At 71.1% G+C, this 115,343-nt stretch carries 90 protein-coding genes and 3 pseudogenes (2 of these 93 only partly in view); 34 read left to right on the plus strand and 59 right to left on the minus strand.

Annotated features, from left to right (window positions below; genetic code table 11):
• Positions 1 to 718 carry the 3' portion of a GDSL-type esterase/lipase family protein gene (locus ACFYOP_RS18130; protein ID WP_356894712.1) on the plus strand. It extends 458 nt beyond the left edge of the window, so 718 of the gene's 1,176 nt are visible here — the last part of the coding sequence; the start codon falls outside the window, past its left edge; its stop codon occupies positions 716 to 718.
• 163 nt (positions 719 to 881) lie between these two features.
• Here ACFYOP_RS18130 and ACFYOP_RS18135 read toward each other — a convergent pair whose 3' ends face one another.
• From ACFYOP_RS18135 to ACFYOP_RS18145, 3 genes and pseudogenes are all read right to left on the minus strand, one after another.
• Positions 882 to 2,648 (minus strand): hypothetical protein, encoded by a 1,767-nt coding sequence (locus tag ACFYOP_RS18135; RefSeq protein WP_356894910.1) that lies wholly within the window; start codon positions 2,646 to 2,648, stop codon positions 882 to 884.
• 41 nt (positions 2,649 to 2,689) lie between these two features.
• A complete protein-coding gene (locus ACFYOP_RS18140) occupies positions 2,690 to 3,751 on the minus strand; it encodes a MoxR family ATPase (protein ID WP_356894714.1) in 1,062 nt (353 codons plus the stop codon).
• Positions 3,752 to 3,859: 108 nt separating this feature from the next.
• A pseudogene (locus tag ACFYOP_RS18145) lies at positions 3,860 to 3,973 on the minus strand (ATP-binding protein); the annotation flags it as partial.
• 189 nt (positions 3,974 to 4,162) lie between these two features.
• Between ACFYOP_RS18145 and ACFYOP_RS18150 the strand changes: the two are divergent.
• Positions 4,163 to 4,573 carry a hypothetical protein gene (locus ACFYOP_RS18150; protein ID WP_356894716.1) on the plus strand — a complete coding sequence of 137 codons (411 nt, stop codon included), beginning with the start codon at positions 4,163 to 4,165 and terminating at the stop codon, positions 4,571 to 4,573.
• Positions 4,574 to 4,614: 41 nt separating this feature from the next.
• Here ACFYOP_RS18150 and ACFYOP_RS18155 read toward each other — a convergent pair whose 3' ends face one another.
• Both ACFYOP_RS18155 and ACFYOP_RS18160 read right to left on the minus strand, forming a co-directional pair.
• Positions 4,615 to 5,523 (minus strand): hypothetical protein, encoded by a 909-nt coding sequence (locus ACFYOP_RS18155; RefSeq protein ID WP_356894718.1) that lies wholly within the window; start codon positions 5,521 to 5,523, stop codon positions 4,615 to 4,617.
• Positions 5,524 to 5,601: 78 nt separating this feature from the next.
• Positions 5,602 to 6,231, minus strand: a complete 630-nt coding sequence (locus ACFYOP_RS18160) for a hypothetical protein (protein ID WP_356894720.1) — start codon at positions 6,229 to 6,231, stop codon at positions 5,602 to 5,604.
• A 238-nt stretch (positions 6,232 to 6,469) separates the two neighbouring features.
• On the opposite strand from ACFYOP_RS18160, the gene ACFYOP_RS18165 reads away from it, so the two are divergent.
• Positions 6,470 to 6,967: a peptidylprolyl isomerase gene (locus ACFYOP_RS18165; protein WP_356894722.1), complete on the plus strand. Its 498-nt coding sequence runs from the start codon at positions 6,470 to 6,472 to the stop codon at positions 6,965 to 6,967.
• Between the two features lie 74 nt (positions 6,968 to 7,041).
• On the opposite strand, the gene msrB is transcribed toward ACFYOP_RS18165, so the two are convergent.
• From msrB to ACFYOP_RS18185, 4 genes are all read right to left on the minus strand, one after another.
• Positions 7,042 to 7,449 carry a peptide-methionine (R)-S-oxide reductase MsrB gene (gene msrB / locus ACFYOP_RS18170; protein WP_356894724.1) on the minus strand — a complete coding sequence of 136 codons (408 nt, stop codon included), beginning with the start codon at positions 7,447 to 7,449 and terminating at the stop codon, positions 7,042 to 7,044.
• A 14-nt stretch (positions 7,450 to 7,463) separates the two neighbouring features.
• On the minus strand, positions 7,464 to 8,885 hold the full coding sequence (gene murC, locus ACFYOP_RS18175) for a UDP-N-acetylmuramate--L-alanine ligase (protein ID WP_356894726.1): 1,422 nt from the start codon (positions 8,883 to 8,885) through the stop codon (positions 7,464 to 7,466).
• Positions 8,886 to 8,942: 57 nt separating this feature from the next.
• Positions 8,943 to 9,413, minus strand: coding sequence for an indole-3-glycerol phosphate synthase (locus tag ACFYOP_RS18180; RefSeq protein WP_356894728.1), 471 nt, complete (start codon positions 9,411 to 9,413; stop codon positions 8,943 to 8,945).
• Positions 9,414 to 9,565: 152 nt separating this feature from the next.
• On the minus strand, positions 9,566 to 10,405 hold the full coding sequence (locus ACFYOP_RS18185; RefSeq protein WP_356894730.1) for a pyrimidine reductase family protein: 840 nt from the start codon (positions 10,403 to 10,405) through the stop codon (positions 9,566 to 9,568).
• Positions 10,406 to 10,442: 37 nt separating this feature from the next.
• On the opposite strand from ACFYOP_RS18185, the gene zapE reads away from it, so the two are divergent.
• The 3 genes from zapE to ACFYOP_RS18200 all read left to right on the plus strand — a co-directional run bounded on the left by zapE (position 10,443) and on the right by ACFYOP_RS18200 (position 13,450).
• A complete protein-coding gene (gene zapE, locus ACFYOP_RS18190; protein ID WP_356894732.1) occupies positions 10,443 to 11,519 on the plus strand; it encodes a cell division protein ZapE in 1,077 nt (358 codons plus the stop codon).
• Between the two features lie 35 nt (positions 11,520 to 11,554).
• Positions 11,555 to 11,983 (plus strand): OsmC family protein, encoded by a 429-nt coding sequence (locus tag ACFYOP_RS18195; RefSeq protein ID WP_356894734.1) that lies wholly within the window; start codon positions 11,555 to 11,557, stop codon positions 11,981 to 11,983.
• Between the two features lie 108 nt (positions 11,984 to 12,091).
• Positions 12,092 to 13,450, plus strand: coding sequence for an alkaline phosphatase PhoX (locus ACFYOP_RS18200; protein WP_356894736.1), 1,359 nt, complete (start codon positions 12,092 to 12,094; stop codon positions 13,448 to 13,450).
• A 131-nt stretch (positions 13,451 to 13,581) separates the two neighbouring features.
• On the opposite strand, the gene ACFYOP_RS18205 is transcribed toward ACFYOP_RS18200, so the two are convergent.
• Positions 13,582 to 13,998 (minus strand): organic hydroperoxide resistance protein, encoded by a 417-nt coding sequence (locus ACFYOP_RS18205; RefSeq protein ID WP_356894738.1) that lies wholly within the window; start codon positions 13,996 to 13,998, stop codon positions 13,582 to 13,584.
• 125 nt (positions 13,999 to 14,123) lie between these two features.
• Between ACFYOP_RS18205 and ACFYOP_RS18210 the strand changes: the two genes are divergently transcribed.
• Positions 14,124 to 14,588 carry a MarR family transcriptional regulator gene (locus ACFYOP_RS18210; RefSeq protein WP_356894740.1) on the plus strand — a complete coding sequence of 155 codons (465 nt, stop codon included), beginning with the start codon at positions 14,124 to 14,126 and terminating at the stop codon, positions 14,586 to 14,588.
• Between the two features lie 839 nt (positions 14,589 to 15,427).
• Here ACFYOP_RS18210 and ACFYOP_RS18215 read toward each other — a convergent pair.
• The 5 genes from ACFYOP_RS18215 to ACFYOP_RS18235 form a co-directional block, all read right to left on the minus strand.
• A complete protein-coding gene (locus tag ACFYOP_RS18215) occupies positions 15,428 to 16,360 on the minus strand; it encodes a carbohydrate ABC transporter permease (protein WP_356894742.1) in 933 nt (310 codons plus the stop codon).
• Positions 16,357 to 17,718, minus strand: a complete 1,362-nt coding sequence (locus tag ACFYOP_RS18220; protein WP_356894744.1) for an ABC transporter permease subunit — start codon at positions 17,716 to 17,718, stop codon at positions 16,357 to 16,359. Before ACFYOP_RS18220 ends, ACFYOP_RS18215 begins: the two co-directional genes overlap by 4 nt.
• An 11-nt stretch (positions 17,719 to 17,729) precedes the next feature.
• Positions 17,730 to 19,067, minus strand: a complete 1,338-nt coding sequence (locus ACFYOP_RS18225) for an ABC transporter substrate-binding protein (protein WP_356894746.1) — start codon at positions 19,065 to 19,067, stop codon at positions 17,730 to 17,732.
• Between the two features lie 26 nt (positions 19,068 to 19,093).
• Positions 19,094 to 20,776: a glycoside hydrolase family 13 protein gene (locus tag ACFYOP_RS18230; protein ID WP_356894748.1), complete on the minus strand. Its 1,683-nt coding sequence runs from the start codon at positions 20,774 to 20,776 to the stop codon at positions 19,094 to 19,096.
• Positions 20,777 to 20,990: 214 nt separating this feature from the next.
• Entirely contained in the window at positions 20,991 to 22,262 is a 1,272-nt protein-coding gene (locus ACFYOP_RS18235; RefSeq protein WP_356894750.1) for an ABC transporter substrate-binding protein, read from the minus strand.
• Between the two features lie 167 nt (positions 22,263 to 22,429).
• Here ACFYOP_RS18235 and ACFYOP_RS18240 point away from each other — a divergent pair, with 167 nt between their 5' ends.
• From ACFYOP_RS18240 to ACFYOP_RS18250, 3 genes are read left to right on the plus strand one after another with little or no spacing between them, the layout of a single operon-like run.
• Complete coding sequence (locus ACFYOP_RS18240; RefSeq protein WP_356894752.1) at positions 22,430 to 22,936, plus strand: PadR family transcriptional regulator; 507 nt, start codon at positions 22,430 to 22,432, stop codon at positions 22,934 to 22,936.
• On the plus strand, positions 22,933 to 23,709 hold the full coding sequence (locus tag ACFYOP_RS18245) for an ABC transporter ATP-binding protein (protein ID WP_356894754.1): 777 nt from the start codon (positions 22,933 to 22,935) through the stop codon (positions 23,707 to 23,709). Before ACFYOP_RS18240 ends, ACFYOP_RS18245 begins: the two co-directional genes overlap by 4 nt.
• A gap of 2 nt (positions 23,710 to 23,711) precedes the next feature.
• Entirely contained in the window at positions 23,712 to 26,036 is a 2,325-nt protein-coding gene (locus ACFYOP_RS18250) for an FtsX-like permease family protein (protein ID WP_356894756.1), read from the plus strand.
• 64 nt (positions 26,037 to 26,100) lie between these two features.
• On the opposite strand, the gene ACFYOP_RS18255 is transcribed toward ACFYOP_RS18250, so the two are convergent.
• Positions 26,101 to 27,321, minus strand: coding sequence for a S1 family peptidase (locus tag ACFYOP_RS18255; protein WP_356894758.1), 1,221 nt, complete (start codon positions 27,319 to 27,321; stop codon positions 26,101 to 26,103).
• Positions 27,322 to 27,473: 152 nt separating this feature from the next.
• Positions 27,474 to 27,983, minus strand: a complete 510-nt coding sequence (locus tag ACFYOP_RS18260; RefSeq protein ID WP_356894760.1) for a cupin domain-containing protein — start codon at positions 27,981 to 27,983, stop codon at positions 27,474 to 27,476.
• 137 nt (positions 27,984 to 28,120) lie between these two features.
• Here ACFYOP_RS18260 and ACFYOP_RS18265 point away from each other — a divergent pair, with 137 nt between their 5' ends.
• Positions 28,121 to 28,996: a polysaccharide deacetylase family protein gene (locus tag ACFYOP_RS18265; protein ID WP_388451993.1), complete on the plus strand. Its 876-nt coding sequence runs from the start codon at positions 28,121 to 28,123 to the stop codon at positions 28,994 to 28,996.
• 149 nt (positions 28,997 to 29,145) lie between these two features.
• Here the strand turns inward: ACFYOP_RS18265 and ACFYOP_RS18270 are convergent.
• A pseudogene (locus ACFYOP_RS18270) lies at positions 29,146 to 29,948 on the minus strand (ATP-binding cassette domain-containing protein).
• A gap of 44 nt (positions 29,949 to 29,992) precedes the next feature.
• Positions 29,993 to 30,670, minus strand: a complete 678-nt coding sequence (locus ACFYOP_RS18275) for an AIM24 family protein (RefSeq protein WP_356894762.1) — start codon at positions 30,668 to 30,670, stop codon at positions 29,993 to 29,995.
• A 3-nt stretch (positions 30,671 to 30,673) separates the two neighbouring features.
• Between ACFYOP_RS18275 and ACFYOP_RS18280 the strand changes: the two genes are divergently transcribed.
• The 5 genes from ACFYOP_RS18280 (at position 30,674) to ACFYOP_RS18300 (ending at position 36,816) form a co-directional block, all read left to right on the plus strand.
• The gene (locus ACFYOP_RS18280; RefSeq protein ID WP_388451996.1) at positions 30,674 to 31,519 is read left to right on the plus strand and encodes a peptidyl-tRNA hydrolase; all 846 of its coding nucleotides are present in this window, start codon (positions 30,674 to 30,676) and stop codon (positions 31,517 to 31,519) included.
• 156 nt (positions 31,520 to 31,675) lie between these two features.
• Entirely contained in the window at positions 31,676 to 32,482 is an 807-nt protein-coding gene (locus ACFYOP_RS18285) for a DUF4142 domain-containing protein (protein WP_356894766.1), read from the plus strand.
• Positions 32,483 to 32,624: 142 nt separating this feature from the next.
• Positions 32,625 to 34,136: a DUF692 family multinuclear iron-containing protein gene (locus ACFYOP_RS18290; protein WP_356894768.1), complete on the plus strand. Its 1,512-nt coding sequence runs from the start codon at positions 32,625 to 32,627 to the stop codon at positions 34,134 to 34,136.
• Positions 34,133 to 35,089, plus strand: a complete 957-nt coding sequence (locus ACFYOP_RS18295; RefSeq protein ID WP_356894770.1) for a TIGR04222 domain-containing membrane protein — start codon at positions 34,133 to 34,135, stop codon at positions 35,087 to 35,089. The genes ACFYOP_RS18290 and ACFYOP_RS18295 overlap by 4 nt, the downstream gene beginning before the upstream one ends.
• Before the next feature lie 125 nt (positions 35,090 to 35,214).
• A complete protein-coding gene (locus ACFYOP_RS18300) occupies positions 35,215 to 36,816 on the plus strand; it encodes an alpha/beta hydrolase (RefSeq protein WP_356894772.1) in 1,602 nt (533 codons plus the stop codon).
• Between the two features lie 123 nt (positions 36,817 to 36,939).
• Here ACFYOP_RS18300 and hemQ read toward each other — a convergent pair whose 3' ends face one another.
• Together hemQ and hemG are read right to left on the minus strand one after the other, a co-directional pair.
• A complete protein-coding gene (gene hemQ / locus ACFYOP_RS18305; RefSeq protein WP_356894774.1) occupies positions 36,940 to 37,653 on the minus strand; it encodes a hydrogen peroxide-dependent heme synthase in 714 nt (237 codons plus the stop codon).
• A gap of 4 nt (positions 37,654 to 37,657) precedes the next feature.
• The gene (hemG, locus tag ACFYOP_RS18310) at positions 37,658 to 39,085 is read right to left on the minus strand and encodes a protoporphyrinogen oxidase (RefSeq protein ID WP_356894776.1); all 1,428 of its coding nucleotides are present in this window, start codon (positions 39,083 to 39,085) and stop codon (positions 37,658 to 37,660) included.
• A 128-nt stretch (positions 39,086 to 39,213) separates the two neighbouring features.
• Between hemG and ACFYOP_RS18315 the strand changes: the two genes are divergently transcribed.
• On the plus strand, positions 39,214 to 40,161 hold the full coding sequence (locus ACFYOP_RS18315) for a DUF4349 domain-containing protein (RefSeq protein ID WP_356894778.1): 948 nt from the start codon (positions 39,214 to 39,216) through the stop codon (positions 40,159 to 40,161).
• A gap of 28 nt (positions 40,162 to 40,189) precedes the next feature.
• Positions 40,190 to 41,572 (plus strand): FAD-dependent oxidoreductase, encoded by a 1,383-nt coding sequence (locus ACFYOP_RS18320; RefSeq protein WP_356894780.1) that lies wholly within the window; start codon positions 40,190 to 40,192, stop codon positions 41,570 to 41,572.
• A 381-nt stretch (positions 41,573 to 41,953) separates the two neighbouring features.
• On the opposite strand, the gene hemE is transcribed toward ACFYOP_RS18320, so the two are convergent.
• Positions 41,954 to 43,018, minus strand: coding sequence for a uroporphyrinogen decarboxylase (gene hemE, locus ACFYOP_RS18325; RefSeq protein ID WP_356894782.1), 1,065 nt, complete (start codon positions 43,016 to 43,018; stop codon positions 41,954 to 41,956).
• Positions 43,019 to 43,110: 92 nt separating this feature from the next.
• On the opposite strand from hemE, the gene ACFYOP_RS18330 reads away from it, so the two are divergent.
• The 5 genes from ACFYOP_RS18330 (at position 43,111) to ACFYOP_RS18350 (ending at position 49,764) form a co-directional block, all read left to right on the plus strand.
• Positions 43,111 to 43,794, plus strand: coding sequence for a DUF3000 domain-containing protein (locus tag ACFYOP_RS18330; RefSeq protein ID WP_356894784.1), 684 nt, complete (start codon positions 43,111 to 43,113; stop codon positions 43,792 to 43,794).
• Between the two features lie 244 nt (positions 43,795 to 44,038).
• On the plus strand, positions 44,039 to 44,701 hold the full coding sequence (locus ACFYOP_RS18335) for a response regulator transcription factor (RefSeq protein WP_005310513.1): 663 nt from the start codon (positions 44,039 to 44,041) through the stop codon (positions 44,699 to 44,701).
• Between the two features lie 275 nt (positions 44,702 to 44,976).
• Complete coding sequence (locus tag ACFYOP_RS18340; RefSeq protein ID WP_356894786.1) at positions 44,977 to 46,263, plus strand: HRDC domain-containing protein; 1,287 nt, start codon at positions 44,977 to 44,979, stop codon at positions 46,261 to 46,263.
• Between the two features lie 148 nt (positions 46,264 to 46,411).
• Positions 46,412 to 47,638, plus strand: coding sequence for an acetyl-CoA C-acyltransferase (locus tag ACFYOP_RS18345; RefSeq protein WP_356894788.1), 1,227 nt, complete (start codon positions 46,412 to 46,414; stop codon positions 47,636 to 47,638).
• Positions 47,635 to 49,764, plus strand: a complete 2,130-nt coding sequence (locus ACFYOP_RS18350; RefSeq protein ID WP_356894790.1) for a 3-hydroxyacyl-CoA dehydrogenase NAD-binding domain-containing protein — start codon at positions 47,635 to 47,637, stop codon at positions 49,762 to 49,764. Before ACFYOP_RS18345 ends, ACFYOP_RS18350 begins: the two co-directional genes overlap by 4 nt.
• Before the next feature lie 95 nt (positions 49,765 to 49,859).
• Here ACFYOP_RS18350 and ACFYOP_RS18355 read toward each other — a convergent pair whose 3' ends face one another.
• From ACFYOP_RS18355 to ACFYOP_RS18375, 5 genes are all read right to left on the minus strand, one after another.
• On the minus strand, positions 49,860 to 50,564 hold the full coding sequence (locus ACFYOP_RS18355; RefSeq protein ID WP_356894792.1) for an Ig-like domain-containing protein: 705 nt from the start codon (positions 50,562 to 50,564) through the stop codon (positions 49,860 to 49,862).
• 37 nt (positions 50,565 to 50,601) lie between these two features.
• Positions 50,602 to 51,408, minus strand: coding sequence for a rhamnogalacturonan acetylesterase (locus ACFYOP_RS18360; RefSeq protein ID WP_356894794.1), 807 nt, complete (start codon positions 51,406 to 51,408; stop codon positions 50,602 to 50,604).
• Positions 51,398 to 55,879, minus strand: coding sequence for a glycosyltransferase (locus tag ACFYOP_RS18365; protein ID WP_356894796.1), 4,482 nt, complete (start codon positions 55,877 to 55,879; stop codon positions 51,398 to 51,400). The genes ACFYOP_RS18360 and ACFYOP_RS18365 overlap by 11 nt, the downstream gene beginning before the upstream one ends.
• Positions 55,876 to 57,090, minus strand: a complete 1,215-nt coding sequence (locus ACFYOP_RS18370) for a CDP-alcohol phosphatidyltransferase family protein (protein WP_356894798.1) — start codon at positions 57,088 to 57,090, stop codon at positions 55,876 to 55,878. Before ACFYOP_RS18370 ends, ACFYOP_RS18365 begins: the two co-directional genes overlap by 4 nt.
• A 217-nt stretch (positions 57,091 to 57,307) precedes the next feature.
• Positions 57,308 to 58,816: a hypothetical protein gene (locus ACFYOP_RS18375; RefSeq protein WP_356894800.1), complete on the minus strand. Its 1,509-nt coding sequence runs from the start codon at positions 58,814 to 58,816 to the stop codon at positions 57,308 to 57,310.
• 362 nt (positions 58,817 to 59,178) lie between these two features.
• On the opposite strand from ACFYOP_RS18375, the gene ACFYOP_RS18380 reads away from it, so the two are divergent.
• A complete protein-coding gene (locus ACFYOP_RS18380) occupies positions 59,179 to 60,285 on the plus strand; it encodes an LCP family protein (RefSeq protein ID WP_356894802.1) in 1,107 nt (368 codons plus the stop codon).
• A gap of 154 nt (positions 60,286 to 60,439) precedes the next feature.
• Here ACFYOP_RS18380 and galE read toward each other — a convergent pair whose 3' ends face one another.
• Positions 60,440 to 61,453 carry a UDP-glucose 4-epimerase GalE gene (galE, locus tag ACFYOP_RS18385; protein WP_356894804.1) on the minus strand — a complete coding sequence of 338 codons (1,014 nt, stop codon included), beginning with the start codon at positions 61,451 to 61,453 and terminating at the stop codon, positions 60,440 to 60,442.
• Between the two features lie 116 nt (positions 61,454 to 61,569).
• Between galE and ACFYOP_RS18390 the strand changes: the two genes are divergently transcribed.
• Entirely contained in the window at positions 61,570 to 61,956 is a 387-nt protein-coding gene (locus ACFYOP_RS18390) for an NTP pyrophosphohydrolase (protein WP_356894806.1), read from the plus strand.
• 50 nt (positions 61,957 to 62,006) lie between these two features.
• On the opposite strand, the gene ACFYOP_RS18395 is transcribed toward ACFYOP_RS18390, so the two are convergent.
• From ACFYOP_RS18395 to ngcE, 9 genes are all read right to left on the minus strand, one after another.
• Positions 62,007 to 63,521 (minus strand): amino acid permease, encoded by a 1,515-nt coding sequence (locus ACFYOP_RS18395; protein WP_356894808.1) that lies wholly within the window; start codon positions 63,519 to 63,521, stop codon positions 62,007 to 62,009.
• Positions 63,522 to 63,721: 200 nt separating this feature from the next.
• Positions 63,722 to 65,683: a 1-deoxy-D-xylulose-5-phosphate synthase gene (gene dxs, locus ACFYOP_RS18400; protein WP_356894810.1), complete on the minus strand. Its 1,962-nt coding sequence runs from the start codon at positions 65,681 to 65,683 to the stop codon at positions 63,722 to 63,724.
• A 211-nt stretch (positions 65,684 to 65,894) separates the two neighbouring features.
• A complete protein-coding gene (locus ACFYOP_RS18405; protein WP_356894812.1) occupies positions 65,895 to 67,175 on the minus strand; it encodes a sugar ABC transporter permease in 1,281 nt (426 codons plus the stop codon).
• Entirely contained in the window at positions 67,172 to 67,960 is a 789-nt protein-coding gene (locus tag ACFYOP_RS18410; protein ID WP_356894814.1) for an ATP-binding cassette domain-containing protein, read from the minus strand. The genes ACFYOP_RS18405 and ACFYOP_RS18410 overlap by 4 nt, the downstream gene beginning before the upstream one ends.
• A gap of 284 nt (positions 67,961 to 68,244) precedes the next feature.
• Positions 68,245 to 69,345 (minus strand): substrate-binding domain-containing protein, encoded by a 1,101-nt coding sequence (locus tag ACFYOP_RS18415; RefSeq protein WP_356894914.1) that lies wholly within the window; start codon positions 69,343 to 69,345, stop codon positions 68,245 to 68,247.
• A 134-nt stretch (positions 69,346 to 69,479) separates the two neighbouring features.
• Positions 69,480 to 70,688, minus strand: a complete 1,209-nt coding sequence (locus tag ACFYOP_RS18420) for an ROK family transcriptional regulator (protein WP_356894816.1) — start codon at positions 70,686 to 70,688, stop codon at positions 69,480 to 69,482.
• Positions 70,689 to 71,538: 850 nt separating this feature from the next.
• Positions 71,539 to 72,462 (minus strand): carbohydrate ABC transporter permease, encoded by a 924-nt coding sequence (locus tag ACFYOP_RS18425; RefSeq protein WP_356894818.1) that lies wholly within the window; start codon positions 72,460 to 72,462, stop codon positions 71,539 to 71,541.
• A gap of 11 nt (positions 72,463 to 72,473) precedes the next feature.
• Positions 72,474 to 73,397: a sugar ABC transporter permease gene (locus ACFYOP_RS18430; RefSeq protein ID WP_356894820.1), complete on the minus strand. Its 924-nt coding sequence runs from the start codon at positions 73,395 to 73,397 to the stop codon at positions 72,474 to 72,476.
• Between the two features lie 42 nt (positions 73,398 to 73,439).
• Positions 73,440 to 74,885 (minus strand): N-acetylglucosamine/diacetylchitobiose ABC transporter substrate-binding protein, encoded by a 1,446-nt coding sequence (gene ngcE, locus ACFYOP_RS18435; RefSeq protein WP_356894822.1) that lies wholly within the window; start codon positions 74,883 to 74,885, stop codon positions 73,440 to 73,442.
• A 504-nt stretch (positions 74,886 to 75,389) separates the two neighbouring features.
• Between ngcE and ACFYOP_RS18440 the strand changes: the two genes are divergently transcribed.
• The gene (locus tag ACFYOP_RS18440) at positions 75,390 to 79,229 is read left to right on the plus strand and encodes a GH92 family glycosyl hydrolase (protein ID WP_356894824.1); all 3,840 of its coding nucleotides are present in this window, start codon (positions 75,390 to 75,392) and stop codon (positions 79,227 to 79,229) included.
• 365 nt (positions 79,230 to 79,594) lie between these two features.
• Positions 79,595 to 79,801, plus strand: a complete 207-nt coding sequence (locus ACFYOP_RS18445) for a DUF397 domain-containing protein (RefSeq protein WP_356894826.1) — start codon at positions 79,595 to 79,597, stop codon at positions 79,799 to 79,801.
• Between the two features lie 104 nt (positions 79,802 to 79,905).
• On the opposite strand, the gene acnA is transcribed toward ACFYOP_RS18445, so the two are convergent.
• The 4 genes from acnA to ACFYOP_RS18465 form a co-directional block, all read right to left on the minus strand.
• A complete protein-coding gene (gene acnA / locus ACFYOP_RS18450; protein ID WP_356894828.1) occupies positions 79,906 to 82,623 on the minus strand; it encodes an aconitate hydratase AcnA in 2,718 nt (905 codons plus the stop codon).
• A gap of 832 nt (positions 82,624 to 83,455) precedes the next feature.
• Positions 83,456 to 84,004: a GNAT family N-acetyltransferase gene (locus ACFYOP_RS18455; RefSeq protein ID WP_356894830.1), complete on the minus strand. Its 549-nt coding sequence runs from the start codon at positions 84,002 to 84,004 to the stop codon at positions 83,456 to 83,458.
• A gap of 30 nt (positions 84,005 to 84,034) precedes the next feature.
• Positions 84,035 to 85,660: an amidohydrolase gene (locus tag ACFYOP_RS18460; RefSeq protein ID WP_356894831.1), complete on the minus strand. Its 1,626-nt coding sequence runs from the start codon at positions 85,658 to 85,660 to the stop codon at positions 84,035 to 84,037.
• 80 nt (positions 85,661 to 85,740) lie between these two features.
• Positions 85,741 to 86,406 (minus strand): TetR family transcriptional regulator C-terminal domain-containing protein, encoded by a 666-nt coding sequence (locus tag ACFYOP_RS18465; RefSeq protein WP_356894833.1) that lies wholly within the window; start codon positions 86,404 to 86,406, stop codon positions 85,741 to 85,743.
• A 72-nt stretch (positions 86,407 to 86,478) separates the two neighbouring features.
• Here ACFYOP_RS18465 and ACFYOP_RS18470 point away from each other — a divergent pair, with 72 nt between their 5' ends.
• Positions 86,479 to 87,924 (plus strand): cytosine permease, encoded by a 1,446-nt coding sequence (locus tag ACFYOP_RS18470; protein WP_356894835.1) that lies wholly within the window; start codon positions 86,479 to 86,481, stop codon positions 87,922 to 87,924.
• Between the two features lie 256 nt (positions 87,925 to 88,180).
• Here the strand turns inward: ACFYOP_RS18470 and ACFYOP_RS18475 are convergent, their stop codons facing one another.
• Positions 88,181 to 88,708, minus strand: coding sequence for a helix-turn-helix transcriptional regulator (locus ACFYOP_RS18475; RefSeq protein WP_356894837.1), 528 nt, complete (start codon positions 88,706 to 88,708; stop codon positions 88,181 to 88,183).
• Between the two features lie 302 nt (positions 88,709 to 89,010).
• On the opposite strand from ACFYOP_RS18475, the gene ACFYOP_RS18480 reads away from it, so the two are divergent.
• Positions 89,011 to 90,540, plus strand: coding sequence for a UDP-N-acetylglucosamine 1-carboxyvinyltransferase (locus ACFYOP_RS18480; protein ID WP_356894839.1), 1,530 nt, complete (start codon positions 89,011 to 89,013; stop codon positions 90,538 to 90,540).
• A 91-nt stretch (positions 90,541 to 90,631) separates the two neighbouring features.
• Here the strand turns inward: ACFYOP_RS18480 and ACFYOP_RS18485 are convergent.
• Positions 90,632 to 91,347 (minus strand): annotated as a pseudogene (locus tag ACFYOP_RS18485) (DinB family protein).
• Positions 91,348 to 91,959: 612 nt separating this feature from the next.
• Here ACFYOP_RS18485 and ACFYOP_RS18490 point away from each other — a divergent pair.
• Positions 91,960 to 93,024, plus strand: a complete 1,065-nt coding sequence (locus tag ACFYOP_RS18490) for a terpene synthase family protein (RefSeq protein ID WP_356894841.1) — start codon at positions 91,960 to 91,962, stop codon at positions 93,022 to 93,024.
• A 58-nt stretch (positions 93,025 to 93,082) separates the two neighbouring features.
• Here ACFYOP_RS18490 and ACFYOP_RS18495 read toward each other — a convergent pair whose 3' ends face one another.
• From ACFYOP_RS18495 to ACFYOP_RS18520, 6 genes are all read right to left on the minus strand, one after another.
• Positions 93,083 to 94,528 carry a cytochrome P450 gene (locus tag ACFYOP_RS18495; protein WP_356894843.1) on the minus strand — a complete coding sequence of 482 codons (1,446 nt, stop codon included), beginning with the start codon at positions 94,526 to 94,528 and terminating at the stop codon, positions 93,083 to 93,085.
• A complete protein-coding gene (locus ACFYOP_RS18500) occupies positions 94,525 to 95,148 on the minus strand; it encodes an ATP/GTP-binding protein (RefSeq protein ID WP_356894845.1) in 624 nt (207 codons plus the stop codon). Before ACFYOP_RS18500 ends, ACFYOP_RS18495 begins: the two co-directional genes overlap by 4 nt.
• A complete protein-coding gene (locus ACFYOP_RS18505; protein ID WP_356894847.1) occupies positions 95,129 to 95,443 on the minus strand; it encodes a DUF742 domain-containing protein in 315 nt (104 codons plus the stop codon). The genes ACFYOP_RS18500 and ACFYOP_RS18505 overlap by 20 nt, the downstream gene beginning before the upstream one ends.
• Before the next feature lie 38 nt (positions 95,444 to 95,481).
• Entirely contained in the window at positions 95,482 to 95,889 is a 408-nt protein-coding gene (locus ACFYOP_RS18510) for a roadblock/LC7 domain-containing protein (protein ID WP_356894849.1), read from the minus strand.
• 1 nt (position 95,890) lies between these two features.
• Positions 95,891 to 97,297, minus strand: a complete 1,407-nt coding sequence (locus tag ACFYOP_RS18515; protein ID WP_356894851.1) for an ATP-binding protein — start codon at positions 97,295 to 97,297, stop codon at positions 95,891 to 95,893.
• A gap of 646 nt (positions 97,298 to 97,943) precedes the next feature.
• Positions 97,944 to 98,789 (minus strand): hypothetical protein, encoded by an 846-nt coding sequence (locus ACFYOP_RS18520; RefSeq protein ID WP_356894853.1) that lies wholly within the window; start codon positions 98,787 to 98,789, stop codon positions 97,944 to 97,946.
• A gap of 240 nt (positions 98,790 to 99,029) precedes the next feature.
• Here ACFYOP_RS18520 and ACFYOP_RS18525 point away from each other — a divergent pair, with 240 nt between their 5' ends.
• On the plus strand, positions 99,030 to 99,485 hold the full coding sequence (locus ACFYOP_RS18525) for an SPW repeat protein (protein ID WP_356894854.1): 456 nt from the start codon (positions 99,030 to 99,032) through the stop codon (positions 99,483 to 99,485).
• A 115-nt stretch (positions 99,486 to 99,600) separates the two neighbouring features.
• Here the strand turns inward: ACFYOP_RS18525 and ACFYOP_RS18530 are convergent, their stop codons facing one another.
• The 3 genes from ACFYOP_RS18530 to ACFYOP_RS18540 all read right to left on the minus strand — a co-directional run bounded on the left by ACFYOP_RS18530 (position 99,601) and on the right by ACFYOP_RS18540 (position 102,889).
• A complete protein-coding gene (locus ACFYOP_RS18530; RefSeq protein ID WP_356894916.1) occupies positions 99,601 to 101,079 on the minus strand; it encodes an MFS transporter in 1,479 nt (492 codons plus the stop codon).
• A 218-nt stretch (positions 101,080 to 101,297) separates the two neighbouring features.
• Positions 101,298 to 101,696: a RidA family protein gene (locus ACFYOP_RS18535; protein WP_356894856.1), complete on the minus strand. Its 399-nt coding sequence runs from the start codon at positions 101,694 to 101,696 to the stop codon at positions 101,298 to 101,300.
• Positions 101,693 to 102,889, minus strand: coding sequence for an acyl-CoA dehydrogenase family protein (locus ACFYOP_RS18540; protein ID WP_356894858.1), 1,197 nt, complete (start codon positions 102,887 to 102,889; stop codon positions 101,693 to 101,695). Before ACFYOP_RS18540 ends, ACFYOP_RS18535 begins: the two co-directional genes overlap by 4 nt.
• A gap of 142 nt (positions 102,890 to 103,031) precedes the next feature.
• Here ACFYOP_RS18540 and ACFYOP_RS18545 point away from each other — a divergent pair, with 142 nt between their 5' ends.
• On the plus strand, positions 103,032 to 104,648 hold the full coding sequence (locus tag ACFYOP_RS18545; RefSeq protein WP_356894860.1) for an AMP-binding protein: 1,617 nt from the start codon (positions 103,032 to 103,034) through the stop codon (positions 104,646 to 104,648).
• A 4-nt stretch (positions 104,649 to 104,652) separates the two neighbouring features.
• Positions 104,653 to 105,471, plus strand: a complete 819-nt coding sequence (locus ACFYOP_RS18550; RefSeq protein WP_356894862.1) for a PaaX family transcriptional regulator C-terminal domain-containing protein — start codon at positions 104,653 to 104,655, stop codon at positions 105,469 to 105,471.
• A gap of 30 nt (positions 105,472 to 105,501) precedes the next feature.
• Here the strand turns inward: ACFYOP_RS18550 and ACFYOP_RS18555 are convergent, their stop codons facing one another.
• Positions 105,502 to 108,021: a bifunctional salicylyl-CoA 5-hydroxylase/oxidoreductase gene (locus ACFYOP_RS18555; protein ID WP_388452023.1), complete on the minus strand. Its 2,520-nt coding sequence runs from the start codon at positions 108,019 to 108,021 to the stop codon at positions 105,502 to 105,504.
• Between the two features lies 1 nt (position 108,022).
• A complete protein-coding gene (locus tag ACFYOP_RS18560; protein ID WP_356894864.1) occupies positions 108,023 to 108,850 on the minus strand; it encodes an enoyl-CoA hydratase family protein in 828 nt (275 codons plus the stop codon).
• Positions 108,851 to 109,078: 228 nt separating this feature from the next.
• Here ACFYOP_RS18560 and ACFYOP_RS18565 point away from each other — a divergent pair, with 228 nt between their 5' ends.
• Complete coding sequence (locus ACFYOP_RS18565) at positions 109,079 to 109,504, plus strand: ATP-binding protein (RefSeq protein ID WP_356894866.1); 426 nt, start codon at positions 109,079 to 109,081, stop codon at positions 109,502 to 109,504.
• Between the two features lie 96 nt (positions 109,505 to 109,600).
• Here ACFYOP_RS18565 and argF read toward each other — a convergent pair whose 3' ends face one another.
• The 5 genes from argF to ACFYOP_RS18590 form a co-directional block, all read right to left on the minus strand.
• Positions 109,601 to 110,617 carry an ornithine carbamoyltransferase gene (gene argF / locus ACFYOP_RS18570; protein ID WP_356894868.1) on the minus strand — a complete coding sequence of 339 codons (1,017 nt, stop codon included), beginning with the start codon at positions 110,615 to 110,617 and terminating at the stop codon, positions 109,601 to 109,603.
• Positions 110,618 to 110,745: 128 nt separating this feature from the next.
• The gene (locus ACFYOP_RS18575; protein WP_356894870.1) at positions 110,746 to 111,978 is read right to left on the minus strand and encodes an arginine deiminase; all 1,233 of its coding nucleotides are present in this window, start codon (positions 111,976 to 111,978) and stop codon (positions 110,746 to 110,748) included.
• 454 nt (positions 111,979 to 112,432) lie between these two features.
• Positions 112,433 to 112,681, minus strand: coding sequence for a hypothetical protein (locus tag ACFYOP_RS18580; protein ID WP_356894872.1), 249 nt, complete (start codon positions 112,679 to 112,681; stop codon positions 112,433 to 112,435).
• A 24-nt stretch (positions 112,682 to 112,705) separates the two neighbouring features.
• Positions 112,706 to 112,963 carry a hypothetical protein gene (locus tag ACFYOP_RS18585; protein WP_356894874.1) on the minus strand — a complete coding sequence of 86 codons (258 nt, stop codon included), beginning with the start codon at positions 112,961 to 112,963 and terminating at the stop codon, positions 112,706 to 112,708.
• 103 nt (positions 112,964 to 113,066) lie between these two features.
• Positions 113,067 to 115,343, minus strand: the 3' portion of a protein-coding gene (locus tag ACFYOP_RS18590) for a polynucleotide kinase-phosphatase (RefSeq protein ID WP_356894876.1). 291 nt of this gene lie beyond the right edge of the window; only the last 2,277 of its 2,568 coding nucleotides appear in the window; its start codon lies off the right edge, out of view; its stop codon occupies positions 113,067 to 113,069.

Raw genomic sequence — 115,343 nt, forward strand, 5'->3', positions numbered from 1 at the left:
GGTCTCGCTCCGCGGCGACCGGCCGGTGCTGCCGTCGCCGCGGGCCGCGTCCCTGCCGCGCTGGGTCCACCACGGCTCGTCCATCAGTCACTGCGTGGAGGCCGAGGGCCCGGCGGGCATGTGGCCCGCCGTCGCGGCGACGGCCCGTGACCTGCATCTGACGAACCTCGGGCTGTCCGGCAACGCGATGCTGGACCCCTGCGTGGCGCGCACGATCCGGGACCTGCCCGCCGATTTCATCAGCCTGGAGATCGGCGTCAACATCGTGGGCGCGGGGGCCATGCGGCTGCGGACCTTCTGGCCCGCCGTCCACGGCTTCCTCGACACGATCCGGGAGCGCCACCCCGACGTCCCGCTGGTGGTCCTCTCCCCCATCCCGTGCCCGGCCCTGGAGGAGTGCCCCGGCCCCCTCGCCGTCGACCCGGTCACCGGGCGGGTCCGCGCCGTGGGAGACCCGCGGGACATCCCGCTCGGCGCGCTCACCCTCTCCGCCGCACGGGACCTCCTCGCGCGTCTCGTCCGGGAGCGGCAGCGCGACGACCCGGCCCTCGTCCATCTCGACGGACGGACCCTGCTGACGCCGGACGAGACTGCGGACCTGCACGACGGGCTGCATCCGGACGCGGCGGCCTGTCTGCGTATGGGGACACGTTTCGCCGATTTCCTCGGATCGCACGGTGAAGCGTCGCGAATTCTTCACAGGACGAATACGCGGTGAATTCTCAGAGCCGGCGCATGCGCGCGGCAATACCGTGGCCGTCCAGCAGATAGATCACGGCGGGCAGGCCGTAGTCGAGGAGGACCCGAAGCCCGCGTTACACGGCACCTGTCGCCGCGAATACGGGAGATTCACGTGAGCGCGGTTTCCGCCGACCACCGCGTCACGTCAGCCGGAAGACCGGACCCCGGGGCGTGAACGGCAGCGCGCGGCCCTGGGGCACCAGAAACGCGTGCTCGCGCCGGATGCGCAGGACGTCGCACCATCCGTCGGTGATGACCAGGACGGGGGCCGTCGCCGGGAAGTCGTCGGCGCGCTGCAACAGGTCGATGCCCGGCTGCAGTTCGGTCCCGCCGCGCCCGCGCACCCGGACCCGGCCGGCGATCTCGGCCGGCGGCAGACAGCCGGCGTCGTACGCCGCCGCGTCGCAGAACACCACGCGCGCGGCGGGTACGTCGCGCGCCTGGGCGTACGAGGCGATGGCGCCCAGCGCCTTGCCGAGCAGCGCGGTGTCCATCGAGCCCGAGGTGTCGAGGACGACGCCGAAGGTGCAGCGCGGCGTCTCCTCGGGCGGGAACCAGCGCCCCGCGCGCGGAATGTCCGGCGTGGACGCCTGCCGGCGGGCGGGGCGGGCGTAGGTCCGTACGGGCTCGGGCCGGGGCACGTACTCGTCGAACCAGCGGGCGAGCCGCGCGTCCCACGGCACGGGCGGGTGGGCCAGCGCCCGTATCTCCTGGACCAGTCCGGCGGGCAGCAGCCCGCGCTCGCCGTGCTGGTGCAGGTCGAAGCCCTGCATGAGACCGCGCCGGTAGAACTCGTCCAGGTCGGTGTACGGGCGGGCCGCCGGGTGGGGCAGCGGCTCGCCGAGGATGTCCCCGGCGCCCTTGCCCCGCAGGGTCGCGAGCCGCCGCTTGCGCCGCAGGTCCGTGGCGATGCGGTCGTAGACCTCCTCCACGGACAGGTCCTTCAGCGCCGGGTCGTACAGCAGCCCCACCGGCATGTCGCCGACCCGCATCTGTACGAGCCAGTCGTTGACGACGTAGTCGGCGGCGACGTTGAAGAGGTACGGGTCGCGGGCGCCGCGGCGTTCGCCGTGGCGCAGGGCGGCGTGCAGCATCTCGTGGGCGAGGATGAAGCGCCATTCCTCGTCGGTGAAGGTGCGCAGCGGGTTGACGTAGATCTCACCGGCGACGGAGCTCACGGCGGCGATCGCGATGCCCTGCGTCCGGGCGAGTTCCGCGTCGGCGACGACGGTGAGACCCGCGGCGAGGCCGCCGAGCAGCGGGTACGAGGAGACGAACCAGTTCAGCGCCCGGTTCCAGGGCCGCTGCGGCACACGCTCGCCGGTGATCCGGTCGCGGCGGCCGCCCGCCACGTCCATGGCGGCGGACATGCTGCGGGTCAGCGCGTGCGCGAAGGCGGTCTCCCAGTCGGGGACGTAGCCGTTCCACCCCCGGTGCCACGTCGTCAGCACCTGGTCGGGGTGGTCACCCGCGGTGCCGCACTGTGCGTAGGCGGCCGGGATGCCGTCGCGGCGCCAGCGGGCCGCGAGCTGCTCCTCGTCGCCTCCCGGATACGTCTCCGGGAGGTGCGCGGGAGGGCTGCCGACGGGGAAGGTGAGCAGGAAGCGGTTGACGACGGTGCAGCGCGCCGCGAGGTCGAACCGGTCGGGCTGCTCACGCCGCTTGCCCTCGGACGCGGGCACATGGCCGAAGCCCAGGTGCAGCAGGCAGTGCGCCAGGGTCCACGCCCAGTCGGACGGCTCGGCCCGTTTGGTCGGGTGGACGTGGACAACGCCGTTCGAGTCGACCGCCGCAAGGCCGCCGACCGGGTTCGCGGCGCACTTGTGCTGCCGGCAGAAGTCGGCCTCGACAGCGGCGAAGGCCGGGTTCCGTTTGACCAGGGCGAGCCCGGCGGCGAAGGCCTCCATGGCCGGGTCCGGCCTGCCCTTCTTCCCGCCCGGCGTGGCCTTCACCGCCGGGCCTCGACCAGCCGGGGCATGTCCCGTGCGGCCTCGACCAGGAACCAGGCGGGCAGCACCGGCTGCCCGTCGGCGTCGTCCGCGATGACGGTCTGCGCGACCTCGACGGAGATCTCCGCGAGCTGGACGAGCAGCGACTTGGCACGGTGGACGGTCTGGCGCAGGGACGGCGAGACGTGTTCCTTCTGCCGGGGCAGGTCCTTCAGGAGCCGTCCCCGGAACGCGTCGGCGAGGTAGTAGAGCAGGTCCCGGTCCTCGAGCCGGGTGGGCCACGAGGCGTCGCCCTTGAGGATCGCCTCGATGCCGAAGGTGTGGCGCACGATCTTCGCGTAGCCGCAGAAGGAGACGGCGTGCGCGGGCGTGAGCGTGCCGTGCACGACCACCTTCAGCGTCTCCTCGTCCAGGGTCGGCCCGAAGGAGTGCAGGGCGTCGGAGAGCATGTGCCAGGAGCGGGGCGTGGAGAACGGCTCCTCGGTCTTCGGCGGCTGCGACCAGAGGTGGTCGGGGCGGTCGGTGAGGTAGTCCGTCACCCAGGGGTGGATGCCGTGCTCTCCCGCCCACACCAGCCAGTCCGTCGCCGACGCCCGCAGATGGACATGGGTGAGCCGGTTGACCAGCGCGGACGCGATCGGCCGCGCCAGCGCGTTGTCCGTGGCGCGATTGCCCGCGCCGATGACGATCGACCCGGCGGGCAGCTCGTACGAACCGATCCGCCGGTCGAGGATCAGCGAGTAGAACGCCTTCTGGACGTCGGGGGTGGCGGCGTTCAGCTCGTCCAGGAAGAGGCAGTACGGCTCGTCGCGGGCGATGGCCTCCGGCGGGCAGAACACCGACCGCCCGTCGCGGATCTGCGGCACGCCGATCAGGTCCTCCGGCGCGAGCTGCGTCCCCAGCATGCTGACGCACTCCAGCCCCAGCGACTCCGCGAACCTCCGCACCAGCGACGACTTCCCGATCCCGGGCGCTCCCCACAGGAACACGGGCCGCACGGTGGCGAGTCCCAGGAGCAGTTCGGGGATCTGGGCGGGAGTGACGGTGACGGCAGCCTGCACGCGGAGGTTCCTTCGGGCTCGGGAGATCGGGCCTGCCCGGAGCGGGCGGCCCGCCCAGTGTGGGCGCGGCCGACGCCCGCGCGCAGCCCAATTTCGCTCGCCCCGCGGCTACATGTCGAGCTCCACGCGCACGGTCTTGCCCACCGGCACGCGGTCGAGCACCGCCCACCGGTCGGCCAGCGCCTCGACGAGCAGCAGACCCCGACCACCGTCGGCGAGCGGCGGCTGCCCCGGCCTTCCACGTGCGGTGGGCGCATGGGCGGTCCCGCATTTCGCCAGGATGCCTGTACCGGGGCGGAGTTGGAAATCCTGAGGCTGCCGGTGCAGCAGTCTGCTTTGTGATCGACTGGAGGCGTGGAAGCTATCTGGACAAGTGCAGTGGCGGTCGCCGGTACGTTGCTGGGTTCGGTGATGACGCACACCTTCCAGCGCCTCTCTGCCAGGCGCAACGAGCTGTTCACGCGGGCTGAAGCGCTACGTCAGGAGCGCATAGCCACGTACAGCGCGTTCGCTGCGGCAGCGGAGGACTACCGCCACGGCCAGGCGTACCGCTGGTACCGCAAGCAGGAGGACCCGGACGGAGAGACGTTCATCCTGGCGCGGGACGAAGCGCACCGCCGCCGGACGGAGACCCGGCAAGCGCTCTACCGGGTCAAGCTGCTCACCGACGACCGCGAGGTGATCCTCGCGGCCGAGCGGACCTACCGGCGCACCCGGGAGGTGTCGGAGGCAGCTGACCAGGCGGACAGGGACGCACGAGATTCCGCAGCGAGACGAGCGATCGAGGCGTTCGTCTCCAGCGCCTCCCTGCTGCTTCGCTGAGCCGGTGGGCGGTTCCCGGCATCTGGCACAGCACCTCGGGCTCAGCCCTCCACGAACAGGTCCTCGGCCTCGGTGACGGTGAGCGCCCGGTCCAGCCACCGGTCCAGCCTATCGAGGTCGGTGCAGGCGGCGATGCGGTCGCGGGTACTCTCCAGGGTCGGGATCTGACGCTTCTCGAGAACGCGGAGAACCATCTCCGCCCGCGCCTCCACCCGCCCTTCCTCACGTCCCTCTTCGACGCCCTTGAGGTACGACTCCTCGACGATGGTGCCCCGGCCGGGAAAGAAGGTTCCCCTGCTCATCAACGTCCTCCAGATGGTTCGGGCCGGGCTGTCGCCCAGGCCGATCTCCAGCAGCTCGGTGAAGTAGTCGGCGGATGCGCCGTCGGCGGATCCGATCGCGGAGGCCAGCGCCTCCAGTATTGCAGTGACGTTCGGGTCGGCGGCGTGTGTCATCGCCGAGAACGCGGCAAGTGCGAGATCCCGCGCCGCGTCCTCGGCGTCTTTGATCACGGGGATGTTGTCCGGCCCCAGAACCAGCGGATGCACCGCGAGCGCCGTCCGCCAGCCCTCGGGCCCCAGCTCGAAGGGCCCTGCGGCCCAGCGTGCCGTGGCCGGGTCCTGGCACGTCACAAGCAGCAGAACGGGGCACTCGTATTTCGCGCCGAGGTGGGCGAGGTAGTACGCCCAGCTCTGCGGCTTGACCTTGTCCCGCCGCCCTTGGGCCTCGATGGCGAGGAGGAAGCCGCCGGCTCTGCCCGCCGCCGGCTGGATGCGGAGCACGCTGTCGACCCTGCGTTCGAGCGGGCGGATCTCCGTCGCGTCGGGCGACAGAATCTCCACCGTCGCCGGCGCCGGAAGCGGGACACCCAGGATCCGGAAGACCGGCGCCAGGAGTTCCGGGCGGTCCTGGAAGATCCGGTGTGACGCCTCGTGTGAGGAAGTGACCATGATCGGAACGTAGGGGCCGCCGACACACCGGAATGCGCCTTTGGCATATGACCACCCGCCAGTGTGACAGTCGGGTGGTCACCTTGACGGGCCAGGCGTGCGCGTCAGACGTGTGCGACGCCCCCGTCCCTCGTCATCGCCGCGGCGATGTGGCGGTTGGTGGGCCTGCCAGACATCCTTCGGGACCTTCGGCAGCACGTCGTCCCAGAGCGGCAGACAGCTGCCGCGCAGCTGCATCATGCCCTCCGGCCTGGCGATCAGGAACATGTGCAGATGCGCGCCGCCGTCACCCCACTTGTTGACGTGGACGCGGGCGACACCGCCCAGCGACGTGATCGCGCGCTCCACCCGCTGGAGCATCCCGCCCAGCTCGACGGCACGCTCCGGCGGGAGTTCGTGCAGGTCGTAGTGGCCGCGCGGCTGGAGCAGGACCATCGCGGGAAGCGCGCCCGGTTCCGGGTCGGCGGTGAGCCGCCAGTGTTCGTCCGTCCACAGGAACTCGCTGTCGGGACTGCCGCAGGCCCCGCACTCCTCTGGACCGGCCTCGCCTTGCCGCCCGGGCTCCGGCAGCGTCGGCTCGTCCAGGATCTTGACCCGGAGGTCTCCCTCGTAGGGGAAGACCTCCCAGAACGGGATGCCGTCGGCGGGAAACGGTATCCGCTCCCCGATGGGCAACCGCCTTACGTACGGGCTCGGTTCAACAGTCATGGCCGCAGCCTCGCACAGGGGCGCGACCGCGGAACCCACCGCTCACCGCTCACGGCCGTGGCACGCCGGCCCGCCCGGCTCCGGCCGGGAACCGGGCCGTATCGCCGACCGCGGACCCCGCGTGCTGACGCTGATCATCGCCTGCGAGGCGCGTCTGGTGTCGGTATCGGGGTGAACCGGGCCGCCCGGGGACGGGGCGGATGTGCGTCCGGGGGACCTCGGATGTCAGGATGAGCCAATGAGTAGCAACGTCTTCTTCGACATCACCATCAACGACGAGCCGGCCGGCCGGATCGTCTTCGCGCTCTTCGACGACGTGGTCCCCAAGACCGCCAAGAACTTCCGCGAGCTGGCCACGGGCGAGCACGGCTTCGGCTACGAGGGCTCCTCGTTCCACCGCATCATCCCCAACTTCATGCTGCAGGGCGGCGACTTCACCGCCGGCAACGGCACCGGTGGCCGCAGCATCTACGGTGAGAAGTTCGCCGACGAGAACTTCCAGCTCAAGCACACCAAGCCGGGTCAGCTCTCGATGGCCAACGCCGGGAAGAACACCAACGGCTCGCAGTTCTTCATCACGACCATCGTCACCGACTGGCTCGACAACAAGCACGTCGTCTTCGGTGAGGTCGTCGAGGGCATGGACCTCGTGAAGCGGATCGAGGGCCTCGGTTCGGGCTCCGGCACCCCCTCGGCGAAGGTCACCATCGCCAAGTCGGGCGTCGTCGAGGGCTGACCCCTCCCCCAGGACTCTCCCGCGAAACGCGACAGGGCCCGTCGGCGAGTGCCGGCGGGCCCTGGGCGTTCGTGTCACGTCTCGTCGGGCTCCAGCCGCAGCGAGATGGAGTTGATGCAGTACCGCTGGTCCGTGGGGGTCGGGTAGCCCTCGCCCTCGAAGACATGGCCCAGGTGGGAGCCGCACCGCGCGCAGCGCACCTCGGTGCGGACCATGCCGTGGGAGGTGTCGGAGACCAGTTCGACCGCGTCGCTGTCCTTCGGGTCGTAGAAGGACGGCCAGCCGCAGTGGGACGCGAACTTGGTGTCGGAGCGGAACAGTTCGGCCCCGCACGCCCGGCAGGAGTAGACGCCGGCGGTCTTCGTGTCCGTGTACTCGCCGACGAACGCGGGCTCCGTGCCGGCCTGGCGCAGGACCGCGTACTCGGCGGGGGTCAGCTCCGCCCGCCACTGCTCGTCGGGCTTCTCCACGTCGTACGCCATTCGGTGCGCCTCCCTCAGTTCGACAGCCGGGCCCGGCTGAGTCGTTCCAGGATCCGCGGACCGAGATCCGTGACGTCTCCCGCGCCCATGGTGAGAACGTAATCGCCGGGCTTGGCCATTCCCGCGATCACGTCCGGCACGGTCGCCTTGTCGTGGACGGCCGTGACCTCCGCGCCGGCCGCCTGCGCCGCGTCGATGATCAGTTCGCTGGTGACGCCGGGGACCGGGTCCTCGCGGGCCGGGTAGATGTCGAGGACGACCGAGGCGTCCGCGAAGGCCAGGGCCTGACCCATCTCGGCACCCAGCTCCTGCGTGCGGGAGAAGAGGTGCGGCTGGAAGACGACCAGCAGCCGGGAGCCCTCCGCCGCGCCGCGCATGGCCTCCAGGTCGGCGGTCATCTCGGTCGGGTGGTGCGCGTACGAGTCGATGACCTGGACGCCGGCGGCCTCGCCCTTGAGCTGGAGGCGGCGCTTGACACCGGTGTACGCGCCGATCGCGGAGGCCAGGTTGTGCGCGGGGATGCCGAGGGCGGTGCCGGCGGCGAGCGCGGCGACCGCGTTCAGCGCGTAGTGGCGGCCGGGGACGGACACCGTGAAGGTCAGCAGCCTGCCGTTCAGCAGGACGGTGACCTCGCTGGTCAGGCCGCGCGGCGTGATCTTGTGCACACGGACGTCGGCCCCCTCCGACTCGCCGTAGGTGACGACCTGCACCGAGGACACGTCGCGCACCCGGCGGGTGAGCTCGGCGGCGCCCGCCTGGTCGGCGGAGATCACCAGCGTGCCGCCCGGCACGACCTTGCCGACGAAGGTCTGGAAGGACTCGTAGATCTCGTCCATCGAGGCGTAGTTGGCGTGGTGGTCCAGCTCCACGTTGAGGACGATCGCGACCTCGGGGTCGTACTTGTGGAAGCTGCGGTCGCTTTCGTCCGCCTCGGCGACGAAGATGTCGCCGGCGCCGTGCCGCGCGTTGGTGCCCGGGCCCTCGAGGTCGCCGCCGATCGCGTACGACGGGTCGAGGCCCAGTTCGGTCAGTGCGACGGCCAGCATCGAGGTCGTCGTGGTCTTGCCGTGCGTGCCGGCGACGGCGATGGAGCGCAGCCCGGTCATCAGGGAGGCGAGCGCATCGGAGCGGTGGACGACCGGGACGGACAGCTCGGCGGCGCGCACGAGTTCCGGATTGTCGGCGCGGATGGCGCTGGAGACGACGACGCTCGTGGCGTCGTCGGCCAGGTGCCCGGCCGCGTGGCCGATGTGCACCGTGACGCCGAGGGCGCGCAGGGCCTCGGCGGTCGCCGAGTCCCTGGCGTCGCTGCCCGCGACCTTCGCGCCGCGCTGGGCGAGGATCTTCGCGATGCCCGACATGCCGGCTCCGCCGATGCCGATGAAGTGCGGGCGCTCCATCGCGCCGGGAACGGCGGCGGGAACGGCGGGTGCCATGGTCTTCTCCCCAAGCTGTACGACTACGTGCGGCTGCCCACCCTATTGCCTGTGGGACTACTCGCTGTGCGCGAAGAGTTTCAGGACCGGGACGCCGACCTTGTGGCGGGCCCTGGAGGCCCAGTCACGGTGGAAGAACTCCTCGACGTAGTGCGGCTCGGTCAGGACGATCACCTCGTCGGCGTCCGCCTCGTCGACCACGGACTTCAGCTTGTTCAGCGGATGGTCCTCGACGAGATGGCCGACCGCCTCGCAGCCGGCCGCGCGCAGGGCGTCGAGCGAGTGTTCCAGTGCCCGCTGGGCGGGTGCCTTCGCCTCGGCCCCCGCGGGCTCCTCGCCCTCGCGGACCGCGTCCTTCAGATCACCGACGGCGACGTCGTCGATGGCGCGCAGCAGTACATCGGCCTGGTCCCCGCGCGGCTGCATGAGGACGACGAAGGCGACACCCTCCTCGCCGTGCAGCGTGGTGACGAACTCCACGTCCTCCGAGGTCAGGGGCTTCTCGATCATCAATACGCTTGTGAACACCTCAGGAGCCCTTCTGCGGAAACTGCGGATAGTGCGGTACTGCGGAGACCAGCCGTCCTTCCCCCGTGCCCGCACGGGGAGCGTGCGCAATCAAGTGTGCCCGCCGCAGGCTAAGCGGAACGGCCAATTCCGCTAATTGCCGAACGTGGCCGTCAGACGCGCCGGTAGCGCGTGAACAGGAATCCGGCCTCCTCCAGTACGGAATCCAGGGCGAACCGCGCCGGGTCGGGCAGCCCCGGCCCGCCCGCGATGCGCTGCGCGTCCCCCACGGTCATCGTCGGCGACACGGTCAGGCACAGCTCGTCCAGTACCCCGGCGGCCGCGAACTGACCCAGCATCCTCGGGCCGCCCTCGGTCAGCAGCCGCACCAGCCCGCGCTCCGCGAGCGCGTGCACCGCCCTGGCGGGCTCGACACCGGGCCCGTCGCCCGCGACGACCACCTCCGCGCCGGCCTTCTCCGCCGCGTGGATCCGCTCCGGCGAGGCGGCCGCGCCGGTCAGCACCAGGGTCGGCACCAGCGGCTCGGTGAACAGCGGGAGCGAGAAGTCCAGGTTCAGCGAGGCACTGACCACGGCGATCGCGGGGGCGGGCCCCTGTCCTGCGGCGGCCCTGCGCTCCGCGAAGGCGTCGCGGGCACGAGCGGGGCGGTAGCCCTCCAGCCGGACCGTCTCGGCCCCCACCACCACGGCGTCGGCCAGCCCCCGCAGGGTGCCGAAGATCCGCATGTCGGCGGCGGAGGAGATCGGCTGCGAGCGGCCGTCGTGCTGGGCCGCCCCGTCGAGCGAGGAGACCATGTTGGCGCGCAGCCACACACCGCCGCCCGCGCTGCGGGCCTCGGCCGCCCCGCGGCCGGGGGTGCCGCCGCCGCCCGTCTCACCGCCCGCGGCCATGCCCCGCTCGGGGTACGCGTAGGCCGCGGCCAGCTCGTCCAGCGACCACTCCCGGTCGTCGGCTGCCGCTGTCTGGTCGGTCACAGGGAACAGGCGTCGCATACGGTGCAGTCTGGCACGCCCCTTACAGTGGAGTACTGTGCCGACCAGTCCGATAACCGAAGCCGCTCCCCTGTCGCTCTGCGCCCGCGAGCCGCACGTCCCCGCCGACCACTTGGTCGCGGAGATGGTGCCGCCGCCGCGTTTCGACTCGGTCCGCTTCGACACCTACGTGCCCGACCCGAAGCAGCCCAGCCAGGTCGAGGCCGTCAAGGTGCTGAGCGACTTCGCCGCCGGCCTCGGCGGGGCGCACGCCACCGGCGGCGGCCGGCGGCGCTGGTTCGCCAGAACCCCTAAGAAAGCAGCCCCCGCCGGCCCCCGCGGCGTCTATCTCGACGGCGGTTACGGCGTCGGCAAGACCCACCTGCTCGCGTCGCTCTGGCACGCCACCCCCGCGGAACCGTCGCTCAAGGCGTTCGGCACCTTCGTGGAGCTGACGAACCTGGTCGGCGCGCTGGGCTTCCAGCAGACGGTGCAGACGCTGAGCGGGCACCGGCTGCTGTGCATCGACGAGTTCGAGCTCGACGACCCCGGCGACACCGTCCTCGTCTCCTCGCTGCTCCGCCGGCTCGTCGACGCCGGCGTGGCGCTCGCGGCCACCTCCAACACACTGCCCGGCAAGCTCGGCGAGGGCCGCTTCGCCGCCGCCGACTTCCTGCGCGAGATCCAGGGCCTGTCCGCCCACTTCCGCCCACTGCGGATCGACGGCGACGACTACCGCCACCGCGGGCTGCCCGAGGCCCCTCCTCCGTACTCGGACGAGCAGGTCACCAGGGCCGCGTACGCCGCGGAGGGGGCGTCCCTCGACGACTTCCCGCACCTGCTGGAGCACCTCGCGAAGGTGCACCCCAGCCGGTACGGGGCGCTCACCGACGGGGTGCGGGCCGTGTGCCTCACCGATGTCCGGCCGGTGCCCGACCAGTCGACCGCACTGCGGCTGGTCGTGCTCGCGGACCGGCTGTACGACCGGGAGGTGCCGGTGCTCGCCTCCGGCCTGCCGTTCGATCAGTTGTTCAGTGACGAGATGCTGAACGGCGGCTACCGGAAGAAGTACTTCCGGGCGATCTCGCGGCTCACCGCGCTGGCACGCGACGCGAAGCCCTTGGTGGCGCAGTAGGTTTGGGGCCGTAACCCGATCTGAAGGGAACCATCATGGCCACCACCCGCCAGGCCCACACCGTCTGGGAAGGCAGCCTGCTCGAGGGCAAGGGCGTCGTCACCCTCGACTCCTCCGGCATCGGCGAGTACCCGGTCACCTGGGCGGCTCGGACCGAGCCCGCGGAGAGCGGCAGGACGAGCCCCGAGGAACTGATCGCAGCCGCGCACTCCAGCTGCTTCAACATGGCCTTCTCGCACGCCCTCGCCGGTGCGGGGACTCCGCCGGCCCGCCTGGAGACCAAGGCCGAGGTGACCTTCCAGCCAGGTGAGGGCATCACCGGCATCCACCTCACCGTCGTCGGCGAGGTCCCGGGCATGGACGAGGCGGACTTCGTCAAGACCGCCGAGGTCGCCAAGGAGAACTGCCCGGTCAGCCAGGCGCTGAAGGCAACGAAGATCACCCTCAGCGCGTCGCTCGCCTAGCACACGGGCACCTCGAGGCACAGTGGCCCGCACGGTTACGTCTCGCGTTCTCTGCGTGATACACCGTGCGGGTCCCATCTCCTGTCCTCCAACAGGAAGTTGCCTCACATGTCCGCATCACGACGTGAAGTTCTCGCCCGTACCGGCGCGCTCGGCGCGGGGATCGCCTTCACCGGCGCCTTCTCCGAACTCTTCGCCGGCACGGCGGCCGCCCGCGGTCACCGCGGGTACGGCCCGCTGGTCCCCGACCCGGACGGGCTGCTCGACCTGCCGAAAGGTTTCCGCTATCGGGTCCTGTCCCGCGAGGGCGACCCACTGCGCTCCGGCGAAGGCCCGGTCCCGTCCAATCACGACGGCATGGCCGCTCTCCCCGGCCGCCGCGGCCGGATCCACCTCGTCCGCAACCACGAGAACCGCCCCACCGCCAAAATCGGCGTTCCGACCGTCCAGGGCCTGACCTACGACCCCGCGGCCAAGGGCGGCTGCACGGCCCTCGAACTCGACGGCCGGGGCGAGGTCCTCGGCGAGCGGGTCGCCATCGCCGGCACCGCCGTCAACTGCGCGGGCGGTCCCACCCCTTGGAATACCTGGCTGACCTGCGAGGAGAACGAGGACCGGGCCGGCACCAACGGTTATACCAAGGACCACGGCTTCATCTTCGAGGTCGACGGAGCCGACCCGCACCGCACCGGAGCCGTGCCGCTCACCGCGATGGGCCGCTTCCAGCACGAGGCGATCGCCGTCGACCCCGAGAGCGGGATCGTGTACGAGACGGAGGACGCGTTCGACCGCCCCTTCGGTCTCTTCTACCGGTTCCTGCCCGACAAGCCGCTGGGCGGCACCGGTTCACTCCGCGCGGGCGGCGAACTGGAGGCCATGCGGGTACCGGGGGTGCCGGACCTGTCGGAGATCAAGGACATCGGCGCGTCGTTCGACCGGATCGAATGGGTGCCCGTACCGGACAGTCAGGCGAAGCAAACCCCCATCAGACTCCAGGACTTCGGCCCGAAGGGCATCACCCACGCCCAGAAGCTGGAGGGCTGCTACTGGGGCGGCAGATCGGTGTACTTCGTCTCCAGCTACGCCCGCAGCTCGGAGGGCTCCGCCGGCGACCACTTCGGCCAGGTGTGGAAGTACGAGCCGCAGCGCCGGCGCCTCACTCTGGTCGTCGTCTTCGGCCCCGGCACCGGGATCGACATGCCCGGCGAGTCCCCGGACAACATCTGCCTGGCGCCCAGCGGCGGCCTGATGGTCTGCGAGGACGGCAACGGCGCCCAGCACGTGTACGGGCTGACCAAGCGCGGCGAGGTGTATCCGGCGGCAAGGAATGCCCAGAACATTGGCACACCGGAGGAGCCCGAGTGGGGCGAGTTCGCCGGCGTCGCGTTCTCGCCGGACGGCGACACGATGTACGTGAACTGCTACCGGCCCGGCACGACGTTCGCGGTCACGGGGCCGTGGTGCTGAGCGGCTGCGACAGCTGAGCGCTTCGGGCGAGGGCTCGCCGCCGCGGTACCGGCCGGGAGCCCTCTTGCCGGGCGGGACCGTCGGACGGTTCCACCCGGCAGGGGCCGGCTGCTCGGCGGCTGCCCGAACGACTACTCGACGACGATCTCGATCGGGAGGTTGCCGCGGGTCGCCTTGGAGTAGGGGCAGTACTCGTGCGTCTTCTTCAGCAGGTCCTGGCCCGCCTCGCCCTGCAGGTGGTCGGGGAGCTCGACCCGCATGATCACGGAGAGCGCGAAGCCGCCGTCGGCGGCGTCCTTGCCGATGCTGACCTCCGCGGTCACCGAGGCGTCCTTGACGTCGATCCTCTCCTGGCGGCCGATGGCGCCCATGGCGCTGGCGAAGCAGGCGGCGTACCCGGCGGCGAAGAGCTGCTCGGGGTTGGTGCCCTGGCCGTTGCCGCCGAGGGAGGCGGGGAAGGCGAGCGGCAGGTCGATCTGGCCGTCCGAGCTGACGGCACGGCCTTCGCGGCCGTTGGCGGTGGCGACAGCGGTGTACAGGGCGTCCATGGGTGAATCCCTCTTCGTCTCGACGGGGTCGTGGCCGGGTCGTGGTCAGGAACCGGCTCCACAAATAGAAGCACACGATTAAGTTGCGCACAACTCAATGGAGCGCAGCTTGGTATGGTGGTGGCATGGAGAAGAAGACGCTGCGGGACGTGCCGGACGATGAGTTCCTTCGCCTCGAGCACCAGATCTGCTTCTCGCTGCACGCCGCGTCGCGTGCCTTCAACGGCGTGTACCGGGCAGCACTGAAGGAGCTGGGGCTCACCTACCCCCAGTACCTGGTGATGCTGGTCCTCTGGGAGCACGGCGAACTGCCGGTCAAGCAGATCGGCGAACATCTGCGGCTGGACTCGGGGACGCTGTCACCGCTGCTGAAGCGCCTGGAGGCGGCGGGTTACGTGGAGCGCCGGCGCAGCGCGGCGGACGAACGCTCGGTCACGGCCCGGCCGACCGCGGCGGGGCGCGCGCTGCGGGAGCGCGCGCTCGGCACGCCGCGGCGGATCGCGGAGGCGACGGGGCTGACGCTGGAGCGGATCCGGGCGCTGCGGGAGGAACTGGACGCGCTGACGACGACGCTGGACGCGCACGCGTAGCGCCTGGGCGGCGGGCCTTCCCGGAACCGGGGGCTCCGCCCCCGGTTCCGGGGCGGTGCCCCCCGACACCGCCCCGGCCTCCGCCCGGCCCCGGTACCGCGCTCCGCACGGTGTTCCGGGAGGCTCCGCCACCGAACCCCCGCGCCTCACCCCCTACGGCCTGGCGGCCGTGGGTACCTCCACGCCGCCAGGCGTAGGGGGAGGGTCCCAGGGGAGCTGGAACTTGCCGGTCCTGTCGGGCTCCGCCCAACCCCGCGCCTCAATCTCCCCCTACGGCCTGGCGGCCGTGGGTGGAGGTACCTCCCATGCCGCCAGGCGTAGGCGGAGCGCCCCCAGCGGGACTGGAACTTGCCGGTCCTGTCGGGCTCCGCCCCGAACCCCGCGCCTCAATCTCCCCCTACGGCCTGGCGGCCGTGGGTGGAGGTACCTCCCATGCCGCCAGGCGTAGGCGGAGCGCCCCCAGCGAGGCTGGATGCGCCCGGTTCCGTGCCGGGTCGGGGCCTCGGGCGCGGGCGGGGCTGGATGTGCCCCCGTGGGCGCCCCTGCTTGCGCGCAGCGAAGTCAGGCTTGCCCGGCGGGCTGGTTGCCGCGCAGCGGCATTTCCAGCCCGGCCTGGGGGTACTCCCCTACGCCTGGCGGCGTGGGAGGCGCCCCCGCCCACGGCCGCCAGGTCGTAAGGGGAGATTGAGGCCACCGCCCGAAGGGCGGTACCGGGACCGGGCGAAGCCCGGCCCGCCCGCCCGGAGGGCGGTCAGGGGCCCGGGGGCGGAGGCCCCGGTTCGGGAAGGGGCGGGTAGGGGAACACGCCCCGCACAGCGGACCCCACCCCGCACGCGCCCCTACTTCACCGACCCCGCCATCACGCCCTGCACAAAGTGCCGCTGGAAGGCGAAGAAGACCACCAGCGGGACCACCAGCGACAGGAACGCCCCCGGCGCCAGGACGCCGATGTTGCTGCCGAACTGGCGCATCTGGGACTGGAGGGCCACCGTCAGCGGCTGGGACTCGCTGTCCGCGAAGAGGAGCGCGACGAGCATGTCGTTCCACACCCACAGGAACTGGAAGATCGCCAGGCTCGCGAGGGCCGGGCGGCCGAGGGGGAGGACCAGTTGGGAGAAGATGCGCCACTCCGAGCCGCCGTCCATCCGCGCGGCCTCCAGCATCTCCCGCGGGATCTCGGCGAAGTAGTTCCGGAGCAGAAAGACCGCGAACGGCAGACCGTAGGCGACGTGGAAGAGCACGACGCCCGCGACCGTCCCGAACAGGCCGATCGTGCCGAACAGTTTGGCGACCGGCAGCAGGCCGATCTGGACGGGCACGACCAGCAGACCGACGACGACCAGGAAGATCCCGTCGCGGAAGGGGAAGTCCAGCCAGGCGAAGGCGTATCCGGCGAGGGCCGCGATGCCGACGACCAGGAGGGTCGTGGGCACCGAGATGAGGACCGTGTTCCAGAAGGCCTCGCCGATGCCGGAGTCCTCGAAGAGCGCCGTGTAGTTGTCCAGGGACAGCTGCGAGGGGTCGGTCAGCGCCGTCCACCAGCCGTCGGACGCGTTGTCCCGCTCGGAGCGCATCGAGGAGAGGAACAGGCCCGCCAGCGGTGTGATCCAGACAAGCGCGACCAGGACGAGCACGGCCTGGACCGCTCCGTTGCCCAGCCAGGCGGTGAGCCGGCTCTTGCGGCGGCGGGCGGTGGGCGGCGGCAGGGGGACGGGCCGGACGGCGGCGGCCCGGTCGGCCGGCCGGCGCTCGACGGTGGTGCGGCCGCTCATGATCGGCTCCTTCGGAAGCGCCGGACGTTGAAGATCATGGCCGGGACGACCAGCAGGAGCAGCAGCACGCTCAGGGCGCTGCCGAGTCCCTGGTCGTTGCCGCCGCCGAAGGACACCAGCCACATGCGGGTGGCGAGGACGTTGGCCTCTTCCTGGACCGGTCCGGGCGCGATGATGTAGACGAGGTCGAAGACCTTCATCACGTTGATGACCAGTGTCACGAAGACGACCGTGAGCACGGGCGCCAGCAGCGGCACGGTGATCTTGCGGAAGATCTGGCCCTCGGAGGCGCCGTCCATCCGGGCCGCCTCCAGCGCGTCGCGCGGGATCGCGGCGAGTCCGGCGCCGATGAGCACCATCGCGAAGCCGGTCCACACCCACAGATACGCGCCGATGATGGCCGGGGTGACCAGCGCCGGCCCGAGCCAGTTCACGCCCTGGTAGGGCGCGGCGAAGTTCGAGGCGGGCAGCCGGACGGTGTATGCGCCGTCGGCGAGGCCCGTGAAGCTGAACGAGCCGTCGGCGGCGGTGGTCGTGGTGGCCGCGGCCTTCCCGTCGCGTACGGCCTCGACGGTCATGCCGGGCAGGCCCTTCTCCGCCGGGTCGACCTTGCCCTGGGTGCCGCTGCCGCCCGGGGCGAAGTCGAGGTAGGCGACGCCGCCGATCTCGTCCGCCGCGGGGCTCGGCGCGGCGGCGGCCCGCGCCTGCGACGGAATCGCGTCGGGTGCCACGCCGACGAAGCCGAGGGTGACCGAGCCGCCGGGGCGGACGGCCTCCGTCGTGGTGTACGGGCCGCCGGCCGTTCCGGCCAGCCCCTGGTTCTCGCGGACGCGGGCCGTCGGGTAGGCGGCGGGGTCCTCGAAGGAGTCGTGGACGGCGACCACGGCCGCGTTGATCACACCGCGGTCGGGGTCCTGCTCGTAGGCGAGGCGGAAGATGATGCCCGCGGCGAGGAAGGAGACCGCCATGGGCAGGAAGAGCACCAGCTTGAAGGCGGTCGCCCAGCGCACCTTCTCCGTGAGGACGGCCAGCATCAGGCCGAGGCCGGTCAGCAGGACGGGTGCGACGACGACCCAGATGGTGCTGTTGCGGATGGCTTTGAGGGTGGCGGGGTCCTGGAAGATCTCGGTGTAGTTCGCCGCGCCGACGAACTGCTCGCCGCTGGCGTCGAACAGGCTGCGCCCGACGGAGAAGACGACGGGGTAGACGACGAGCGCCCCGAGGAGCAGCAGCGCCGGCAGGACGAAGAGGACCGCGAGGCGGCGTTTTCTGCGCTGGGCCCGGCGCCGCGGGTCGGGCGCGGCGCCGGAGTGGGGGGTGCGGGTCCCGGGGGCCCGCGCCTTGAGTGTGTCGGCCATGGCGGTGTGCCTCAGTTCCCGTACGCCTTGGCGGCCGCGGCCTCGAGCTTGGCGGCGGTGGCCTTCGGGTCGGACGGGTCGCGCAGGAAGTCCTGGAGGAGCTTCCACTCGCCCGCGCCCTTGGTGCCGCCGAACGCGGCCGGCGCCTGGTCGGACATGTCGAAGCGGACCGAGTTGCCCGCGGCGATGAGGGATTCGGCGGTGGAGCGGGTGGTGTCGTCGCCGTACGCGTCGAGGCTGACGTTCTTGTTGGGCGACAGGAACCCGCCGGCGCCGGCCCAGATCTCGGCCGCCTCCGGGGTGGCGAGGAACTCGAGGAGCTTCATGCCGGCCTCGCTGTTCTTGCCGTCCTTGAGGACGGCGGCCGCGTCTCCGCCGCTGACCACGGGGGCCTTGCCGCCGTCGACCGCGGGGAACGGGAAGAAGTCGGCGTCCTCGCCGAGCTTGCGGCCGAACTCGTCCTTGGCTATGCCGCCGACGAAGTCGCCTTCATAGACCATGCCCGCCTTGGGCTCGGGGCCGAAGACCTGCTCGACGGAGGCCGGGAAGTCGGTCTGCAGCGCGGACTTCGCGCCGCCCGCGACGAGCTGGTCGTCCTTGAACAGTTCACCCAGGGTGGTCAGCGCCTTGACGACGCTCTCGTCGGTCCACTTCAGTTCGTGCTGGGCGAGCTGGTCGTACTTCTCGGGGCCGGCCTGGGAGAGGTAGATGTTCTCGAACCAGTCGGTGAGCGTCCAGCCGTCCTCACCGGCCACCGCGAAGGCGGGACGGCCGGAGTCGGCGAGGGTGTGGCCGGTCTTGAGGAGGTCGGCGTACGTCTTGGGCGCGCTGACGCCGGCCTGGGTGAACGCCTCGGGGCTGTACCAGACGGTCGACTTGTGGGCGGCCTTGAAGTAGAGGCCGTAGTAGGTGTCGTCGACGGTGCCGTAGTTCTTCCACACGGGGGCGAGCCCGGCGGTGGCCGTCTTGGCGGTCTCGTCGGACAGCGGCTTGAGCCAGCCCTCCTTGGCGAACTGCTGGAGGACGCCGACCTGGGGCACCATCACGACGTCGGGGGCGTTGCCGCCCTCGATCTTGCTGCCGACGAAGGTGGAGACGTTGTCACCGGAGGGGACGAAGACGGTCTTGGCGCCGGTCTTCTCGCTGAAGGCGTCGAGCACCTTCTTGAAGTTCTTCTGCTCGCTGCCGGTCCACACGCCGGCGACGGTCACGGTCTTGCCGCTGAGTTCGCCGCCGCTCGCGGGTCCGGTGGTGCTGCCGCCGCAGGCGGTGGCGCCGAGGGTGAGGCCGAGTACGGCGGAGGCCGCGGCCGTCGTGCGCAGGGTGGTCCTTCTGCTGGTGCTTCGCATGGTGAGGGTCCTTCCAGGGGTGAGGGTCAGGAGACGGGGTGGTCGCCGGTCCACCAGGCGGCGGTCGCTCCGGGGAGCACACCGTCGGGGCAGGGGCCGCTGGCGAGCAGGGGGGTTCCGGTCACAGGGGCGGGCACCGGGTCCGTGCCGAAGTTGACGGCGCAGATCAGCCCGTCGCCGCGGGCCATGGCCAGCACCTGTGCGGGCGCGTCCAGCCAGCGCAGGGTGCCTTCGCCGAGCTGCGGCAGGCTGCGGCGCAGTTGCAGACCGTCGCGGTAGAGGTGCCAGAAGGAGCGGGTGTCGGCCAGGGCCCGGTCGGTGGCGTGTTCCGCGAACCACTCGGGCTGCGGGAGCCACGGCCGGGCCCCGGCCGCGCCCTGGCTGAAGCCGAACGGGGAAGCGTGGCCGGACCAGGGCAGTGGAACGCGGCAGCCGTCGCGGATGCGCTTGCGGCTGCCGGTGCGGTGGAAGATCGGGTCGGTCAGCACCTCGTCCGGCAGGTCGAGGACCTCGGGGAGGCCGAGCTCCTCGCCCTGGTAGACGTAGGCGGCGCCGGGGAGAGCGAGCATCAGGAGGGCGGCGGCGCGGGCGCGGGCGGCGCCGAGGCCGCTGCCCTCCACGCCGGGCTCGCCCGCGTACCGGGTGACGGTGCGGACCTGGTCGTGGTTGTTGAGGACCCAGGTGACGGTCGAGCCGGTGCCGGCGATGTCGCGTATCGCCTCGTCGATCGTCGAGCGGAAGGCGTCCGCGTCCCAGGGGGCGGAGAGCAGGTCGAAGAAGAAGGCCTGGTGCAGTTCGTCGGGGCGGACGTAGTCGGCGTGTTCGCGTGCGGTGGGTACGGAGACCTCTCCGACGAGGAGCCGGTCCCTGCCGTCCCGTTCGGCGTACTCGTCGCACACCGCGCGCCAGCGGCGCCACACGTCGTGGACCTCTGGCTGGTTCCAGGCGAGCGGGTTGACCGAGTCGCGGGACCGCTCGTCGGCCTCCGGGTCGTCGGAGTCGGGCAGCGCGGGGTGCTTGAAGAGGCCGGCGGCGACGTCGATGCGGAAGCCGTCGACGCCGCGGTCCAGCCAGAAGCGCAGCACCTGCTCGAAGTCGTCGCCGACGGCCGGGTCGCGCCAGTTGAGGTCCGGCTGCTCCGGGGTGAACAGGTGGAGGTACCACTCTCCGGGGGTGCCGTCGGGCTCGGTGACGCGGCTCCAGGCGGAGCCGCCGAACATGGCGCGCCAGTTGTTGGGGGGCTCGTCCCCGCCGGGGCCGCGGCCGGGCGCGAAGTGGAAGCGGGAGCGGGCGGCGCCGCCGGGACCGGCGGCGAGCGCCGCGCGGAACCACGGGTGCTCGCTGGAGCAGTGGTTGGGGACGATGTCGAGCAGCAGCCGGAGCCCGAGGCGGCGGGCGTCGGCCATCAGCCGGTCGAATTCGGCGAGGTCGCCGTATACGGGGTCGACACCGGTGTAGTCGGCGACGTCGTAGCCGTGGTCGTGCTGCGGGGACGGGTAGAACGGGCTGAGCCAGATGCCGTCGACGCCGAGCTTCCGGAGATAGGGAAGCCCGGCCCGTACGCCTGCCAGGTCGCCGATGCCGTCCCCGGTGCTGTCGAGGAAACTGCGGACGTAGACCTGGTAGATCACCGCATCGCGCCACCAGGGATCGGGAGCGGTGGCGGGGCGGGAGGGGTCGCCGATGGCGGCCGGAAGCGTGCTGAGCATCTCGCGTCGACCTGTTTCTGCTGGATGCGAGGGCGCCCCGGATCGGGTGCGCTGTTATGCATGCATGTTAAGTAGCAGCGACTGGAAGGTGTCAACGGTGTGTCCGGAAACTGCCATCAGGTTGGGGGGTTTGTCCCGTAATGCAGGGATCAAAAGCAGAAGCTCCTACCTAACATGTAGGTAGGAGCTCTGAGGAGAGGACGAAGTGACCGGGTCAGCCCCCGCGGGAGATCGCGGCGAGTTCCCGCGCGAGCCGCGCCACCGCCTCTTCGGGCGTCTGGCGCAGCGCCATGACGTCCTGCGCCACCGCCTGCACGGCCAGGCTCACCTGGTCGTAGCGCGGGCTCTTGGGGCGCGGCACCGCCGACAGCACGCTCTGGCGCAGCGTCGGCAGATAGGGATGGGCCCGCACCAGCTCCGGGTCCTCGTACAGCTCGGCACGGACCGGCGGCAGGGAGCCCTCGGTGAGGACCTGGCGCTGGACGGGCTCGCTGGTGAGGTAGGCGATCAGGTCGGCGGCGGAGGCCGGATGGCGGGAGTGGCTGCTCACGGCCAGGTTGGAGCCGCCCAGCACGCTGGTGCCCGGCCCGTCCGGTCCGGGCAGCGGCACCACGCCGAACTTTCCCGCGACCTTCGAGCCCTCGGCGCTCGCGTCGGAGTAGACGTACGGCCAGTTGCGCAGGAAGAGCAGCCTCCCGTCCTGGAACGCCTGCCGGGACTCCTCCTCCTTGTAGCGCAGCGCCTCGCGGGGAATCCAGCCCTCCCGCACTCCGTCCGCCAGGAAGGTGAGCGCCTCGCGGGCGGCGGCGGAGTCCACCGTGACCCGGTCGCCGTCGTCCCGCAGGATCGACCCGCCGGCCGAGTGCACGGCCTCCGCGACGTTGACGGTCAGTCCCTCGTATGGCAGGAACTGGCCCGCGTAGCCGTCGAGACCTTGCCGGGGAGCGATGGTGCGTGCCTGGCGGGCCAGTTCGGCCCAGGTGCGCGGCGGCTTCTCGCCCGCCCGGTCGAGGACGTCCTTGCGGTAGTAGAGCAGTCCGGCGTTGGTGACGTACGGGACCGCGTACAGCCGCCCGTCGAAGGTGGCGGTGTCGACCACCGGCCGCAGGAAGCTCTTCAGCGGGAAGCGGTCGCGCTGCAGCGGGGAGATCCAGCCCGCCGCGGCGAATTCGGACGTCCACGCCACATCGATGTTCAGCACGTCGAACCGGTCGCTGCCGGAGCGCAGCTCGCTGATCATCTGCGCCCGGGTCTCGTCCGCCGAGTCCGGCAGTTCGACCAGGGTCACCCGCTCGTCGGGGTGGCCGCGGTTCCAGTCGTCGAGCAGCGGCGAGAGATAGTCGGTCAGATCGCCCGCCGTCACGAGCGTCATGGGCCCGCGCCCCTCCGGGTCCGCGCCCCGGCCGGTGGAGCCGGAACCCGCGTAGCCGGCCAGTACCACCGCCGCGACCAGGAGTCCCCTACCCGCGGCACGCATCCACCGCATAGGTTCCTCCCAGTGCACGATCCGGCTGCGCTGCCGAGTATCGCGGCCTATATATACCCGTTAGGCATGGGCGATACTAGACGTCCAGGCGGACGAGGCGCGTGCCACAGAACACACGCCGCGGCCAGGGCAACAGGAAACCATGTCAGCGGGAGGGAGGGGAGCGCGTGCGGCTGCCGCTCCTGGCACTCCTGACCCGTGGCCCCGCGCACGGCTACGAGCTGAAGCAGGACCTTGAACAGCTCCTCGGCGCCGCGTACCCTCAGCCGAACGTCGGCCAGATCTACGTGACCCTGGGCCGACTGGAGAAGAGCGGTCTGATCGACGGCGAGGACGTCGAGCAGTCGGGCCGGCCCAACAAGCGCACGTACCGGCTCACCGACGCCGGCCGTGAGGCGGTGCAGGCCTGGTTCGAGGAGACCACGGACGAGCCGCGGGTACGGGACGAGTTCTTCATGAAACTCGCACTCGCCCCCCGGTCGGGACTGGCCGATCCGGTCGCCCTGATCAACAACCAGCGGCGGCAGTACCTCAACACCATGCGGGACCTGTCCAAACTGGCCGCCGCGGAGGACCGTGACAACAGGATCTCCCAGCTGCTGATCGAGGGAGCCATGCTGCATCTGCAGGCCGACCTCGACTGGCTGGAGCGCTGCCAGGAGGAGCTGGAATGAGCGACACCGCGGCCCTTCCGGGCGACGCCGGCGCCGCGCCGATCGTCCGGGCCGAGGGTCTGACCAAGACGCACCACGGCGAAGGCGCCCCGGTGCACGCCGTGCGCGGCGTCGACCTGACCGTCCGGCCCGGCGAGTTCGTCGCCGTCACCGGCCCCTCCGGCGCGGGCAAGTCGACGCTGCTCCATCTCATCGGCGGCCTCCAGCGGGCCGACAGCGGGAAGCTGTGGCTCGACGGCCGGCGGGTCGACGAGTACCGCGAGGCCCGCTGGGCGGTGCTGCGGCGGCGCCACATCGGCGTCGTCTTCCAGTTCTTCAACCTGGTCTCCAACCTCACCGTCGCCGACAACGTCGAACTGCCCGCGCTGCTCGCCGGCGCCTCCCCCAGGGCCGCCCGCGACTCCCGTGCCGAACTCCTCGCCGAGCTCGGCCTCGAGGGCCGCGAGAAGTCCATGCCCGGCGAGCTCTCCGGCGGAGAGCAGCAGCGCGTCGCGCTCGCCCGGGCCCTGGTCAACCACCCCGCGCTGCTGCTCGCCGACGAACCCGCCGGCAGCCTCGACAGCAAGGGCACCCGGGAGGTGCTCCGGCTGCTCTCCCGCTTCCACCAGCGCGGCCAGACGATCGTGATGGTCACCCACGACGCCCGGATGGCCAGCGCCGCCGACCGTGTCATCAGCTTCTTCGACGGGCGGATCGCGGACGACGCCGAGCTCGGCGCCGGACGCCGCGGCCCGGGCGGCGGGGTGTCCGGCGTGCTCGAACTGAAGGACTGACCGTGCGGGCCACTCTGCGCTGGGCGCACGCCGACTTCCGCGCACACCGCGGCGAGGCCCTGTTCGTCGTCCTCGCCAGCGCCGGGATCATCGCCTCGCTGCTGCTCGCGGGCGCGCTGTTCAGCTACGCCGCCAACCCGTGGCAGCGGATCTTCAACCAGTCCCAGGGCGCGCACATCTGGCTGCAGACCCGGGCCGGCGCCGACACCGCCGCCCTCGCGGACCTCGACGGCGTCGCCGGTCTCTCCGGCCCGTTCCCGACCGCCGCCACCACCGTCGAGTCGCAGGGCGCGCGGGCCGCGGTGACGCTGCGCGCCGCGGAGACCCGCCCGCCGGAGGTGGCACGGCCGCTCGTGACCGCCGGGAGCTGGCTCGCGCCGCCCGACGGCGGCCGCGCGACGGGCACCGTCGTACTGGAGAGCTCGGTCGCCCGGGCGCTGTGGGCCGAGCCCGGCGACGCCGTACGGGTCACGGGGCAGGACGGCGCGCCGCGCACCCTGCGCGTGACCGGCGTCGCCGAGGCGGCGGAACCCGCCTACCGGCCGGGCGGCGGTCCCGGCATCGGCTGGGTGCTGCCGGACACCCTCGACTCCCTCGCGCCCGGCGGCGCCGGGCAGAGCGTGGGACTGCGGCTGGACGACGCCGGCGACACCGACTTCATGGTCCAGCGGGCGGTGACCCTGCTCGGCGCCGACCGGGTCGACCAGGTCACCAAATGGCAGCAGGCGCGGGCGGAGGCCGGCGGCGACGACCGGCTGCTCGGCCAGCTCTTCGCCGTCTTCGGGCTCGGCGCGCTGCTGGCGGCCGCCCTCGCCGCGTCCGGGGCGATCGGCGCCCGGGTCCGCGGACAGCTGCGGGACATCGCCGTCCTCAAGGCGGTGGGCTTCACCCCGGGGCAGGTGGTGCGCGGCTTCCTGGTGCAGCATCTGGCGTTCGCCCTGCTCGGCGTCGCCCTCGGGACGGCGGCGATCGCCCTCCTCGGGGCACGGATACCGGGGCGGATCGGCGACGCGGCGGCCCTCTGGCAGGACCTGCCCGGATACGCGGCGCTCATGATCGGTGTGCCGTGCGGCGCGGTCCTGCTGATCGCGGCCGCGACCGGGCTCGCGGCCTGGCGCGCCGGCCGCGTCCCGCCGGTCCCGGTGGCCCGGGCCGCCCAGCCGTCGGCCGCGCCGATGACCGTGCTCGGCCGGCGGGCCCTGGGGATGCGGGTGCCGCCGGCCCTGGTCCTCGGCTGGCGCTCGGCCTTCTCCCGCCGGGGGCGTACGGCCGTCGCCGTGGGACGTCTCGCGCTGCCGCTGGTGCTGATCACGGTCGCGCTGGTGGCCTGGTCCACACTCGACCAGTTCCGCTCCAGGCCCGCCGAGATGGGACTGCCCGCGGCACTGACCGTACGGGCGCAGCAGCCCGGCGGGCCCACGGAGGACGAGCTGCTGCGGACCCTGGCCGGGGTGCCGGAGGTGGCCGCCGTCCATCCCGGCGCCGAGATGGCCGCCCTGGTCCCCGGGCAGACCGGCACCATCACCCTGCGCGGGCTCGGCACCACCGAGGACCCGTATCCGTCCGCGGTCGCCGAGGGCCGCACGGCCCGCGGCGCGGACGAGGCGGTCGCCGGACAGGGACTGCTGGACCTGCTGGGCGTGCGGGTCGGGGACTGGGTGCGGATGACGGTCGAGGGCCGGCCGCAGATCCTGCACATCGTGGGCCGCAGCATCGAACCCGAGTCCGGCGGACGGGTCGTCTCCACCACCCTCGACGCCCTGCGGGACCGCGATCCGCAGCTGCGCCCCGACTTCCACGCGCTGGTTCTGGCCGGCGACGCGGACCCGCGGGCGGTACGGGCCGCGCTCGACGAGGCGGCGGGCGGCACGCTGGAGATCCGTGAGACGCCGAACCCCGCGGACCGGCTGGAACCGGCGCGCGGGGTGATCGCGGCCCTGATCGCCGTACTGGCCCTGATCGGGCTGACCGAGCTGCTGACACTGATCGGCACCGGGGTGCGCGACCGGGGCCGGGACCTGCTCGCGCTGAAGGCGATCGGGCTGACGCCCCGCCAGATCGGCTCGGTCATCGTCATCGGCGCCGGGCTGACGGCGCTGGTGGCGGCCGTCGCGGGGACCACACTCGGCGCACTGACCGGGGTGTGGCTGGTGGACGCCCAGGGCAGCTCCAGCGGAATGGGAGCGGGCATCGCCCACCTGCCGCCGTGGCCGGTGCTGGTGGGGGTCGTGGCCGGCGCCGTGGTGGGGGCGGTGGCGGCGGCCTCGCTGCCGGCGACGCGGACGGCGCGGCGGCGGCTGGCGGACTCGCTGGGCGAGACGCTCTGAGCACGCGTCGGGGGGCGTGCGGAGTGCCGCACGCCCCCGGACGGGTGGGGGGAGACGCCGGGGCTCAGTTGCCGCCGAAGCCGTCCCGGTCCTGGCCCTGATCCTGATCCTGGCCGTCCTGGTTCTGACCGCCTTGCCCCTGATCCTGCCCCTGGTCGCCGCCGTCGGTCTCGCCGAGCCGCGCGCCGACCGCCGCCAGGGCCGTCGTCACCGGCTGGAAGAACGTCTCGCCGCCCGACGCGCAGTCACCGCTGCCGCCCGAGGTCAGCCCGATCGCGCTGCCGTCGCGGGTGAACAGGGCACCGCCGCTGTCACCGCCCTCCGCGCACACGTCGGTCTGGATGAGACCGGTGACCGTGCCCTCCGGGTAGTTCACCGTGGCGTTCAGACCGATGACCTGACCGCTCCTCAGGCCGGTGGTGCTGCCCATGCGGAACACTTCCTGGCCGACCGCCGCGTCGTCCGCGCGCCCGATGTCCAGCGTCTGTCCGTTGCCGAGGTCGACGGTGCCGGGGGCCTCGGTGGCGGGGTCGTCGTAGGTGACGAGGGCGAAGTCGCCCTCGCCGGGGAAGGTCGCCGCCTGCACCGTGCCGATCGGGGCGCCGTTCTGCTCCTCGGACCACTGGTCGTCGGCGACGGCGCAGTGTCCGGCGGTGAGGAAGCCGGGCCGTCCGTCGCCGGTGGTCACGTTGAAGCCGACGGAACAGCGCGATCCGCCGCCGAAGATGGCGTCGCCGCCCTCCAGGAAGGGCTTGAACTCGCCCGCCGTCTTCTGGATACGGGCCATGCCGTCGCCCAGGGACGTGACCGCGGACCGCAGCTGGTTCCAGCCGTCACCGGTGACCGTGCGGTCCGCGGTGACCAGCAGCCGGTTGGTCCTGGGGTCGACGGCCCAGGCCGTGCCCGGGACGGTGGCCTCGCGGGCCAGGGCGTCCGCCGCGGACTTCAGCTCGCTCATGCTGTTCTCGACGGGCCGCGCGACGGCGCCGGCCTCGTTGACCTGGACGATCACGCTGTTGCTGTCGCCGCTGACGTTGACGACGACCTGCTGCTTCTGTGCGTCGTAGTACGCACCCGCATACGCGTCACCGAGCTCGGGACCGAGCTGCGAGACCAGGTCCTGGGCCGCCGCGGCGCTCAGGGTTCTCGCCGTGGCCTTCGACTCGGGACCGGAGCCGGACTGCGATGCGTTGGCGTGGGGCAGCAGCACGGCGGCCGCGGCGACGCCCACCGCCCCCGCCCCTGCAAGCACAGCCTTTCGCTTGGGTATTCGCCTGTGACTCAACTCGCCGCCTCCTGCGGGGATACGGAATCCGGTTGCCGACGACAGACCGGGGGACGCGTCCGACCGTTGATACGGAAGAGGCGGTGAGTTGTACTCATCGCGGCTGCGGAATTCGCCCCTGACGTGATGTCAGCGGCGTTGCGGAGAGAGGCTCATGCGGTGGGCAGCCGGGCGCCGCACCGGCTGCAGTACCGCGCCCCGGTGTCCTCGGCCGGATGGTCGCACTCCGGGCAGACACGGCTGAGCATGCAGGCCGGCTCCCCGCCGCCGGCCGCCGCACGGGCGGCGGAGGACGGGGCGGAGGCGTTGCCGATGGTCATGCCGGGGCGGCGGCGGTGGGCCGTGACGTAGGCGAGGCCGTCGGGGCCGGCGGACACGGCGCGCTCCATGCCGTGCGGCAGCCAGGCCACGCATCCCGGTTCCAGGGGCTGCCGCTCTCCGCCGATCGCCAGTTCCCCGCTGCCGTCGACGACACAGACCAGGACATCCAGGTCGGGTTCGACATGCGCGGCGCCCCGGGTGCCGGGCAGGAGCCGGACGAGGTTGGCGTCCAGCTGCCGGGCGACCGGGTCCAGCCGCCAGACGGCGCCGCTCCGGCCGTCCCCAGCCGCGGGCAGATCCGCCTTGCCGGCGAGCACTCCGGCCTTCGGGGACACTGCCATGCCGTTCCTCCAGAACACGTGGACCACAGAACCGACCGCATCATTGCACGGTGCAATCCACCGGCCCGGCCTGGCGTCGAACCCGGGCGGGAGAAGACAACCCTGACGCGGGAGCGTCCCGCACTTCTCCCGGCCGCATGATCACATATTTTCCATCAGTGACCACATACGCCCGGAAGTTGATCGCTTTGACGGTGTGCGCTGTCGCGCTGGCCGGCTGCGCCGCCGTTCCAGACCGTGCCGACACCGCGCCCCGGCCCTCACCGCCGACGGCCGACCCCTCCCCCGCCGCGGCCGCGCCGACCATGGCTCCCGGACCGGGCGGTCTGGCACCGGTGTTCACGCGCGCCGCCGGTGACGGGAGCACCGGGCCGAAGACCGTCGCCCTCACCTTCGACGCCGACATGACCGCCGATCAGGGCCCTCGGGCCGCACGTGGCGAACGGTTCGACAACCCGGCGCTGATCGACGCCCTGCGCACGCTGGAGGTCCCGTCGACCGTCTTCATGACGGGCCGGTGGGCCGAGGAGTACCCGGCCCAGGCGAAGGCCATCGGCGCCGATCCCCTCTTCGAGATCGCGAACCACTCCTACAGCCACCACGCCTTCAGCTCGCCCTGCTACGGCCTCCCCGAGATCGGCGCCGAGGACATGACCGCCGACGTACGCCGGGCGTTCGCCGCGATCGAGCGGGCCGGGGCGCGCAATGTGGTGCCGTACTTCCGCTTCCCCGGCGGCTGCTACGACGACGACGCCCTGCGGGCCGTGGCGCGGGCCGAGGTCACCGCCGTGCAGTGGGACGTCGTCAGCGGGGACGCGTTCGCCACCGACGCCCGGGCCGTGGCCCGTCAGGTGCTCGACGGGGTGAGGCCCGGGTCGCTGGTCGTCCTGCACTGCACCCGCAGCGCCGCCCCCGTCACCGAGGAGGTGGTCCGCCGGATCGTCCCCGAGCTGCGCCGGCGCGGCTACCGGTTCGTCAAGGTCTCCGACCTGATGCGGCAGTCGCAGCCCTGAACGACGGCACGCCCACGGCCACGGCGGAGGCGTAGAGCAGGACGGGCGGCAGCCAGCGCTGGGAGCGCAGCAGGAGGGCGAGGTGGTAGCGGAAGAGCGCGGTCATGCGGTGGTGCCTGATCCTGTCGGGCGGGGTTTCGTCGTTGCTGTCACCGGGTCACGGTCTCCGTCAGCTGCCGTACGTGCCACGGCGGCCGGGCGGTGAGCAGCGTGCGCAGCAGCGCGTCGGAGTACACGGCGGCGACGGTCAGCACGGTGCTGCCGTCCTCGCCCGGGCTCCGCTCGGGATCCCCCGGCAGTCCGCCGGGCAGTGCCGCGCCGGGCGGGCCGACCGCCACGATCCGGGCCGCGGGGCCCGGCCGCGGACCGCCGCCGGGCGGCAAGGGTTCCGCCGGCCGCCCGTCCAGCCGCCCGTCCCGTACGGAGAGGACGGTGTGCACCGCTCCGGCCAGCCGGCGCGGGTCGTGGTCGACGTACACGACGCTCGCTCCTGCCGTGACCCGTTCCGCGACCGCCAGGTCGAGCTGGTCGCGGGCCGCGGTGTCCAGGCCGGTCCACGCCTCGTCGAGCACCAGCAGCTCCGGACCGGCCAGCAGCGCCTGGGCGACGGCGACCTTCTGGCTGGTGCCCTTGGACAGTTCGCCGAGCGGTGTACGGGCGTGGGCCGCGGCCCCGAAACGTTCCAGCCATTCCGTGGCGCCGGTGGCCGCCTCCCGCCGCCCCAGGCCGTGGACGCGGCCGAGATGCGTCAGATAGCCGGCCGCGGTGAACGGCAGGGCGGCGGGGAAGCGCTCGGAGACGTACCCCGTACGGGGGCGCCGGTGATCCGGCCCTCGGTCGGCGCGTCGATGCCGGCCAGCAGCCGCAGCAGCGTCGACTTGCCGCTGCCGTTGGCGCCCTGCACCCGGACCAGAGCGCCCGGGCGCAGACCGAGGTCGACCCCGCGCAGCACCCATGGGCCGCCGAGGCCGTAACGGCGGCCCACCTGCCGGAGCCTCAGTTCTGCGACGCCTTCTGCTGGGTGAGCTCGCTGGGCCGGACGATCACGAAGCCCTCGCCCTCCAGCTTGAGCTGGACCGCTTCGCCGGAGCCGCCGCGGATCATCGAGCCGACGGACTGCGAACGGTGCAGCGACGTGTGGAGCTGCGCGCTCCAGCCGACGACCGCGTCCGTGTCGACGAACACCGGCTGCTGGTGGCTGACGGGGATGACGATGGGGCTGCCCTCGCACATGACCGCGAGCTTGCCGTAGCCGGTGAAGACGCTGTTGAAGAGACCGCCGCCGGCCATGCCGGCGCCCTTGACCGTCTTGATCTCGTAGGACAGCGTCGCGTCGAAGCACAGCACGTTGCGGCCGTTTATGGTCAGCGCGTCGCCCTGCTCGATGTCGACGATGAAGCAGTTGGCCGCCTCGTGCGCGAACCATGCCTCGCCCTGGCCGCGTACTGCCATCAGCGCCAGGCCCTCGCCGGTGACGGCGCGCTTGAGCATGCCGCCGATCCCCTGGCCCTTGCGCTCGAACTGGAGATTGCCCCGGAAGGCGATCATCGAGCCCTGTCGCGCGTGCATCTCGCCGTTGACCGCGTACTTGACGGACTTGGCGTTCTGCAGCGTCATGCCGGGCACCGTGGCCTGCTGTGCCATGTTCTCAGTGGAGAAAAGATCGCTCTTCATGCCATGCATCGTCGCCCGGAGGCGCCCATTCCGCCAACAACCCCGCGCGTGACGGCTGGCAGACTGGCCGGTGTGAGCAGCGAAGACACCCGTGAAATCCGACCCGACAGCACCCTGGGCCACGAGATCTCCAGCCGCGACGCGGCCCCGCAGTTCGTCCTGCCGCTGGTGGTGCGCATCGAGAAGACCGCGCCGCCGGCCCGCACGGACGCCCTGGAGACCGCCGCGCGGGCCGTGCTCGCGATCCTCGCCGACGAGCGCTCCACCGGCGACGGCGAATGGGCCGCGGCCGTGCGGGACTGGCAGGACGCCCGTATCCGCAAGGTCGTACGGCGGGCGCGGGGCGCCGAGTGGCGCAAGGCCGGCACGCTGCCGGGCATCACGGTGACCGGCACGGACCCGGATGCGGAGGCGGAGGTGCGGGTCTTCCCGCCCGTACCGCTCGACGGCTGGCCCAGGGAACTGGCCAAGCTCCAGGTGTCCGGTACCGAGCTCGACGACCCGCGGCCGCCCGCCGCCCCGGACCCGGCCCACCCGGTGCTGTGGCTCAGCCCGACGCTCGAGATGTCGGCGGGCAAGGCCATGGCACAGGCCGGTCACGGCGCCCAACTCGCCTGGCTCCGGCTCTCGGAGGCGCAGCGCGAGGCGTGGCGCGCATCGGGCTTCGCACTGTCCGTGCGCACCGCGGACCCGGCGGACTGGCGCGCACTCACGGCGAGCGGGCTGCCGGTCGTACGGGACGCGGGGTTCACGGAGATCGCCCCCGGCTCGTGCACGGTGGTCGCCGACCATCCGGCGCTGCGGGAGCGGGCCGGCCGTTGGACGGGCCGTCGGCCGACGGGGCGTTGAACAGTTCGAGCCCCGGTTGCGTACTCCCCGGTACCGCCCAGTAGTTTGACCGGCTAGGTTCGACCGGCGGTCGGCCGCCGGTCGACCGGTGAGCTGACCGGCCATTCAGCAGGGCTATTGGTTGCCGTGTAACGCATCGGCTCTGGAGGCACATTGTTGCGGCGCATCAACGGGACAGCACTCATCATCGCGGCTCTGGTCGTCACAGTCGGCGCACTCGCCTTCCCCGTGTGGTCCTACGCCGACCGTTCCGGCACCGGTCAGGACAATCTCAACGCCTCGAGCGTGGCAACCCAGTGGGGACCGCTGTCGGCCACCGACCGCGACTTCCTGGTCAAGGTGCGGCTGGCGGGGCTGTGGGAGCTGCCCGCCGGACAGCAGGCGATCGAGCGCGCGCCCACCGAAGCGATCAAGGCCGCCGGCGACCACCTCGTCGTCGGCCACACCGACCTCGACGAGCGGGCACGCAGAGTCGCCGCGCAGCTCGGGGTCGAACTGCCCAACCAGCCGACCGAGCAGCAGCAGGGCTGGCTGCGGGAGCTGTCCGCGGCGCAGGGCGAGGAGTACGAGCGCAAGTTCGCGCAGATCCTGCGGACCGCGCACGGCAAGGTGTTCGCGCTGATCGCCGAGGTCAGGCACACCACCCGCAACACGCTGATCCGGCAGCTCGCGACGGACGCCAACCAGACGGTGCTCGACCACATCACCATGCTGGAGCAGACGGGCCGCGTCGACTTCGACGAGATCGCCAACGATGCGGCCGCGACCGCGACGGCCAGCCCGAGCGGGCCGCCGCCGCCGGACGGCAACCTGCCCCCGTCGCCGCCGGCGGCCTCGCCGACGGGCGACCAGTCGTTCACCTCCCGCCCGACGCCGCAGCCGGGTGCGCCCACCGCGGTCAACACCGACCGTCCGGCGCCGCAGGATCCGCCCGCGCCGCAGGAGCCCGAGCCGGCGGGGTGACCGGGCCCGGCGGACCGGGCGGACCGGGCGGGAACCTCAAATGAAGCTCTGAACGTCCCCTCCTTCGGGTTCACCTTGCCGTGACGGGGTCATGACCCCAGCACCGCCACACCTGGGCGTGGGCGGAGGAGGGGGACCAACCATGGAACTCGGCATCGGCATCGGCTGGCGGCCGGAGATCGCGGAAACGGTGGAGCGGCTGCCGGGACTCGACTGGGTCGAGGTGGTCGCGGAGAACGTCTGCCCCGGCCATCTGCCGTCCTCTCTGCTCCGGCTGCGCTCGCGGGGCGTCCGCGTCGTCCCGCACGGCGTCTCGCTCGGTCTGGGCGGCGCGGACCGGCCGTCGCGGCGACGACTGGCCGACCTGGCCGAGCGGGCCCAGGCCCTGGGTGCGCCGCTGGTCAGCGAGCACATCGCGTTCGTACGGGCGGGCGGCGCGCTCACCGCCTCCGCTGCCCTGGAGGCGGGCCATCTGCTGCCCGTGCCCCGCACCTGGGACGCGCTGGACGTCGTCTGCGAGAACGTGCGCATCGCCCAGGACTCGCTGCCGGTGCCGCTGGCGCTGGAGAACATCGCGGCGCTGATCTCCTGGCCGGACGAGCAGCTCACCGAGGGCCAGTTCCTCGCGGAGCTGGTCGAACGGACCGGGGTACGGCTGCTGATCGACGTGGCCAACCTCCACACGAACCTCGTCAACCGCGGCGAGGACCCGTGCCGGGCGCTGGACGAACTCCCGGTCGAGGCCATCGCCTACGTCCATGTCGCGGGCGGCGTCGAACGCGACGGCGTCTGGCACGACACGCACGCGCACCCGGTGACGCAGCCGGTCCTGGACGTCCTGTCGGCCCTCCGGGCGAGGGTGGAGCCGCCGGGGGTGCTGCTGGAGCGCGACGACGACTTTCCGGCGGGGGCGGACCTGGAGGGGGAACTGGCGACGATCCGGGCGGTGGTGGGTGCGGGTCCGCCTGCGGCGGGCGTGTTCCCCGGGGCAGGCCCCCGACCCCGTACTGCGCTCCGCGCGGTGGCCTCAATCGCCGGCCGGGCCGAAGTCGCCCGGCCACACCCGGCCCCGCCCGCGGGGGCAACCCCAGCCCCGCCGGCGATTGAGGCGCGGGGCTCGGAGCGGAGCCCCGACGAGACCGCCACGCCCACACCCCCGGGCGCGGAGGCAACCCCAGCCCCGCCGGCGATTGAGGCGCGGGTCCGGGCGGAGCCCGGTTCGGGGAGGGGCGGGGTGGGGAAACGGCAGCGGGTCGCGCTGGCGCAGGCCGCGGTGCTGTCCGCGCTCGTCGCCGGCACCCCCGCCCCCGAGGGCTTCGACGCACGCCGGCTGCGCGTCCAGAGCCGCGCGCTCGCCGCCAAGCGCGCGGACGTCGTCGCGAAGGTCGCGCCCGAGCTGCCGGAGATCCTCGGCGCGGACTACCGGCCGGCGTTCCTCGCGTACACCAGGAACCGCCCCCTGCGCGCCGGCCACCGGCGCGACGCGCTGGACTTCGCCGAGCATCTGCTCGCCGCCGGCCGCGTCGCGGACGACGGCGTGCGCCGGCGGCTGGCGCTGTGGTGGCGGGAGCGGGCCGCCGCGCGGCCGCCGCGCCGGGCGGCCCGGCTGGTGCGGGCGGCGCGGGCCGCGCTCGGGGGGAGGCGGGCGGCATGACACTGCTCGCGCTCGCCGTGTATCTCGCCGTCGGCGTCTCGTCCGTCCTGCTGATCGTCCGGGTCCCCGCGGCCCGGCCCGCCGCCCGGGCCACCGGGGCGCAGGTGCACGACGTGTACGAGGCGGCCTTCCTCTCCGGCGGCCCGGCACGTGTCGTCGACGCCGCGCTGGTCGCGCTGCACGCGGACGGGCGGCTCGCCGTGGGCTGGCCCGGTGTCCTGTCCGTGCTGCGGCCGGCCGCCCACGACCCGGTGGAGCGCGCGGTCTTCGCCGAGCTGGCGTCCGCGCCGGACGGCGCGCTGCACACGGTGCGGCTCCGGACGATGCGCAATGCCGCCGTGCAGGAGGTCGGTGACGTGCTCGCCGCACGCGGGCTGATGGTGCCGCCCTCGCCGCCCGCCGTCGCACGACTCGCCACCTGGGGCCTGGTCCAGGCCGTGGTCTGTGTGATCGGCGTGCCGGTCTCGATCGTCGTCACGGTCGTCCAGTACGTCGGGGACCCGTTCCTCGAGCCGGGTACGCCGTTCGTCTTCCTGGTCTTCCCGGTCCTGGTGGCCGGTGCCGTGATCGGCGGTCTGCAGGCCGGCCGGGTGCGGCGGCGCCTCACCCCGGCCGGGCTCGGGGCGCTGCGCTCGTACCGGGCCGGGCACGCGCGGCCGGGGACGCCGGCCGAGGCGGTGGCGCTGCGGGGGCTGCGCGGGGTGTCGGACCCGGTGCTGCGGACGGCGCTGACCGGCGCTCCCCGGTACCGTGCGGCGTCGGCGGACCACGGCAGCGGCACGGCGCCGGGGACGTACTACGTCGTCGACGACGGCGCGTGGTGCGCCGGTTCGTCGCCCGGCTCCGGGGGCTCAGGGAGCTGCGCGAGCTCGAGCAGCTGCGGCAGTTCCGGCGGGTCGAGCTCCAGTTGCGGCGGGTCCTCCGGTTCCGGCTGCGGCGGCGGCAGCTCCTGACACACCGGCATCGGGGTCATCGACCACGACACCTCCGTACGGTGCTTTACTTCGCGAACCGACCCCGCCGAAGATCCCTTTCGTCCCATGGCCGTCGCCGGCCGCCCGCGCACGAAGGGAACGCGATGCGAACATCCGCGAAGTACGGGGCTGTGGCGGGCCTCAGTTCCTTGGTCCTCACCTCTCTCTCCGTCGCCCCCGCCGGCGCGGCGGCCACCACCGGCGCCGAGTCCCGCGGCGCCGTGGTGGCCGCCGAGCGCGCCGCCGCGGCCGGTGTCGACTTCGGCCGCTGCCCCGCGGCCGAGAAGCTGCCGGACCCGGTCCGGTGCGGCACCGTGAAGGTCCCGCTCGACTACGCGGACCCGTCGGGGCGTCAGATCGAACTGACCGTCAGCCGCGTGGCGGCGAGCGGCAAGAGCTCCGAGCGGCAGGGCGCCCTCGTCTACAACCCCGGCGGCCCCGGCGCCTCGAGCATGACGTTCCCGCTGGCGGCCGAACTGCCCGAGTGGAAGCGGATCGCCGGGGCGTACGACATCGTGGGCTACGCGCCCCGCGGCGTCGGCCGGTCCGCGCCGCTGTCGTGCCAGGATTCGCGGGACTTCCTCAAGGCGCCCACCCAGGCCCCGACCCACCCCTCCCTCGCGTACAAGAAGGAGCGCATCGCGCAGGCGCGGGCGTACGCCGACGGCTGCGCGAAGCGCAACGGCGCGGCGCTGCGCCACTACACCTCGCTGAACAACGCCCGCGACCTCGACGTGCTGCGGGCGGCGCTGGGCGAAAAGAAGCTGACCTTCATGGGCGCCTCGTACGGCACCTACTTCGGCGCCCTGTACGCGACGATGTTCCCGTCCCATGTGCGGCGCATGGTCTTCGACTCCGCGGTCGACCCCGACCCGGAGCAGGTCTGGTACGGCAACAACCTGAGGCAGTCGGAGGCGTTCGAGAGCAGGTGGGCCGACTTCCGTACCTGGGTGGCCAAGCACCATGAGACGTACGGGCTGGGCACGACGGCCGAGGACGTGGCGCACAGTTACGAGCAGGCGCGGGCCCGGCTCGCCGAGGAGCCCGCGGGCGGCACGGTCGGCCCGGGCCAGTTGCACGCGGCCTTCCTCGGCACCGGCTACTACGACGGCTACTGGCCGCTGCGCGCCACCGCGCTGTCGGAGTATCTGAAGGGCAACCCCGAGCCGCTGATCGCCCAGGCCGCGCCGGACGAGAGGAGTGCGAAGGCCGCGGAGAACGGCACCGCGGTCTACACGGCGGTCGAGTGCAACGACGCCCCGTGGCCGGAGGACTGGCTGACGTGGGACCTCGACAACTCAGCTCTCGCACAGCGCGCGCCGTTCGAGACGTGGGACAACGTCTGGATGAATCTGCCGTGCGCCTTCTGGTCCGCGCCGCGGCAGCGGCCGCTGGACGTGCGCACCGCGCCGGGAGAGCTGCCGCCCACGCTGATCCTGGCCGCCGAACGGGACGCGGCCACTCCGTACGCCGGGGCGCTGGAGTTGCAGCGGCGGCTGGCGGGCTCGGTGCTGATCACGGAGGAGGACGCGGGCACGCACGGCATCGGCGGCGGCGAGAACTCCTGCGTCAACCAGCACCTGGAGGACTACTTGCTGCTGGGGAAGACGCCGGTGCGGCGCGCATCATGCGCGCCGCACCCGGAGCCGGACCCGGTGTCGCTGGACCGGCGGGCGGAGCAGCGAACGCTGCCGCACACCGTCTGATCTTCCGGGTCACATGGACGGCTGGGTATCCGCACCGGTGGTGCGGAAACCCGGCCGTCAGGTTTTCACGGGCCCGGACGAGGTTACGCGAACCCGCCCGTAGGTTTCCGGCCCTGGGGAAGGCTACGCGAGCCCGGCCACCAGATCCGCCACGTCCTTGCGGCGGCCGGTGTAGAACGGCACCTCCTCGCGCACGTGCATCCGGGCCTCGGAGGCGCGCAGGTGACGCATCAGGTCGACGATGCGGTACAGCTCGTCCGCCTCGAAGGCCAGGATCCACTCGTAGTCGCCGAGCGAGAACGACGCGACCGTGTTGGCACGCACGTCCGGGTAGCCGCGGGCCATCTTGCCGTGGTCGGCGAGCATCCGGCGGCGGTCCTCGTCGGGCAGCAGGTACCAGTCGTACGAGCGCACGAAGGGATAGACGGAGATGTAGTCGCGCGGCGTCTCGTCGGCCAGGAACGCCGGGATGTGCGCCTTGTTGAACTCGGCCGGGCGGTGCAGCGCCATGTTCGACCAGACCGGCTCGAGAGCGCGGCCGAGGCGGGTGCGGCGGAAGCGGTTGTACGCGTCCTGGAGCTCGTCGGCGGTCTCCGCGTGCCACCAGATCATCACGTCCGCGTCGGCGCGCAGCCCGGAGACGTCGTACGTGCCGCGCACGGTGACGTCCTCGGCGGCGAGCTGGTCGAACAGCTCCTGGACCTCCTCCGCGTAACCGGAGCGGTCCTCGGGCAGCACATCGCGCAGCTTGAAGACGGACCACAGCGTGTACCGGATGACCTCGTTGAGGTCCTTGGCCTTCTTGCCCGCGTTCGGAATCTTTTCTGGCGCACTCATACGGCTATTGTCCCGCCTCTGTTTCCGTGCCCCGCGCCAGGGTCGGCGTGGCGAGGATCTCGTCGGCCGCGCGCTGCCCGCTCGCGATGCAGGCGGGGATGCCGACCCCGTCGTACACCGCGCCGCAGACCCGCAGGCCGGGCGCCTTGGCGACCTCGTCGCGGATCCGGGCGATCCGGGCGAGGTGTCCGACCGGGTACTGGGGCAGGCCGCCGGTCCACCGGGTGACCTCGGTGGCCACGGGCCGGGCGGTGAGGCCGACGGCGGCGCCGAGGTCGGTCAGGGAGACGTCGACCAGTTCGGCGTCCTCGCGTTCGAGGGCCTGCTCCTCGCCGTGCCGCCCGACGGAGGTGCGCAGCACGAACAGGTCGCCCGCGCCCCGGCCGGTCCAGCCCCACTTGGCGGACGAGAACGTGGACGCCTTGATGGTGCGGCCGTCCACGGGCGGGACGAGGAACCCGCTGCCGGGCGGCAGAGCGGCCACGTCGGCGCGCCGGAACGCCAGGGTGACCAGCGCCATCGAGGCGTACTCGACGCGCCCGAGCTCGGCCGCCGCGGCCGGTGACTCGGCGGCGAGGAGCGCCGACGCGGACCAGGCGGGCGTCGCGAGCACGACGGCGTCGGCGTCGAACGTCTCCCGGTCGCCGCGGATCCGCCAGCCGGCGGCGGTGCGGGCCAGACCGAGGACGGGCGTCTCGGTGCGGATGTCGCCGCCCTGCGCGCGTACGGCGTCGGCGACGGCGCCCGGCAGCGTGCCGATGCCGCCGTCGAGGCCCATGAAGACCGGCCCGCCGGGCTGCGACGCGGCGGCTCTGGCCTGGATGTCGCGTACGCCGTCGAGCAGCGAGCCGTGGGTCCTGGCCGCCTCGAACAGCTGGGGCACGGCCGCGCGCATGGAGATGCGGTACGCGTCGCCCGCGTACACCCCGCCGAGCAGCGGCTCCACGAGCCGGTCGACGACCTCCCGGCCGAGGCGCTCGGCGACGTACGCGCCGACGGCCACGTCGTCGCCGATCTCGGCCGGCGGGAGGTCCTTCTCGCGTTCGATACGGGCGAGGCCCTCGGGCGACAGCAGCCCGGCCAGGGCCGACGCGTCGCCGGGGACGCCCATCACATGGCCCTTGGGCATGGGCCGCAGGGCGTCGCGGGTCCACACCGCGGAGGTGGCGGTGGCCGGCGGTTCGAGGCGGTCGCCGAGGCCGACCGCGCGGGCGAGGCCGGTGCCCTCGGGGCGGCGGGCGAGCATCGACTCGGCGCCCAGGTCGACGCGTACGCCCTCGATCTCCCCCGACAGCAGCTTGCCGCCGACCCGTTCGGTGGCCTCGAGGAGGGTGACGCGCACGCCGGAGCCGAGCAGCCGGTGCGCGGCGGCGAGACCGGCGATGCCGCCCCCGACGATCACGACATGGCGCGCAGGTGTGTCCACGTTCATGGTCCAACTCTCTCAAACGCCGTTCCGAGTCCTGACCGTGACCGCTTCGGGACCGGAATCCGGCAACCCGCGGCAGGGGTCGTACGTCGAACCTGCAACTCTTCTTCACATCCCCCGGGGGGCCGGTCATGCGTTCACGACGCCTATTCGCGGTACTGCTTCTCTCCGCCTCGCTCGGCCTCGCCGGGTGCGCCGCCGACGCTTCCGACTCCGGCGACGCGCAGAGCGCGGCGAAACCCGCCGCCCGGGACGCGGGGGAAGGCGCGGCGGGCCCCGGCTACGCGGCGGACGAGGCCGCCGGGCAGCCGGAGCAGGCCGACACGGACCAGAAGGCCCCCGCGAAGCAGGCCCCGGCGCAGGCCCATGTCATCCGGACCGCCGCGCTGGAGGTGGAGGTCGAGAACGCCACGAAGGCGCTCGCCGCCGCCCGCACGACGGCGCTGAACGCCGGCGGCCACGTGGAGAACGAGACCACGGAACGGATCGACGACACCCACGTCGCCTCCCACGTCGTGATCCGCGTGCCCCAGGAGCAGTACGACTCCGTGCTGACCGAACTGGCTGGCGCCGGAAAGCTGTTGGCCCGCAAGGCCGATGCCAAGGACGTCACCGACCAGGTGGTCGACGTGCAGAGCCGTATCGCGACGCAGCGGGCGAGCGTGGCGAGGGTGCGGGAGCTGATGGACCGGGCGACGAAGCTGGCCGACGTCGTCACCCTGGAAGGGGAGTTGAGCAGCCGTCAGGCCGACCTGGAGTCGCTGCTGGCGCAGCAGTCCGCGTTGAAGGACCGCACCTCGATGGCGACGATCACGCTGTCGCTGTCGGAGCAGGAGCGGCCGAAGGCCGGCAAGGACGACGACCCGGGCTTCCTGGACGCGCTCGGCGGCGGCTGGGACGCGCTGATGGCGACGCTGCGCTGGAGCGCGGTGGTCATCGGCGCGGTGGCGCCGTTCGCGGCGGTGGCGGTGGTGCTGTACGCGGTGTGGCGGTGGCTGGTACGGCCCCGGCTGCCCCGGCGCCCGGACGCCGCTGCCCCGGCCGTGTCCCCTGCCGTTTCCCCGGCCACGGAGGACTGAACAGCCGGTTCCCCGTAGCGTGTTCCCCATGACAGCGACCGAACGCCTGGTGATCATCGGGGGCGACGCGGCGGGCATGTCCGCCGCGTCGCAGGCACGCAGGATGAAAGGCCCGGACGAGCTGGAGATCGTCGCGTTCGAACGCGGCCGCTTCAGCTCGTTCTCGGCGTGCGGCATCCCGTACTGGGTGAGCGGCGACGTCGGCGACCGCGACCGGTTGATCGCGCGCACGCCGCAGGAGCACCGCGAGCGCGCCATCGATCTGCGGATGCGCACCGAGGTGACGGAGATCGACGTCGCGGGCGGCCGGGTGCGCTCCCGCGAGGTGGACACCGGCGCGGAGTCCTGGACCGGCTACGACAAGCTGGTCATCGCCACCGGCGCGCGGCCGATCCGCCCCGCGCTGCCCGGCATCGACGCGCCCGGCGTGCACGGCGTGCAGACCCTCGACGACGGCCAGGCCCTGCTGGACACCCTCAACCGCACCGACGGGCGGCGCGCGGTCGTCGTCGGCGCCGGGTACATCGGCGTCGAGATGGCGGAGGCGCTGCTGAAACACGGCTACGAGGTCACGGTCGTCAACCGCGGCGAGCAGCCGATGGCCACCCTGGACCCGGACATGGGCCGCCTGGTCCACGAGGCGATGTCGGGCATGGGCATCACGACGGTCTCCGGCGCGGCCGTCACCGGAATTCTGACCGGTGACGGCGGCCGCGTCCGCGCGGTGGCGACCGACGGCGCCGAGTACCCGGCGGACGTGGTCGTCCTCGGCATCGGCGTAGAGCCGGAGACCACGCTCGCCCGCGCGGCCGGCCTGCCGCTCGGCCGCTACGGCGGCCTGCTCACCGATCTGGCCATGCGGGTGCGCGGCCAGGACGCCGTCTGGGCGGGCGGCGACTGCGTCGAGGTCCTCGACCTCGTCTCCGGCCGCGAACGCCACATCGCGCTGGGCACCCACGCCAACAAGCACGGCCAGATCATCGGCGCGAACGCGGGCGGCGGCTACGGCACGTTCCCCGGCGTGGTCGGCACGGCAGTCAGCAAGGTCTGCGAACTGGAGATCGCCCGCACGGGTCTGCGAGAGAAGGACGCCCGGGCGGTGGGCCTCCAGTACGTCACCGCGACGATCGAGTCGACCAGCCGCTCCGGCTACTTCCCCGGCGCGGCCCCGATGACGGTCAAAATGCTCGCGGAACGCCGCACGGGCCGGCTGCTGGGCGTCCAGATCGTGGGCCGCGAGGGCGCGGCGAAACGCGTCGACATCGCGGCGGTGGCCCTGACGGCGGGCATGACGGTCGAACAACTGACCATGCTCGACCTCGGCTACGCCCCGCCCTTCTCGCCCGTCTGGGACCCGGTCCAGGTGGCGGCGCGCAAGGCGACGGCGGCGGTTCGCACGGCGGGACCGTGACCTCCGCCCCGTGTCCCGTGTCCGCCCGGCGGGCGGGCCGGGCTCCGCGCGGTGGCCTCAATCTCCCCTACGGCCTGGCGGCAGTGGGTGGGGGCACCCTCCCACTGCCGCCAGGCCGTAGGCGAAGTGCCCCCAGGCCGGGCTTGATGTGACGCTGCGCGGCCGGCCCGCCCGCTGGGCACCGCTGGCCTCGCTGCGCGAAACGGAGACACCCACGCGGGTAACTCAAGCCCCGCCTGGGGGTTCCTCCCGCGGCCGCCAGGCCGTAGGGGGAGATTGAGGCTCGGGGCGGAGCCCCGACGCGACCGGGGCCCGCCTCGCCGGCGAGTGAGGCGCAGGGCCTCGGGGCGCGGCGCCCCCGGAAACGGCCCGCCGCGGCGGCTAGCGCGCAGTCGACTCGTGCACGTCCGCCACCAGCCGCGTCAGCGCGTCCGGCGCGGTCGTCGGCAGCACGCCGTGCCCCAGGTTGAAGATGTGGCCCTCGAGACCCGCCGCCGCGTCCAGCACCTCGCGGGTCTTGGCCCGCACCGCCTCCGGCGTGGAGAACAGCACGGCCGGGTCCAGGTTCCCCTGGAGCGCCTTGCCGGGGCCGACCCGGCGTACGGCCTCGTCCAGCGGGACGCGCCAGTCGACGCCCACCACGTCCGCGCCCGCCTCGCCCATGAGGCCCAGCAGTTCGCCCGTACCGACGCCGAAGTGGATGCGCGGCACGCCGTAGGGGGCGACGGACTCGAAGACCTTCGACGACGCCGGCATCACCGAGCGCCGGTAGTCCGCGGGGGCCAGCGCGCCGACCCACGAGTCGAAGAGCTGCACGGCGGACGCGCCCGCCTCGATCTGGACCTTCAGGAAGGCGGAGGTGATCTCCGCGAGCCGGTCCAGCAGGTCGGCCCAGAGCTGCGGGTCGCCGTACATCAGGGCCTTGGTGTTCTCGTGGTTGCGCGACGGCCCGCCCTCCACGAGGTAGCTCGCGAGAGTGAACGGCGCGCCGGCGAAGCCGATCAGCGGGGTGGACCCCAGCTCGCCGGTGAGCATCCCGATCGCCTCGGTGACGTACGCGACGTCGTCCGGCGTCAGGTCCCGCAGCCGCTCGAGGTCCGCGCGGGTGCGGACCGGCTCCGCGACGACGGGGCCGACGCCCGGCTTGATGTCGAGGTCGATGCCGATCGCCTTCAGCGGTACCACGATGTCGCTGAAGAAGATCGCCGCGTCGACCTTGTGCCGCCGCACGGGCTGCAGCGTGATCTCCGTGACGAGCTCGGGCCGCATGCAGGACTCGAGCATCGGGATGCCCTCGCGCACCTTCAGATACTCGGGCAGTGAGCGCCCGGCCTGCCGCATGAACCAGACCGGCGTGTGCGGCACCGGCTCGCGGCGGCACGCCTTGAGAAATGCGGAGTTGTACGTCTTCGTCCGGTGGCCCGCGGGGCTGTGGTTGGCGCTCACGCGTTGAATCTTCGCATGTGCGCGGGAAGTGCCTGCCCCGGCATGGGTGTCCCTCCCTGCGCGGAGCTCCCGTTCCGCCTACTCTTCCCCGCATGGCTGCGGCTCAGGGACACTTTTCCGATCATTCCAACGGCGCTGACGACAAGGGGAGCGCGGAACCGGACGCCGAACCGAGCGCCGTCCCGCGGGCGTTCCGTCAGGCGGTCGAGGCGCTGCGGTCGGCCCGGCTGCGGCCGGAGATCGAGATCGATCCGACGCGGCCTCCGCAGCGGCTCGCGCCGCACGCGTACGCGCTGGAGGCGGCGGTCGTCGTCGGCGAGGACGATCTCGCGGACGGGCGTCTCGTGCTGCTGCACGAACCGGCCGGCCACGACGCGTGGCAGGGCACCTTCCGGCTGGTGACCCTGGTGCGGGCGGAGCTGGAGCCGGAGATGGCGGCCGATCCCCTGTTGCCCGAGGTGTGCTGGTCGTGGCTGACGGGTGCGATGGACGCGCGCGGGCTGTCGTACGGGGAGGCGAGCGGCACGGTCACCCGTGCGGGGTCTCACTATTTCGGTGGACTTGCCGAACGCCGTCCGGCGACGCAGATCGAGATCCGGGCGTCGTGGACCCCGAGGGAGGGGCCCGGTGGTGTGCCGGACACCGCCGCACACCTGGTGGCCTGGTGCGATCTGCTCTGCCAGGTCGCGGGCCTGCCGCCGTCGCCGGCCGGTCCCGCGGACAACGCGACGGGCGTGGTGACCCTGCCGCAGCGCCGCGGGCCGCAGCAGGCGTGAATCGGGGCGCGGTCGCGGCACGGGAGACTGGTCCGCGGGCGTACGCGGGAACGACGCCCGGGAGCGGTCGCTCGTAGGATGATCGATCGCCTGTCCGAATTGCCCCGATTATTACTCACCAAATCGTGATCATTCTCTAAAGGCGGACGGGTTTGCTGCCGAAGAGGTCAATGACCTAACTGCACGGTTCGCCCCGGCTTCACTCCCCGAGCCGGCTCCGTCCCGCACCTTTCCAGGAGGCCTGGTGTCCGTTCTTCTCGAGCAGCCCGCAAGCCTGGTCGCCTACCGCCCGAACAAGCCGACGGCCATGGTCGTCGTAGCCGACCCGCGCGTCCGTTCCACCGTCACCCGCCACCTGTGGGCGCTCGGGGTCCGTGACGTCATCGAGGCGTCGTCCATCGCGGAGGCCCGTCCCCGCGTCGGCAATCCGCGCGACATCTGCGTTGCCGACGTCCACCTGCCCGACGGTTCCGGGCTGACCCTGCTGTCCGAGACCCGCGCGGCAGGCTGGCCCAACGGGCTGGCGCTGTCGGCCGCCGACGACATCGGCGCCGTTCGCAACGCGCTGGCCGGCGGCGTCAAGGGATACGTCGTCACCGGCACCCGTACCAACATCGGCCACCCGACCCGCCCCGGCGCCGCCCCCATCGGCGCCGCGGCGAACCGTATGCACCGCCGCCCCCCGGGTGCCCCGAGCCACCCGGGCGGCTACCGGGAACTGTCCGGCCGCGAGGTCGAGGTCCTGCGCCTCGTCGCGGAGGGCCAGTCCAACAAGGCCATCGGCGTCTCCATGGGACTGTCCGCGCTGACCGTCAAGAGCCACCTGGCCCGTATCGCCCGCAAACTGGGCACGGGCGACCGCGCGGGAATGGTCGCGGTCGCCCTGCGCACCGGAATCATCCACTGAATCACCCTTCCCCGCCCCGCGCCCGTCGACGGAACGTTCCGTCGACGGGCGCGCTCCGTCATGGGCCGTGTGACCACGAACCACGGCGGGGCCGGCAGGCCGCCCCCCGCGCCCCGACGGGCGGCCCCCTGAGCGTGTCCGGGGCCCGCCCGAGCCACTCGCGAGCAGCAATCTCCGCCCGTGACGCCGTGTACTGAGAGCCGTTTTCCCAGGTCAGGCGATTCTTCGTACGAAGGTGCAGGTCAGGCCGCCGTGGGGGCGGATACCCTTGACAGGTGACCGACGCCCAAGAGACCGCAGCAGAGACCGCACTGCGAACCACCGGGGGCGCCCCCTCGGACGACGACGTCCCTGCCGCAGGGTTGCCGATCCCCTTGCTGGAGCCCAGGGAGGGCATCCCGCCGGTGGTCGCCGACGAGGAGGCACTCGCCGAGGTGATCGCCGCCTTCGCGGCCGGCACCGGCCCCGTGGCCGTCGACGCCGAGCGGGCGTCCGGCTACCGGTACGGCCAACGGGCGTACCTCGTACAGCTGCGCCGTGAGGGCGCCGGCACCGCGCTCGTCGACCCCGTCGGCTGCCCCGACCTGACGGCGCTCGGCGACGCGCTCGCCGACGCCGAATGGATCCTGCACGCCGCCACCCAGGACCTGCCGTGCCTGCGGGAAATAGGCATGGTGCCCAGCCGGATCTTCGACACCGAGCTGGCCGGGCGGCTCGGCGGCCATCCGCGGGTCGGGCTCGGCGCGATGGTGGAGAGCGTCCTCGGCTACGCCCTGGAGAAGGGCCACTCGGCCGTCGACTGGTCCACCCGCCCGCTGCCGGAGCCCTGGCTGCGGTACGCGGCCCTCGACGTGGAGCTGCTGGTCGATCTGCGCGACGCGCTGGAGAAGGACCTCGACCGGCAGGGCAAGCTCGAGTGGGCCCGCCAGGAGTTCGACGCGATCGCGTCCGCCCCGCCGCCGCCCCCGCGCCGTGACCCCTGGCGCCGCACGTCCGGGATGCACAAGGTGCGCCGCCGCCGGCAGATGGCGGTCGTACGGGAGATGTGGACGGTCCGCGACCGGGTCGCCCAGCGGCGTGACGTGTCGCCCGGCAAGGTCCTCGGCGACGCCGCGATCATCGAGGCCGCGCTCGCGCTGCCCGCGAACGTGCACGCGCTGACCGCGCTGCCCGGCTTCGGCCACCGGATGGGCAGGCGCCAGCTCGAGCAGTGGCAGGCCGCGGTCGAGCGGGCGAAGGCCCTGCCCGACGCCGAGCTGCCGCAGCCCGGCCAGCCGCTGAACGGCCCCCCGCCGCCGCGTTCGTGGGCGGACAAGGACCCGGCCGCCGCGGCCCGGCTGTCCGCCGCCCGCGCGGGGGTCTCCGCGCTGGCGGAGGAGCTGAACATGCCGCAGGAGAACCTGATCACGCCGGACACGGTGCGGCGGGTCTGCTGGGAGCCGCCGTCCGAGGTGACGGTGGCGGCCGTCGCCGACGCCCTGACCGAGCTGGCCGCCCGCCCCTGGCAGGTGGAGCTGGTCGCGCCCGTGCTGGCACAGGCGCTGACCGCCGAGGCGGCGTAGGCGGGGGCGGCTCCGACGTGTGACGTTCGACGCTCCGGCCTCCGGGGGTGTGCAGCTTGGTTACCCACAAGTAGCATGGGGCAAGCAAGCGCACGCTCAGGCGTGCGTGCCGCAGCAGTGCAACCCCGCACCCTGGAGGAGAGCCATCGTGCCTCGTACCGTCAGGGACGTCGTCTTCGTCGACGGCGTCCGCACCCCGTTCGGCAAGGCGGGCCCGAAGGGCATCTACCACGAGACCCGCGCCGACGATCTCGTCGTGAAGGCCATCCGGGAGCTGCTGCGCCGCAACCCGGCTCTCGACCCCGCGAAGATCGACGAGGTCGCGATCGCCGCGACCACGCAGATCGGTGACCAGGGCATGACTCTCGGCCGCACCGCCGGCATGCTCGCCGGTCTGCCGCAGTCCGTGCCGGGCTACTCGATCGACCGCATGTGCGCGGGCGCGCTCACCGCCGTCACCGCGACCGCCGGTTCGATCGCGTTCGGCGCGTACGACGCCGTCATCGCCGGTGGTGTCGAGCACATGGGACGCCACCCGATGGGCGAGGGCGTCGACCCGAACCCGCGCTTCGTCAGCGAGAAGCTCGTCGACGAGTCGGCCCTGTTCATGGGCATGACCGCGGAGAACCTGCACGACCGGTACCCGCAGATCACCAAGCAGCGCGCCGACGAGTACGCCGTGCGTTCGCAGGAGAAGGCCGCCAAGGCGTACGCCGACGGCAAGATCCAGCAGGACCTGGTGCCCATCTCCGTCCGCCGCACCAACCCCGAAGCGGGCGAGACGGGCTGGGGCCTGGTCACCGCCGACGAGCCGATGCGCCCGGGCACCTCGCTCGAGTCCCTCGCGGGTCTGAAGACGCCGTTCCGCGTCCACGGCCGCGTCACCGCCGGCAACGCCGCGGGCCTGAACGACGGCGCCACCGCCTCGATCATCGCCTCCGAGGAGTTCGCCCGGGAGCACAACCTTCCGGTCAAGATGCGCCTGGTCTCGTACGCCTTCGCCGGCGTCGAGCCCGAGGTCATGGGCTACGGCCCGATCCCCGCGACCGAGAAGGCCCTCGCCAAGGCCGGCCTGTCGATCGAGGACATCAACCTCTTCGAGATCAACGAGGCCTTCGCCGTCCAGGTGCTGGCGTTCCTCGAGCACTACGGGATCGCCGACGACGACGCCCGCGTCAACCAGTACGGCGGCGCCATCGCGTACGGTCACCCGCTCGCCTCCTCCGGTGTGCGTCTGATGACCCAGCTGGCCCGCCAGTTCGAGGAGCAGCCCGAGGTCCGCTACGGCCTGACCACGATGTGCGTCGGCTTCGGCATGGGCGCCACGGTCATCTGGGAGAACCCGAACCACAAGGACGCCGGAGGCGACAAGTGAGCACCACCACCGAACTCCTGAAGGGCGCGGCCGAGCTGTTCCCGGACGAGGTCGTCACGCAGGCGCACGTACGCCACCTCGAGCTCCCCGCCGGCGCCGGGCGCTTCGCGCTCATCACGCTGGACAACGGCCTGGACCACACCAAGCCGACCACCTTCGGCCCGCAGTCGCTCGCGAACCTGAACACCGCGATCGACCAGGTCGAGGCAGAGGCGGCGGACGGCGGCATCGTCGGCGTCGGCATCACCGGCAAGCCGTTCATCTTCGCCGTCGGCGCCGACCTCAAGGGCGTCGAGCTGCTGAAGGAGAAGTCCGACGCGCTGGCGATCGGCAAGGGCGGCCACGACGTCTTCAAGCGTCTCGCGGGCCTCGCCGTCCCGACCTTCGCCTACTACAACGGCGCGGCCATGGGCGGCGGCGTCGAGGTCGGTCTGCACTGCTCGTACCGCACCGTCTCGAAGGCGATCCCGGCGTTCTCGCTGCCCGAGGTCTTCCTCGGTCTCGTCCCGGGCTGGGGCGGCTGCGTGCTCCTGCCGAACCTGATCGGCGCGGACCGCGCGGTCTCGGTCGTCATCGAGAACTCGCTCAGCCAGAACAAGCAGCTCAAGGGCGCGCAGGTCTTCGAGCTGGGCATCGCCGACGCGATCTTCGAGGGCGCCGACTTCCTCGAGCAGTCCCTCGTCTGGACGGCCTCCGTCCTCAAGGGCGAGACCGTCGTCGAGCGCGCCGAGATCGACCGCGGCGAGGCCTGGGACCAGGCCGTCGCCAAGGGCCGGTTCATCGCCGACTCCAAGGTGCACGGCGCGGCCCCGGCCGCGTACCGCGCCCTCGACATCATCGAGGCCGCCAAGGACGGCGACCTGCAGAAGGGCTTCGACGCCGAGGACGAGGCGCTGGCCGACCTCATCATGGGCGGCGAGCTGCGCAGCGGGATCTACGCCTTCAACCTCGTCCAGAAGCGCGCCAAGCGTCCGGCCGGCGCGCCGGACAAGAGCCTGGCCCGCCCGGTCACCAAGGTCGGCGTCGTCGGCGCCGGTCTGATGGCCTCCCAGCTCGCGCTGCTGTTCCTGCGCCGCCTCGAGGTCCCGGTCGTGCTGACCGACATCGACCAGGAGCGCGTCGACAAGGGTGTGGGCTACGTCCACGCCGAGATCGAGAAGCTGCTGGGCAAGGGCCGCATCAACCAGGACAAGGCCAACCGCCTCAAGGCCCTGGTGACCGGTGTGCTGGACAAGGCCGAGGGCTTCGCGGACGCGGACTTCATCATCGAGGCCGTGTTCGAGGAGATGGGCGTCAAGCAGACGGTGTTCGCGGAGGTCGAGGCGGTCGCCCCGGCGCACGCGATCCTCGCCACCAACACCTCGTCGCTGTCGGTCTCCGAGATGGCGTCCAAGCTGAAGCACCCCGAGCGGGTCGTCGGCTTCCACTTCTTCAACCCGGTCGCGGTCCTGCCGCTGCTGGAGATCGTCCGCGGCGAGCAGACAGACGACGCGTCGCTGGCCACCGCGTTCGGTGTCGCGAAGAAGCTGAAGAAGACCGCGGTCCTCACCAAGGACGCTCCGGCGTTCGTCGTGAACCGCATCCTGACCCGCTTCATGGGCGAGATCCAGAACGTCATCGACGAGGGCACCCCGGTCGCCACCGCCGAGAAGGCCATCGAGCCGCTGGGCCTCCCGATGTCGCCGCTGGTCCTGCTGGAGCTCGTCGGCCCGGCCATCGGCCTCCACGTCTCCGAGACCCTGAACCGCGCCTTCCCGGAGCGCTTCACGGTCTCCGAGAACCTGGCCGCGGTCGTCAAGGCCGGCAAGCGCGGCTTCTACGTCTACGACTCCGGCAAGCCGGAGCTGGACCCGGAGGTCGCCGCGCTGCTGAAGCAGGGCGACACCGTCCTGACGGAGGAGCAGGTCCGCGACCGCGTCCTCGACGCCGTCGCCCAGGAGATCGGCCTGATGCTCGACGAGGGCGTCGTCGCCGAGGCCCAGGACATCGACCTCTGCCTGATCACCGGCGCCGGCTGGCCCTTCCACCTGGGCGGCATCACGCCGTACCTGGACCGCGAAGGCGTCTCGGAGCGCGTGAACGGCAAGCCGTTCCTGGCCCCGGGCGTGGCGAGCGTCCCGGCGTAACCTCCGGGCGCGCAGCGCAGACTGCCCCGGCACCGCGTGAAGCGGTGCCGGGGCAGTGTCGTTCTACGGGCACGCGAAGGCGCGGAGACGCTCGCTCAGCCCGCCATGACGCCGGGAGTGCGGCCCAGGTCTCCGACGAAGACCGTGACCTGGCCCTTGACGAGGCGTCCGGAGCCGTCATCGAGTACGTAACTGAACCAGTCGTAACCCGCGTACCCCTGGAACGGGCTGTAGACCACCGTCCCGTCCGGCTCGGCGCTCGTCGCGCCGTGCCGGGCCGGGCCGACGCCGACGAGGCCGGCTCCCGCCGGTAGCCCTTCGGCGAGGTTCTTCACCATGCCGCGGTAGCCCGGCATCACGTCCAGCCGGCGGCCCTGGGGCGGCAGCGGCGCGATGCGGTAGCCCATGTCCTTGAGCGAGAGAGTGGTGGAGGTCAGGCTGGAACCGCCGTGGGCGATGATGCCCGCCCGGAGTTGCGGGATGAAGAACGCGTCGGGCCGGACATTGTCGTGTACCCGGAGCGTGAACTTCGCCAGTCGCTCGACACCTGCATCCGTGGAGGTGGCGTAGCGGTCGCCTGACGGCAACAGGCTCATGCCCGCGACACCTTCTATGGTTGCGACTCTTTCGAACGACTCCACCATGAGATAGCCGTAGTAGCGCGACCCGTCCCCTTCTGGCGTCAGGCGCAGCTCGAAGTCGACCGTGTCACCAGGGCGGACAGGAAGCTCGGGGTCCGCAACGGACGTCAGCTCCAGGTGGCAGACGATGTGCGGGGAACCTTCTTGGATACTGCGCATGCGCGCGACGGTAAATTTCTTCATGACAGCGTCGCTCTCAGTACGTCAGTTCCGTGGTCGCCGCTCGCGTGCGGGTCAGGGCGGCATGCTCTTCGTCGTCGGGCCAGACCACCCACTCCGGTGGGAAGCTCTGGCGATCGAGATTGATGGTCCAGTGCGGAGGGATGATCCGCTGTGCTGCGAGCGAGTAGGCGATATAGCGTGCGCAGGCGATCGCACCAGCAGGAACCATGTGCCCCGGGTCGTGGAAACCCTCCGGGTAGTTGGGGTGCTCCCCCGGCTCCAGGTGAAGGAAGAAGGGGCGAGTCCCTACTGGTCCCAGCTCCGTCCACCAGCGAACGCTCTGGTCGTAAAGATTGACGTACGGGGTGCTCGTCTCGACGGCGAGGTCACGCATGGCCATCGCGTATTCAGTGATCTTCCTGGAGACATTGCCGTGCACGTCATGAGTGTCGTGCTCGTGAGGACTCACCAGGACGGGGTGTGCATTACGTTCCCGGGCGCCGTCAACATACTGACGCAGGTAGTGGCTGAAGGTTCCGTAGGCCTCAGTGCGGAGCCACTCCTCCGGCTTCGCGTCGTTGATGCCGAACGACGTCAACAGGTAATCGCCCGGACGGATGTTCCGCAGAATCCACTCAAGGCGCCCACGCTCGCTGAAAGTGCGTGCGCTGGCACCTGCGCGAGCACAATTGACGAGCTCCACGTCCGGGGTGAGGAAGAAGTTCAGCACCTGGCCCCAGCCGGTCATGGGGGCCTTGCTGCGCTCCCTGGTAACCGCAATGGAATCGCCCGCCAGGAAGATCCTCACCGGCGCACCGCTGTTGTCGGCGTCAAGCAGCACTGCCCCACACTCCTTCGTCACCGCGTGCGGGCACCCACTCCGGGACGACGGGTCCCCGGGGTGCGAGCGCCGAAGCGCCGTCCTTGCCCAGATTGTCGACGGCCTCGAACACCCGGGCGCAGTTCTCCTGGTCGCGGTACGCGAAGAACGTCTCCGCCCGCATCCGGTAGCGGCTGTCGACGGGGAAGCCACGTGCCATCAGGTCGATCACCTCGTCGACGGCCTGGTCCACCGTCCGGCACACCGGACCAAAGCCGTCTCGCTCAAGGTTGAAGTGGCCACGCTTGTAGTGCCGACCGTAGAAGTCGTCCTCGTCGAAGGGGACGTAGACCAGGGGCGTTCCCATGTAGGCCACGTCGAAGAAGACGGAGGAGTAGTCGGTGACCAGCAGCGAACATTCCTTCATTGCCTGCTGGACGTTCCTGCCCTTGGGATCGGCGATCTGTATCGACGGGGAATCGATGTTGAACAGGTGGAGGTGGGGCCGTATCTCGTAGTGCGGGAAAAACTCCAGGTCCACACCGAACCGGTCCAGCGCGGCGAGAAGCCGCGGGTCGCCGAGCAGCGATCGGTAGAAGCGGAAGTACTCGGACTGGTTGAACGGAGTCTTCGCCGGCCCGGACTGCCGCTTGTACGAAGCCGTCACGATCCACTGCCGCCAAGTGGGCATCAGCAGAATCCGCGGCCGGCCGGTACGGTCCTGCTGCAACGCGTCGAACCGGGGGAACCCGGCGAGGGCGGCGCGGTCTCCGTAGCCGGCCTCCACGGCCAGCCAGTTCCGCTCCTGGGGGCTGCTGGTGATGATCAGGTCGTAGCTCGTGACGGCCTGTGCGACGCCGGCCGAGACATCGTTGTAGGTGACTCCGTGCTGGAGGAAGACCCGCTGATACTTGAGCAGTTCGCCGAACCGGTGCAGGAAGAGCACCTTCCGGTACCCCTCCGGAACCAGATACGACTCGGAGTCGTAGGAGCCGATCAGCTTGGTCGCGTGCAGCAGGTAGAGCCGATGCTTCAATGAGTTGAGCTTGAGCACGTGCCCGTACGGCTTCAGCTTCGCGTAGTCGGCTGACGCGCCGTCGATCACGTAGTAGACGTTGCGGCGGCGCTTGTTCTTCCGAACCCACTTGAAGAAGTGGTACGAGTTGTCCTGCGCGGTGTCGGAGCGCTCCCCGATGAGCCAGAGCTCACGGCGGTTGAGCAGTGGGTACGCCAGCCAGTACAGCAGCCGCATCCGCCACCCGGGGTTGCGCTGGCGCATGATCCGCACCTCTCGGGCCGCTCGCCAGAGCTTCTGGCGCACCTTGGCCACCGGCGACTTGCCAACCAGGCGGAAGTGCAGGGAATCCGAGCCGCCGATCGTCAGCATGTAGCGGTGACGGCCCACGCGGCCCGCACCCTTGAACCGGTGGAGCGGCAGCCGGGCCTTCATCACCACGTTTCGCTGGCGTCGCCCGTCGACGCTGTGGACCCGCAGCCGGAAGTCGCCCGGGAGGCACCCTCCTTCGGCGAGCGAGCTCGCCGGTATCTCCGCGTACCAGCCTGCGTAGAGGTCGCGCTCCTTGCGGGAGTTGTAGAGGTCCCTGCGGTACACCTGTCGCAGCGGTACGGCGATCTTGGCTTCGCGGGTCTGATGCACGAACTCGAGCTGATTGACCAGCTCACCGGATATGTCCATGCCGGGGAACGCCATGCAGCCCTCCACTACAAGGACGTCACCGCGGGCGCGTACCGACTCCACGACGACATTGGGGTCCTTGACCCGTGCGACCGAGCTGCCGGTGGCGCCGCCGTCGAAGACCCGGTAGAACCCGTCGTCGTCGATGTGGACCTGACGCGCCGCTTGGGCGGTGATCCGTGTCGGGTCGGCAAAGAGCTCGAAGTTGCCCGTCTTCGCCGCGTAGTGGTCGATCTGCTGCACGGCAGTGGTCGCGTACTCCAGGATCACATCGTCCGGGATGCCGGCGTAGTGGGCGGTCATCTGCGGGAAGATCTCGGCGAGTCTGCCTCTGCCCATGACATTGCGCGCGTTGCAGAGGAAACCCTTGTAGGTGCGCACGACATAGCGCTGGAAGAGCCTCTTGACCGGGCCCGGCGCGTCCTTGGAGACCGAGAGGAGAAACTGGTTCAGCTTGAGGTGGTCCCAGTAATTCTTCGGACGGCTCCAGAGGGAATCCATGATCGAAGTGCCGTCCGGGCGGCCCCGGTAGTAGTAGACAGGCCGGTCCAGGAGGCTGATACGGCGCGCACGGAGCATCGCCGGCAGCGTCACCCACGCGTCCTCGAAGTGGACTCCCTCGCCGAACCGGAGACCGAGTTCCCGCAGCAGCCGAGTGCTGAACAGCTTGTTGCACGCGGATCCGCTGAAGATGAGGTCCGGTGTCTCTGCCAGGTCGGTGACGACTCTGTCACCCTTGCCGAAGTGCTGCTTCCACGGTCCGTAGGGCCGCGCCGGGAAATTGACCAGGTCGCCGATCACGACGTCGGAGGCGTCCCGGCGCGCGGTCTCCAGCATGGCCTGCAGCGCGCCCTCGGCGAGGATGTCGTCCGAGTCGAGGAAGGTGACGTACGGGGCGGTCACCTGGTCGAACCCGTTGTTGCGGGCGTTGCCAAGGCCGCCGTTCTTCTGATGCAGGACGGTGACGTTCGCGTAGAACTGGGCGAAGATATCCAGCAGATACGGAGTCCTGTCTGTCGCGCCGTCGTCGACGAGAATCACCTGGACGGACTCGAAGCCCCGCTGCGCGGCAAGTGACGCCAGGCAGTCGTGGAGGTACTTCTCCACGTTGTAGCAAGGGACGACGACGGCGAGGTCGTACCGGCCGTCGGATGCGCTGGTGGGGTCGCTGGGCCGTCCGCGCCACCACATCCACGGCGCCTTGGGATCGCTCTGCAGCGACTCGAAGCTCGCGGCCGTCCTGGCATGGCGGAAGGCGAGGTTGCCGCTGACCGTGCGGTACGCCTCGATCCGGGAGCCGCCCGCAGTCAGGGCCAGGTCCACGAGATTCAGGTCGCGTACGTTCAGTGCCGACTTGGAACGGGTGCCCTTCCAGTCCACGACGACGCTGACGTTCCACACCGTGGCGTCATCGGTGTCGCCGTCGAACGGACCCTTCAGATCCATCTCCGCGCTGAACGGAATGATCCGCTCGTCGACGGAGAATCCCTTGATCTCGGCCGTGGTCTCCTGCTTCGTGCGCCGGTTCCTGACCGCGAGCCGCAGGGTGGGCTGGTCGTCCGCCGTGATACGACCGAAGCGATTCACCAGCTCTGCGTCGAGCTTCAGCACACCGTCTTCCATACGGCAGCTGTTCAGTTGCGCAAACAGCGGCATCCGGGAGATCGGCGTGGCGTCCAGACCGAGTTCCGTCACGTCGAGCAGGCGCCGGGCCTTCGGCAGATGCAAGTGGTCGACCGACCAGTAGACCCGCCCCTCGTCCTCTACGAGATGCGAGGAGACGACACTGTGCCGCTGTGCGTAGTCGAGGGTCGTGAGAGCCGCCTCGACGTCCTGGTACATCAGGAAGAAGGCACGGACCCGGTCGACCGGGCCGCACATGTCGAACGCGTCGTCCGCGATCTGTGCCAGATAGCCGCTCGCCACCTCGGCGAACCCCTGCTGGAACTCGGCGTCGCCCTGCGCGAGAGCCTTCATATACAGGCGGAGATCGTGCGCGAGGAACTTCGCGTCCTTCTGCACCTTCAGATCCCACAGGCCACGCTCGAGCAGGAAGTCGTCCGTGGCCCTGTGCACGGCGACCCGGTCCAGGATGCTGCGTAGCTCGCCGGTCCGACCTGTGATCGAGGACCCTTCCCGCTCCCACATCCAGCGGTAGACGGGCTCGGTGATCACGGTGATCCCGTTGGCCGAGCAACCCGCCACCGTGGAGAAGTACGTGTCCTCGTAGAAGACACCTTCGGGGAAGTAGACCCCCTGATCACGCAGAAAGTCCGTGCGATACAGCTTGGCAGCCGCGATCGGGTCGAAGAGCATCTGCGGGAAGTCCTGCAAACTCTGCACGGTCCGGGCCATGGCGTAGATCTCCGGCGCCCACGGCTCGGTGTCCCCGGTCTCCTTGTTCACCCGGACGGCCCGACCGGCGGTGATGTCGCTGCCCGTTTCAAGGGCACTCGCCAGCAGCAACTCGACCGCGCGCGGAGGGAGCTCGTCGTCGGCATCCAGAAACATGACGTAACTGCCCGAGGCCCCGACGATACCGTCGTTGCGGGGCGCGCCCACACCGCCGCTGTTCTCGGCACGTCGCAGAACACGGACCCTCGGGTCGCTGGCCGCGAAATCCGTCACGACCTCGAGGGTGCCGTCCGTGGACGCGTCGTCGACGATGAGGACTTCCACGTGCTCGTGGGTCTGGCTCCTCGCAGAGGTCACGGCCCGGCCCACGGTGGTCGCCGCGTTGTACGCGGGCACGACCACAGTCACCCAGATGTCGTCCGTGTCGTAGTCGTAGGTCATCGTCCGAGTCCTTCTGTGCCGGCCGGAGTGTGTGCGTCACTCGGGGGCCACGGGTCCTGCCGGGCGCTCTGATGCGGGTGGGGATCGAGCTGCCGCACGGGAAGGCGGAGCAGCTGCATGGTCTCCCGCACATCCGCGGGCGAGTCGCCGTACGGCTCCGGATAGGGCTGGAAGCCGGGATCCTCGTACGACTCCAGATCGGACAGCAGCCTCTGCGACGGCTCGGCCTCCGACACCTGCGCACCCTTACGTCGATGCCGCCCCGCGTGCAGATGCGGGGCGATGGTGCCGGCCGTCGACGGCTCGATGGTCAGTCGTTCGACGGTGCGCGTGAAGTCCCGGGTCGACAGCCAGAACTTGAACATGATCACGAGCTCGAAGAGGCCCAGCAGCACCGCGGAAACCGCCGTCGTCCACAGGATGCGGTTGACCAGGGGCCCGACGATGAATATGAACATCTGGAACTCGATGCCGCTGATGAGGTGCGGCCGGATACGGCTCTTGAAAAGTGCGTGCCGCACGCGTGAGTACCAGGGGAACCGGTTCCTGAACTGGGCGTGGAGGTCGACGACGGCGACATCCGTGACGACCTTGTCCTTGACGACATCGGCCTCCATGCCCGGGTTCTCGCGCAGGAGGTCTTCCATGAAGACGACCTTCTGGTCCTCCTCGGCGACGCCCTCGGCGGCCTGCCGCTGGAGGGTGAGCTTCTCGATCTTGGTACGCATGGACATGCGCATCTTGTAGATCTGGAGCGCGTCGACGTACCGGAGCATGTCCAGGAACACCACGACCAGTGCCGCAAGCAGGAACATCTCACTGCCTGTACGGAGGAACTGGCCGCCCATCAGTGCGAGCGCGCAGAACAGCACCCTGATGCGGTCGAAGACGTAGTCGAGCCATCCGCCGAAGACCGAGCCGTTGCCCTTGAGGCGTGCGAGCTTGCCGTCGATGCAGTCGAGAATGAAGCTGACGTGATAGAGGCCGGCGCCGATGGCGAGCGACGCGTAGTCGCCCTTGAGGAAGAAGACCGCAGAACCGAGACCGACGAAGAGGGCCGCCCACGTCACACGGTTGGGGGTCACAAAGTTGAATCGGGCGAGCCAGCACACCAGTCGGGTGGCCACCGGATCAACCAGCAGGACGGTCCACCATGCGTCACGCTTCTTGCATGTGAGCTTCTGGACAGCCCTCAGTGACAGCTTGTGCATGACCCCTCAGTCTTGGAACACACGGTACGGCGGTCTTGGCTGGGCCCCTTCGACCTTCGTGCCGCGCGAGATGGGGCTGCACACCCTGTGCGCGCACAACATTCACTTGTGGTTCACATAAGGTGCCAGAGGACCTTAACAAGTGGTTCATCTTTACACGGCCGCCAGTTGATGACGATCATGTATCGAAAGCTGGAGGACCTGCTCCTGGCCCCGGTCAGAGACTGTCCCACGCTGTGAACTCCAGCCCCTCACTGCAGAGTTGCTGCCGGCAGATCCGAACGCGCCCGTCGGCGCCGAGTGTGGCGATCACCACACGGCCCTGAGCGTCGAACGTCGCCGCAGGCGGAACGAGCGAGCGGTCCCCCGACTCGGACCACCACACCCCGAGGTCCGGGCGCCCGTCCGCATGAGCGCCGATCGCACACGCCCCCGTACCACCGGAGCGGATCAGGACCGTGTACCCCCAGCCCTGCACGTCAGCCCCGGCAAGGCCCATGACCTGGCCCGCCCCGTCTGCGCCACCCAACCCCAACGGCGTCCGGCCGCCCGGCTGCCACAGGCAGATCTCATTTGTCCGAGCGTACCGGTAACGCACTGCCCGCACTTCTGGTGCCGCCGAGAGGCTACCCGGAAGCGGACTGACCGGAACAGCACGGTCCTCGCTCCACTCGCCGCCCGGAACGGGCAGCTCCCAGCGCACGGCGGCAACCGAGTCGCGGGCTCTGGCGAAGAGTTCCACACCACCGTTCCATCCCTGGTAGGCGACTGCTTCGTCAGCGACGCGCAACCCGCTCAGATGCTTCCACGGGGTCCACTTGCCGGAGGACGGGTCCTGGCTGCGGGTGCTCAGACTGTGCCCGAAGTTCCGCACGAACACATGGAGCCGGCCCTCCCCGTCGAGCACCGCCACCGGGAAGCCGACTTCACGGCCCCTCGCCCAGTCCCCCGCGTTCGGGTTCCCGAGCGAATGCCAGGGTCCGATCGGGCGCCCGGTCTGGTACTGGATGGCGCAGACCACATCGACGTCGAAGTCGCCGTCCGTTCGCTCCCGCCGGCGCAGCGCGAAGAGCCGCGTATAGCCGTCCGCGTCCTGGACCACCGTGAGGCCCGGCATCAGCCGGGGGCCTTCCAGCAGTTCGGGTCCGCTCCACCCGGAGCCTGTCGCCCCCTCCGTCCAGCGGACGACTCCGGCCGCGGAGGGAAGGTACGCGGATATCCTGCCGTCCTTGGCCCGCACCAGCCACCGAGCCGGAGTCGGGTAGCGGCTCGCGGCACCCTGTTCCGGCCTGCCGTCGGTCCCCTCGCGGCGGCACTCCACGAATACGGGCGTTCCGTAAGCCAGTTGGTGCTCGCGTGCCGCCTTCAGCGCCGCCCGCGCCGCGCTGCCGCGCCGTAGCGCGGACTCGTTGATCACGACCATGCTCTTCTCACGGTCGAAGGAATCGTGGACGGGGTCGGGGTCGTGGGTGCGCAGGCGTGTGGGCCGGATCTCACGCAGGGCTTCGCGGATGAGGCGGGGCGCGCTCCGCTCATCGGCCTCGATGACGCAGGGGTCCTCCGGAATCCGGCAACCCCGCGCCCTGATGGCGGACAACTCGGCACGAAGCATGTCCAGATCACCGGAATCGCCGGACCGCAGGCAGACAATGTGGACAACCGCGTCCCCGTGCTCGGCCTCGAGCAACGACACCGCGTCCGCCGGGGTGGCCGCGACGACCGCCACTCCGCCGTTGTGAAGCGGTTCCGCACGCCGCGTGCCACGACCGTCTCTCCGCGCCATGCTCCTGCCAGCCCTCTCCACTTTGGAACCGAGAATTCCGCCCGCTCTCGGCAGTACGAAGATATGCGCTCTCCCCGTGAGCGAAAAATCTGTCTATAGTGCTCAAGATCCGGCTGATCATTGCAGCTGACGCTCACGCTCGCCAGCAATGAACTTCGCCACACCTGGCGCTCCGGGTCCGTTGATCCATTCGGAACCTCCTCGCAGGCAGCGCCCTGCGTCCGCACTGGCCCACGCCCAGGGGGATTCCGAGACGTATCAGTGACTTCACTGACCGGCCCGGGGCTCACGAGGGAACAGACAGCATGACGAGTGACACCACCACGCGCAGCGATCGACGCAGGTCCAAGGGCATCGAGGGAGAGCAGGGCGAGGGCCGCAAGAAGCAGCGCACCCGGGGACAGCGTATCCGCAGGGCGATCCTGTGGACGTTGCTGGTCGTGGTGCTCGCTACGGCCGGCACCGGCTACTGGCTCTACAGCCGCCTCGACGACAACATCGAGTCGTTCGACATCGACGACGCCGTCAACGGCGAACGCCCCGAGAAGCTCGCCACCGGCGCCCGGGACATCCTTGTCCTCGGTTCCGACTCCCGCTCGGGAGACAACAAGGACCTGGCCGGAGGCAACGTCGGCGGGACCGCCCGCTCGGACACCGCGATGGTGGTCCATATACCGGAAGGCCGGCAGAAGGCCGTCGCCATCAGCATTCCTCGCGACACCCTGGTGTCCCGTCCCGAATGCACCAAGAAGGACGGCACCAAGCTCCCGGCCGCCGAGCGGGTCATGTTCAACTCCGTGTACACCAGCGCCGGTCCGGGCTGTGTGATCAATACCGTGGAAAAGATGTCCGGCGTCCGGATCGACCACTACATGGAGATCGACTTCTCCGGGTTCAAGGAACTGGTCGACGCCATCGGCGGAGTGACCGTCACCGTCGACCAACCGATTCGCGACAAGGAGTCCGGCCTCGACCTCACGGCCGGGTCCCACAAGCTCGACGGCACCGAGTCACTGGCATTCGTCCGGACCCGGCACGGCATCGGCGACGGCAGCGACCTGGGCCGGATCGGCCTGCAGCAGGAGTTCATGATCGCGCTGCTCAAGGAGGTCAAGTCGCAGGACCTGCTGGGCAGCCCCGCCAAGTCGTTCAAGATCGCGGACTCCCTCACCCAGTCGCTGACGACCGACTCCGGACTCGACTCACTGACGAAGCTTGCCGAGTTCGCGCGCAGCATGGACGGTGTCAACCCCGCTTCAATGGAAACCGTCATGCTCCCGGTCGCCTACGACAAGATCGACCCGAATCGGGTCGTGGCCGCCGAGCCGCAGGCGACGGAGTTGTGGAAGGCCATCCGCAACGACTCCGAGATCCCCGCCTCCGCGAAGAAGTCGCCCGCCACCGGGGGCTGACGAGACACCCGTCCGGCATCCGGCGTACGGCGGCATCGGGGACTCAACGTGCCGGGCGCAGACAGTGACTTCTGCGCCCGGTACCCGGCTCTCCGGAATTGGGCTTCCCGTTGAGGTGCGGCCTCGGGCGTGTCCCTTTCCCGAAGCCGTCGCTTCATCGCGGCGGGGTGGCGGTGGCCGCGGTACGCCGCGCCCCCGGGTACCGGAGGCACCAGCCGTCCCATGCCGAGACGACCATGTCACGCAACTCATGCCGCGCCGACCAGCCGAGTTCGTCGCGGATCCGGTCCGCGGACGCCACCACCTTCGCGGGGTCGCCCGGTCGGCGTGGCGCGACGACGGGCTCCGCCGCAGGTCCGTAGCCGGTGACCTCGCCGATCAGCCGTATCATCTCCCGGACGGAAACACCCGTGCCCCGGCCGATGTTGACGGTGATGTCGCTGCCCGGAGCCCGGTCGGCGAGGACCCGGGCGGCCGCCACGTGTGCGGACGCGATGTCGTCGACATGGATGAAGTCCCTCACGCATGTGCCGTCTCCGGTCGCGTAATCGTCGCCGAACACAACAGGGGCGGACCCCTCGGTGAGCTTCTCGAAGACCATCGGGATCAGGTTGAACACCCCGGTGTCCGCCAGCCGGGGCGAGGCCGCGCCGGCAACGTTGAAGTAACGCAGTGACGCGGTGGACAGACCGTGTGCCCTGCCGGCGGCGCGCACCATCCACTCCCCGACCAGCTTCGTCTCGCCGTAGGGGTTGATCGGTGCGCACGGCGTGTCCTCCGTGACGAGGTCGACGTCAGGAAGACCGTAGACCGCCGCGGAGGAGGAGAAGAGGAAACGCCGTACCCCGCCGTCGACGACCGCGTCCAGGACGGTCTGGAGGCCCTGGACGTTCTCCCGGTAGTAGTGGAGCGGCCGCTCCACGGATTCGCCGACCTGTTTCTTGGCGGCGAGGTGCACGAGGCCGACGACACCGTGCTCCCGGATCGCCCGGCGAAGCGCGTCCCCGTCGAGAATCGAGGCCCGCACGAGCGGCACCTCCGCCGGCAGTCGGTCGGTGGAGCCGGTCGACAAATCGTCGTAGACGACTACGCGTTCGTTCGCCCCGAGCATCGACCGGACGACATGCGCCCCAATGAAACCGGCACCACCGGTGATCAACCACGTCATGCGCACGAGTGTACGGGGGCGTGTGCCCTTCATTGCCGCAGGTCACCGCAGTGTGGCAGCGCCGATCTGCCTCAGCACAGGCCGCGTCCCGCCCCGCCACCTGCCACCCTGACCCCATGGACAGTCTCCCCGTGCTCCTCGTCGTCGACGGCGCCAATGTCGTCGGTTCCGTGCCCGACAAATGGTGGCGTGACCGGCGGGGGGCCGCCGAGCGGTTGCGGGACGGGCTGGTGGGGGTGGCGCGGGACGGGGTGGAGGGGTGGCCCGGGCCGCTGGAGGTGGTGCTCGTGGTGGAGGGCGCGGCCCGGGGCGTGGCGTCCGTGCCGGAGGTGGCGGTGGAGTCCGCGGCCGGGAGCGGTGACGACAGGATCGTTCAGGTCGTGGAGGCGGCGGCGGGCCGGGAGTGCGTCGTCGCCACCGCCGACCGGGAGCTGCGGCGGCGCGTCGAGGCGTACGGCGCGCGGTGCGTGGGCCCGCGTACCGTACGGCGGCCGGCGGTCTAGGCACTGTTTCTCGGATCATTTGGCTCCGCACACGATCCGAGAAACAGTGCCTAATACTTCGCGTCGGGGCCCGTGCGGCCGAGGCGGCTGTGGCCGCGGCCGTAGAGCGCGTACACGACGAGGCCGAGCGCCATCCAGACGGCGAAGCGGAACCAGGTCTCGCCGGGCAGGTTGAGCATCAGCCACACCGAGGCGGCGACCGACAGGATCGGCACCAGCGGCACCAGCGGGGTGCGGAACGCGCGGTGCAGATCGGGGCGGGTACGGCGCAGGATGATCACGCCGAGGGCGACGACGACGAACGCGAAGAGCGTGCCGATGTTCACCAGGGTCGCCAGCTCGTTGATGCTGGTGAAGCCGGCGACGACGGCGATGATCACACCGAGCAGGATGGTCGGCCGGTACGGGGTGCGGAACCGCGGGTGGGTCTTGGAGAAGAACCGCGGCAGCAGACCGTCGCGGCTCATGGCGAAGAACACCCGGGTCTGGCCGAGGAGCAGGATCATGCACACCGTGGTCAGACCGACGGCGGCGCCGAAGCTGATGACGCCGGCGAAGAACGGCTTGCCGACGGACTTGAAGGCGTCGGCGAGCGGGGCGCTGGTCGACAGCTCGGTGTAGTGCTGCATGCCGGTCACCACGAGGGAGACGGCGACGTAGAGCACGGTGCAGATCAGCAGCGACCCGAGGATGCCGCGCGGCATGTCGCGCTGCGGCACCTTGGTCTCCTCTGCGGCGGTCGCCACCACGTCGAAGCCGATGAAGGCGAAGAAGACGACGGACGCGGCCGTGAAGATGCCCATGACGCCGAAGTTGGTGGGCTCGTAGCCGAAGAGCAGCTGGACCAGGGGCGCGTCCCAGCCGGAGCCCTCGGTCTGGCCACGGGACTCGGGGATGAACGGGTCGTAGTTGGCGGCCTTGACGAAGAACAGGCCCGCCACGATCACGATGAGCACGACGCCGACCTTGATGGCCACGACGACCGCGGTGATCCGTGCGGAGAGCTTCATGCCCACGACGAGTACGGCGGTCAGCGCGAGGATGAGCAGGAACGCCAGGAGGTCGAAGGCGCCGCCGTCCACGTCGGGGCCCTGCAGCGCCGCGGGCAGATGCCAGTCGACGTTGTCCATCAGCGAGCGCACATAGCCGGACCAGCCGACCGCGACGACCGCGGTGCCGAGCGCGAACTCCAGCACCAGGTCCCAGCCGATGATCCAGGCGGGCAGTTCGCCGAGCGAGGCGTACGAGAAGGTGTACGCGGAGCCGGCCACCGGGACGGTCGAGGCGAACTCGGCGTAGCAGAGGGCGGCGAGGGCGCAGACCACACCGGCGGCGACGAACGCGAGCGCGGTGGCGGGGCCGGCGGTCTCCTTGGCGACCTTGCCGGTGAGGACGAAGATCCCGGTGCCGATGATGACGCCCACGCCGAAGACCGTGAGGTCCAGCGCCGAGAGCGACTTCTTGAGCGCGTGCTCCGGTTCCTCCGTGTCCCTGATCGACTGCTCGATCGACTTGGTACGGAGGACGCCGCTCCCGCCGCCCGCGGGGTCTGTCTCTGTACTCACCGCTGTACCTCCACGCTCGTCGTCCCGACCATGATCGGGAGGCCGGGTGGCCGGTACGGCGCCGGACGGGGTGGAGTTCAACCGAATGGGCCGGGGGGACCACCCGTACAGGGGGTTTCTCCGGCCGGGAAACGGCACTTGCGCAGACATCGGCCCCTTCCACGGCGGCGTGCGCGCGCCGTGGAAGGGGCCGGTGCGGGTCAGTCGCGGGCGGGTTCGACCGCTTCGCTGTCGAGGCGGCCGTCGAGCTTGGAGACCAGTCCGGTGACCTGCCGGGCGATGTCCGGCGCGGTCAGGCCGATCTCCGCCAGCACCTCGGCGCGGGAGGCGTGGTCGAGGAAGCGCGGCGGGATGCCGAAGTCCCGCAGCGGTACGTCCACGCCCGCGTCGCGCAGCGCCTGGGCGATGGTCGAGCCGACGCCGCCGACCCTGCTGTTGTCCTCGACGGTGACGACCACCCGGTGCCGCTCGGCGAGGGGCGGCAGCGCCTCGTCGACCGGCTTGACCCAGCGCGGGTCGACGACGGTGGTGGAGATGCCCTGGGCGTCGAGCAGGTCGGCGATCTCCAGGCACATCGGGGCGAGGGCGCCCACGGAGACCAGCAGCACGTCGGGCCGCTCGGTCTCGGGGCGGCGCAGTACGTCCATGCCGCCGGCCTTGCCGACGGCCTTGACGGCGGGGCCGACCGCGCCCTTGGAGAAGCGGACCACGGTCGGCGCGTCGTCGACGTCTACGGCCTCGCGCAGCTGGGCGCGGACCTGGTCGGCGTCGCGCGGGGCGGCGATCCGCAGACCGGGCACCACCTGGAGGATCGACATGTCCCACATGCCGTTGTGGGAGGCGCCGTCGGTGCCGGTGACACCGGCCCGGTCCAGTACGAAGGTCACACCGCACTTGTGGAGGGCGACGTCCATGAGGACCTGGTCGAAGGCACGATTGAGGAAGGTGGCGTAAACGGCGAAGACGGGGTGCACACCGCCGGTCGCCAGGCCCGCCGCGGAGACCGCGCCGTGCTGCTCTGCGATGCCGACGTCGTAGACCCGGTCGGGGAAGGCCTTGGCGAACTTGTCGAGGCCGACGGGCTGGAGCATCGCGGCCGTGATGGCGACGACGTCCTCGCGCTCCTTGCCGAGCTTGACCATCTCCTCGCCGAAGACGGAGGTCCAGTCGAGCCCGGAGCTGGAGATGGGCAGGCCGGTGTCGGGATGGATCTTGCCGACGGCGTGGAAGCGGTCCGCCTCGTCCGCCAGGGCGGGCTGGTAGCCGCGGCCCTTCTCGGTGAGGCAGTGCACGATGACGGGCCCGCCGAAGCGCTTGGCCCGGGCGAGGGCCGACTCGAGCGCCTCGATGTCGTGGCCGTCGATGGGACCGACGTACTTCAGACCGAGGTCCTCGAACATGCCCTGCGGGGCGATGAAGTCCTTGAGGCCCTTCTTGGCGCCGTGCAGCGTGCCGTAGAGCGGCTTGCCGACGACGGGGGTGCGCTCGAGGAGGTCCTTGCCGCGGGCGAGGAAGCGCTCGTAGCCGTCGGTGGTGCGCAGGGTGGCCAGGTGGTTGGCGAGGCCGCCGATGGTCGGGGCGTACGAGCGCTCGTTGTCGTTGACGACGATGACGAGCGGGCGGTCCTTGGCGGCGGCGATGTTGTTGAGCGCCTCCCAGGCCATGCCGCCGGTCAGGGCCCCGTCGCCGATGACGGCGACGACGTGGTCGTCCTTCCTCAGCACCTCATTGGCCTTGGCGAGGCCGTCGGCCCAGCCGAGCACGGTGGAGGCGTGCGAGTTCTCGATGACGTCGTGGGCGGACTCGGCCTGCGAGGGGTAGCCGGACAGGCCGCCCTTCATCTTGAGCCGGGAGAAGTCCTGGCGTCCGGTCAGCAGCTTGTGGACGTAGCTCTGGTGGCCCGTGTCCCAGAGGACCTTGTCCTTCGGGGAATCGAAGACACGGTGGAGGGCGATGGTCAGCTCGACCACGCCGAGGTTGGGTCCCAGGTGTCCGCCGGTCTTGGAGACGGCGTCCACCAGGAAGGTCCGGATCTCTGCGGCGAGCTGCTCCAGCTGCTCCGGGCCGAGCCGGTCGAGGTCACGCGGTCCCCCGATACGGGACAGCAGATTCCCCCCGTCGCCCACCACCCTTGCAGGACGCGCTGCGCGCGGCTGTGTCACCGTGCCTCCTTGCATTCGAGCTGCCTTCGAGCTGATCGAGATCGAAGCTGATCGTCCGTACCGATTGACCGAGTCTAGTGTTCCGTGCCGCCGCTCCGTCACAGGGCGGTGCGTTCCGTGTCACGCCTATGACGTACACGCGGAGGTGCGCGCGGACGTAGACGCAGCAGTGCCCGGCACCGCGGTGCGGTGCCGGGCACTCGGGGTCGTACTAGGCGCGACCTGCGGTGCGCTGGGTCTTGCGGGTGATCGAGTCGATCACCACGGTCGCCAGCAGAACACCACCGGTGATCATGTAGACCACCGGGGTCCTGATGCCTTCCAGTGCCAGGCCGTACTGGATGGAGACGATCACCATCGCGCCGAGCAGCGCGTTCCAGGTGCGGCCCCGGCCGCCGAAGAGGCTGGTGCCGCCGATGACGGCCGCCGCGATGACGTTCATCAGCAGCTCACCGGCACCGGCGCTCTGGTTGGCCGCCGCGATCTTGGACGCCCAGAACAGACCGCCGACGCCCGCGAAGAAGCCCGCGATGGAGAAGACGGAGATCCGGACGGCGGTGACGTTGATGCCGGCGCGCCGCGAGGCCTCGACGCTGCCGCCGAGAGCGAAGATCTTGCGTCCGTACGAGGTGCGGCGGAGCACGAAGTCCGTGATGACCAGGGCGGCGAGGAAGAGCACCAGGGCCAGCGGCAGACCGCGGTACTGGTTGAAGACCGCCGCGGCCGCGAAGGCCACGATCGCCAGCAGCACCGTACGCAGCAGCGTGTCGGAGAGCGGCCGGGACGGCACGCCCGCGGCGTCACGGCGGCGGTTGTCGAAGAACGACGAGAGGAAGAACACGGCCACGGCGACCGCGGCGAGCCCGTAGGCGGCCGCCACGTCGGAGAAGAAGTGCGTGGTCATGCTGCCGACCACGCCCTCCGAGTCGAGGTTGATCGTGCCGGTGTCACCGAGCATCTGGAGCATGAAGCCCTGCCAGAACAGCAGGCCCGCCAGGGTGACGGCGAACGCGGGCGCGCCGATCTTGGCGAAGAAGAAGCCGTGCAGGGCTCCGATGACCGCACCGCCGACGAGGGCGATGAGGACGGCGAGCCACTCGTTCATGCCGTTGCTGACGCTCAGGACGGCCGCGAGAGCGCCGGAGACGCCGCTGACGGCGCCGACGGAGAGGTCGATCTCGCCGAGCAGCAGCACGAAGATGATGCCGACGGCCATCATGCCGGTGCCGACCATCGTGACCGAGATGTCGGTGAGGTTCTTCGCCGAGAGGAACTGCGAGTTCATGCTCTGGAAGATGACGGCGATGATGATCAGACCGATGACGACCGGGATGGACCCCAGGTCGCCGGCGTGCATCTTGCGCTTGAACTCCGACCAGTAGCCCTTGACGCCCTGCTCGCGCACCAGCAGCCGCGGGTCGACGGCCGTCAGCGCGTCGTGCGCGGCGTCCGGGTTGACGACCGGCGCGTCGGTGGTCTTTTCCGTGGTCACTTCTGAACCTCCGCGTTGCGCGCCGCACGGCGGGTCACGGCGTTGTCCGTGGCACCGGTGATGGCGGAGATGATCTCTTCCTGCGAGGTCGACTTGACCTCGAAGATCCCGTTGTTGCGGCCCAGACGCAGTACGGCGACCTTGTCGGCGACGGCCTTGACGTCGGCCATGTTGTGGCTGATGAGGATCACGGCGTGGCCGCGCTCCCGCAGCCGCTCCACCAGGTCGAGCACCTGTGCGGTCTGCTCAACGCCGAGGGCGGCGGTGGGCTCGTCGAGGATGACGAGCTTGGGCTCGCCGAGCATCGAACGGGCGATGGCCACGGTCTGGCGCTGACCGCCGGAGAGCGAGGCGATCGGGATACGGACGCTGGGGATGCGGATCGACAGCGTCTTGAGGAGCTCCAGGGCCCGGCGCTCCATCTCGACCTCGTCGAGGACGCCGCGCTTGTGCAGCTCCCGGCCCAGGTAGAGGTTGCCGACGACGTCGATGTTGTCGCAGAGCGCGAGGTCCTGGTAGACGGTCGCGATGCCGAGGCTCTGGGCGTCGTGCGGCCGGTTGATCGACACGCCCCTGCCCTCCCATTCGATGAAGCCTTCATCGATGGGGTGCACGCCGGCGATCGTCTTGACCAGCGTGGACTTTCCGGCGCCGTTGTCGCCGACGAGCGCGACCACCTCACCGGCGTGGACCTCAAGCTCTACGTCGGTGAGCGCCTGGACGGCACCGAACCGCTTGGAGACCCCGCGCAACGCCAACACGGGCGTAGCGGACACGTGAACCATCTCCTTCGCCGCCTGACCGGCGGGGATGCCGCACCGCCGGGGTGAGGCGGTGCGGAGGCTGAGCAGTATGGGCTGGCTGTGACTGAGAAGAAACGGGTGAGCGTTCCGACCGGTGCCCCGCCCCCCGGCGGGGGCTGGATAGGAGGGGCGGGGCACCGGAGGGTTCATGGCGGGACGTCGCCGCCCCGGCGGGACATCCGTCCCGGCGGCGGGGGCTCGCGCGTCCCGGCGAGCGGCCGGAGCGCCCCGGTCGGACCGGGGGCTCCGGCGAGCTCGAGCGTGGCCTACTTCAGGCCGAGCTTGTCACACGCGGCCTGGAGCTTCGCGGTGCAGATCTCCTGGATCGTGTAGACGCCGTCCTTGACGACGGTGTCCTTGATGTTGTCCTGGGTCAGCGACACGACCGGGACGAGCACGGCCGGGACACCCTGGGTGGTGGGGCTGTCGACCTTCTCCTTGGCGATCGAGTCGAGCTTCTCGCCCTTGGCCAGGGCCACGGCCATCTCGGCGGCGGCGGACGCCTCGGGGGCGTACGGCTTGTAGACGCTCATGAACTGCTCGCCCGCGACGATGCGCTGCACACCGGAGATCTCGGCGTCCTGGCCGGTCACCGGCGGGAGCGGGGAGACACCGGCGGCCTTGAGGGCGGTGATGATGCCGCCCGCCATGCCGTCGTTCGCGGAGTAGACGCCGACGATCTTGTCCTTGCCGATGGCCGAGATCGCGGCCTCCATGTTGGCGTTGGCGTTCTCCGGCTTCCACTCCTTGGTGTCGTACTCCTTGCCGATGTTCACCTTGCCGTCGAGCTCGGCGTGGGCGCCCTTCTTGAAGAGCGCGGCGTTCGGGTCGGTGACCGAGCCGTTCATCATGACGATCTGGCCGGACTTGGCCTTGTCGCCCAGGGCCTCCAGGAGGGCCTTGCCCTGCACGCGGCCGACCTCTTCGTTGTCGAAGGAGGTGTAGGCGTCGATCGGGCCCTCGGCGAGGCGGTCGTAGGCGACGACCGGGATGCCGGCGTCCTTGGCCTTCTTCACGCTGTTGGCGATGGCCTTGGAGTCCACGGCGTCCAGGATCAGGGCGTCGACCTTGTTGGTGATCATGGTCTCGACCTGCTGGGACTGCTGCGTGGCGTCCTGCTTGGCGTTGGCGTAGACGACCTTCGCCTTGTCGTTCGTGAGCTCGCTGATCTTCTTCTCGATGAGCGGCTTGTCGAACTTCTCGTAACGAGCGGTCTGGTTCTCCGGAAGGAGCAGACCGATCGTGATGTCGTCGCCCTTCTTCGGGCTCGACTCGCCCGAGCCTTCGCTCGAGTCGCCGGCCTGACCGCAAGCGGCCAGCGATACGGCCATCGCGGAAGCGGCGACAGCAACAGCGGCACGACGCAGATGTGCGTTCACGATGAGAAACCTCCCTGACGAGGCCGCGTCGCTGCGGCCGAGGTGGCTGGAAGTCAACTCGGCCCCGCCGCCGTCGTCAAGGAGTAAATCCTTAACGAGAAGACAACGGTGCCATTCGTTATCTAAGTGAAGGCGGGCGTCCCGACCGGCAACGCGCCGTCAGACCCTTGCAAAAGCGTTGAATCACCCATTTCGCTGAGCACGAGCGCCAGCGCGCCGAGCACCTCGGCACGCCCGCCGAGGGCTCCCGGAGCCACCGAGAGCTGCCTCGCCGCACTGGGAATGGCGTAACGGGAGACGGACTCGCGGATCGGTCCCAGTACCAACTCTCCAGCCTCCGCCAGATCTCCGCCGAGCACCACTCGGCTGGGGTTGAGGAGGTTGCACAGGTTGGCCACGCCGCTGCCGATGTGCCGGCCCACGTCCGCCACGACGCGGCGGCAGCCCGGATCCCCCTCACGGGCGAGCTGCACCACGCGCTCCATGGTCAGATCGGTGCCGTGGCTCGGCTGCAGCAGCGGCAGCACGTAACGCGCGGCCGCGAACGTCTCCAGACAGCCGCGGTTGCCGCAACGGCACACCGGGCCGGCCTCGTCCAGCGTGATGTGCCCGATCTCCCCGGCCGTACCGCCCGGCCCGCGGTAGATCTGGCCGTCTATCACCAGCCCGGCGCCGACACCGCTCGCCACCTTGATGTACGCCAGGTCCCTGACCCCGCGGCCGCTGCCCCAGACCAGCTCGCCGAGCGCGCCCAGGTTGGCGTCGTTGTCCACGTACACCGGCACGCCCAGGCGGGCCGACAGCTCCTCGCTGGGGTTGATGCCCGTCCAGCCCGGCAGGATCGCCGTCGAGCCCAGCGTGCCCGACTCCACGTCGATGGGGCCCGGCACGCCGAGCCCCACGCCGACCACCTTGCCCGGGGCGATCCCCGTCGCCTCGATCAGCCGGTTGACCAGCACCTCCGCCCGGCCGAAGCCCTGCGCGGACGACGCGTCGACGTCGAGCGGCTCGGCCTCCTCGGCGAGCACCTGGTGCGCGAGGTTGCCGATGGCCACGCGCAGATGCGTATGGCCGAAGTCGACGCCGATCACGATGCCGGCGTCCCCGCTGAGCGAGACGCTGCGGGCCCTGCGGCCGCCGGCCGAGGTGGGCGTCACCTCGACCGTGCCGCCGTCCTTGAGCTCACGGACGATGTTGGAGACGGTGGCCGCGGAGAGGCCGGTGCTCCTCGCGATCTCCGCCTGCGTCAGCGAGCCCGCCATGCGGACGGCACGCACGACGCGCTCGAGATTGGCCCGGTGCAGAGATGTCTGCGATCCCGGAGTCTCCATTGACTCATCCACTCCTGCCCCCGGTGGGCGGCGCGACGACCGCCCCCGGCCGGGGCGGCGCGATGTCGACCCCGGCTTCTCTCCAACTTGTGAACTCTGAGTTCAACCTTTTGGGGCTTATCCCGTCAAGACCTTGAGCATGCGGATCCACAGATGAGCGGGTTCCCGTGGCGGGCCGGGTCGGGGGGGTGCGGTGCCCACGGCGGGCGGGCCCGGCCGGCGGTGGGGCGTGCCCCGGCGGGGGGCCGGGTCGGGGGGGTGCGGCGTGCCCCGGTTCAGCCCCACAGGCATACGGGCGAGGCCCATGACGAGACCGGTATGGCTGCCGTTCGCACGGGTGCGTCCGCCTGGAGGCCCAGGTTCGGAAGCCCGCAGGGGACCGGCCGCCGGGGGCGGCGCGTCCGCACGGGGCATGGGGCGGAGCCCCGTTCGAGACCCGCGCGGGCGGTCCGGGCGCGCCTCGCTCGGCGTCTGGGGCGGAGCCCCAGGTTCGGGAAGGGGCGGGGTGGGGGACTTCTCCCGCCTGGCACCCGGCCCACGGCGCGGGGCGACACCGTCGGCGTCGGGCAGGGGAACGCGCAGGGGGTCGTGTCCGGGACGTAGAGCGTCGCAACTCGCGCGAAGCGTGGTGAGGACAGCAGTCCCGGACATGACCACCGGAGCGGCACCCGGACGCCAACGACCCGACCGGGCCAGGACCAGGCACGTAACCGGGACCCACCGGACCCCGCCCGGATGCGCGGCACCCGGACGCAAAACGCACCGCACCGGGCCATGCCCGAGGAACGCAGCCCGGACCCACCGGGCCACGCCCGGACCCGGCCCCGCCCGGAGACGTGACCCGGGCCCCCTACTTCAGCGCGCCCGCCGTCAGGCCCGACTGGACCTGGCGCTGGAAGATCGCGTAGACGACCAGGACCGGGAGCATCGCGATCATCATGCCGGCCATCAGCGCGCCCCAGTCGTTCTCGTAGCCCTGCTGCAGCGCGAGCGTCGCCAGGCCCTGCGTCAGGACGTACTTGTCCTCCTGCTGGTTGAGCACCATCGGCAGCAGGTACTGGTTCCACTGGCCGAGGAAGTTGAAGATGCCGATGCTGATCAGGCCCGGCTTGGCCATCGGCAGCATCACCTGGAAGAACGTCCGGCTGTGGGACGCGCCGTCGATCATCGCGGCCTCGGCGATGGAGACCGGGAGCGTGCGGAAGAACGAGGTCATGAAGAAGACGGTGAACGGCAGCGAGTACGCGATGTAGACCAGGATCAAGCCGTGGTACGTCGCGAGGAGCGAGCTGCCGGGGAAGTCCCGCATGACGAAGAAGAGCGGGATGACCAGCATGAAGACCGGGAAGGACATGCCGGCGACGAACAGGTAGTAGATGAACCGGTTGCCCGGGAACTCGAAGCGGGCCAGTACGTACGCGGCCATCGAGCCGAGGACCATCGTGCCGACGACGCTGCCGCCCACGATGATGGCGGTGTTGATGAAGTACTGGCCCATGTTCGCGTCCTCCCACGCGTTGGACCAGTTCTCCCAGTGCAGGACCGTCGGCAGGCCCCAGGGGTCGGTGAGGATGCCGTTGCTGTCCTTGAAGGCGCTCCAGGCGACCCACAGCAGCGGCACGCCGACCATCAGGCCCCAGAGGATCAGGATCCCGTGGGAGAAGACGTTGAGCACGCCGCCTTCGGAGGAGCCGTTCTTGGCGGGCGGCCGGGCCACCGGGGGCTCGCCGGGCGCGTCCTGCTTGGCCACCGTTTCGATCTCTTCGGTCGTCATCCGCGCTACCCCTAGTACTCGATCCGCTCACGCCGCGCGAAGCGCATGGTGAGCACTGCGAAGGTCATCGTGACAATGAGCATCGCGACGCCCATGGCGGAGGCGTAGCCGAACTGGCTGTCCCGGAAGGCCGTCAGATACAGCCGCAGCGGCATGACGTCCGTGGCGCCGTCGGGGCCTCCCATGTTCACCGACATGATCTGGACCAGGGCGAAGGCGTCCAGCGCGATGATGCCCATGTAGACCCAGCCGGTCTGGACGGTGTCCCACAGCAGCGGGAGGGTGATCCGGAAGAAGGTGTGGAAGCGGTTGGCGCCGTCCAGCAGCGCCGCTTCGTAGACGTCCCGCGGGACGGAGGCCATGGCCGCGGAGAAGAGGACCACGAAGAAGCCGACGTGTCCCCAGACCATGACGGCGCTGATGCACCACAGGGCGAGGCTCTTCTCGCCGAGCCAGGCGTTCTGCAGGAAGTCGAGCCCGATCGCGCCGAGGAGGGAGTTGAGCATTCCGTCCTGCGGGTCGGGGTTGTAGATGTTGAACCAGATGACCGCGATGATCGCGATGGAGATGACCTGCGGGAAGAAGAAGACGAACTTGTACGTCTTCGAGCCGCCCACGCCGGCGATGACCTCGTTCTTCCGGCGCTTTCCGCCGACGTTCAGCATGAAGGCGAAGAACAGCCCGAGGCCGAGGGTGACGACGGGGACGAGCGCCAGCATGTAGACGTTGTGGCGCAGCGCGTTCCAGAAGTCGGCGTTGTCCCAGAGCCGCTGGAAGTTCTCCAGGCCGATGAACTCGGCGGTCCCCACGAGCCCCGACCAGTCGGTCATCGAGATCTGGAACGCCTGGACGAAGGGTGAGATGACGAAGATCGCGTAGATGATCAGGGGCAGGGCCAGGAAGCCCACGATGAATCGGTACTTGCCGTGTTGCACTGTTGCTTCCCGGCCCTTCCCTCGGAAGCCGAACTGGTCAGGTCAGGCGGTGCGCTTGAACTTGGTCACCGAGTCGTCCTTGGCGACCCTGTCGGCCTCCGCCTGGGTCTTCTTGATCCAGTCTGCGGCCTTCAGCTCACCGGTGAGGAGCTGGCCGGTGAGGCCGCCGATCTTCTCGTCGGTCAGCGCCGGGTACCACTCCTGGAGCTGAAGGCTGATGAGGTTGTCGCCGGCTTCCCCGAAGACCTTGCTGGCCGAGGCCAGGCCGGGCGAGAGGGGCATGCCCTCGGTGGCGTCCATGACACAGGTCAGGGACTTGACCTTGGTGGCGAAGTTCTGCGCGTGCTTCTTGGAGAGCATGATGCGCAGCAGCTCCATGCCGCCGACCGGGTTCTTGCCCTTGGAGGCGACGATGTACGGCTCGCTGGGCTCGCCGCGCAGGGTGCCGTGGGGCATCTTGTCGCCGGTGCCGTCGAAGAGCGGCCCGACCGCCATGCCGAAGTCCTTGGGCGTGGTGGGTGCGGACTCGTTCTCCACCCAGGAGCCGTTCGGGAGGAAGACGGCCTTGCCCTTGTTCCACGCGGTCTGGGACTGGATGTGGGTCAGGCCCTGGCTGCCGTCGAGGAAGTACTTCTTGGCGGCGAGCTCCTCGTAGTGCTCGATGACCTCCTTGACCGCGTCGTTGGAGGTCCAGGCGTTGGGCTCCAGGTTGTCGATCGCGATCCACTTCTCCATGCCGCCGATCTTGGCGATCTGGGCGAAGAGGTTGAAGTGCACGTAGTACGGATACTTGCCGGGGTACGTCCAGGGGGCGATGCCGGCCTTCTTGATCTCGCCGCAGAGCTTGACCATCTCGTCGAGGGACTTGGGATAGGCCCAGCCCTTGTCGTCGAGCAGCTTCTGCGAGTACCAGGTGCCGTAGATGGTGAAGGCGTAGTAGAGCACGTCGAACTTGTCGCCGTGCTTGCCCTTCTCGATGGTGCTGGGGTGGATCGTGTCCCGGACCTTCTTGGCCGGGTCGTCCATCGAGGGGGCGTCCAGCAGCACGGTCAGGTCCTGGAGCTGGCCCTGGGTGGAGAGCTGGTTCATGTTGAGGTGGTCGGCGCCGGAGTTGTCGATGACGTCCGGCGGGTTGCCGCCCGCGAAGCGCGGGGTCAGCTTGGGGCCGACCTGCTGGGTGCCGGTGTGCTTGACCTCGGCGCCGTAGGTGGCCTTGTAGTCGGCTTCCGCGTCCTTGGCGTACTGGTCGCCGAGGCCGCCCTTGAAGATGAAGGCCTCGAGTGCGGCGCCCTGCTTGACGCCGAGCGGGTTCTTCTCTGACTTCTCGCCGGCGGGGGCCTTGGTCTCCTTGTCGCTGCCGCCGCCTCCGGTGGCACATGCGGAAAGGAAGCTCATCGTCGGAATCGTGAGCAGGCCGAGCGCGGCAGAACGCTTGATCAGATCGCGACGGCCGACGCCCTCGTTGTCGTGGGCGGAGGTGGATCCCATGCTCAAGTCCTCGCCTTCTCCAGGACTCAGGCGGTGTACCGGTCACCCGTCCGTCTCGCCTCAGGCGAAGGGCCCCGCCACCGCAGTCAGTTGCTGTGTTCTCCCGTGAGGGAAACTCAAGTCGAAGCTCGGGTCGTGCACGTCTGACAGCGGGAACTGCTTCGGTCGGCGGTCGCGTGCTGCGCACGTTCCCGTCGTCCACGTCCCCCCTGGCCCGCCACAGGAAACGGCTGTGCGGACGCCGACAGGTATAGTCCACTTCCCGCCAAGTGAGCAAGATCGAACGCAGCGTGGGTGGCCATCTTTCCCGAGTTGAGACCTCGGAGACGAAGAACGCCGGGATTCGACCCGGCGGCCACGGCATTCTTCGCGGAACGTCTGATTCCGTCCGGCTCGGCCCGCCAACACCCTTGACACCGTATGGCACTTGCCTCCCTACTGGTGCCTGCGCCTCGCGCCTGACAACGTTGTCCAACGCGACTTTCCCCTGGAGGACGATCCGGGATGCAGCCCAGAACCAGACCCTGGCACCGACAGATCAATCCGGTCGCCCTGGTGGTGACCGCTTCCATGCTGGTGTTGACGGCTCCTTCCGCCGCCATCGCCCTCCCCTCCGAGCCCGGGCAATCGTCGTCGGCCGACCGGGAATTCCGGTCATCATTCGAATCGGATGAAGCCCAGCCGGACTGGCGCAATACCGTCGAAATCACTGCCGACGGCCGCAAACGGTCCTCCGGCGTCGACGGGGGCTTCGCCGGCGGAATCCCCGGCAATGTCACCGACAAGGTGATCGAGCTGCGCGCCAGCGACGAGAACACCGGCGCCGGTGAGACCAAGGAGAATCTGGTCGACCTGCTGCCGAGCAGCAAATGGCTGGGGTTCGAACCGACCGCCTGGATCGAGTTCGACATGGACCAGCCGGTCAAGCTCGCCGCCTACGCGCTGACGTCGGCCAACGACTTCGCCAACCGCGACCCGCGGGACTGGACGCTCAAGGGCTCCGCCGACGGCCAGACCTGGACCGTCCTCGACACGCGCTCGGACGAGACCTTCGCCAAGCGCTTCGAGACCAGGACGTTCGACATCGGCGACCCGTCGCAGGTCACGGCGTACGCCCACTACCGCCTGGAGATCAGCAGGAACAACGGCGCGTCCGACGCCACCCAGCTGGCGGACGTTCAGTTCTCGAACGGAGACACGAGCGCGCCCACCCCCGACGACATGCGCACCCAGGTCGACCGCGGCCCGAGCGGCTCCCCCACCGCGAAGGCCGGCGCCGGCTTCACCGGCAAGCGCGCCCTGAAGTACGCGGGCACCCACCAGCCGGACGGCCGGGCCTACTCGTACAACAAGGTCTTCGACGTCGACATCGACGTCCGGCGCGACACCGAGCTGTCCTACAAGATCTTCCCCGCGATGGCGGAGACCGATCTGAACTACCCCGCGACCAACGTCTCGGTCGACCTCGCCTTCACCGACGGCACCTATCTGAGCGATCTGTTGGCCACCGACTCCCACGGCGGCCCGCTGACCCCCCAGGGCCAGGGCGCCGCCAAGCGGCTGTACGTCAACCAGTGGAACGCCGTCGCCTCCGGCATCGGCACGGTCGCCGCGGGCAGGACGGTCGACCGGATCCTGGTGGCGTACGACTCCCCCAAGGGCCCGGCGAAGTTCCAGGGCTGGATCGACGACGTCACGATCGCGCCCGCGGCGCCCGAGCCGCGGTTCGAGCATCTGTCGGACTACGCCTCCACGACCCGCGGCACCAACTCCAGCGGCGGGTTCTCCCGGGGCAACACCTTCCCCGCCACCGCCGTCCCGCACGGCTTCAACTTCTGGACGCCGGTCACCAACGCCGGCTCCCGGAGCTGGCTCTACGAGTACGCCCGTGGGAACAACGCGGACAACCTGCCCACCGTGCAGGCGTTCAGCACCAGCCACGAGCCGAGTCCCTGGATGGGCGACCGCCAGACCTTCCAGGTGATGCCCTCCGCCGCGGCCGGCGCCCCGGACACCTCGCGCTCGGCCAGGGCGCTGCCCTTCCGGCACGAGAACGAGACCGCCCGCCCGCACTACTACGGCGTCACGTTCGAGAACGGCCTCAAGGCCGAGATGGCGCCCACCGACCACGCGGCGATGATGCGTTTCACCTACCCGGGTGAGGACGCGAGCGTCCTCTTCGACAACGTCACCCAGCAGGGCGGCCTCACCCTCGACCCGGCGACCCGCTCGTTCACCGGCTACTCGGACGTCAAGAGCGGCCTGTCCACGGGTGCCACCCGGCTGTTCGTGTACGGCGTCTTCGACGCGCCCGTGACCGACTCGGCGTCCGAGGGCGTCACCGGCCGGCTCCGCTTCGACGCGGGCGAGGACCGCACCGTCAACCTGCGGACAGCCACCTCGCTGATCGGCGTGGACCGGGCGAAGAAGAACCTCGCCGACGAGATCCCGGCCGGCACCCGTTTCGAGACGGTGCGCGGCAGGGCGCAGGGCGCCTGGGACGACATCCTCGGCAAGGTCGAGGTCGAGGGCGCCACCCACGACCAGCTCGTCACCCTCTACTCCAGCCTCTACCGGCTCTACCTCTATCCGAACTCGGGCTTCGAGAACACCGGCACCAGGCGGAAGCCCGAGTACCGCTACGCCAGCCCGTTCTCGCCGATGACAGGTCCCGACACCCCGACCCGTACCGGCGCGAAGATCGTCGACGGCAAGGTGTACGTCAACAACGGCTTCTGGGACACCTACCGGACGACCTGGCCCGCGTACTCCTTCCTCACCCCGAAGAAGGCGGGCGAGCTGGTCGACGGCTTCGTCCAGCAGTACAAGGACGGCGGCTGGGTCTCCCGCTGGTCCTCCCCCGGCTACGCCGACCTGATGACCGGTACCAGCTCCGACGTGGCCTTCGCCGACGCGTACGTGAAGGGCGTCGACTTCGACGCCGAGGCGGCGTACGAGGCGGCGCTGAAGAACGCCACCGTCGTGCCGCCGTCCTCGGGCGTCGGCCGCAAGGGCATGGAGACCTCGCCGTTCCTCGGCTACGCCTCCACCTCGACCCATGAGGGCCTGTCCTGGTCGCTGGAGGGCTACCTCAACGACTACGGCATCGCCGAGATGGGCCAGGCGCTCTACGAGAAGACCAAGAACCCCCGCTACCGGGAGGAGTCGGAGTACTTCCGGAACCGGGCCCGCAACTACGTCACCCTCTTCGACTCCGAGGCCGGCTTCTTCCAGGGCCGGAACCTGAAGGGCGACTGGCGGGTGCCGAGCGGGCAGTACGACCCGCGGGTGTGGGGCTACGACTACACCGAGACCAACGGCTGGGGCTACGCCTTCACCGCCCCGCAGGACAGCCGCGGTCTCGCCAACCTCTACGGCGGCCGCACCGGGCTCGGCGAGAAGCTCGACACCTACTTCGCCACGCCGGAGACGGCGTCGCCCGAGTTCGTCGGCTCGTACGGCTCCGTCATCCACGAGATGACCGAGGCGCGTGACGTCCGGATGGGCATGTACGGCCACTCCAACCAGGTCGCCCACCACGTCACCTACATGTACAACGCGGCCTCGCAGCCGTGGAAGACGCAGGAGAAGGTCCGCGAGGTCCTCTCCCGCCTCTACACCGGCAGCGAGATCGGACAGGGCTACCACGGCGACGAGGACAACGGCGAGCAGTCGGCCTGGTACCTGTTCTCCGCGCTCGGCTTCTACCCGCTGGTCATGGGCAGCGGCGAATACACCATCGGCTCCCCGCTGTTCACCCGGGCGACCGTGCACCTGGAGAACGGCCGCGACCTGGTCGTGAAGGCCCCGAAGAACAGCGCCAAGAACATCTATGTGCAGGGGCTGAAGGTCAACGGCAAGAAGTGGAACTCCACCTCGCTGCCGCACGACGTCATCGCCGGGGGCGGCACGCTGCAGTTCGACATGGGCCCCGAGCCGTCCACCTGGGGCACGGGCGAGAAGGCGGCCCCGGTCTCCATCACCCAGGACGACGAGAAGCCCGCGCCGCGCCGCGACGTGCTCCGCGCGGAGGGTCTGCTCTTCGACAACACCTCGGGCACGTCGGCCGCGTTCACCTCGGTCGAGCTGCCGGCCGCCTCTGCGGCGAAGGCGGTGCAGTACACGCTCACCTCGGCCGCGAAGGGCAAGGCCCCCTCGGGCTGGGTACTGCAGGGTTCCGCCGACGGGACGTCGTGGACGGACCTGGACGAGCGGTCGGGCGAGTCCTTCGACTGGGACCGGCAGACCCGCGTCTTCAGCGTGGCGGAGCCGGGCTCGTACCCGCACTACCGGCTGGTGGCCACAGGAGAGGCGACGCTCGCGGAGGTGGAGCTGATCGGCTGACGGCGGCCGTCCGCACGTCCGGCCGCAGCGATTTCGGCCGCTTCCGAGTGGACGCACCGCGCCAAGGGACCGCACTCCCCCAGGGAGTGCGGTCCCCGCGTTTCCGGCCGGGGCCGGACGTCACCCACTCGTGTCGACTTTCGCGGAGTCGCGCGCGACGAGCCACCGGCTGGCTACGCTCGCTCCCATGTCCCAGCCGAAGGAACTGGACCCCTAAAACAACCCGCGGGCAGCGGACAGCTGATCGAGGGTCCGGCCCTGGTCGAGCACAGCGCACGGACATACGATCTCGCCAGGGCCGCCGCCCTGTCACCGGCGGCGACCTTGGAGTTGCTCGCATCGATGGCGAAGGACTACGAGAACCCATGAGCTCCACACAGGATCTGAGTCAGGCGGTCTGGCGGAAGTCGTCCTACAGCGACGGAACCGGCGGCAGCTGCGTCGAGGTCGCGGACGGGTTCCCCGGTGTGCTGCCGGTGCGGGACAGCAAGGTGCCCGACGGGCCCGCCCTGTTCTTCTGCCGGGCGGGCTGGGACACCTTCGTCACCGCCGTCCGGCACGACGAGTTCTGACGCACCGCACCGCACCGGCCGTCGGCCACGCCGAAGGGGCCGCACTCCCTTGCAGGGAGTGCGGCCCCTTGGCGTTGCGTCCGACCCGTCAGCCGCGGCTGTGCCTAGCCACGAATGAGGTTCCGCAGCACGTACTGCATGATGCCGCCGTTGCGGTAGTAGTCCGCCTCGCCCGGGGTGTCGATGCGGACGACCGCGTCGAACTCCACACCGGTGTCGGTGGTCACCTTGACGGTGGCCGGCGTGCCGCCCTCGTTCAGCGCCGTGACGCCGGTGATGGAGAAGGTCTCCTCACCGGTCAGGCCGAGGCCCTCGGCAGAGCCGCCCTCCGGGAACTGCAGCGGCAGGACGCCCATGCCGATGAGGTTCGAGCGGTGGATGCGCTCGTACGACTCGGCGATGACGGCCTTGACGCCGAGCAGCGCGGTGCCCTTGGCCGCCCAGTCGCGGGACGAGCCGGAGCCGTACTCCTTGCCCGCCAGGATCACCAGCGGGGTGCCGGCGGCCTGGTAGTTCTGCGAGGCGTCGTAGATGAACGACACCGGCCCGCCGTCCTGGGTGAAGTCGCGGGTGTAGCCGCCCTCGGTGCCCGGCGCGATCTGGTTGCGCAGGCGGATGTTGGCGAAGGTACCCCGGATCATGACCTCGTGGTTGCCCCGGCGCGAGCCGTAGCTGTTGAAGTCGCGGCGCTCGACGCCGTGCTCCGTGAGGTACTTGCCGGCCGGGGTGTCGGCCTTGATCGCACCGGCCGGGGAGATGTGGTCGGTGGTGACCGAGTCGCCCAGCTTGGCCAGCACACGGGCGCCGGAGATGTCGCCGACCGGGGTCGTCTCCATCGTCATGCCCTCGAAGTACGGGGGCTTGCGCACGTAGGTGGACTGCGGGTCCCACTCGAAGGTGTTGCCGGTCGGGATCGACAGCGCCTGCCACTGGGCGTCGCCCGCGAAGACGTCGGCGTAGGACTTGTTGAACATGTCCTCGCCGATGGCGTTGGCGACGACGTCGTTGACCTCGGCCTCGGTCGGCCAGATGTCCGTCAGGTAGACCGGCTTGCCGTCCTGGTCGACGCCCAGGGCGTCCTTGGTGATGTCCACCTTCATGGAGCCGGCGAGGGCGTACGCGACGACCAGCGGCGGCGAGGCCAGGTAGTTCATCTTGACGTCGGGGTTGATCCGGCCCTCGAAGTTGCGGTTGCCGGAGAGCACCGAGGTGACCGCGAGGTCGTGGTCGTTGACGGCCTTGGAGACCTCGTCCGGCAGCGGGCCGGAGTTGCCGATGCAGGTGGTGCAGCCGTAACCGACCAGGTTGAAGCCGACCTTGTCGAGGTACGGGGTCAGGCCCGCCTTGTCGAAGTAGTCGGTGACGACCTTGGAGCCCGGGGCGAGGGTGGTCTTGACCCACGGCTTGCGGGTCAGGCCCTTCTCGACCGCCTTCTTGGCCACCAGCGCGGCGGCGACCATGACGTACGGGTTCGAGGTGTTGGTGCAGGAGGTGATCGCGGCGACGGTGACGGCGCCGTGGTCGATCTCGTAGGTCGAACCGTCGGGGGCGGTGACGGTGACCGGCTTCGACGGTCCGCCGTTGGGCGTGTTCGCCGGGGCGTCGGAGGCCGGGAAGGACTCCTTGCTCGCCTCCATGTCGTCGGTGACGTAGTTGCGTACGTCCACGGCGAACTGCTGGGCGGCGTTCGCGAGGACGATGCGGTCCTGCGGGCGCTTCGGGCCGGCGATGGAGGGGACGACCGTGGAGAGGTCGAGCTCCAGCTTCTCGGAGAAGTCGGGCTCGGCGGCCGGGTCGAGCCAGAGGCCCTGCTCCTTGGCGTACGCCTCGACCAGCGCGACCTGCTGCTCGTCGCGGCCGGTCAGGCGCAGGTACTTCAGGGTCTCGTCGTCGATCGGGAAGATGGCCGCGGTGGAGCCGAACTCCGGCGACATGTTGCCGATGGTGGCGCGGTTGGCGAGGCTCGTCGCCGCCACGCCCTCGCCGTAGAACTCGACGAACTTGCCGACGACGCCGTGCTTGCGCAGCATCTCGGTGATCGTGAGGACCAGGTCGGTCGCGGTGGTGCCGGGCTTGAGCTCACCGGTGAGCTTGAAGCCGACGACCCGCGGGATGAGCATGGAGACCGGCTGGCCGAGCATCGCGGCCTCGGCCTCGATGCCGCCGACGCCCCAGCCGAGCACGCCGAGGCCGTTGACCATGGTGGTGTGCGAGTCGGTGCCGACGAGGGTGTCGGGGTACGCCTGACCGCCGCGGACCATGACCGTACGGGCCAGGTGCTCGATGTTCACCTGGTGGACGATGCCGGTGCCGGGCGGGACGACCTTGAACTCGTCGAAGGCGGTCTGGCCCCAGCGCAGGAACTGGTAGCGCTCCTTGTTGCGGCCGTACTCCAGCTCCACGTTCTGGCCGAAGGCCTCCGCGGTGCCGAACTTGTCGGCGATGACGGAGTGGTCGATGACCAGCTCGGCCGGGGCCAGCGGGTTGATCTTCGCCGGGTCACCGCCGAGCTCCTTGACGGCCTCGCGCATGGTGGCGAGGTCGACGACACAGGGAACGCCGGTGAAGTCCTGCATGATCACGCGGGCCGGCGTGAACTGGATCTCCTGGCTGGGCTGCGCCTGGGAGTCCCAGCCGCCGAGCGCCCGGATGTGGTCGGCGGTGATGTTCGCGCCGTCCTCGGTGCGGAGCAGGTTCTCCAGCAGAACCTTGAGGCTGTAGGGGAGGCGCGCGGCGCCTTCGACCTTGTCCAGCCTGAAGATCTCGTACGACTCGTCGCCCACGCGCAGCGTGCTGCGGGCGTCGAAGCTGTTCGCCGACACGACAGTCTCCTTCATCAATGTGCGCGTACTACCTCAATGCTGCCGCCACGGCTGCTCGCCGATCCGCTAAGGTAAGGCTTAGTTAGGTAACCCTTACCGATTGGCGGCTTGCGGTACGCCTTCGGCAGATATCTCGATGTCGAGATAACTCTAGTACATGACCGCTTCGGGGTCATGCCCGGACACCCCTGTTCCGTCCCTGGGGGACGTCGGCTGATTCATCGCCGGCGCACCCGGCGTTACGAGGTGACGCGCTGGGCCGGGCGGCCGCACCGGTCGGCGTGGATCTTGCGGAGCCGTACATCGAGCCGAGGCGGCAACGGCCGGCTCGCGTTGGCCGACGATGCCCATACTGACGAGCGGATCGAACCGAAGGGTGCCAAGGCGGTTCGGCGGTGACGCGATCCGCCGGTGCTCGGGCGGGGCGGGGGTGCCGGAGGCGGTGCACGGGCGGGGCGGGGGTGCCGGAGGCGGTGCTCGCGAATGTCCGGTGGCTGTCGCGCTACCGGCGTCCCCGATGCCTGCGCGGGGCGGTCCGGTACCGGCTCCGGGAAGCTGTCGCGGCCCGGTCGGCCCGGTCCCGTTGATGGCCGGCCCCCGATGCGGCCGGTGGCCGGCTTGAGGCGCACCCCGCCTTGTCCATCCCCTCCGGCGGGGCCGGGGCTACCGGCGCGACGGGCCGCTCGGCCCGGCCGGCGGCCGGTTCGGCCAAGCAGATGCCGTCGTTCGGCCGGCGGCCCCGGCGGTGGTCGAAGCGATGCGGCAGGCAATCGCAAACCACGCGCCGTTCGGTGCATGCGCGCCCGTGAAGGGATGGCCGCCCGGACCGAGCTCAACCGGACGGCGTGACCGGGGACCACACGCCGAACCACTGCTCGGCGCCCCACTCCTCGAACCGCTCCACCTCGGTGAACCCCAGCTTCGCCGCGAGGCGCATCGCGCGATCGTTCGCGGTCCTGGTGCAGAGCACCACGGGCTCGCCGGGAAGCACCCCGGCGAACCAGTCGAGTGCCGCCGCGCATGCTTCGGCGGCGTATCCGCATCCCCATGCCGCCGGCAGGAACAGGTAGCCGAGCTCGGCCTCCCGTGCATCCGGGCGGACGTGCCCCGGACGCTCCGCGTCGCGCGGATCAAGCGTGATCATGCCGATCATCGCTCCGTCGAGATCGATCACGAAAAGGCCGGGGCGCCGCCCGGGCACCTCAGGCACCGCGCGGTCGAGCTCGTCGCGCGGTCGAGCGCCACCGATGCAGGCGCCCACCTCGGGCGATGCGAACAGCTCGACGAACGCGGCACGGTCCCGGGCCTCGGACTCGCGGAGCACAAGCCGTTCGGTCTTCAACGGAGCAGGTGGCCAGACGGCGGGTCCGAGTTCGGTCATGGCGGCAACCTATCGTGGCGGACGGTCCGCCTACAGGCTCGCGTCGCGGTGGGTGGGGAGGCCGTCGAGGACGGTGAGGAGCACGGGGAGGTCCGGCAGGTCGGTGGCGGCGGTGGTCAGCGGGTCGTCGGCGAGGGCCGTGAGGTCGGCGCGGTGGCCGACGGCGATCCGGCCCGCCTCGTGCTCCTCGCCCGCCGCGTGGGCGGCGCCCGTGGTCATGGCCTGCAGGGCCTGCAGAGCGGTGAGCGCCTGCTCGGGGCCGTGCGGCGGCCGGCCGAGGTCGCGGCTGGGGCGGCGGTGACGGGCGCCGGCCATGACGCCCAGCGGCGGGTACGGGGCGATGGGCCAGTCAGAACCGAGGACGACCGTGGCGCCGGACTCCCACAGGTCCCGGCAGCGCCAGGCGCGCGCGGCGCGCTCCTCGCCGAGCCGGCGCGACCAGTTGTCGGTGTGGTCGGCCCGGGTGAAGTCGCAGCAGTGGGTCGGCTGCATGGACGCGACGACGCCGAGCTCGGCGAAACGGCGCAGGGTGTCGTCGGGCACGGTCTCGATGTGCTCGATCCGGTGGCGCACTTCCGGCCCCCCGGCGGCCATGGCCTTCTCGACGGAGTCGAGGGCGTGCCGTACGGCCGCGTCCCCGATGGCATGGGTCGCGGTCGGCACACCGGCACGGTGGAGTTCCGCGATGACGCGGGTGTACGCCTCGGGGTCCGGCCAGAAGGCGTGGGCCGACTCACCGTGACAGTCGGGGCGCTCCAGCCAGGCCGTGCCGTTGTCGATGGTGCCGTCCATGAAGAGCTTGACGCCCTGCGTGCGCCACAGCGCCCCGCAGGCCCCCTGCTGTTCGACCAGCGCGCGCAGCGCGTCGGCGTCCGCGCCGGGCTGGCACCACGGGGCGACGCGCAGCCTGAGCGGCAGCTCTCCGGCCGCGTCGAGTTCCGCGTAGAGCTCGAGGCTGTCGCCGTTCGCGTCCATGACGTGCCCGCCGGTGAGACCGGCGGCGGCCATGCCGCGCAGGGCGGCGGCGAGCCGCTCGCGGCGTTCGGCCCGGGTGGTCCGCGGGGCGACCTGCTCCACGAGGTCGCAGGCGGCGTCCTCCAGGAGCAGCCCGGTGGGCCGGCCGGCGTCGTCGCACACGACCTCGGCGGAGGCCTGCGCGAAGCTGCGCGGCCCGTCGACGCCCGCGAGTTCGAGGGCGCGGCGGCTGGCCAGCATGGAGTGGGCGTCGAAGAGCAGGAGGAGGGCCGGTACGCCGTCGAGCACCTCGTCGAAGGGCGCGGTCCCGACCGGCCGGTCGCCGAAGACGTTCGGGTCGAGGCCCCAGCCCTGCAGCCAGGCGCCGGGCGCCAGGGCCCGCACCTCGCGGGCCAGCGCCTCGCGTACCGCAGCCAGGTCGGCGCAGCCGGACAGGTCCAGGCCGTGGGTCAGTTCGGCGCCCGTGACGGGGTGGAGGTGCCCGTCGGTCAGGCCGGGGGTGACCACGGCCCCCTTGAGGTCGATCACCGTCGTGGCGGAGCCGGCGAGAGCGCGCACCTCCGCGTCGTCCCCCAGGGCGGAGATCCGGCCGCCGGACACGGCCAGCGCCGTCTGGGGCAGGGTCGTGCCGGTGACCGGGTCGAGCAGGCGGGCGGAGAGCAGGACGAGAGGGATGGGCACAGCGGCTCCTCGGTGGGGCGGGTGACTCGCACGGGCGGACGAGGCGGCGGGGCGGCCGGGACGGGCGATTCGGTGGCGGGTCAGTCGGTGGCGGCTGGGCTCTCGGGGTCCGCGTCGCCGGGTCGGGTGAGCGTGCCGGCCGCGAGGCCGAGTTCGCGTTCCGCCGTCGTGACGGCCATCCGTGTCACCGCCTCTGGGCGGTCGCCGGTCGCGGTGTTGGCGTGGGCGCCGAGGCCGTCGAGCACGACGAGGATCTGGATGGCCGTCACCTCCGGGTCGTCCGTACGGAACTCTCCCTCCTCCACCCCGCTGCGGATCAGGTCCACCAGGCGGCCGCGCCACGCGGCCTCCTGCTCGCGGACCCGGTCGCGCAGCACGGGCCGGTAGCGGCTGAGGTGCCGCGCGTTGATCCAGAGCCGGCTGATGTCGTCGTACGCCTCACCCGTCGCGTGTGCGAAGAACCGCGCCAGGTGCCGCGTCGGCGCCCCCTCGGGCCTCGCGGCCGGTACGAGGCCGTCGAGCTCGGCGCTCGCGGCGCTGCCGAACGCCTCCGCCACGAGGTCCTCGGCCGACGGGAAGTAGTGGGAGATGAGCCCCGGGCGGACGTCGAGCTCCTCGCCGATCCGCCGCAGAGTGACGCACTCCAGCCCCTCGGTCAGGGCGACCGCGGCGGCTGCGGCAACGATTTCCGCACGTCGGGCGGCCGGAGATTTCCGAATTCGCTTGCGCTGAACGCTTGACGACATACCTCGGATGCTATTGAGTGTGCGACCAATAAGCAAGCAGGCGGCCAGTGACCAGCACCCCGGAGGGGCCCCATGGCGTCCACGATTCCCGACCCGCAGCCGGACACGTACGGCGATGCGCAACAGGCGCCGCCCGCGGACCGGATGGGCCGGATCGAGGCACACGGCATCGACCGCATTCCCGACCGGGAACGCCACGGCCGTCCCCGTGAACTCTTCGCCGTCTGGGCCGCGGCCAACGTCAACTATCTGAGCCTGGTGGTCGGCGGCGCCCTGATACTCATGGGCCTCAGCCTGTGGCAGGCTCTCGCCGTGATCGTGGTGGGCAACCTGTTCTGGGTGCTCACGGGCCTGCTCGCCGTCTCCGGCCCGGCATCGGGCACTCCGAGCGAAGTGATCACCCGCGCGGTCTACGGCATCCGGGGCAACCGCGTGAACAACGCGATCACCGGCTGGACCATCTCCGTCTGCTACTTCGCCCTCAATCTCGCCGCCGCCGCGACAGCCGCCTTCTCCCTCGTCGAGCGGGCCGGCATCACCGCGGACACGGCCGTGAAGACCGTCGTCATCGTGGCCATCGCCGCGCTCACCCTGACCATCAGCGTCTACGGACACGCCACGATCGTGCGGCTCTACCTCCCGATCACCCTGGCCCTGACCGCGGTCTTCGCCGTCGTCGCCGTCAGCGTGCTCGGCCACACCGACTTCGGCCACACGCCCGCGCAGCCGCTCAGCGGCACCGCCCTGTGGGCGACCCTGGCCGCCGGTGTCACGCTCATCGCCTCGGGACCGCTCTCGTACACCACCAGCGCCGACTTCTCCCGCTACCTGCCGCGCACCACCTCGCCGAAGGCGGTCGCCGGCTGGACCGCACTCGGCAGCTTCGTCCCCAGCGTGCTCGTCTGCTCCCTCGGCGCGTTCGCGGCGACCGCGGTCGACATGAGCGACCCGCAGGCCGCGCTGGAGCAGATCCTGCCCGGCTGGTTCACGCCCGCCTTCCTGCTCGCCCTGGTGCTCGGCACCATTTCCATCAACGCCCTGACCGCCTACAGCGCAGGCCTCGCCCTCCAGGCCGTCGGCCTGCGCATCCGCCGCTCCTACAGCGTCCTCGTCGACGGCGCCGTAGCCGTCGCCCTGACCCTGTACGGGCTGCTCGTCTCCAACTTCCTCGACACCGTCAGCAACGTGCTCCAGCTGACCGTCGTCCTGCTCGGCCCCAGCATGGCCGTCTACGCCACCGACATCCTGCTGCGCCGCAACCGCTACGACGGCCTCGCGCTCACGGACGAGAGCCGCACCAGCCCCTTCTGGTACACCGCCGGAGTCAATCCGGCCGGAGCCCTGGCGCTCGGCGCGGGCGTCACCACGGCCGCGCTGTGCGTCGGCACCCTCTACACGGGCCCGTTCGCCCGGGCCCTGGGCGGCGTGGACCTCGCCCTGCCCGCCGGCATGGTCGTCGCCTCCGCCGTCTACGCCCTCCTGATGCGGCGCTCGCTCCCGGCCACCGGCACGGTGTGAGGAACGGGACCTGCCCGAAACGCGGTTGCCGGAGGCCGCGTCCTTCCCTGCGGTCCGCGCGGGAGCCGGCGCGCTTCACCGCGGCGCCGCACCGGTGCGACGCGGCCGCCTGACTCGTACGGAGCGAGGCGATCGCGGACCGCCGTCGATCCGCTGCCGGCGTCGTACGCGCTCCCCGCGACGGCGACGGTCGCACGGCATGTCCTCGACGAGGCGGTGGGCGGCCGGCGGGGCGCTGAACCCCGGCCGGTGGGGCTCACGCCCGGAGACAGGCCAGTACCGCAAGGACCCGGCGATGGGTCCCCTCCCCCGGGGGCAGATCCAGCTTGGCGAGGACGGAGCCGATGTGCTTGCCCACCGCCGCCTCGGAGACGACCAGTTGGCGGGCGATCGCGCTGTTGGACTTGCCCTCCGCGACCAGCCCCAGCACCTCCCGCTCACGCGGCGTCAGACGCTCCAGCGGATCGCGGCGCGCCCAGGCGTTCGGTCCCGGCGCCGCCGGGTCGGCGTGCGGCGTCGGCGCCGGCCTGCGGTCGACGAGCCGGAGTCTGCGGCGTTCCAGCGCGGCCACTGGCAGCCCGGAGAGCACCAGCAGCGCGAGCAGCGGCAGCCCCACGAGAAACACGGAGAGGGCGCCGCCCACCACCATGCCGGTGAGCAGCAGCACGAGCACCAGGATGCCGACGGGCGCGCTGCTGAGCAGATATCCGGCCGCCCGCCAGGGCCAGGCGGAGAGAAGGAAGCCGGGCCGCGACAGAGCCTGCCGGAGGTGGAGGGGACGCATACGGGCCACGGTAGAAGCCGGGTGCTCCCGGGGGCCATCGGCCAGGGCGTAGGAACGGGGGTAGGGCGAGCCCTACCGCCCCAATACGCCTATTGTGCTCTTAAATGCGGCATTTGACCGTTCATCGTGCGACGGGCGGCCGCCCTCCGGCCGCGCTCCGGTTGCCGGGTGCGCACGGTTCACCGAACATCGGGAGCGGAGTGTGCGCAGGTCCCGGCGTACGGGCGGGCACATGACAGGGTGTCACCCTGATGGAGCACCTCGATGCGACCCCATCTCATATGTGAGATAGCCTCCTCGTCATGGCAGACGACTACCTCGTACGCATCGGCAAGCTCATCCGTGACGCCCGTCAGCATCGAGGCTGGACACAGACGCAGCTCGCCGAAGCGCTGGGAACCAGCCAGAGTGCGGTCAACCGCATCGAGCGCGGCAATCAGAACATCAGTCTTGAGATGATCGCCCGAATCGGCGAGGCACTCGACAGCGAAATCGTCGCTCTGGGTTACTCCGGCCCCATGCATCTGCGGGTCGTCGGCGGCCGCCGGCTCTCCGGCTCCATCGACGTCAAGACGAGCAAGAACGCATGCGTGGCCCTGCTCTGCGGCTCGCTGCTCAACAAGGGGCGTACGGTCCTGCGCCGCGTCGCCCGCATCGAAGAGGTCTACCGGCTGCTGGAGGTCCTCGGCTCCATCGGGGTCCGCACCCGCTGGATCAACGACGGCCGCGACCTCGAGATCGTGCCGCCGGCCGGGCTCGACATGGAGTCCATGGACGCGGAGGCCGCCCGCCGGACCCGCTCCATCATCATGTTCCTCGGCCCGCTGCTGCACCGGATGGACACCTTCCGGCTGCCGTACGCCGGCGGCTGCGACCTCGGCACGCGCACCATCGAGCCCCACATGATCGCGCTGCGCCGCTTCGGCCTGGACATCACGGCGACGGAGGGCATCTACCACGCCGTGGTGGACCGTTCGGTCTCCCCCGGCCGCCCGATCGTGCTGACCGAGCGCGGCGACACCGTGACCGAGAACGCGCTGCTGGCCGCCGCCCGGTACGACGGCGTCACCGTCATCCGCAACGCGTCGTCCAACTACATGGTCCAGGACCTGTGCTTCTTCCTGGAGGCGCTCGGCGTCAAGGTGGAGGGCGTCGGGACGACGACGCTGACCGTCCACGGCGTCCCGAACATCGACGTCGACGTCGACTACTCGCCCTCCGAGGACCCGGTCGAGGCGATGAGCCTGCTGGCCGCCGCCGTCGTCACCGAGTCGGAACTGACGATCCGACGGGTGCCGATCGAGTTCCTCGAGATCGAGTTGTCGGTCCTCGAGGAGATGGGCCTCGACCACGACCGCACCCCCGAGTACACGGCGGACAACGGGCGGACCCGGCTGGTGGACCTGACGGTGCGCCCCTCCAAACTGGAGGCGCCCATCGACAAGATCCACCCGATGCCGTTCCCCGGCCTGAACATCGACAACGTGCCGTTCTTCGCGGCGATCGCAGCCGTCGCCCAGGGCCAGACCTTGATCCACGACTGGGTCTACGACAACCGCGCGATCTACCTGACGGACCTCAACCGTCTCGGCGGCCGCCTCCAGCTCCTCGACCCGCACCGCGTCCTCGTCGAGGGCCCGACCCGCTGGCGCGCCGCCGAGATGATGTGCCCCCCGGCCCTGCGCCCGGCGGTGGTCGTCCTCCTGGCGATGATGGCGGCGGAGGGCACGTCGGTGCTGCGCAACGTGTACGTGATCAACCGCGGCTACGAGGACCTGGCGGAGCGGCTGAACTCGGTGGGGGCGCAGATCGAGATCTTCCGCGACATCTGACGCGACGGGGCCGCCGTCCCCTTCTTGCCCGCGCTGCGGGCCTGAGGGGACGGCGGCCCTTGCCGCTCCCCGGGGGCTTCGGCCGGCCCGCCTACCGTGAAGCGGTGAAGCGGGCCCGCCACAGGTCGCGGGGCAGGGCGGTCTCGGCCATGTGGTGGATGAATTCGAGGTTGGACCCGCCAGTACGGAGATGAACGGGTCGTCGGGGTCGGAGCCGTACGGGTACTGCGAGAAGCCGACCGTGTCGAGCTGCTCCTCGGTCACGGTGGCGACGCTGTCGCGTCAGCGGTCGATCAGGGCCCGCACCGCTCGAGCGCCAGGGCGGCGGAGGGGGTGAAGTCGACCAGCAGCTTCGGGTCCTGGCGGTGTTCGCCGAAGGTCCACTCCCATTGTCCCGCGAAGCAGGAGTGCAAGTGCCCGAGCCGCCACGCGATGGTGGTGACCGGCACTTCGCCGGGCTCCGGCGTACCCGTGGGCGAGGATCTGCTCGACCCGCTCGACGCTCACGCTCCAGTCGTCGGCGATCTTGGCGACGGTCATACCGCCGGCGGCCTGCCGGGCCACCTCGGCGTACTCGTTCGCCGGGATGTCCGGGGCGCCCTTGTCGATCACCCACTCCCCCGGCCCGGGCGCCCTGGGCGTCGCCGCCTCGTCCCGGCGGCGGATCGACCAGCTGCCGGGCACCGGCTCCCACAGGTACTCCTCGTCGCCGAGCCCCGTCAGCCGCACCTCGGCCATCTCCCTGACCTGGTCGAACTGGTCGAGCAGCAGGCCCAGTCGGTCCGTCCGCGCCGCGCAGGTCTCCATGACCGCCCCTGTGTCGTCGCGCCTCGTACCTCGCTGCGCTCAGGCGGAGGCCAACGGCTCGCCTCACGGGGCGCGATCGATTTCCCCGTCCGCGAAGCGGTACGGAGCGCGGGCGCCCCACCGGCACGGTGACCGGGGATCCGGGCTCCGCTGTCGGTCTTCGGCGGCAGCCGGCGGCGTGGCCCGAACCGGCGGGTTTGGAGGTTCGGTGAAGCTCACCGTCGCAGGTAGCGGTCGATGCACGCCTATGGCCATCAATGATGGATCATGGCCAGCTTTGGGATCGAAATTGCGCCAAAGTGCCCTAGAAGAGTCGTCAATTCCCCCCAAACCTTTCGGATCCGAAGACGGCGACGACCGCCCTAGGTTGTAGGTCGGCCGGGGTGGGCAAGTTTGGAGCGCCACAGGAAGGGAACTGCCCGACGTTTTGACGGCCGTTGCCATGGCAGGAGGCCGGGGCGGGCGCGAGGCACCGCTCCGGTGTGACGTGCGCGCCGTGCTCATGCTCCCGAGGCGAGGTGCGAACGACAGGAGCGTGCTGCCCTATCACCGGCAGGCCGCTCGGGGTTGTGGTCCGCACACCGATGCGGGCCGAGAGGGAGGAGAAGTCCCATGACAGTGCAGGCCGTCAAGCTCCCCGGACTGTGGATGCCGTACCCGGCGAAGATGAATCCGTATCTGCCGGCCCTGCACGAGGAGGCCGAGACATGGGCGCGGGACATGGGCATGCTGGGCGACGGCGAAGGACCGCCGCACCGCCGGCCGATCTGGACCCGGTCCCAGTTCCACGCCATGACCGTCGACCAGTTGACCGCCCGCACCCTCCCCGATGCCTCACTCGCCGATCTCCGGATCAACCACCGGTTCAACATCTGGGCGCTGGCCTGGGACGACTACTTCGCCTCCGCCTTCAAACGGACGGGGGACCTATCGGGCGCGAGTGTCTTCACCGCCCGGCTCCATGCCTTCCTGCGGCCGGAGCCGGGCGCCCGGCTGCCGGAACCGGAGAACGCGGTCGAGAGAGGCATCGCCGATCTGCAGCCCCGGCTGTTCCCCCCGCGGCTCGCGCACTGGCGGCACGGGTTCAACCGTGCCCTGGCCGGATACATCGACGCGGGAGTCCAGGAGTTGGCCAACAGCCGCACCCGCCGGGTTCCGGACCTGATCGAGTACGCCCAGTTCCGCCGTGAAAGCTTCGCCGCCTACACCGCCCCGTACTCCGTCGAGCTTGCCACCGGCGCGCGGATACCTGATCGGATCCGGCACAGCCGGACCGTCCGTGCCCTGCTCGACTCCTTCATGGACTACATGGGGCTGGCGAACGACATAGCCTCCTACCAGCGGGAGGTCCATGAAGAGCACGACGTCAACAACCTCGTCGTCGTGCTCGCGACGTCCCTGGGCGTCACCATCCACGAGGCGGTGCATGCCGCCGTCGACCTGGTGAACGCCCGGCTGCGCCACTTCGACCACCTCAGACGGAGTGAACTGCCCCTGCTCGCCGAACGAGCCGGGCTGCAGGCCGGCGAGCGAGCCGAGCTGGAGACGTGGCTCCGGGGAGCCGCCGGCTTCCTGTCCGGCCTCCACTCCTGGTACACCGGGGCCCCCCGCTACGCCGCCGCGGACGACCTGTCGCTCCCCGGGCAACGCACCTCCGCCCCGGCCGCGTCCACATGAGAATCGCGCGAGGGGGCCGACCCCAGCTCCGGGGCAGCCCCCTCGGCCGTCATGCGAATCAGCGTCCGCGCAGGAAGCGGCTCAGTCGCGCCCGCCACGAGACGCGGGGTCCAGGTGCGCGCTCCGGCCGGGGGCCGGCCTGCGGCCGCGGGGGCGTGGAGGGCAGCGTGCTGGTCGGCGGAGGCGGGGCCGGCAGCGAGTCCGGGATGTCACGGGTCCTCGGCGCGCGGGAGGCGAAACTCACCGGCAGCGCCGTCAGGTGCCGGGCCCAGGTGGAGGAACGCCAGGAGAGTTCGGACTCCGGGACGGCCAGCGTGATGTCCGGAAGCCGGGTCAGCAGGATGTCGATGCCGGTGTCGGCGATGACACGGCCGATGTCCTGACCGGGACACTCGTGGGCGCCCGCACTGAAGGACAGGTGCGCGCGGTTGTGGTGCACGGGGGTCGAGGGATCGGGGCGGATCGCCTGATCGACGTTCCCCGCGGCCAGCCCCAGCAGGAGCATGTCGCCCGCCTTGATCTGCTGCCCGCCGAGGGTGGTGTCGCCCTTGGCCCAGCGACCCGGGCACACCATCAGCGGCGGCTCGTCCCAGAGGACCTGTTCCACGGCTTCCGGCAAGGTCATCTGGCCGCCGGCCAGGGACCCGCGGAACCGCGGGTCGGTGACCACCATCCGCAGGACGTTGGACATGAGGTTGGCGGTCGTCTCGTAGCCGGCGAGCAGGATGAGCCGCAGGTGGTGCAGCACCTCCTCGTCGGTGAGGCCGGCCGGATGGGCCATCAGCACGGATGCGATGTCCTGCCCGGGACGGGCGCGCTTTTCGACGACCAGCTGCTCCAGGGTCTCCAGTACATAGGCGTTGCTGGCGAGCGACGTCTCCGTGCCCTTGAAGAGGTCGCGGGCGGCGTGCACCAGCTTGGGGCCGTACTCGTCCGGCATTCCGAGCAGGTGGGTGAGCGCGAGCATGGGCAGGTGCTCGGTGAACTCGCCGACCAGTTCCGCCTTGCCGCCCTGGCAGAATCCGTCGATCAACTGGTGTGCGAGGCGGGTGATGTGGCGGCGGACTCCGCGCTGGTCGAACTGGTCGAGGCTGGCCGTGACCGCGCCGCGCAGGCGCTGGTGCTCCTCGCCGTCGGCGCACACGCAGTCCGGACGCCAGCCGATCATCGGCACGAGCGGCGAGGTGGCGGCGTCGATCTCGCCGCTCTCCCAGCCGTGCCAGACGCGGGGGTCGCGGGAGAACTGGGTGGAGCGGGCGGCCACGTCGCGGTTCTCGAGATACCCGAGGACGAGCCAGGCGCGTACGTCGCCGTCGAGCAGGACGGGCGCCACCGGGCCATGGGCGGCGCGCAGCTCCTCGTACAGGCCCATGGGGTCGGTCACCGCGGCGGCGCTGTCGAGCCGGGTGGCTCCGCCGGCTCCTGCGGTGGCGTGCGCCGGGCAGCCCGGGGGCGGGGTGAGCCCGTGCTGCTGGGTGGTGTGTTCGGCCGGTGGGACGGTCATACGGGCTCCTGGGCGGCGGCGAGGGTGCGCAGGTAGACCATCAACGAGAGCAGGGCGTCGCGGCAGGACGCCCGGTCACGTGCGTCACAGGTGACGATGGGCACGGATTCGCTGAGGGCCAGTGCAGTGCGCAGGGCGGGTATGGGGTGCTGCGGGGCCTCGGGGAAGGTGTTGACGGCCACGACGAAGGGGACGCGGCGGTCTTCGAGGCGGGTGATGACCTCGAAGCAGACGTCGATCCGCCGCGTGTCCACGAGGACGACGGCGCCGAACGCGCCTTCGAAGATGCCGTTCCACAGGAACCAGAAGCGCTCCTGTCCCGGCGTCCCGAAGAGATAGAGGATCAGCTCCCGGTTGATGCTGATACGGCCGAAGTCCAGGGCGACGGTCGTGGTGTTCTTGCCTTCGGCTCCGGGATTGTTGTCGATCCCGACGCCGGCCTGGGTCATGGTCTCTTCGGTGGTCAGCGGCGGGATCTCGCTCACCGACCCGACCATGGTGGTCTTGCCGACGCCGAAACCGCCGACGATCACCACCTTCACTCCCCTGGCGCCGTGGGGCAGCAGCACGTCGGTGCCGCGGGGGCCGGCGGAGGGTGCTTCAGAGCTTACGTAGTCCATGGATCACCGCCTCCAGAAGGCCGAGTTCGGGGTAGGACGCGACAGGGACGGGAGCGGTGGCCTCGACCCGTTCGCCTTCGACGAGTTCGGAGAGCAGCACCGTGACGACGCTGAACGGAAGGCTGAGGTACGCCGAGATCTCGGCCACCGAGAGCGGGTAGCGGCACATGGAGAGGATCGCGGCCTGCTCGGGCTGCATACCGGGCTCCGGTGCGGACCTCGCCGCGACGAGGGTGACCAGATTGAACGTCTTCGCCGCGGAACCCTGGCCACCGGTGATGACGAAGAGCGGCACGGGACTGCCTTCGTCCCATCTGTCCTGGTTCTCCGACGTCACATCGCCCGCCCGACGTCATCGCGGGGCGGGCTGGTCATGTGCTGGCCGATCCGGACCACCAGTGTCCGCATACGGTCGCCCAGAAGCCCGGCGTCCACCTCCTCGTCGGCCAGCACCGCGAGATAGGCCCCGGGTCCGGCCGCCATCAGGGAGAAGTAGCCGCCGTCGACCTCGATGCCGACCATCCGCGTCGAGCCGTCCCCGTGCGGGAATCTCTGCGCGATGGCCTTCGCCAGGCTCTGGATGCCCGAGCAGGCGGCGGCGATCGCGTCGGCGGTGTCGGGATCCGTCTCCGCCTGGCCGATGCTCAGACCGTCCGACGACAGGACGACCACGTGCCGCACGTACGGGACGCTGGACGCGAGCTCCTTGAGCATCCAGTCAATGTTGGGCAGTGGCTGCATGTTACTCACCCTCGTCTGATGGCTCGCTGTTTTCCGTGGCAGGTTCGGCGACCGATCTCTTCTCGCCGCTGAACGCCTCCCACATCAGGCCCGGTTGCCTGCGCGTTCCGTTGGTTCCCGGGGAGGTGGCCGGAGCAGCGGGGGGATGGGGGGTGGCGCGGACGACCGGTTTCGGGACCGGTGACTCGCGTCGGCGTTGCGGGAGGCCGTTGAGGGTCGCCTTGACCTCGACGGGCTCGTCCGGCACGGCGGGGGCCGGCGGCGTCGGCCGCGGCAGGACCGGTCCGGCCGTGTGCTGCCGCGCGAGCGGCTGGGCGTTCGGGACAGGCTGCTGCACCGTGGTGATCAGGCTCCTCGGAACGAGCACGACCGCCCGGACGCCCCCGTAGGCGGAGGTGCGCAGGTCGACGTCGAGGCCGTGCTCACGGGCCAGCCGGCTGACGACGGCGAGGCCGAGTTGTGTCACCTCGCCGAGGCCGGCCAGCTGCATGCCCGACGAGGCCTGGGCCATGACGCGGTCGACGCGCTGCCGGACCTCTTCGGTGAGTCCGACCCCCCGGTCCTCGATCTCGATCGCGATGCCGGAGGGCACCTCGCTCGCGGTCACGTCGACGGGGGTGTCCGGCGGGGAGAACGTCGTGGCGTTGTCGAGCAGTTCGGCGAGCAGGTGGATCAGGGGCTCGGCTCCGGGACCGACCACGGCCACCTCTGTCACCGACCGCAGTTTCACGCGGGGGTAGTCGACGATGCGCGACATGGCGCCCCGCAGGACGTCGTAGAGCGGAATCGCCTTCGACCACTGACGCCCGGGGCGGGCGTCGCCCAGTACCGCGATGCTCGCCGCGAGGCGGCCGATCAGGGCGTTGCGGTGGTCGATGTCCTGCAGGCCGTGGGAGACCACGACGTCCGTGCCGTGGAGGATCTGCATGGCGCGGAGGTCCTTGGCGAGTTGGTGCACGATCGCCTGGACTCTCCGTGCGATGGCCACCAGTGCCCGCTGCGCTGAGTCCCGGGTGTCCTCCTCGGCCTCCACGGCCTCCAGGAGTGTCCGCAGAGCCGCCCGGAGCGCTTCGGTGAACTCGCTGTCGAGGTGTTCCCCGAGCCTGACGGAGTGCAGGATCTCCGACGCGGGGTCGCCCTTCTTCAGCCGGGCCACTGCCGCGGGAAGGAGCTCCTCGGCCAGCCACACGGTGGTCGCCCGCTGGTCGGACAGGCGCCCGAGCAGCGCGGCTTCACGTTGCGCGTAGTACGCCTGCGCCGCGGCGCCCGCCTGTGCGTAGCGGGCCGCCTCCGCCGCGCGGCTCCGGCGCGCGATCTCAGCCGAGGTGATGACCGTCAGAACGACCGCGGCGAGGCCGCACCAGGCGACGGCTGTCCGTGTGTGCGCAGGGACGAAGATCAGCGCCATGGCGAAAGCCCCGGCCAGAGCGCCAGGAGGTATGAGCCACTCCAGAGCCACTGCACGTGGCCGGGCTCCGGAAGATGAACCTGCACGAACCATCGAGGGGTCCTAAACAGTCTGGAATGAGTGGGCCGAGGTGATGCGGTGCGCCGACGGGAACGGGGTGGGATTCACTCGGCTCGACACACGTTTCCGGCGAATTCCCCCGACGGTCGCTTCGAGATCGCGTCAATGGTCACGCCTCTTCGCGGGGTCGGTTCCGTCCGCACGCACACAGCATTCGATTACTCGCTGTGAGCGCAGCGCGACATGTGGAGGGAGCATAGTCAGTCGGGGTTCGCCATGTGACCTTGCTGAAAGCAGGACCTGCATTGACCGACCTGGGCCCGCAATTTGATCGGCTGCGCAATCACATGGACTGAAAATGCCGGGAATTGATCACATCGAACAGCCCACCGGTCACGACACTCTCCGGCCCGGCGGCGCCGCATCGCCGGGGCGGATTTCCTTCGGCATTTCATCGGCAATGCGAAACCATGTTCGGGTTTTCGTCCCGTGCCGCCGACGTCGGCCGGAAGCCGGTGACCATGGCGACGGCAACGGGGGTGCGGCCACTGGGCCGCACCCCCGTTGCCGCGGTGCCGCTTCGGGGTCAGCCCGTGCGTACCGCCGTGACCGTGAAGCGTTCGACCTCGGCGACGTGGCCGCCGGTGGACGCGACGACCGTCAGCACCGGGTCGGCCGCGCCGGTGAACGAGACGGACGACTGCCAGGGCTGCCCCTGGCCGCCCGCCGACAGGCAGCAGGTGGCGCCCAACGGCCGTGCGGCGGAAGGCTGTCGCACCTCGACACGGACACTCTCGTCCACGCCGGTGATCCGCCCGCCGACCGTGGCCGGTGAGCGCACGACCGATCCGTACGCGGGCTCGGTCAGGGAGAAGGTGGTGTCGTCGGTGCCCACCACCTCCCAGGGGGCGTCGCGTCCGGTGCCGTAGCGCACGAGGTGGATGACCGCCGCGGTGCCGGTGGACTCCGTCCCGCTCAGCCCGACGCCGATCCGCGCCTCCCTCCCCTTGACGGACCGTGAGGTGATCCGGTCGATGTCCTGGAAGCCCAGGTACTGCTGGGTGAAGGAGAGAGCGGTCTGTTCGGCGTCGAGATGCCAGGGCTGGTGGCCGCCGGCGCGGTACTCGCTCTCCCAGCCCTCGGCCTGGGACAGCGTGGCGAACGGCCACATCGGCTGGAGGCCGGGGAAGCCCGGCAGCGGCTCGCCGCGACCGGTCGCGGAAGCGGACGGGGTCGCGGACGGCGACGCACCGGTGGTCGGGCCGGTGGGCGCGTCGGACGTGGGGACGCCCGGCGACGGTGAGGAGGCCCCCGGCCCGCCGGACGGCGACGCCGAGGCGTCGGTGGAGCCTCCGGAGCCGGTGCAGCCGGTCAGTACGAGGGCGGTCGTGGCGGCCACGGCGACGAGCCGGGATGCGAGCCAGATGTTCATCGATCCCCCAGGGAGCAGGTGACGGCCGTCACACAGGCCGTACCGGACATCGTGCCACTCCGCCGGCCGGTGGTGCCGGGCGCCCGTGGGCCGCCCCCGCCCGAAACGCGGGCCCCACCAGGGCTCGGGGCCGTCGCGGCCACGGACATCGGAAGGGGTCTACCCATTGACCTGACAGCCCAAAGGGGCGTTCTATGGATATAAAGGACACATAAGGCTGCTGACAGGAGGCGGCCCACCATGACCACTCACGCAGACATCGATCAACACCCGGACCTGGCCGAGATGCGTTCCCGCTTCGAGCGGGCCACCACCACGCCGCGTGCCCAGGCCGTTGAGACACTGGCCCTCATCACGGGCCTCTACCTGGCGGCCTCGCCATGGATCGCCGGCTTCAGCGGGTTGACCAGCCTGGCCGTGACCAATCTGATCACCGGAATCGCCTTCGCCCTGTGCATGGGCGGCTTCAGCTCGGCGTACGAACGCACCCACGCCATGGCATGGACGGCATGCGCCATCGGCGCGTGGACGATCGTGTCGCCCTGGGTCATCGCCGGCGAGATGGACACGACGCGCAGCATCGTCAGCAACATCATCGTCGGTGCGGTCGCGTTGCTCTGCGGCCTGGCCATGGCCGCCACGGCCGGTGCGGGGGGCGGCACAGGCCGCCGTCGCGGCCCCGGACCCGTCACCTGACGGGACGGCCGCCGCTCACTCACAGGCCCTCTCACACTGACAGGCCCCGGCGAAGGAGCGCCGGGGCCTCGTCCTGCCCGCCGCGCGAACCTGCCCGCCGCACGAAAGGGACCGGTCACCCGCCGGGACCGATGCCGCCCTTGAGGCGCTCCAGGTCGGCGGGGCGGACCTGGATGACCAGGAGCGCGATCAGGGCGGCCACCACGGCGAAGATCGCGGCCATGATGAAGGCGGCGGAGACGCCGGAGGTGAGCACCTGGTCGCCCCAGGGCGGCGGCAGCTCACCGGTGCGCTGGAAGAAGAGCCGCTCGGCCGGGGTGGCCTCGGCCATGAAGTGCGGGATCTGGTTCCTCGCCTCGTTGCCGCTGACGGTGCCGAAGACCGTGACCAGGATCGACAGCCCCAGTGAACCCCCCACCTGCTGGGTGGCGTTCAGCAGGCCGGACGCCGCACCCGACTCGTGCGCGGGCACCCCGGAGAGCGCCATCAGCGTCAGCGACACGAACTGCATCCCCATGCCGAGGCTGAAGACCAGCATCGGCCCGAGGAGGCTGCCCGCATAGGTGGAGTGGATGTCGGTCAGGGTGAGCCAGGCCAGTCCGGCGGCGGCCAGTCCGGCGCCGGTCACCATGAACGGCTTCGGGCCGTACTTCGGCAGGAACTGGGACGCCAGGCCGGCCCCGACGGCGATGACCGCGCTGACCGGGAGGAAGGCCAGGCCGGCCCGCAGCGGGCCGAAGCCCAGCACGTTCTGGACGAAGAGGGTCAGGAAGAAGAACATGCCGAACATGGCGGCGGCGAGCCCGAGCATCATGCCGTAGGTGCCCGCACGGTTGCGGTCGGCGAACATGTGCAGCGGTGTGATCGGCTGCTTGGAGCGCCGCTCGACCGTGAGGAAGGCCGCGAGCAGTACGAGCGCCGCGCCGAACGAGGCCAGGGTGTACGTGTCGCGCCAGCCCTCCTGGGCGGCGCGGATGAACCCGTAGACCAGCGCGACCATGCCGAGTGTGGAGAACAGCGCGCCGGTGACGTCGAAGCGGCCGGGGCGGCGCTCCGACTCCTTGATCCAGCGGGGCGCGGCGACGGCGATGAGCAGACCGATCGGCACGTTGACGAAGAACACCCAGCGCCAGTCGAGCCATTCGACGAGCATTCCGCCGGCCAGCAGCCCGATCGCGCCACCGCCGGCGGACACGGCCGCGAACACGCCGAACGCCCGGTTGCGCTGCGGGCCCTCGGTAAAGGTGGTGGTGATCAGCGCCAGTGAGGTCGGTGAGGCGATCGCGCCGCCCACGCCCTGCAGGGCGCGCGCGGCCAGCAGTTGGCCGGAGTTCTGCGCGAGTCCGCCGAGCAGCGACGCCACCACGAAGAGCAGCACGCCGAACATGAAGACGCGCCGCCTGCCGAGGATGTCGCCGATCCGCCCGCCGAGCAGCAGCAGGCCCCCGAAGGTGAGCGTGTAGGCGTTGACCACCCAGGACAGGCTCGTGGTGGAGAAGTGCAGCGAGTTCTGGATGTGCGGCAGCGCGATGTTCACGATGGTGATGTCGAGGACCACCATCAGCTGGCACGAGGCGATGACGAAGAGCGCCATTCCGTTCCCGCCGCCCCGGTCGGGGGCTGACGTCTGCACTGCGGGAGTCGGCTGCGGGGTCGTCATGGCGCATCGTGCCTCGGGGAGGAACGCCCTGTTCGGGGCCTTGGGACCGGATGGCGGACGGTGCCGTCCACCGTTCGACGTTAAGCCCGACGGGTGAAGGGTCACCAGTCGATCAAGCGGCGGTCGGGCGTCGGTCCGGCCGGCGGGCCGGTTCAGGGCAGGACCGCCACCCCGTCCACCTCGACCAGGCACTGCTCGTCCCAGAGCCGTACGACCCCGACGACCGCCATCGCCGGGTAGTCCCGGCCCGCCGCGCGGCGCCAGATCCGGCCCAGCTCGGCGGCGTGGGCGCGATAGTCGGCGACGTCGGTGGCGTAGACGGTGACGCGGGCCAGGTCGTGGGGGGTGCCGCCGGCCGCGGCGAGGGCGGTGAGGAGGTTGCTCAGGGCGGTCTCGAACTGCTCGGGGAGCGTCTCGCCGACGACCTTGCCGCCGGTGTCGAGGGCGGTCTGGCCGGCGAGGAAGACCAGCCGGGAGCCGGTGGCGGTGACGGCGTGGGAGAAGCCGGTGGGCGGGGACAGCTCGGCCGGGTTGTGGCGGGACAGCGTCATGCGGACCTCTCCTCGGGACGGGGCTCCTCGGCGCGTTCCTCAGGGGGGCGTTCCCCGGGCCGGTGCTCCTGCGGGTGGCGTTCCTCGGCGTAGAGCTCCTTGGCGATGATCGTGCGCTGGACCTCGGTGGCGCCCTCGTAGATGCGGGGCGCACGGACCTCGCGGTAGAGGTGTTCGAGGAGGTGACCGCGCTGGAGGGCCCGGGCACCGTGCAGTTGTACGGCCGAGTCGACGACGTACTGGGCGGTCTCCGTGGCGAGCAGTTTGGCCATCGCGGAGCGCTTGGGCACATCGGCGGCCCCGGCGTCGTACGCGGCGGCCGCCGCGTACACGAGCAGCCGGGCGGCCTCCGTGCGGGTGGCCATCTCGGCGACGCGGTGGGCGACGGACTGGAGGTCGCCGAGCGGGCCGCCGAAGGCCCGGCGGCTCGACGTGTGGGTGACGGTCGCGTCCAGGGCGGCCTGCGCCATGCCGACGGCGAAGGCGCCGACGCTGGGGCGGAAGCGGTTGAGGGTGTTCATGGCGACGCGGAAGCCGCGGTCCGGCTCACCGAGCAGGTCGTCGGCGCCGACCGGCACGTCGTCGAAGGTGAGCGCGCCGATCGGGTGCGGCGAGAGCATCTCCAGCGCGCTGCCGGACAGGCCGGGGCGGTCGGCGGGGACGAGGAAGGCGGTGATTCCGCGGGCCCCGGCGCCTTCGGTCGTACGGGCGAAGACGGTGTAGAAGTCGGCCTCCGGGGCGTTGGAGATCCACCGCTTCTCGCCGCTCAGCCGCCAGCCCCGGCCGTCGGGTACGGCTTTCAGGGCGAGGGCGGCGGCGTCGGAGCCCGCGTCGGGCTCGCTGAGGGCGAAGGCGGCGACGGCCCGGCCCGCGACGACGTCGGGGAGCCAGCGTCCGCGCTGCTCCTCGGTACCCGCCTGGACCAGCGGCGAGGTGCCGAGGCCCTGGAGGGCGAGAGCGGTCTCGGCCTCGGTGCAGCCGTGGGCCAGGGACTCGCGGAGCAGGCACAGTTCGAGCGCCCCGGCGGTGAACAGCTGTTCCAGCAGGCCCAGCTCGCCGAGGGCCGCCACCATGGGGCGGTTGACGCGGCCCGCCTCGCCCTTCTCCGCGAGGGGGCGCAGCCGCTGGGCGGCCAGGGTGCGCAGTTCGGCACACCGGGCGGTCTGTACCGGATCGAGCGAGAATACGGGCATTCGTGCCCCCACTGAAGTCGGCGTGACGGCGGCCGGGTGACTCTGCCGGGCACCCCCGAAAAGCACGGTATCGCGAACTGTTGACTGTCGTCACCATCACGATACGCTCGTCTGGCGACGCCGACCCGACAGGGGGCGAACCATGGAGCTGACACCCTCGGCCCACACCGACACCTTCGCGCGCGACCATCTGCCGCCCGCGGACCAGTGGCCGGAACTACTCTTCGACCTGCCTTCGCTGCACTACCCGCAGCGGCTCAACTGCGGCACGGAACTGCTGGACCGCACGATCGAGCGCTTCGGCGCGGACCGCCCCGTCCTCCGCTCCGGCGGCGGCGAGGTCTGGTCGTACGGGGAGCTGCGCGGACGGGTCGACCGGATCGCCCACGTGCTCACCGCGGAGCTCGGGGTCGTCCCCGGCAACCGGGTGCTGCTGCGCGGGCCGACGACCCCGTATCTCGCGGCGTGCTGGCTGGCGGTGATGAAGACGGGCGCCGTGGCGGTCACCGTGCTGGCGCAGCACCGGGCCAAGGAGCTGGCGACGGTGTGCCGGATCGCCGCCGTCACGCACGCGCTCTGCGATGTGCGGGCGGTCGACGACCTGGTCAAGGCGGAGGTGCCGGGACTGCGGATCACCACGTACGGCGGGGACGCGCCCGGCGATCTGGTCCGTGTCGCGGACGCGCGGGCGGCGGAGCCGTACGAGGCGGTGGCGACCGCGGCCGACGACGTCGCGCTGATCGCGTTCACCTCGGGCACCACCGGCCGCCCCAAGGGGTGCATGCACTTCCACCGGGACGTGCTGGCGATCGCCGACACCTTCTCCGAGCATGTGCTGCGGCCCGAGCCGGACGACGTGTTCGCGGGCAGCCCGCCGCTCGGCTTCACCTTCGGACTCGGCGGTCTTATCGTCTTCCCGCTGCGCGCCGGCGCCAGCGCCCTGCTGCTCGAACAGGCGGGCCCCGGGCAGCTGCTGCCGGCGATCGCGGAGCACCGGGTGTCGGTTCTGTTCACCGCGCCCACCGCGTACCGGGTGATGCTGGACCAGCTCGACGGGCACGACACCGGCTCCCTGCGGCGCTGTGTCTCCGCCGGTGAGAACCTGCCCGCCGCGACCTGGCAGGCGTGGCACGAGCGGACCGGGCTGCGGATCATCAACGGCATCGGCGCGACCGAGCTGCTGCACATCTTCATCTCCGCGGCGGACGAGGCGATCCGGCCCGGCACCACCGGCGTCGCGGTCCCCGGCTGGCAGGCGCGTGTGGTGGACGGCGAGGGGCTGCCGGTGCCGGACGGGGAATCGGGGCTGCTCGCTGTCCGGGGCCCCGTGGGCTGCCGCTATCTGGCCGACGACCGGCAGACCCAGTACGTGCGGGACGGCTGGAACCTCACCGGCGACACCTACGTCCGCGAGCCCGACGGCCGGTTCCGTTACGTCGCCCGCGCCGACGACATGATCATCTCGGCCGGATACAACATCGCCGGGCCCGAGGTCGAGGAGGCGCTGCTGCACCACCCCGATGTGACCGAGGCCGCGGTCGTCGGCAGACCCGACGCGCTGCGGGGCCAGATCGCGGTGGCGTACGTGGTGCTGCGCGACGGCGCCGCGGGCGGGGAGGCGGCCGCCGAGGAGCTGCGGGACTTCGTCAAGCAGCGGCTCACGCCGTTCAAGTGCCCGCGGCGGATCGTCTTCCTGGACGCCCTGCCGCGTACGCCGACCGGCAAGCTTCAGCGGTTCCGGCTGCGAGCCCTAGAGTGATCACGTGGCCGAGCAGCACACCCCCAGATCCCTGATCGTCACCCTGTACGGCGCGTACGGACGCGAACGGCCGGGTCCCCTCGCCGTGGCCGAGCTGATCCGGCTGCTGGGCGCCCTCGGCGTCGACGCGCCGTCCGTGCGCTCCTCCGTGTCCCGGCTCAAACGGCGCGGGCTGCTCGTCCCGGAGCGCACACCCGACGGCGCGGCCGGCTACGCCCTGTCCGAGGACGCCCGCCAGCTGCTCGACGACGGCGACCGGCGCATCTACGCCCCGTCGTCCGCCGACCTCTCCGACGGCTGGGTCATCGCCGTCTTCTCCGTGCCGGAGGCCGAGCGGCACAAGCGCCATCTGCTGCGCTCGCGGCTGGTCAGACTCGGCTTCGGCGCGGCCGCGCCGGGGGTGTGGATCGCGCCCGCCCGGCTCTGCGAGGAGACCCGGCACACGCTGCGACGGCTCCAGCTCGACGCGTACGTGGACCTGTTCCGGGGGGAGCACCTCGGCTTCGCGGCGACGGCGGAGTCGGTCTCGCGCTGGTGGGACCTGGCGGCCATCGCCAAACAGCACGAGGAGTTCCTCGACCTGCACGAGCCGGTGCTGCGCTCCTGGGAGGCCCGGGAGGACACCCCGGCGGGGGACGCGTACCGGGACTATCTGCCGGCCCTGGACTCGTGGCGGCGCCTGCCGTACGCCGATCCGGGCCTGCCCGGCGAGCTGCTGCCGCAGGGCTGGCCGGGCGGACGCTCCGCCGAGGTCTTCGGACGGCTGCACACGCGGCTGCGGGACGCCGGGGCGGCGTTCGTGACGGCGGCGGGCGAGGGGTGACGGCGCCGGCGCCGCGGTGGCGCGAGCGCCTCAGCCGAGAGTGAGCCTCGGCTTCGGGGCGTCGGTGCGGCCGGTGGGCGGCTTGCGGCTGCCCGCCCGGTACGGGAGGGGCCAGGGCGCGGCGTCGCCGGAGTAGCCCTGGTCGGCGGCCGCGTGGAGCGTCCAGTGGGGGTCGTAGAGGTGGGGGCGGGCCAGCGCGCAGAGGTCGGCGCGGCCGGCCAGCAGGATCGAGTTGACGTCGTCCCAGGACGAGATCGCCCCGACCGCGATGACCGGCACACGGGCCTCGTTGCGGATCCGGTCGGCGTACGGCGTCTGGTACGAGCGGCCGTACTCGGGGCGCTCGTCGGCGACGACCTGGCCGGTGGAGACGTCGATGGCGTCGGCGCCGTGCGCGGCGAAGGCGCGGGCGACGTCCACGGAGTCCTCGGCCGTGGTACCGCCGTCGGCCCAGTCGGTGGCCGAGATACGGACGGTCATCGGCTTGTCGTCCGGCCAGACGGCGCGCATCGCGTCGAACACCTCGAGGGGGAAGCGGAGCCGTCGCTGCAGGGAACCCCCGTAGGCGTCGGTGCGTTGGTTGGTCAGCGGGGAGAGGAAGCCCGACAGCAGGTAGCCGTGGGCGCAGTGGAGTTCGAGGAGGTCGAAGCCGCTGCGGGCGGCTCGCCGGGTGGCGGCGGCGAACTGGCGGCGGATCTCGGTGAGTCCGGCGTGGTCGAGCGCGTGGGGGACCTGGTTGACCCCGGGGCGGTAGGGGAGCGGGGAGGCGGCGGACACGGGCCAGTTGCCGGTGTCGAGCGGCTGGTCGATGCCTTCCCACATGAGCCGGGTGGAGCCCTTGCGGCCGGAGTGGCCGAGCTGGACGCCGATCGCGGTGCCGGGCGAGCTGGTGTGGACGAAGTCGGTGACGCGGCGCCAGGCGGCGGCCTGTTCGGGGGTGTAGAGGCCGGTGCAGCCGGGCGTGATGCGGCCCTCTGGGCTGACGCACACCATCTCGGTCATGACCAGGCCCGCCCCGCCGAGGGCGCGGGCGCCGAGGTGGACGAGGTGGAAGTCGCCGGGCACGCCGTCGTGGGAGGAGTACATGTCCATGGGTGAGACGACGACGCGGTTGCGCAGGGTCAGTCCGCGCAGCCGGAAGGGGGTGAACATCGGCGGGGTGTCCGGCGGGCAGCCGAACTCCCGCTCGACGGCGTCGGTGAAGGCGGGGTCGCGCAGCCGCAGGTTGTCATGGGTGACACGGCGGCTGCGGGTGAGGAGGTTGAAGGCGAACCGGCGGGGCGGCTGGTCCGTGTGGACGGCGAGCTCCTCGAACCAGCGCAGGCTGGCGGCGGCCGCGCGCTGCGTCGACTCGACGACCGGGCGGCGCTCGTTCTCGTAGGCGGCGAGGGCGGTGGGCAGGTCGGGCTGCTCCTCGATGCAGGCGGCGAGGGCGAGGGCGTCCTCGACGGCGAGCTTGGTGCCGGAGCCGATGGAGAAGTGCGCGGTGTGCGCGGCGTCGCCGAGGAGCACGGTGCTGCCGTGCGACCAGCGGTCGTTGACGACGGTGCGGAAGACGGTCCAGGCGGAGGAGTTGCCCCGCAGGGGACGGCCGCCGAGGGCTTCGGCGAAGACCTTGGCGCAGCGCTCGGTCGACTGCTGCTCGTCGCAGGCGTCGAGCCCGGCGGCGCGCCAGACCTCCTCGCGCATCTCGACGATGACGGTGGAGGCGTCGGGCGAGAAGGGGTAGCCGTGGAGCTGCATCACGCCGTGCTCGGTCTCGGCGATCTCGAAACGGAAGGAGTCGAAGGCGAAGTCGGCGGCGAGCCAGATGTACCGGCAGCGGTGTGTGGTGACGCGGGGCCGGAAGACGTCGGCGTGTGCCTCGCGGGTGGCGCTGTGGACGCCGTCCGCGGCGATGACGAGGTCGTGGCCGGCGGCCAGTTCGGCGGCGGGCGGGGCGGGGGTGCGGAAGCGGAGACGCACGCCGAGGGACTCGCAGCGCTCGTGGAGGATCTCCAGGAGCCGGCGCCGGCCGAGGGCGGCGAAGCCGTGTCCGCCGGACGTCAGGGTCTGCCCCCGGTGGGTGATGTCGATGTCGTCCCAGCGAACGAACTCGTCCTGGAGCGACCGGTACACGACGGGGTCGGCATGTTCGATCCCGCCGAGGGTCTCGTCGGAGAGGACGACGCCGAAGCCGAAGGTGTCGTCGGGTGCGTTCCGCTCCCAGACGGTGATCTCGCGGGCCGTATCGAGCCGCTTGAGCAGCGCGGCGGCGTACAGCCCGCCGGGGCCGCCGCCGATGACGGCGACGCGGAGGTGGCGGGCGGGAGGTGCGGCGCGCTCGGGCGTGGCGCTCAGGTCGCGGCGGGCGCGGCCGACCCCGAGCGCCCCTTGTGCCGGGCCCGCGGCGGTCACCGGTTCCCGAGCCGGGCCCGCGGCGGTCGCGGCGGCGCGGACGGGGGCGGTCAGGGGCGGGAGCAGGTCGCCGCGGGGCGGCGGGTGCGGGGCCGGACCAGGAGGGGTCGGGCGTCCCCCGGGCAGGGGGGCCGGGGCCGCTGCCGGCGGCATGTCAGCGGCCCTGCCACTTCGGGGGGCGCTTCTCGGTGAAGGCCGCGTGGAACTCCGCGTAGTCCTCGCCGTTCATCAGCAGCGCCTGCGTCGCCGCGTCCAGTTCGACCGACGCGGCGAGCGGCATGTCGAGCTCGGCCGTCAGCAGCGCCTTGGTCTGGGCATGGGCGAGCGCCGGGCCGTCGGCGAGGCGGCGGGCCAGCTCGGCGGCCCGTACGTCCGCCTGCCCTTCGTCGGTCAGCTCGCTGATGAGGCCGATCCGCTCCGCCTCCGGCGCGCGGACCGCGTCGCCCAGCATGAGCAGTCGCGTCGCATGGCCGAGTCCGACGACCCGGGGCAGCAGATAGGCCGCGCCCATGTCGCCCCCGGAGAGCCCCACCCTGGTGAACAGGAAGGCGAAGCGGGCAGAGGGGTCCGCGATCCGGAAGTCGGCCGCCAGCGCCAGGACCGCCCCGGCGCCCGCGGCGACGCCGTGCACGGCCGCGATCACCGGGAAGGGGCACTCCCGGATCGCGCGTACGACCTGGCCGGTCATCCGGTTGAAGTCGAGGAGCTGGGCGGTGTCCATGGACAGGGTCGCGCCGATGATCTCGTCGACGTCTCCCCCGGAGCAGAAACCGCGGCCTTCCCCGGCGAGCACCAGGGCCCCCACCGAGCGTTCCCTGGACAGCTCGGCGAGCAGGTCACGCAGGTCGGCGTAGGCGCCGAAGGTGAGCGCGTTGAGTTTGTCCGGGCGGGCGAGGGTGACGGTCGCGACGCCGTCGTCCCTCGTCAGCCGCAGATGGCGCCAGTCCTCGGTGCGTGGGGCGGAACCGGTGAAGGGGCTCATGGAGTGGGGCCTCCTTGGGCGCGGGCGGTCTGCTGCTGCCACTACCGTCGAAGCTATCACCTGTTTGTGACTGCCGTCACGACTGCGCTATACGACTGTCCCGACTCCGCGAAGGTCCCGTCCCGGTTCTGGCACAGGTCCCGGCCCGCGCGGGCTCTCGCCCCTGGTTCCGCGTCCTGCGCTTCGTAGGGTTGAGAACTGGAACTGCCACCGAACGGGAAGTCCGCCTTGCCCCCAGCCACCGGTCCCGCCTCGTCGCGCTTCGCGCTGCCGCACACCACGGCAGCCGTTCCCATGGCGCGCGCGCTGGTGCGCGCCGCGCTGGAGGACGGCGACCACCCGGCGCCGGCGGACTGCGACACGGCGGAGCTGCTGACGGCCGAGCTGGTCGCCAACGCGGTGGAGCACACGGCCGAGGGTTCGCCCATAGAGCTCGTGGTGGCACTGCTGCCGTCGGGCTGCCAGGTCGAGGTGCACGACGCGGACCCGGCGCCGCCCGCCGGACTCACGGAGGGCGCTCCGATGCCGCGGCCCGATCCGTGGCAGGAGGGGGGCCGGGGGCTGCTGCTGATCCGGGCGCTGAGCGAGGCGTGCGGCCACCGGCCCACGGAGCGCGGCAAGGCGGTGTGGTTCATCCTCCCGGCCGAGGCCTGACCCGCCGGGGCGCGCAGCACCGGGCGGGATCGGGCGACCCGGCCCCGTACGCAGGGAGCGCCGGCCCCGCGCACCCCCGGGGCGCGGGGCCGGGTGCTACAGGCCGGCGGCGGTACCGGCGAGCGTCGCCACCAGCACGGCCTTGATGGTGTGCATACGGTTCTCGGCCTGGTCGAAGACCACCGAGTGCTCCGACTCGAAGACCTCGTCGCTGACCTCCAGCTCCGCCAGCCCGTGCCTCTCTTGGATCTCCCGGGCGACGGTGGTGCCCAGGTCGTGGAAGGCGGGCAGGCAGTGCAGGAACCTGACGTCCGCGTTCCCGGTGGCCCGCAGCACGTCCATGGTCACCGCGTAGGGCGCCAGCGCCTTGATGCGCTCGTCCCAGACCTCCTTCGGCTCCCCCATCGACACCCACACGTCGGTGGCGACGAAGTCGGCGCCCCGCACACCCTCGGCGATGTCCTCCGTGAGCGTGATCCGGGCGCCGCCGGCGGCGGCGAGCCGGTGCGCCTCGGCGACGACCCCGTCGACCGGCCAGTACGCCCGGGGCGCGACGATGCGGACGTCCATACCGAGCAGCGCGCCGGTGACCAGGTAGGAGTTGCCCATGTTGAAGCGGGCGTCACCGAGGTACGCGAAGGAGGTCCGCTCCAGGGGCTTGTCGCCGTGCTCGGTCATGGTGAGCACGTCGGCGAGCATCTGGGTGGGGTGCCAGTGGTTGGTGAGCCCGTTGTAGACGGGCACACCCGCGTACGCCGCCAGCTCCTCGACGGTGTCCTGGCCGTCACCGCGGAACTCGATGGCGTCGTAGATCCGGCCGAGCACCCGGGCGGTGTCCTTGGCGGACTCCTTGCTGCCGATGTGGGAGCCGGACGGATCGATGTAGGTCGTCGAGGCGCCCTGGTCGGCGGCCGCCACCTCGAAGGAACAGCGAGTACGGGTCGACGACTTCTCGAAGATCAGAGCGATGTTGCGGCCGCGCAGTCGCTGGACCTCGGCGCCGGCGCGCTTGGCCGCCTTGAGCTCGGCGGCCAGGTCGACCAGGCCGCGGAACTCCTCGGCGGTGAAGTCCAGCTCCTTGAGGAAGTGGCGGCCTTCGAGATGTATCGCCATGATGGCTGCTCCTGCGTGGCGGATGCGATGACAATGGAACTCTATACGATCCATTGCATTGCTATACGGCAGCTCGGGTGGCCGGCCCGCGTGGCCCGGCCGCGAGCCGCGGGGCCGACCCCACGCGGCTAAACCGGGTCCCTCTCGACGGGACAGCTCATACAGCGCGGACCGCCCCGGCCTCTGCCCAGTTCGCTGCCCGGGATCTCGATCACCTCGATGCCCTGTTTGCGCAGATGGGTGTTGGTCGTCACGTTGCGTTCGTAGGCGACGACGACGCCCGGCTCGACCGACAGGACGTTGCAACCGTCGTCCCACTGCTCCCGTTCCGCCGCGTGCACGTCCTGCGTGGCCGTCAGCACCCGGATGTCCTTCAGGCCCAGCGCGGCGGCGATCGCGTCGTGCATCCGCTCCGGGGGATGGTCGCTGACCTTGAGTCCGCGCCCGCCCTCGGCCGGCTCGATGGTGTAGGAGCGGAGCATGCCGAGCCCCGCGTACTGGGTGAAGGTGTCGCCGTCGACCATCGTCATCACGGTGTCCAGATGCATGAAGGCCCGGCGCTTCGGCATGTCGAGGGCCACGATCGTGCGGGCGGAGCCGGCCGCGAAGAGGCCCCGGGCCAGCATCTCCACGGCCTGCGGTGTGGTGCGCTCACTCATCCCGATCAGCACCGCGCCGTTGCCGATCACCAGCAGGTCGCCGCCCTCGATGGTGGAGGGATAGTCGTCCTGCCCCTCGGACCAGTGGTGGAACGGACCCGCCTCCGGGCCCACGAAGAGCGGGTGGTGCTTGTAGATCGCCTCGAAGTGCACGGTCTCGCGCTGGCGGGCCGGCCAGCGCATCGCGTTGATCGAGACCCCGTCGTAGATCCACGCCGAAGTGTCGCGGGTGAACAGATGATTGGGCAGCGGGTGCAGCAGGAAGTCGTCCAGGTCCATCACATGGAAGCGCACCGACGTCGGCTCCGAATGACCGGCGAGGAACTCCCGCTTGGTCATCCCGCCGACCAGCGCCTCGACGAGGTCGGTGGTCGGCAGTTCGTCGAACGCGGCCCGCAGATGATCGGTGGCGAGCGGTCCGTACTCCTTCTCGTCGAAGACCCGGTCCAGCACGAGCTTTCTGGCCTCCGGGATCTCCAGCGACTCGCGCAGCAGATCGCCGAAGAGATGCACCTCCACCCCGCGGTCGCGGAGCACGTCGGCGAAGCCGTCGTGCTCCTGCCGGGCGCGGCGCACCCAGAGCACATCGTCGAAGAGCAGTGCGTCCTTGTTGCTCGGAGTGAGCCGCTTCAGCTCCAGATCGGGCCGGTGCAGTATGACCCGGCGCAGCCGCCCGGTCTCGGAGTCGACGTGGAATCCCATGTCCCCATCCTTGCCGTGCCGCAGGCCGCTCACCCGTCGAACGGCTGATCGCGTCCGGACTTCGTGCGCCGGGAACCGCCATGTGATGTCCGCGACGGTGCCGATCAACGGTCCGCCGGCGGTGCGACGGAGGTGCGACGGGGGTCCGCCGGGCGACGTGCGGGAACGCGGGGGAACGCGGGGAGAGCCGTGCGGCACGGCCCTGGCGGTACTCCTGCAGCAGCTTCGCGGACACCACACCGAGCCGGGTGAACTCGGCGAACGTGGCCGCGAGAGCGTCCTCGTCCACGCGGCCGCCCTGTGACTCCTCGATGCGGGACTCCTCCAGGCGGCGGGCCACGGTGAAGAGGGGCGCCGCCATCGGCGGGCTGCCGGCTCCCGCCACCACCTTGGCGCCCCCGTACAGCGCGAAGGGCAGCAGTCCGGGTGTGGTGGCGGCCGGTTTCTCCAGCGCCTACTGCGGCTGTGCCGCGGCGCGGCCCGGCTTGGCAGGGGCCGTCTCCGCGCACCGGCGCAGCGGTGCCAGCAGCGCCATGGCCTGCCGCGCGTGCTGAGGATGGACCCGGCTGACCTGGGCCAGGAAGTCCAGCGGCCGGACCCCGACCCGGCCCACGGGCACGGGCCGGGCCGTCGTGGGCCGGAGCCCGAGGGCGCGGGCGACGGCCGCCTCGCCCTCGACGGCGCGGGCCGGTACGAGCCGCACCAGGTGGTGGCTACACGTGCCGTATCAACCCCCGGCGGGGACCGGGAGGGACCGGGTCATCCAGCTCCCGACGCGGGTGCGGGCCCGTGCCGCGTGGTCGCCGATCCAGTCCGCGAGTGCCACCAGCTCCAGGGCCGCCGGGTCGCGCTTGAGAGCCGGCGGCACCTTCTTCAGCTCGCGGCCGGAGCCGCCCCGCACGCGCAGCGCGGGCTTCGGCTCCGCGTACGGGTCGAGCGTCAGTCCGTACTCCCCGACGGACCTCCAGCTCCCGGTGGCGGTCATGCTTCCCCCCGAACTCCGTGCTGATCACCCGCCCTTCACGAGCGGGTGATCACAGAGTAGGACGAGCCACTGACAACGCCCCCGCGACCGGCGTCCGGCGCGGTCAGAGCCGGGGGTCGACGGGCTCCGACTCCAGCGCCAGCACGGCGAACACGGCTTCGTGGACCCGCCACAGCGGCTCGCCGTCGGCCAGCCGGTCCAGCGCCTCCAGCCCGAGGGCGTACTCGCGCAGCGCGAGGGAGCGCTTGTGGTTCAGGAACCTGTTCCTGAGCCGCTCCAGGTTCTGCGGCCGGGTGTACTCGGGGCCGTAGATGATGCGCAGGTACTCGCGTCCGCGGACCTTGACGCCGGGCTGCACGAGCCGGCCCTTCCCGTCCCGTGCGAGTGCCTGCAGCGGCTTGACCACCATGCCCTCGCCGCCCCGCCCGGTCATCTCCAGCCACCAGTCGGTGCCGGCCCGCGCCGACGCCTCGTCGGCCGTGTCGACGACCAGCCGCCTGGTGACCTGGAGCAGGCCGGTGGGGTCGTGCTCCACCAGCTCGTCCAGCCAGGCCAGTTGTTCGTCGTGCGGCACCGCGGCGAGGGAACGGCCCTGCACGGCGAGGATCTGGAACGGCGCGAGCCGCACCCCGTCGAGCCCGTCGGTGCTCCAGCAGTAGCGCCGGTAGGCGTCGGTGAACGCGGCCGCGTCGGCGGCTCTTCCGTGCTGCCGGTCGAGCAGGTCGGCCACCCCGGCACCGCGTGCGGCGGCGGCCTCCAGGGCGGCGGCCGCCTTCGGCAGCACGGCCCCGGACGCGGCGCCGACCGCGGCGTACTGCGAACGCAGCAGTCCGGAGGCCTTGAGGGACCAGGGCATCAGCTCGGCGTCGAGCAGCAGCCAGTCCGTGTCGAGTGCGTCCCAGAGGCCGGCGGCGGAGACGGCCGCGCGCAGACGTTCCAGGATCTCCTCGGTGACGGCGGGGTCGTCGAAGAAGGGCCGTCCGGTGCGGGTGTGCAGCGCGCCCGTCGCTCCGTCGGCGCCGAACCGCTCCCGCGCGGCGCCGGCGTCGCGGCAGACCAGTGCGACCGCCCGCGAGCCCATGTGCTTCTCCTCGCACACGACCCTGGCGACGCCGTCGGCGCGGTACTGGGCGAATGCCTCCGCCGGGTGCTCCAGATAGCCGTCCTCGCGGGAGGTGGCCGTGGGCGCCATCGTCGGCGGCAGGTACGTCAGCAGCCGGGGGTCGACGGCGAACCGGCTCATCACCTCGAGCGCGGCCGCGGCGTTCTCCTCGCGGACGGCGACCCGGGCCATGTGCCGGGTCTCGACGACCCGCCGGCCCTGGACGTCGGCGAGGTCGAGCGGCCGGCCCTCGCGTCCGCCCGGCGCTTCGGTGAGCAGCGGCCTGACCGGTTCGTACCAGACCTTCTCGGCCGGTACGTCGACCAGTTCGCGCTCGGGCCAGCGCAGGGCGGTCATCTTCCCGCCGAAGACGGCGCCGGTGTCGAGGCAGATCGTGTTGTTGATCCACGACGTGTTGGGCACCGGGGTGTGGCCGTAGACCACGGCGGCGCGGCCCCGGTAGTCCTCCGCCCACGGGTAGCGGACGGGCAGCCCGAACTCGTCGGTCTCGCCGGTGGTGTCCCCGTACAGGGCGTGCGAGCGGACCCGGCCGGAGGTGCGGCCGTGGTACTTCTCGGGCAGACCGGCGTGGCAGACGACCAGCTTCCCCTCGTCGAGGACGTAGTGGCTGACGAGTCCGTCGATGAACTCCCTTACCCGCTCGCGGAAGGCGGGGTCCTTGGCGTCCTCCTTCTCCAGCTGCTCGATCGTCTCGGCGAGGCCGTGGGTGTGCTGGACGTTGCGGCCCTTGAGCCAGCGTCCAAGTTTGTTCTCGTGGTTGCCCGGTACGCACAGGGCGCTGCCCGCCGCGACCATGCCCATCACGCGCCGCAGCACGCCGGGGCTGTCGGGGCCGCGGTCGACGAGGTCGCCGACGAAGACGGCGGTGCGGCCCTCGGGGTGGACCCCGTCCGCGTAGCCGAGCCTGCCGAGCAGGGTTTCGAGCTCGGAGCTGCAGCCGTGGACGTCGCCGATGATGTCGAACGGCCCGGTGAGGTGGCGCAGGTCGTTGTAGCGGCGCTCGATGACGATCTCCGCGTGGTCGGCCTCCTCGACGCTGCGCAGGACGTGCACCTTGCGGAAGCCCTCACGCTCCAGGCCGCGCAGCGAGCGGCGCAGTTCGCGCCGGTGGCGTCCGATGACGTGGCGGGGCATGCCGGCGCGGTCCGGGCGGGTGGCGTTGCGTGCGGCGCAGACGTCCTCCGGCATGTCGAGGACGATCGCGATCGGCAGGACGTCGTGCTCCCGGGCGAGGCGCACGAGCTGCCGCCGGCTCTC

It is taken from the genome of Streptomyces sp. NPDC006294, assembly GCF_042870895.1.
In the GTDB taxonomy this organism is placed as follows: domain Bacteria; phylum Actinomycetota; class Actinomycetes; order Streptomycetales; family Streptomycetaceae; genus Streptomyces.

Excerpts from the sequence above, each read along its gene's own strand:
- ACFYOP_RS18520 (WP_356894853.1), bottom strand. The coding sequence starts at position 98,789 with ATGAACATCTGGCTCGCATCCCGGCTCGTCGCCGTGGCCGCCACGACC.
- ACFYOP_RS18525 (WP_356894854.1), top strand. The coding sequence starts at position 99,030 with ATGACCACTCACGCAGACATCGATCAACACCCGGACCTGGCCGAGATG.
- ACFYOP_RS18215 (WP_356894742.1), bottom strand. The coding sequence starts at position 16,360 with ATGAGCGGCCGCACCACCGTCGAGCGCCGGCCGGCCGACCGGGCCGCC.
- ACFYOP_RS18560 (WP_356894864.1), bottom strand. The coding sequence starts at position 108,850 with ATGAGCCCCTTCACCGGTTCCGCCCCACGCACCGAGGACTGGCGCCAT.
- hemG (WP_356894776.1), bottom strand. The coding sequence starts at position 39,085 with ATGAACGTGGACACACCTGCGCGCCATGTCGTGATCGTCGGGGGCGGC.
- murC (WP_356894726.1), bottom strand. The coding sequence starts at position 8,885 with ATGGCACCCGCCGTTCCCGCCGCCGTTCCCGGCGCGATGGAGCGCCCG.
- ACFYOP_RS18320 (WP_356894780.1), top strand. The coding sequence starts at position 40,190 with ATGACAGCGACCGAACGCCTGGTGATCATCGGGGGCGACGCGGCGGGC.
- ACFYOP_RS18425 (WP_356894818.1), bottom strand. The coding sequence starts at position 72,462 with ATGACGACCGAAGAGATCGAAACGGTGGCCAAGCAGGACGCGCCCGGC.
- ACFYOP_RS18575 (WP_356894870.1), bottom strand. The coding sequence starts at position 111,978 with ATGGGATTCCACGTCGACTCCGAGACCGGGCGGCTGCGCCGGGTCATA.
- ACFYOP_RS18455 (WP_356894830.1), bottom strand. The coding sequence starts at position 84,004 with ATGACCGAACTCGGACCCGCCGTCTGGCCACCTGCTCCGTTGAAGACC.
- ACFYOP_RS18470 (WP_356894835.1), top strand. The coding sequence starts at position 86,479 with ATGGCGTCCACGATTCCCGACCCGCAGCCGGACACGTACGGCGATGCG.
- argF (WP_356894868.1), bottom strand. The coding sequence starts at position 110,617 with ATGGCGATACATCTCGAAGGCCGCCACTTCCTCAAGGAGCTGGACTTC.
- ACFYOP_RS18150 (WP_356894716.1), top strand. The coding sequence starts at position 4,163 with ATGACGCACACCTTCCAGCGCCTCTCTGCCAGGCGCAACGAGCTGTTC.
- ACFYOP_RS18155 (WP_356894718.1), bottom strand. The coding sequence starts at position 5,523 with ATGGTCACTTCCTCACACGAGGCGTCACACCGGATCTTCCAGGACCGC.
- ACFYOP_RS18200 (WP_356894736.1), top strand. The coding sequence starts at position 12,092 with ATGTCCGCATCACGACGTGAAGTTCTCGCCCGTACCGGCGCGCTCGGC.
- ACFYOP_RS18300 (WP_356894772.1), top strand. The coding sequence starts at position 35,215 with ATGCGAACATCCGCGAAGTACGGGGCTGTGGCGGGCCTCAGTTCCTTG.
- ACFYOP_RS18290 (WP_356894768.1), top strand. The coding sequence starts at position 32,625 with ATGGAACTCGGCATCGGCATCGGCTGGCGGCCGGAGATCGCGGAAACG.
- ngcE (WP_356894822.1), bottom strand. The coding sequence starts at position 74,885 with ATGGGATCCACCTCCGCCCACGACAACGAGGGCGTCGGCCGTCGCGAT.
- ACFYOP_RS18490 (WP_356894841.1), top strand. The coding sequence starts at position 91,960 with ATGACAGTGCAGGCCGTCAAGCTCCCCGGACTGTGGATGCCGTACCCG.
- ACFYOP_RS18260 (WP_356894760.1), bottom strand. The coding sequence starts at position 27,983 with ATGGCAGTGTCCCCGAAGGCCGGAGTGCTCGCCGGCAAGGCGGATCTG.
- ACFYOP_RS18390 (WP_356894806.1), top strand. The coding sequence starts at position 61,570 with ATGGACAGTCTCCCCGTGCTCCTCGTCGTCGACGGCGCCAATGTCGTC.
- ACFYOP_RS18495 (WP_356894843.1), bottom strand. The coding sequence starts at position 94,528 with ATGACCGTCCCACCGGCCGAACACACCACCCAGCAGCACGGGCTCACC.
- ACFYOP_RS18265 (WP_388451993.1), top strand. The coding sequence starts at position 28,121 with ATGATCACATATTTTCCATCAGTGACCACATACGCCCGGAAGTTGATC.
- ACFYOP_RS18420 (WP_356894816.1), bottom strand. The coding sequence starts at position 70,688 with ATGGAGACTCCGGGATCGCAGACATCTCTGCACCGGGCCAATCTCGAG.
- ACFYOP_RS18245 (WP_356894754.1), top strand. The coding sequence starts at position 22,933 with ATGAGCGACACCGCGGCCCTTCCGGGCGACGCCGGCGCCGCGCCGATC.
- ACFYOP_RS18185 (WP_356894730.1), bottom strand. The coding sequence starts at position 10,405 with ATGCGACGCCTGTTCCCTGTGACCGACCAGACAGCGGCAGCCGACGAC.
- galE (WP_356894804.1), bottom strand. The coding sequence starts at position 61,453 with ATGACGTGGTTGATCACCGGTGGTGCCGGTTTCATTGGGGCGCATGTC.
- ACFYOP_RS18275 (WP_356894762.1), bottom strand. The coding sequence starts at position 30,670 with ATGAAGAGCGATCTTTTCTCCACTGAGAACATGGCACAGCAGGCCACG.
- ACFYOP_RS18195 (WP_356894734.1), top strand. The coding sequence starts at position 11,555 with ATGGCCACCACCCGCCAGGCCCACACCGTCTGGGAAGGCAGCCTGCTC.
- ACFYOP_RS18280 (WP_388451996.1), top strand. The coding sequence starts at position 30,674 with ATGCATCGTCGCCCGGAGGCGCCCATTCCGCCAACAACCCCGCGCGTG.
- ACFYOP_RS18475 (WP_356894837.1), bottom strand. The coding sequence starts at position 88,708 with ATGCGTCCCCTCCACCTCCGGCAGGCTCTGTCGCGGCCCGGCTTCCTT.
- ACFYOP_RS18510 (WP_356894849.1), bottom strand. The coding sequence starts at position 95,889 with ATGCAGCCACTGCCCAACATTGACTGGATGCTCAAGGAGCTCGCGTCC.
- ACFYOP_RS18540 (WP_356894858.1), bottom strand. The coding sequence starts at position 102,889 with ATGCCCGTATTCTCGCTCGATCCGGTACAGACCGCCCGGTGTGCCGAA.
- ACFYOP_RS18135 (WP_356894910.1), bottom strand. The coding sequence starts at position 2,648 with ATGGAGGCCTTCGCCGCCGGGCTCGCCCTGGTCAAACGGAACCCGGCC.
- ACFYOP_RS18160 (WP_356894720.1), bottom strand. The coding sequence starts at position 6,231 with ATGACTGTTGAACCGAGCCCGTACGTAAGGCGGTTGCCCATCGGGGAG.
- hemQ (WP_356894774.1), bottom strand. The coding sequence starts at position 37,653 with ATGAGTGCGCCAGAAAAGATTCCGAACGCGGGCAAGAAGGCCAAGGAC.
- ACFYOP_RS18535 (WP_356894856.1), bottom strand. The coding sequence starts at position 101,696 with ATGACGCTGTCCCGCCACAACCCGGCCGAGCTGTCCCCGCCCACCGGC.
- ACFYOP_RS18220 (WP_356894744.1), bottom strand. The coding sequence starts at position 17,718 with ATGGCCGACACACTCAAGGCGCGGGCCCCCGGGACCCGCACCCCCCAC.
- ACFYOP_RS18230 (WP_356894748.1), bottom strand. The coding sequence starts at position 20,776 with ATGCTCAGCACGCTTCCGGCCGCCATCGGCGACCCCTCCCGCCCCGCC.
- ACFYOP_RS18530 (WP_356894916.1), bottom strand. The coding sequence starts at position 101,079 with ATGGCGCTCTTCGTCATCGCCTCGTGCCAGCTGATGGTGGTCCTCGAC.
- ACFYOP_RS18410 (WP_356894814.1), bottom strand. The coding sequence starts at position 67,960 with ATGGTTCACGTGTCCGCTACGCCCGTGTTGGCGTTGCGCGGGGTCTCC.
- ACFYOP_RS18370 (WP_356894798.1), bottom strand. The coding sequence starts at position 57,090 with ATGCACAAGCTGTCACTGAGGGCTGTCCAGAAGCTCACATGCAAGAAG.
- ACFYOP_RS18440 (WP_356894824.1), top strand. The coding sequence starts at position 75,390 with ATGCAGCCCAGAACCAGACCCTGGCACCGACAGATCAATCCGGTCGCC.
- ACFYOP_RS18165 (WP_356894722.1), top strand. The coding sequence starts at position 6,470 with ATGAGTAGCAACGTCTTCTTCGACATCACCATCAACGACGAGCCGGCC.
- ACFYOP_RS18225 (WP_356894746.1), bottom strand. The coding sequence starts at position 19,067 with ATGCGAAGCACCAGCAGAAGGACCACCCTGCGCACGACGGCCGCGGCC.
- ACFYOP_RS18210 (WP_356894740.1), top strand. The coding sequence starts at position 14,124 with ATGGAGAAGAAGACGCTGCGGGACGTGCCGGACGATGAGTTCCTTCGC.
- msrB (WP_356894724.1), bottom strand. The coding sequence starts at position 7,449 with ATGGCGTACGACGTGGAGAAGCCCGACGAGCAGTGGCGGGCGGAGCTG.
- ACFYOP_RS18235 (WP_356894750.1), bottom strand. The coding sequence starts at position 22,262 with ATGCGGTGGATGCGTGCCGCGGGTAGGGGACTCCTGGTCGCGGCGGTG.
- ACFYOP_RS18380 (WP_356894802.1), top strand. The coding sequence starts at position 59,179 with ATGACGAGTGACACCACCACGCGCAGCGATCGACGCAGGTCCAAGGGC.
- ACFYOP_RS18545 (WP_356894860.1), top strand. The coding sequence starts at position 103,032 with ATGGAGCTGACACCCTCGGCCCACACCGACACCTTCGCGCGCGACCAT.
- ACFYOP_RS18555 (WP_388452023.1), bottom strand. The coding sequence starts at position 108,021 with ATGCCGCCGGCAGCGGCCCCGGCCCCCCTGCCCGGGGGACGCCCGACC.
- ACFYOP_RS18465 (WP_356894833.1), bottom strand. The coding sequence starts at position 86,406 with ATGTCGTCAAGCGTTCAGCGCAAGCGAATTCGGAAATCTCCGGCCGCC.
- ACFYOP_RS18480 (WP_356894839.1), top strand. The coding sequence starts at position 89,011 with ATGGCAGACGACTACCTCGTACGCATCGGCAAGCTCATCCGTGACGCC.
- ACFYOP_RS18365 (WP_356894796.1), bottom strand. The coding sequence starts at position 55,879 with ATGACCTACGACTACGACACGGACGACATCTGGGTGACTGTGGTCGTG.
- ACFYOP_RS18500 (WP_356894845.1), bottom strand. The coding sequence starts at position 95,148 with ATGGACTACGTAAGCTCTGAAGCACCCTCCGCCGGCCCCCGCGGCACC.
- ACFYOP_RS18295 (WP_356894770.1), top strand. The coding sequence starts at position 34,133 with ATGACACTGCTCGCGCTCGCCGTGTATCTCGCCGTCGGCGTCTCGTCC.
- ACFYOP_RS18330 (WP_356894784.1), top strand. The coding sequence starts at position 43,111 with ATGGCTGCGGCTCAGGGACACTTTTCCGATCATTCCAACGGCGCTGAC.
- ACFYOP_RS18205 (WP_356894738.1), bottom strand. The coding sequence starts at position 13,998 with ATGGACGCCCTGTACACCGCTGTCGCCACCGCCAACGGCCGCGAAGGC.
- ACFYOP_RS18585 (WP_356894874.1), bottom strand. The coding sequence starts at position 112,963 with ATGACCGCCACCGGGAGCTGGAGGTCCGTCGGGGAGTACGGACTGACG.
- ACFYOP_RS18315 (WP_356894778.1), top strand. The coding sequence starts at position 39,214 with ATGCGTTCACGACGCCTATTCGCGGTACTGCTTCTCTCCGCCTCGCTC.
- ACFYOP_RS18445 (WP_356894826.1), top strand. The coding sequence starts at position 79,595 with ATGAGCTCCACACAGGATCTGAGTCAGGCGGTCTGGCGGAAGTCGTCC.
- ACFYOP_RS18355 (WP_356894792.1), bottom strand. The coding sequence starts at position 50,564 with ATGCGCAGTATCCAAGAAGGTTCCCCGCACATCGTCTGCCACCTGGAG.
- ACFYOP_RS18515 (WP_356894851.1), bottom strand. The coding sequence starts at position 97,297 with ATGGCGCTGATCTTCGTCCCTGCGCACACACGGACAGCCGTCGCCTGG.